We start from the raw sequence: 115,343 nt of genomic DNA, 5'->3' as shown, positions 1-115,343 counted from the left end.
TTCAGGCGGCCGGCGCTTCCGCGTCCTTGCGGGCACGCGGGCGGCGCGGCTTCTTCACCGGCTCGTCCGCCTCGCCCTCGGATGCTGCATCGACCACGCCGAAGGCGGGCGGCAGCACCGCTGCGTCGATCGCATGGCTCTCGGCCTCGTCGCGGCGCTGGCGACGGGCGCGGCGCGGCGCCTGCTCCTCGCGCGGCGCGCGCTCTTCGCCGGCCTCGAAGCCTTCGCCCTCGGCAGCGGCGTGACCGTTGCTCTGGCCGTTGCTGCGGCCGCCGCGCTCCTCGCGATCACGGCGCGGACGCTCCTGGCGATCCTCGCGGTCCCGGCGCGGGCGATCCTGCTGAGCGCGCTGCTCGCGGGGCTGCTCCTCGCCGTCCTCGGCGCGGTTGCCATCGGCCTCGAGCTCGAAATCCTCGTCGTCGCCGTCGAAGTCATCGCGCTGGCGGCGCTGCTGGTTCTGCTCCTCGAAGCGCGAACGCGTCTCGCTCAGCACGCGGAAATAGTGATCGGCGAACTGCAGGTAATATTCGGTGTTGACCCGGTCGCCCTGCATCTGGGCGTCGCGCGCCAGATTCTTGTACTTTTCGAGCAGCTGGGCGGCATTGCCGCGCGCACGGTTGTCGATGCGATTTCCGTTGCCCTGGCCGGGGTTGCCACCCTGGCGCTGCTGCTGTCCGCCACGACCACGACGGCGGCCAGCCTGACGATTGTTCATCAAGGTCTATTTGTCCTGTCTTGTTTACGCTGTCCGTCGGTCCAATTCCTGGGTCCCGGATGCAGTTTACAAATGCGCGCCAATGCCTCGGGAGGCTTTGGTCGCCGCCATGGCCACCGGACTGCAGTGGCTGTCATGACCTGGATCGGGGCGTGCTTCTCACGGCCCAAGTTTTCAACGGCTTGGTTGAAAGTGCCCTACCCCGTGGCTGTCTTAGCCGGTGCAGCACCAATCTCCAAGCAGAAATATATGTCGTTTTCGGGTCATTTCAAGAGAGCAGCAATGCCCGGGGCCGCTCGCCAAGGTCCTTGTACAGCGTCACGGCGAAACCGCACTTCCGGGCAATCGCGGATACGGATTCGGCCTGGGTCCAGCCGATCTCGATCACTGCGGCGCCGCCGGGCGCGAGCAGCCGGCGCAGATCGGGGATGATCCGGCGATAGTCGTCCAACCCTTCCGCACCTGCGAACAGTGCCGCGCCCGGCTCGTAGGCACGCACCTGTTCGGGCAATGCCTCATCGGTGCCGATATAGGGCGGATTGGCCAGGATCAGATCGAAGCGGCCGTCGAGCCCCTGGGTCCAGTCGCCCGGCATGAAGCGGGCCCGCGCCTCCATGCCCAGCGCGACGGCGTTGCGCCCGGCATAGCCCAGCGCGGCCTCCGATGCGTCAATGCCCAGCCCCTGCGCCTCGGGCCATTCGGCCAGCGCCGCGAGCAGCAGCGTGCCCGGCCCGGTGCCGAGATCGAGGATGCGCGCCGGGCTGCGCGCGCCGAAATATTCGAGCGCCGCCTCGATCAGCGTCTCGCTGTCGGGCCGCGGGATCAGCACGCCGGGTCCCACCGCCAGCTCGATCGTCCAGAAGGCGCGGCTGCCAGTGATATAGGCGATCGGCTCATGCGCCAGCCGCCGCGCCACCAAAGCCTCCAGCCCCTCGGGCGCCGGATCGCCGAGATGGCGCAGGATCATCGCCTCGCGCGTCACGCCCAGCGCATGCGCCATCAGCAGTTCGGCATCGAGCCGGGGCGAATCGGAGACGGGCTCAAGGCGCTTGGCGACCTGGTTGAGGGCGGCATGAACACTCATAAGCCCCTCCCCTTCAGGGGAGGGGTTTGGGGTGGGGCATGTGTCTCACCGAAACCGGAAGCCAAGGGAATAGGCCCCACCCCAACCCCTCCCCTGAAGGGGAGGGGCTTTCTACCCATCCAGCTGCGCCAGCCGATCCGCTTCGTCCTGAGCGATCAGCGCGCCGATCAGCTCGTCGAGCTCGCCTTCCATCACTTCGGGCAGGCGGTGGAGCGTCAGGTTGATGCGGTGATCGGTCACCCGGCCCTGCGGGAAATTATAGGTGCGGATCCGCTCCGAGCGATCGCCCGAACCGACCTGCGAGGCGCGCGCGCCCGAGCGCTCCTGCGCCAGCCGGTCGCGCTCGCGCTCGTACAGGCGGGTGCGCAGCACCTTGAGCGCCTTGGCCTTGTTCTTGATCTGCGAGCGCTCGTCCTGCTGGATGACGATCGTGCCGGTGGGAAGGTGGGTGATGCGCACCGCGGAGTCGGTGGTGTTCACGCCCTGCCCGCCCGGGCCCGAGGCGCGGTAGATGTCGATGCGCAGATCCTTGTCGTCGATCTTGATATCGGCCTCTTCGGCTTCCGGAAGCACCGCCACCGTCGCCGCCGAGGTGTGGATGCGCCCGCCTGCCTCGGTCGCCGGCACGCGCTGGACGCGGTGGACGCCGCTCTCGAACTTCAATTTGGCGAACACCCCGGTGCCGGTGACGCTCAGCACGACTTCCTTGTAGCCGCCGAATTCCGATTCGGAGGCGGAGATCAGCTCGATCTTCCAGCCCATCCGGTCGGCATAGCGCTGGTACATGCGAAGCAGGTCGCCGGCGAACAAGGCGGCTTCGTCGCCGCCCACGCCGGCGCGGATTTCGAGCATCGCCGGGCGCGCGTCCGCGGCATCCTTGGGGAGCAGCGCCAGCGCCAGCCCGCGCTCGGCATCGGCCAGTGCGGCTTCGTTGGCATGGAGCTCCTCCACCGCCATCGCGCGCAGTTCCTCGTCCGATTCCTGCGTCATCAGCGCCAGCGATTCGGCCTCGCCGCGCAAGCGGCGGACTTCGCCGGCGGCCAGCGCCACCGGCTCGATCTCGGCATATTCCTTGGAGACCGCGACGAAGCGGTCGCCCGACAGGTCGCCGGTCGCCATCATCGCCTGCAGCTCGTCGCGCCGCGCCTCGATCGCGGCAATCCGGTCGGCGGGGATCTTCATGCGGCTGCCTGCTGGCCAAGCTTTTCCCCGGCGAAGGCCGGGGCCCAGACTCGGCTCTGAACCAAAGGCGCGCTACCGCGCGCGATGTTTGAATGGGGCTGGGCCCCGGCCTTCGCCGGGGAAAGGAAGAGGGTCACGCGAGCGACTCCAGCAGCTGACTCACGCGAACATATTCATCGGTCGGCGTGGCGGAGCGAATGTTAGTCACGACTTCGTCGTCCTGAAGCCGGAAGGAGACCAGGACTTTCGCATTCACTTTGGCCGCCTTGTCATAGCGCTTCCGGGGCGAGCCGGTCGCGATCATATCGGCGGAAAAGCCATTGTCCCGGAGCAACCTGATCGCGCGCTGGGAATGGCCCAGCGCCCGGTCATCTTCCACGGCGATTATCACGTCGGGGTTTTCCGCCGCCGGCTCCGCGATCATCATCGCCAGCCGCTCGACGCCTGCCGCCCAGCCCACGCCCGGCGTCTCGGGGCCGCCGAGATTGCCGACCAAGCCGTCATAGCGGCCACCGGCCAGCACGGTGCCCTGCGCACCGAGCTTGTCGGTGACGAACTCGAACGCGGTGTGGCGATAATAATCGAGCCCGCGCACGAGGCGCGAATTGCGCGTCCACTGGACGCCGGCCGCATCAAGCCCGTCGGTCACTGCCTTGAAGAAGGCCGCCGCCTCCTCGGTCAGATAGGCGTCGATATCCGGCGCGCTGTCGGCGATCGGGCGGTCCTTCGGATCCTTCGAATCGAGGATGCGCATCGGGTTCTTCTCGAGCCGGACCAGGCTGTCCTCGCTCAGCTGATCCTTATGCGCCTCGAAATGGGCGACCAGCGCGGAGCGCCAGGCGTCGCGCGTCTCCGCGTCGCCCAGCGTGTTGAGCTGGAGCGTCACGTCCTCGATGCCGAGTTCGCGCAGCAGCTGGTCGGCCAGCACCAGCAGCTCGACATCGGCGGCGGGGTCGGCCGCGCCGAGGATCTCGGCATCGAGCTGGTGGAACTGGCGGAAGCGGCCCTTTTGCGGGCGCTCGTAGCGGAACACCGGGCCCGAGGTGACCAGCTTGATCGGCGCATATTGCTGCCAGCCCTCGGTGATATAGGCGCGGCAGATGCCGGCGGTGAATTCGGGGCGCAGCGTGATCAGGTCGCCGCCCTTGTCCTCGAAGGTGTACATTTCCTTCGAGACGACATCGCTGGTCTCGCCCATCGAGCGGGCGAACACGCCCGTCGCCTCGAACACCGGGATGTCGACGCGCTGGAAGCAATAGAGCTTGCGGACATGGTCGAAAGTCTCGAGCACGCGGGCGAACCTGCGCTGCTCTTCGCCGAAAATGTCCTGCGTACCCCGGATGCGGTTGGGCGTTTCAATGCGTGCCATATTGGCGCGCGCCAATAGGCCGCTTCCGGGCGCGCCGCAACGCGCCAGTTACATGCCGCTTCAAGGACAAGCGATCAAAGTGGTGCACCGGCATGTTGCAATAGCTTGCTCAACCGTAGAAACGCTGTCCCAGGACCGGGCCTAGTTTCGCGTTTCCCGGATATTTCTTGTATTGCGCCTGTACAGGCGCCTGCCCAAGAGCGTTTCCGCATAGAACCGCGCCCCGAGTCGGCGCCTTGATCCGGGTTGAAGAATTGCGCCGAATCACCCTTGGCGGCTCCCGCCTTCCTGCCTTTGTCCTCCTTTCCGCAACGCTGATTCTCGCCTCCTGCGGAAGCGGCAGCCAGACCGCGCAGAAAAAGGGCGCCGGCGGCCCGCCGACGGTGGGCTATGTCGTGGTGCAGCCGGGTGAAGTGCCGGTGGTGGCGGAGCTGACCGGGCGGGTGAACCCGTTCCAGGTCTCCGAGGTGCGTCCCCAGGTCGCCGGCATCGTCCGCAAGCGCTTCTTCACCGAAGGCTCGATCGTCCGGCAGGGGCAGACGCTCTACCAGATCGATCCCAGCCTCTACGCGGCAAGCGTGGCCGAGGCTTCGGCCAATCTCCAGAACGCCCGCGCCACGGCCGAGGCGGCGAAGATCAAGGCGGATCGCTACAAGCCGCTTGCCGAGGCCGAGGCGGTGGCCAAGCAGGATTACACCGATGCCGCCGCGGCGTCGCGGCAGGCCAACGCCCAGGTGGCGCAGACCGGCGCGCAGCTGCGCACCGCGAAGATCAACCTCAACTTCACGCGCGTGCCCGCCCCGATCACCGGCCGCATCGGCCGCACGCTGGTCACCGAAGGCGCGCTGGTCACGACGAACCAGACCGATCCGCTCGCCGTGATCCAGCGGCTCGATCCGATCTATGTCGATATCCAGCAGTCGAGCACCGAGCTGCTCGCGCTGCGCCGCGCGCTCGCCCAGCAGGGCGTCAGCCCCGGCAGCGCCAGCGTCCGCCTCAAGCTCGAGGACGGCAGCGAATATGGATCGGCCGGCACCGTCCAGTTCTCCGAGGTGATGGTCGATCAGACCACCGGCACGGTCACGCTGCGCGCCAGCTTCCCCAATCCCGAGGGCCTGTTGCTGCCCGGCATGTTCGTCCGCGCGGTGTTCACCCAGGCGATCGACACGCGCGCCTATCTGGTGCCGCAGCAGGCAGTGTCGCGCGATGCCAAGGGCAGCGCCCAGCTCTGGGTGGTCGGGCCCGACAACAAGGCGGTACGCCGCGACGTCGTCGCCGATCGCACCCAGGGCGCATTCTGGGTCATCACCGGCGGGCTCAACCCCGGCGACAAGGTGATCACCCAGGGCATCGCCAACCTGAAGCCCAATGCCGCGATCAAGCCCGTCCCGGCCGATTCGCCGCAGAAGATCGAGGCGCCGCGCAAGGGCCAGGGCAGCGGCGCATCCAAGTCGAAGGGCGGCTAAGCTCCCATGTCTCGCATCTTCATCGATCGCCCGATCTTCGCCTGGGTGATCGCGATCATCACCATGCTGATGGGCCTGGGCGCAGTCTATGCGCTGCCGATCGCGCAATATCCCGACATCGCCCCGCCCCAGGTCAACATCCGCGCCACCTATCCCGGCGCCTCGGCGGAGACGGTGCAGAACTCGGTGACCCAGATCATCGAGCAGAACCTCACCGGCATCGACGGCCTGCTCTATTTCAGCTCGTCGTCCACTTCGCGCGGGCAAGTGACGATCAGCGCGACCTTCGACAAGGGCACCGATCCCGACATCGCCCAGGTCCAGGTGCAGAACCAGGTACAGGCATCGCTCTCCCGCCTGCCCAACCAGGTCCAGCAGCAAGGCGTGCGCGTCACCAAGTCCAACCCCGACACGCTGCTGCTCGTCGGCGTCTATGACGAGACCGACAAGCGTACCCACCGCGACGTGTCCGACTGGCTCTCGTCCAACCTTCAGGACACGCTTTCGCGCCTGCCCGGCGTCGGCGACGTCAACGTGTTCGGCTCGCCCTATGCGATGCGCATCTGGCTCAACCCCGCTGCACTCGCCAGCTACAGCCTGATGCCGAGCGACGTGGTGACCGCGATCACCAACCAGAACACCGAGATCGCCGCGGGCGAGATCGGCGGCCAGCCGATGCCGACGAGCCAGATGCTCAACGCCACGGTCACCGCCCAGTCGCGCCTCCAGACCCCGGAGCAGTTCGCCAAGATCATCCTCAAGACCCAGACCAGCGGCGCGCACGTCCTGCTGAAGGACGTCGCCCGGATCGAGCTGGGCGCGGAGAGCTACAACGCGGTCAGCCGCGTCAACGGCCATCCCGGCTCGGGCATCGCGATCAGCACCTCGCCCGGTGCCGACGCGCTCAAGACCGCCGAGCTGATCAAGAAGACCGTCGCCGAAGCTTCCAGGGATTTCCCCGAAGGCTTCAACTACGCCTATGCCAACGACACCACCGAGTTCATCAAGCTCTCGATCGACGAAGTGGTGAAGACGCTGATCGAGGCGATCATCCTCGTCGTCATCGTCATGTTCGTCTTCCTGCAGAGCTGGCGCGCCACGCTGGTGCCGATGATCGCGGTGCCGGTGGTGCTGCTCGGCACCTTCGCGGTGTTCTACGCGCTCGGCTATTCGATCAACACGCTCACGCTCTTCGGCCTCGTGCTGGTGATCGGCCTGCTCGTCGACGACGCGATCGTCGTCGTCGAGAATGTCGAGCGCCTGATGGAGGAGGATCCCGAGCTCACCCCGCGCGAGGCGACGATCAAGTCGATGGACCAGATCCAGGTCGCGCTCGTCGCGATCGCGCTGGTGCTCTCCGCGGTGTTCCTGCCGATGGCGTTCTTCGGCGGCTCGACCGGCGTGATCTACCGCCAATTCTCGGTCACCATCGTCTCGGCGATGATCCTGTCGGTGCTGGTCGCGCTGATCCTCAGCCCCGCGCTCACCGCCACCATGCTCAAGCGCAAGAAGGACATGGCCGAGCCCGGCTCGGGCTGGCTCGCGCGCCGCGTGCCCTTTGTCGGCCGCTGGGCGCGTACCGGCTCGGAGAAGTTCAACCAGGGCTTCGAGTGGACGATCGAGCGCTACACCCGCACCATCTCCTATGTCGTCGATCGCAAGTGGATCTTCCTGCTGATCTACCTGCTGGTCTGCGCGCTGCTCGTGCTGATGTTCTACCGTCTGCCGACCGGCTTCCTGCCGACCGAGGACCAGGGCGCCGCCAGCATCCAGTTCCGCCTGCCCGCCGGCGCCACCCAGGCCCGCACCCAGGAAGTCCAGGTCGCGATCGAGCGCTATATGCGCGGGCAGGAAGGCAAGAACATCGCCACCACCTTCACCGTCACCGGCGGCGGCGGCGGCGGCGGCGCCAGCGGCCAGAACACCGGCCAGGGCTTCGTGAACTTCGTCCCCTGGGACGATCGCCCGGGCAAGGAAAACAGCGCCGACGCCATCGTCCAGCGCGCCGCGGGCGCCTTCCGCAACTTCCGCGATGCCCAGGTCTTCGCGCTGGTGCCGCCGGCGATCCGCGGCCTCGGCCAGTCGAACGGCTTCACGCTCGAGCTGCAGAACACCAGTGGCATGTCGCGCACCGATTTCCTCGCCGCGCGCGACAAGCTGCTCGCCGCAGCCAATGCCGATCCCGATCTCCAGGCGGTCCGCCTGTCCGACCTGCCCGACGTGTCGACGCTCAACATCCAGATCGACCAGGAGAAGCTGGCGGCGCTCGGGCTGACTCAGGCCGACGTCAACAGCACGCTGTCGACCGCCTGGGGCGGCCGCTACGTCAACGACTTCATCGATCGCGGCCGCGTCAAGCGCGTCTATGTGCAGGGCGACGCGCCCTATCGCGCCGATCCGAAGAATCTCGGCGAATGGTTCGTCCGCGGCAGCAATGGCCAGATGGCGCCCTTCTCCGCCTTCGCCACGATCAGCTGGGCCACCGCGCCGACCACCGTCTCGCGCTTCCAGGGCATCTCGTCCTTCGAATTCCAGGGCCAGCCGGCGCCGGGCAAGAGCTCGGGCGATGCGATGAACCGGATGGAGCAGCTCGCGGCGCAGATCCCGGGCACCAGCGTATCCTGGGCCGGCCTCTCCTATCAGGAGCGGCTCGCCGGCGGCCAGGCGCCCCTGCTCTACGGCGTCTCGCTGCTGATCGTCTTCCTCTGCCTCGCCGCGCTGTACGAGAGCTGGTCGATCCCGGTCGCCGCGATGCTGGTGGTGCCGCTCGGCCTGATCGGCGCGGTGTTCGCGGTGTCGCTGCGCGGGCTGCAGAACGACGTCTATCTGCAGATCGGTCTGCTCACCACCATGGGCCTGGCGACCAAGAACGCGATCCTGATGATCGAGTTCGCCGAGCGCGCCGAAAAGGAAGGCAAGCGCGTGATCGAGGCCGCGATCGAGGCCGCCCGCATCCGCTTCCGCCCGATCGTGATGACCAGCCTCGCCTTCATCTTCGGCGTGCTGCCGCTGGCGATCTCCACCGGTGCCGGCGCCAACAGCCGCATCGCCATCGGCACCGCGGTGATCGGCGGCATGCTCACCGCGCTGATCCTGGCGATCTTCTACATCCCGCTGTTCTTCGTGCTCGTCCGCCGCGGCGTGCGCGATTCGCTCAAGGCGGTGCGTGGCCGAATGGGCCGCAACAAGCCGGAGGCGCAGGCATGAAGCACCTCGTCCTCACCCTGATGCTCGGCACCGCGCTGGCCGGCTGTTCGATGGATCCCAAGCTCGAGATGCCGGCCGCGCCGGTGCCGCAGAGCTGGCCCGTCGGCGATGCCTATCTCAGGGCCAATGAAGCCGCACTGCCCACGGTCACCTGGCAGGACATCTTCAAGGACCCGCGCCTCCAGAAGCTGATCGAGCAGGCGCTGGCCAATAATCGCGACCTGCGCATCGCCGCCGCCAATATCGCCGCGGCGCGCGCGCAATATCGCATCCAGCGCGCCGATCGGCTGCCCGGCCTCGATGCCGATGCCGGCGCGAGCGTATCGCACGGCAACAGCACCGGCACGACCACGGCCAGCACCAGCGGCACGCGCACGAGCTTCTCGGGCGAGATCAGCGTGCCCGCGTTCGAGCTCGATCTGTTCGGCCGCGTCGCCTCGCTCACCCGGGCGGAGCAGAACAACTGGTTCGCTACCGAAGCCGCCGCGCGCGCCACCCGGCTCGCGCTGGTCGGCGACATCGCCAGCGCCTGGCTCAACCATGCCGCCGATGCGAGCCTGCTAAAGCTCGCCCAGGATACCGCAGCCAATGCCGAGCGTTCGGTGAAGCTAACGGACATGCGGCTGAAGGGCGGCGTCGCGCCGCGCACCGATCTCGCCCAGGCGCAGCAGACGCTGGCCGGCGCCCAGTCGGACGTCGCCGCGCAGAAGACCGCGCTGGCGCAGGACGTCAACGCGCTGCGCCTGCTCGTCGGCGCCGAGATCGACCCCGCGTTGCTTTCCACTTCGATCGAGGAAGCCGCGCCGACCGTCGCCGAGCTGCCCGCCGGCGTCGATTCGGGCGTGCTGCTCCGCCGTCCGGATGTGGTGCAGGCCGAATATCAGCTCCGCGCCGCCAATGCCGAGATCGGCGCCGCCCGCGCCGCGCTGTTCCCGCGCATCTCGCTGACCGGCCTGCTCGGCCTGGCCAGCAACGCGCTCACCGGCCTGTTCTCGGGCGACGGCTTCCACTGGTCGGGCGGCGCTTCGGGCAGCTATCCGATCTTCAACGCCGGTGCCGGCCGCGCGGGCGTGCAGCTCAGCGAGGCGCAGCGCGACGCCGCGCTCGCCACCTATGAGAAGGCGATCCAGACTGCCTTCCGCGAAGTCGCCGATGCGCTGGCGCGGCGCGGCACGATCGACGACCAGCTCAAGGCCGATACCGCGAACCTTACCGCCGCGCAGGACAGCTATCGCCTCGCCGACGCGCGTTATCGCGGCGGCATCGACAATTTCCTCGCCAGCCTCGTCGCGCAGCGCTCCTATTATTCGGCGCAGCAGGGGCTGGTGCAGACCCGGCTGATCGAAGCGACCAACCTGGTGACGCTCTACCGCACGCTTGGCGGCGATTCGCTGCTGACCGCGACGGCGAGCGGCCCGCAGGGAACGTCGGCTACGACCACGCCATAGAGCCCCCCTGCTGACCCAAGCTGTTCCCCGGCGAAAGCCGGGGTCCAGTAGCGGCGAACTTCGTTAGGCGTGGGCACCTCTTGAACGATGTTGCAGCTGGGCCCCGGCTTTCGCCGGGGAGCAGTTTAGCCATAGCGAATCGACTGGTTGCAGTGCTTCCCTCGATTCCGCCGACGATCGGCCACGCACCAACCACCGCTTCCCTAGCGGAATCCCGCTCACCCTTTTCCGCCTCCCGCCACCCCGCTATCGGTCGCAAAACGAAACCGGAGTGGACCCATGGCGTACGAGATGATCCTGACCGAGCGCACGGGCGATGTGCTGGTGATCACGCTCAACCGGCCCGATCGCCTCAACGCCGCGCCGCCGGCGATGTTCGACGAGATCCGCGATGCGCTGGCCACGCTCGATGGCGCCCGCGCGGTGCTGATCCAGGGCGCCGGCCGCGCCTTCTGCTCGGGCGCCGACGTGAGCGGACAGGTGCTCGCCTCCGCCGATCCCGCCGCGGCGACCAGCTCGGCGCTGACCGATCATTACCACCCCACCGTCCTCGCGGTCTCGCGGCTCGGCGTTCCCGTGGTCAGCGCGGTGCGCGGCCCGGCGGCCGGCATCGGCTGCAGCCTGGCGCTCGCCGCCGATTTCTGCGTGACGAGCGACACCGCCTATTTCCTCCAGGCCTTCGTCAATATCGGGCTGGTCCCCGATGGCGGCGCCACCTGGCTGCTCCCCCGCCTGGTCGGCCGCTCGCGCGCGCTCGAGATGATGATGCTCGGCGAGAAGCTCCCGGCGCTGAAGGCGCGCGACTGGGGCCTGGTCCACAGCGTCGTCTCGGACGAGCAGCTCGAGCATGAAGCGCTGGCACTCGCCACCCGGCTGGCGGCAGGCCCCACGGCAGCGCTCGGCCTGATCCGCCAGGGCATGGCCGAAGCGCTCGAAGCCACGCTGGAGCAGACTCTGGCGATGGAAGCAGACAATCAGCGCGCCGCCTTCGCCACCGCCGATGCCAAGGAGGGCGGCATGGCCTTCCTCCAGAAGCGCAAGCCGAGCTTCACGGGGAAATAGGCCGCCCGGCCACCTCGTTCGTCACCCTCGCGCCGGCGGGCGGCACAGCGGCACCAGCACCAGCGCCGCGACGAACAGCATCGCCATGATCCGGAAGACGTCGTTGAACGCCAGCGTCAGCGCCTCGCGCTGAGCGAGCTGGCCTGCCATGCCCTGCGCCATCTGCAGCGCGTGCGCACGATCGGCGGTCAGGCTGCCGACATGCTGCGCCAGCCCCTCGATCAGTGCGCTGCCCGATCGCCCCGCCGCGCCCAGCGCCTCGCCCAGCCGCAGCATGTGCAGCCGGGCATTGTCCTGCAGCCAGGTGTTGACCAGCGCGATGCCGATCGCCCCGCCCAGGTTCCGCATCAGGTTGAACAGTCCGGACGCGTAGCGTAGCTCCGGCCCGGCGAACCCCGCCAGCGCCAGGTTCACGCTCGGGACGATGCACAGCATGATCGCGAAGCTGCGCACCGCCTGCGGCCAGAGCAGCGCATGGAAGCCCCAGTCCGGGGTCATGAAGCTGAACAGCCACAGCCCGGCGGCGAACAGGCTCAGCCCGAAGGTGATCATGATCCGGGGATCGAGCCGCTGCGACAGCGACGCCGCCACCGGCACGCCGAGCATCTGGACGATGCCGGCGATGAACACGGTCGAGCCGATCTCCGAGGCATTGTAGCCGCGCACCGTGCCGAGGAAGACCGGCACCAGATAGGTCGCGGCATAGATGCCGAAGCCGATCACCAGGTTGAACACGCAGGCGAAGACGAAGGTCGGCTTGCGGAAGGGCGACAGGTTGACGATCGGATTCTCCGAGCGGAACGACCGTTCCAGGAAAAGCAGCAGTGCGACGAAGCTCAGCCAGGCGCCGGTGGCGATGGCATGATCCTGCAGCCAATCGTTCTTCGGCCCCTCTTCGAGCACATATTCGAGCCCGCCCAGGAAAACGGCCATCGCTAACAGATGCGTCCAGTCGATCCGCTTGAGCATCGCGGGATTGGGTAGGTCGACGCGGATCATCGTGAAGGCGAGCGTCGCCACCGCGGCGCCGGGCAGGATGTTGATGTAGAAGATCCAGCGCCAGCCGGCGGCGTCGGTGATCCAGCCGCCCAATGTGGGGCCCAGCGTCGGTGCCAGCACCGATACCATCCCCAGGATCGCCGGGATCATCGCGCGCTGCTTGCCCGAGAACATTGCGAAGCCGGTGGCGAACACCGTCGGCACCATCGCTCCGCCGACGAACCCCTGGAGCGCGCGGAAGGCGATCATCGATTCGATGCTCCAGGCGAGACCGCACAGCGCGCTAGCAACGGTGAACAAACCGGCTGAAAGCGTGAATAGCCAGCGCGTCGACAGCGCCTGCGCCAGGAACGCCGAGAAGGGGATCATCACCAGCTCGGCCATCAGGTACGCCGTCTGCACCCAGCTGATCTCGTCCGAGCTGGCGGACAGTCCCGCACGCACTTCGTTGAGCGAGGCAGCGACGATCTGGATGTCGATCAGCGCCATGAACTGGCCGAACGCCATCACGCCGAAGATCAGGAATTTCCGCCGATCCGGCAGCGCCTGGGGGTCGATCGTCTGCGCCATTAGGGCCTCTTGCGAATGCGTGCAGGCCCTTTTATATGATGATCATCATATAAAACAAGGAGCGCCCGAAGATGCGCTATCCGCGCGAACATAGCGAACATACGCGTAAGAAGATTCTGCAGGAGGCCGCCGGCTCGATCCGGGCGCGCGGCCCCGCGGGCGTGGGCGTGGCGGCGCTGATGAAGCAGGCCGGCCTCACCCATGGTGGCTTCTATGCCCATTTCCCCTCCAAGGACGCGCTGGTCGCCGAGGCGATCGCCCTGATGTTCGAGGAAGCCCGCGGCCGGTTCGACCGCAGCATGGCCGAGGCCGATCCCCGCCAGGCCCTTGCGAACTATGTCGATTTCTACCTGTCGGCGCTGCATCGCGATGCCCGCGGCCGCGGCTGTCCGGTGGCTGCCCTGTCGGGTGACATGGCCCGGCTCGAGCCCGTGGCCCGCACCCGCTTCGCCCAGGGCGCCGCGACACTCTCCGGCTGGCTCGGCGCGGCGCTCGGTGGGATCGGGGTGCCCGATCCCGCCGATGCCGGCCGCTCGATGCTGTCCGAGCTGGTTGGCGCGCTGCTCCTCGCCCGCACCGCGATCGACCTCGCCGAATCCGATGCGATCCTGGCGGCTTCCAAGGCGGCGATCCGCGCCCGCTACCGGCTGGAACCCGCGGCATGACCGGGCTCGAGCAAGTCCAGGCGCTGCTTGCCGCGGGCAAGCAGCCGCCGATTGGCGAGACGCTCGGCTTCGCGCTGGTCGAGGCGGCCAAGGGCCATGCCGTGTTCGAGGGCACGCCCGACCGGCGCGCCTATAACCCGCTCGGCACCATCCATGGCGGCTATGCGGCGACGCTGCTCGACAGCGCCTGCGGCATCGCCACGCACACCAGCCTGGCGGCGGGGCAGAGCTACACCACGCTCGAGCTCAAGACCGCCTATCACCGCACGATGACCGCCGACACCGGCCCGGTCCGCGCCGTCGGTACCGTCGTCTCGATCGGCCGCCGCGTCGCCTTTGCCGAGGCGAAGCTCACCGATGCGCAGGGCCGCCTGCTCGCCTCCGCCACCTCCACCCTGCTGGTGATCTCGCAATGAACGCTCCCGCCCAGATCGAAGTCGAAACGCCAGCCCGCCGCCGCCTTCCCCGCGCGCTCGTCGCCGGGGGCGCCGCCGCATTGCTCGCGGTCGCCGGCACCGTGTGGATCGCGCTCCCGGCGTCGAGCGAGACCACCGACAATGCCTATCTGCGCGCCGATTCCACGCTGGTCTCAGCCCGGATCGCCGGACAGATCGCCGAGGTGCTGGTGCGCGACAATCAGGTCGTCCGCGCCGGGGACCCGCTCGTCCGCATCGACGATCGCGAGTTCGCTGCCAAACTGTCTGCCGCACAGGCGGCGGTACGCGATGCCGATGCGGCAGTCGCTGCCGCCCGCGCGGCACTGGTTTCGCAGGCCGCCGAGAGCGTCGCCGCCGGTGCCGATGTCGCGGTCGCCCGCACCGCCATTGCCTCATCCAACGCCGAGGTCGTCCGCGCCGAGGCTGACCGGGTGCGCTTCGACGAACTGCTCGCCCGCGGCTTCGCCACCCGGCGCGACGCCGAGCGGATGCGCGCCACCGCGATCGATGCGCGCGCCAGGCTCGACCAGAGCGGCGCCAGCCTGAACGCCACCCGCGACCGCGCCGCGGTCACCTCGGCCAAGCGCGGTTCGCTCGATGCCGGCCTCGCCAGCGTCGTCGCGGGTGCCGAACGCGCCCGCGCCGCGTTGCGCCTCGCCGAGCAGGACCAGGGCTACACGCTGATTCGCGCCGCGGTGGACGGCGTCGTCGGCAATCGCCAGGCCCAACCGGGGGACTATGTCCAGCCCGGCACCCGGCTGCTTACCCTGGTGCCGGTGCGCCAGCTCTACGTCGTCGCCAATTTCAAGGAGACGCAGACCCGCAAGATGCTCGCGGGCCAGCCCGCGCTGGTGTGGGTCGATGCCCTGGGCGGCAACGCGCTGAAGGGGCATGTCGAGAGCTTCGCGCCGGCATCGGGCTCCGAATTCTCGCTGCTGCCCTTCGAGCCGGGCTCGGGCAACTTCACCAAGATCGTCCAGCGCGTGCCGGTGCGCATCGTCCTTGATCCCGGCCAGGCGGCGCTGGCACGGCTGCGGCCGGGACTTTCGACCACGGTGAAGGTCTCGTTCGACCGCTGAGGTTGACGGGACCGCCAGGGCTGTGGCACTCGGCCCGCGGCTCGCGGGTATAGCACAATGGTAGTGCAGCAGCCTTCCAAGCTGAATACACGGGTTCGATTCCCGTTACCCGCTCCACTTTCTCCGGCCCGGCGAACCCGCGTTCCTTGTGACGCTTCGCCCTGCCGGGCTACGCTAGGGGTTCGATTCCCGTTACCCGCTCCAAGCCCCTCAGACCGATGACCGACACCGCCCCCCCTCTCGCACTCTATGTGCACTGGCCGTTCTGCGTGTCGAAATGCCCCTATTGCGATTTCAACAGCCATGTCCGCGAGCGCGTCGACCAGGCGGCGTGGCGGTCGGCGATGCTTGCCGACCTCGCCCATGAAGCCGCGGCGCTGCCCGGGCGCCGGCTCGGCTCGATCTTCTTCGGCGGGGGCACGCCCTCGCTGATGCCGCCCGAGACCGTCGCCGCCGTCATCGCGGCAGCGGAGCGGCATTGGGGCTTCGAGCCCGGCATCGAGATCACGCTCGAAGCCAATCCCAGCTCGGTCGAGGCCGCGCGCTTCGCCGACATCGCCGCTGCCGGCGTCAACCGGGTGTCGCTCGGGCTGCAGGCGCTCGACGACGATGCGCTGCGCTTCCTTGGCCGAGCCCACGGCGTCGACGAGGGGCTGGCCGCGCTCGATACCGCGCAGCGCGCCTTCGACCGGGTCAGCTTCGACCTGATCTATGCCCGGCCCGACCAGAGCCAGGCCGACTGGGAAGCCGAGCTGCGCCGGGCGCTCTCCTTCGGCACCGAGCACCTCTCGCTCTACCAGCTCACCATCGAGCCCGGCACCCGCTTCGCCACCCTGTTCGAGAAGGGCGAGCTCAAGGCCTATGACCCGGACCAGGCCGCCGACCTGTTCGAGGCAACCCGCGTCCTTACCGCCGAGGCCGGCCTTCCGGCCTATGAAGTCTCCAACCATGCCCGGCCGGGCGCCGAGAGCCGGCACAACCTGACTTATTGGCGCTACACCGACTATGCCGGGATCGGCCCCGGTGCGCATGGCCGGCGCGGCGGCACGGCCACCGTCCGCCACAAGAAGCCCGAAAACTGGCTCGCCGCGATCGACCGCAACCAGCACGGCATGCAGACCGAGGAGCCGCTCGACCGCCACGACCGCGGCGTCGAGGCGCTGGTGATGGGCCTGCGCCTGGCCGAAGGCGTCGACCTGGACCGCATCCCCGACGCCCCGCTCGACGCGAAGGCCGCGGCGCTGCTGGAGAAGCAGGGCCTGGTGAAGCGGGAGGGCAGCCGGCTTGTCGTTACCGACGCCGGCATGCCCGTGCTGGAAGCGATCCTGCGCGAGCTTGTCGTTACCTAATTCCTCTCCCCGGGGGAGAGGGGGACGGCCGCCGAAGGCGGTGGTGGAGAGGGCACGCCGCCGGCGATACAGCTCGTGGCAGGCCCCCTCCACCAGCTTCGCTGGTCCCCCTCCCCCTCCGGGGGAGGATTTCTCAGTTCCCGAAGCCCGTAGGCGCCGGCGAGACCGTCACCGTGGTGCCCGCCTTGACTTCCTGCACCTCGAGCGCGCGTTCGGCCACGCCGTCGCGGCGGAAGCGGAAGGCGCCGTCGAGGCCGCCAAAGCCGTCGGGCGCGGTCAGCCGGCTCTCGGGGAAGGCGTCGCCCGGGCGCCAGTCGCGGGCGATGCGCACGGTGAGCAGCACCGCGTCATAGCCGAGCGTCGACAGCCGGTACGGTGCCGCGCCGAAGCGGGTGCGATACTTGGTCGCATAGGTGCGGTAGTAATTGTCGGGCACGCTGGCGAACCAGGCACCGTTCAGCACCGCATTGGCGCCGATCGCCGAATCGGTGTTCCACAGCTCGGTGCCGAGGATCCGCGCAGTCTTGCCGCCTGCCGACTTGCGGATGATCGGCGCCGCGCTCACGCCGCTGCCGCCCGAACCGGCGATCAGGATCGCCTGATAGGGCGTGCGGCTGAGCTTGGTGATCGCGTTGGTCATCGAGCCGGGACGGCCGTCATAGGTCTCCATCGCCAGCACCTTGCCGCCCTGATCCTCGACGGCGCGCAGGAACACGGTGGAAGCGCGCTCGCCATAGACCCCCGAGACCATCAGCCCGGCAAAGCTGGAAACGCCCTGGCCGCGCGCATATTCGACGACCCGCTCGATCGACTGGGCCGGCGAATAGCCGAGCAGATAGGTGCCGTTACCGGCGACCGCGGTATCGTTCGAGAAGCTGAGCACCGGCACGCGCGCCGAACGCGCGATCGGCGCCACTTCGCGCGCATCTTCGGCGAGCAGCGGGCCGAGGATCAGCTTGTTGCCGTCGGCGATCGCCTGGCGTGCCGCGGCAGCCGCGCCGCCAGGAGCGGCGGTATCATAGGTGGTGATGCGCAGCATGTCCGACCTGGTATCGAGCACTGCCAGCTGAGTCGCATTGGCCAGCGACTTGCCGACGCCGGCGTTCGCGCCGGTGAGCGGCACCAGCAAAGCGACTCGGTGGCGCTCGACGTCCTGGGGGAGGCCGGGTGCGATCGGGCGAGTCGACGGCCGCTCGCGCGGCGCCTCCACGCTGGGCGCGGGCCGGGTTTCCGGGATCACGCGCGGTCCGCTGGCGCAGGCGGCCAGCAGCGCCGCAAGGCCCAAAGCGGCCCAGCGAAGGATGCCCCGTTGCGGTGTGAGGGTCCCGTCTGCCATTTACTCTCCCCGATGCACGCTGTTCTAACGCCCGGCCTCTATATCGTCGCCACCCCGATCGGCAATCTCGGTGACTTGTCCCCGCGCGCCTCCGAAATACTCCTGGGCGCCGATCTGGTTGCCGTTGAAGACAGCCGTGTGACAGCGAATCTGTTCCGCCACCTCGGCGCCAAGGGCAAGATGCTGCCCTATCACGACCATAACGCCGATGCCGTGCGCCCCGGTCTGGTGGCGCGGATGGCGACCGAGGCGATTGCGCTCGTCTCCGACGCGGGCACGCCGCTGATTTCCGATCCCGGCTTCAAGCTGGTGCGCGACGCCCGTGCCGCCGGCCATACGGTGACGACGATTCCCGGCCCCTGCGCGGCGATCGCAGCGCTGACGCTGGCCGGACTGCCGACCGACCGCTTCCTGTTCCTGGGCTTCCTGCCGAGCAAGCAGCAGGCCCGCGCCGAATCGATCGCCGAGATCGCGAACGTGCGCGCCACGCTGGTGCTCTACGAATCGGGCCCGCGGCTTTCGGCCTGCCTCGCCGCACTGGCCGAAGGGCTGGGCGACCGCGAGGCGGCGGTGGCGCGCGAGATCAGCAAGAAGTTCGAGGAATGCGTCACCGGCTCGCTGACCCAGCTGGCCGAACGCTATGCCGAGGCGCCGCCCAAGGGGGAGATCGTGGTGGTGGTCGCGCCGCCGGGCGCCCCGCCGCCCGCCAGCGCCGACGATGCCGATGCCGCGCTGGCGGAGGCGCTCACCCGGCTGCCGGCCAGCAAGGCGGCGGGCGAAGTGGCGAAGAAGCTCGGGCTCGATCGCAAGGCGCTCTATGCGCGGGCGATGGAGATGAAGGGCTGATCCTACAGCGCGCTGCGAGTCGGCCCGCCAAAGGACACGGTGTACACGCCAAGAGCGGATCTTTCGGGGCGCTATTTTCCCTGTTTTCCCGGAAACGCGCCGCATCTCGCAGCTTTGTTGCGCGAGAACGATCCTATCTTTCCTACAGAGGCGAATGCTGTGCATGGCCCGGGAAGGCCAGCAGGCGAAATCCTACATTGCAAGCCAAGTTCGTCACCCCGGCCTTGTGCCGGGGTCCACCGGGAGGCGAGGATGGGCAAGAGGTGTGGAGTCAGGAAGCGCGGCTTAGTGGACCCCGGCACAAGGCCGGGGTGACGGCGTGGCTGGATCGCCGCTTCGGAAGCTCAGGCGTATTCGCGCTCGAGCATGCCCATCTCGTCCGCGCCGGTCAGTTCGGCCAGGCGCCTGAGATAGCTCTCCGCCAGCTGGCGGCGACGCAGCGCGGCGGCTTCGGTCAGCGCATGCTTGGCAGCTGCGAGTTCCTGAGCGGCGCGACGCCGATAATAGCGTTCGTTCGATTCCATTTCTGCGACCCCCCGAAGGGCACCGATAAACCCGCTTCGGTGCGACTCGGTCTGGCGATGGTAACCAAAGTTATCCACAGGTGCGAGTCGTGAGGCGCAAAAGACCAACGGATCGCCGCGCTGCGGAAACGCGTGGCCGCGAAGGCGAACGCCGGGCGGCCTGGTGGCTATGGCTGAAAGGCTGGAAAATCCTCGATTCGCGCGTGCGCACTCCGGCCGGCGAAGTCGATCTGGTTGTGCGCCGCGGCAACCTGGTGGCGTTGGCGAGTATGCCGATTACACCCCACCAATATCAGCGGTGTATTGCGAACGCGGTAGTCAACGATCCGCGGGCGGTATCGATTTCCAGTCCTCGAATGTTTCAAAGATTTCCGCTGTGGGCCAACGCGGATCGATTTCGGCGTGACGAGTCAAATGCACTTGAGCGAAGCGCCCATCTGCCAGCATGAAAAGAAAATCGTCTCGTCGCCAGCGTCGCCCGACTGCGGTCCATTGAGCGCCGAAGAGAATATGCCCCGGAGCGAGTTCGCGACGAAGTTCAACTTCCGCCCAAGCGGCGTCGTTCGGCGTTACCGATTCCCAATCTCCATCCCACAGAAATTCATTTCGCATGTCTTTGGATATCCAGTGCTTACAAGCACGCGCAAGCGACTTGCTGATCGACGCGTGACCAATCAACATAATCTCATGCCAAGTCCACGCAGCAAGAAAAACAGTGAGGAACGCCGCAAAGCGGAAGCGGCGGGCAGGCATGGCGAACGCATGGCAGCTTGGTGGTTATGGTTGAAAGGCTGGAGCATTCTCGACCGCCGCGTCCGAACACCGGCAGGCGAGATCGATATCGTGGCCCGGAAAGGGAACTTGATTTCCTTCGTCGAGGTCAAGACGCGCGCCACCGCCGCCGATCTCGACTTCGCGATCGACGAGCGCCGGCTCGCCCGCGTCGCCGCCGCGGCCGAAGTGCTGATGCCGCGCTATGCCGGACCGGGCGACGATATCCGCGTCGACGTGATCCTCATTGCCCCGCGCACGCTCCCTCGCCATATCGAGAACGCCTGGATGGGGTGAACCAGCCGTCATCCCGGCGAAAGCCGGGATCTCGTGCCGGTTTCCCCTGTTGCCTGAGACCCCGGCGTTCGCCGGGGTGACGATATGAGAGTAGTTGGATGTCGCTTACCGTCGCCGTGCAGATGGACCCGCTCGATGCGATCAACATCGCCGGCGATTCGACCTTTGCGCTGATGCTCTCGGCCCAGGCGCGCGGGCACAGGCTGTTCCACTATGCCGCCGAGGACCTGAACTATCGCGACGGCCGCGTCTGGGCCAAAGCACATCCGGTGACGGTGCAGCGCGTGGTGGGCGATCATTTCACCTTCGGCGACCCGGTGTCGCTCGATCTGGGCGATGAGGCCGATGTGGTGCTGATGCGCCAGGATCCGCCCTTCGACCTGGGCTATATCACCGCCACGCACCTGCTCGAGCGGATCGCGGACAAGACGCTGGTGGTCAACGATCCGGCCAGCGTGCGCAACGCGCCGGAGAAGGTGTTCGTCCTCGATTATCCGCAGTTCATGCCGCCGACGCTCGTCACCCGCAGCCTGGACGAGGCGCGCGCCTTCCTGGCCGAGCATGGCGAGATCGTGATCAAGCCGCTGCACGGCAATGGCGGCAAGGCGATCTTCAAGGTGGGCAGCGACGGCGCCAACCTCTCATCGCTGATCGAAGTGTTCAACACCGCGTGGCGCGAGCCGCACATGGTGCAGGCGTTCCTGCCCAGCGTGGCAGCGGGCGACAAGCGCATCGTGCTGGTCGACGGCGAAGTGGCCGGCGCGATCAACCGCATCCCCGGCGAAGGCGAGATCCGATCGAACCTGGCGGTGGGCGGGAGCGCGGCCAAGACCGAGCTGACTCCGCGCGAGGAAGAGATTTGCGCGGTGCTGGGCCCCGAGCTCAAGAAGCGCGGGCTCCTCTTCGTCGGCATCGACGTGATCGGCGGCGAATGGCTGACCGAGATCAACGTCACCTCGCCGACCGGGATCGTCGCGATCGACCGGTTCAACGGCACCGATACCGGCGCGCTGATCTGGCAGGCGATCGAGCGCCGCGTGGCGGAGCGCCGCTGACCCGATGATCGACTGGCTCGACTGGGGCTATTTCGGCGTCTTCCTGCTGATGGTGCTGGAAAACGTCATTCCTCCCGTCCCTTCCGAACTGATCATGAGCGTGGCCGGCATCGCCGCCGGCCAGGGCAAGATGGATTTCGTGCTGCTGGTGCTGACCGGCACGGCGGGCTGCGCCGTGGGCAATCTGTTCTGGTGGGAGATCGGGCGGCGCTTCGGCTATAAGCGGCTCGAGCCGCTGGTGCGGCGCTGGGGCCGCTGGCTGACGCTGGAATGGGAGGATATCGAGAAGCTGCGCCGCTTCTTCGATCGCTGGGGCGGCATCACCGTGCTGGTGTTCCGCTTCATGCCGATCGGGCGCACGGTGATCTCGATCCCCGCCGGGCTGATGCACATGCCGCTGGGCCGCTTCCTGATCTACACGACGATCGGCAGCGCGATCTGGAACACGATCCTGGTCGGCGTCGGCTATTGGCTGGGCACCAATTTCGAGACGATCGACCATTGGATCGCCCCGATCTCGATCGCCGCGATCGCGGCGGTGGCAATCGGCTATCTGTGGCGGGTGCTCACCTGGAAGCCGCGCGGCTGAACGTCGCTACGCACGGGGATGCGCGTTGCGGTACACGTCGAGCAGATGCGCCGCGTCGACCGCGGTATAGACCTGGGTCGAGCTGAGGCTGGCATGGCCGAGCAGCTCCTGCAGCGCGCGCAGATCGGCGCCGCGGCCGAGCAGGTGGGTGGCGAAGCTGTGGCGCAGCGCGTGCGGCGTGGTGCGATCGGACAGGCCGAGCGCGGTGCGCGCGCGCTGGACCGACTTGCGGATCACGCCGGGCGGCAGCGGCCCGCCCTTGGCCCCGCGGAACAAGGGCGCATCGCGCGCGGTGCCATAGGGGGATAGCCGGGCATAGGCTTCGATCGCCTCGCGCACCTGGGGAAGCAGCGGCACCAGCCGCGTCTTGGCGCGCTTGCCAGTGACGCTCATCGTCTGGCCCAGCGGCAGCACCGCGCCGGTGAGCGCCACCGCCTCGCCGATGCGCAGCCCGGCGCCGTAGAGCAGCAGCAGCACCGCCCAATCGCGCGCGGCGAGCCAAGGCTCGCTGGCCTCCTCCGACACGGTTTCGGCGAGCGCGACGGCTTCGTGCGGGGCGATCGGGCGCGGCACGCCCTTCTTGACGCGCGGGCCCTTGAGCCGGGGCAGCTCGGCCTCGTCGCCGGCGGCGAATTTCAGGAAGCCGCGGACGGCGGACAGCTCGCGCGCGGCGGACGCGTTGACCAGCCCCTCGTCGCGGCGGTACGCGAGATAGGCGCGCAGATCGGTGGCGGTGATGTTCGCGAGCGCGTCGCGGGTGACCGGGCCGCCCCAATGGCGCTGGAGGAAGGCGACCAGCCGCTCGGCAGTGGCGCCATAGGCCCGCACGGTATGCGCCGATCGCCGCCGATCCCGCACGAGATGCTGCGCATAGAGGAGCGGAAGGGCGGGGGTGGTCATGGGGGGAGCATAGCTCTCCCTCTCCCCTCTGGGGAGAGGGAGGGAGCCGACGAAGTCGGCGGAAGGGAGAGGGGCAGTCAACGCCCCCTACTGCCCCTCTCCCTTCCCACCGCTTCGCGGCGGGCCCCTTCCCTCTCCCCGATGGGGAGAGGGAGCTAAGGTTCAACCGATCTTCTGGCCGGTCTTGGCCCAGTCGGCCATGAACGAGGCGATGCCGGCGTCGGTCAGCGGGTGCTTGACCAGCTGGCGGATCACCGCCGGCGGCGCGGTCATCACGTCGGCGCCGATCTTGGCGGCCTCGAGCACATGGATCGGGTTGCGCACCGAGGCGACCAGGATCTCGGTGTCGAAGGCGTAATTGTCGTAGATCGTGCGGATGTCGGCGATCAGGTCCATGCCCGGATAGCCGATATCGTCGTGGCGGCCGACGAACGGCGAGATGAAGGTCGCGCCGGCCTTGGCGGCGAGCAGCGCCTGGTTGGCCGAGAAGCAGAGCGTGACGTTGACCATCGTGCCGTCGCTGGTCAGCGCCTTGCACGCCTTGAGGCCGTCGATCGTCAGCGGCACCTTGACCGCGACATTGTCGGCGACCTTCCGCACCACTTCGGCCTCGCGCATCATGCCCTCGAAATCGAGCGCGACGACTTCGGCCGAGACCGGCATGCCCGGCACGATCTCGCAGATCTCCTTGACCACCTCGAGGAAATCACGGCCGGCCTTGTGGATCAGCGAAGGATTGGTGGTGACGCCGTCGAGCAGACCGGTGTCGGCCAGGTCGCGAATGTCGGCGGTATCGGCGGTGTCGGCGAAGAACTTCATGTGGAATCCCTGTCAGTCATGCGTGAGCATCAGCTTTGCGCGACCGCCCTTAAGCCGATTCACCGTGACGCGATAGGTGCCGGGGCGCATCCGGTAATAGAGGATCTTGCGGATCGTCGAACAGCGCGGGCCGCGGCTTTCCGAGGCCATGCGCAGCGCGCGGCGGCCCTGGGCGGGAAACGCATCGATCCAGCCTTCCTGATCGATCGCGATGCCGACGGTGCCCGGCTTGCGGATGGTGATCCGGGTCTCGAGCGTGCCGCCGCGTACCGGCACGGTCACCGCATGACCGGTATCGAGCCCGCGCCCGTCGCGCGTCCAGCCGGCGAGCGGGCGCGGCAATCGCGTGTCGAGCGCGGTGCATTTCCCCTGCACCGAAGCGGCCAATGCGAGCGCCGTGAGAATCATTGCCATTCCTCCCTCCTGAATTCGGAGAAATGTTCCATGAATGTTCCGATCGCAGCAACTAAAGCTTGCACCGAAATGAAGAGGATGCGTTTAGGCGCGATGCGATCGCTTCTCGCCTTGCCCCTGCTGCTCGCCGCGCTGCCCGCCTTTGCCCAGCGGACCGACGACCAGCTATGGCTGCAGGCAAGCGGCACCGTGCCGGTGACGGCGCACAGCGAGGCGACGATCGAGAACATCGTGCGCTTCGGCGACCGCGCAAAGGGGCTGGCGCATACCGAGATCGGCGGGCTCTATGCCTGGAAGATCGGCAAGATCGAGATCGGCATCGGCTATCGCCATGTCGAGGACTTCAGCGACGGCCGGGCGCTGCCCAACGAGGAGCGCACCCGCCAGCACATCATCGTGCCGCTCGCTGCGGGGCTGGCCGCGCGCATCCGGGTGGAGCAGCGCTTCAACAGCTCAGGGTCCGGCATCGGCCACCGCGTGCGCGGGCAATTGCGCTTCACCCATGCGCTGACGCGCGGCGGGTTCGGGCTGTTCGCCGCGCACGAGACCTTCCTCAACCTCAACACCACCGGCTGGGGCCAACGCGAGGGCGTGGAGCGGATGCGCAACAGCATCGGGCTGGGCGTGCCCGTCAGCCGCCAGCTCCGCCTCGAGACGGGCTATCTCAACCAGTATCGCTTCGGCCGGAACGGCGCGCGCGACCAGATGGACCACGCCGTCACGCTGTCGCTGACGCTGCGGGCCTAGGGGTTGATCGGAACCAGGACCTGTTCCCCGGCGAAAGCCGGGGCCCAGTTGCAATGTTATTCGAGAGGCGCTCGCGCCTAGCCAGATTCACCGAAACTGGGCCCCGGCTTTCGCCGGGGAACAGAATGCGTTGGTCCCTATTCGCCGCTGACAAGCATTGCCTTCACCTTCGGCGTGGAGAGCCCCGAGACATAGAGGCGATATACCCCCGGCTTGAGATCGAAGCGGACGATCTTGCGGATCGTCGAGCATTCGGGGCCATGGCCGTGCTTGACCGAGGTGAGCGCCGCACCGCCCTCGACCCCCGACAGCACGTCGATCCAGCCGCCCTGATCGAGCGCGACGCCATAGACGCCCGCGCTCTCCACCTTGAAGCCGATCATCGCCGCGCGGCCGGGCTTGCTGCCGGCGGGCAAGCCCTTGAGCGCCGCGCCGTCGATCGTCTCCAGTTCGACGGCCTTGCCGGGCACGAATTCGTCGCCGGGCTTCACCCAGCCGAGCAGGCCGGTGGGCAGGCTGGCATCGGTCGCCTTGCACGCGGTGGTCTGGGCGGCGGGGGCCGGGGCGGTCTGGAGGAGCAGCAGGGCGGCGGCGAACAGCATCGAAATCCTTTCCTTACTCGTCATCCCCGCGAAGGCGGGGATCCAGGGTCACAAGCGACGTCGCCCCGGGCTCTGGATCCCCGCCTTCGCGGGATGACGAAAGGGACATGTGCAGAGCGCGACGATACGGGGATTCCGTTTCGCGCGCAAAAGCCCATATGAGGGGCGCCCATGTCCCGCGCCCGCGTCCTCGTCCTGCATCCCGCGCTCGGCCCCCTCGACTATCGCGTGCCTGCCGGCATGCAGGTCGCGCCGGGATCGATCGTCGTCGTGCCGATCGGGCCGCGCCAATATGCCGGCGTGGTCTGGGAGCCCGAGCGGCTGCCGACCGAGGAGATCGGCGACAACCGGCTGCGCAACATCCTCGCCGTTGCCGACGCGCCGCCAATCCCTGCGCCGGTGCGCCGGCTCGTCGAATGGACGGCGGACTATTATCTGAGCCCGCCCTCCGCCGTGCTGGCGATGGCGCTGCGCACCTCCGCCGCCTTCGAGAGCGCACCGACGATCACCGAATATCGCGCCACCGGAACGGTGCCCGAGCGGCTGACCCCGCAGCGCGCGCAGGCTCTTGAAAGGATCGGCGAGCGGCAAGGGCTGGTCAAGGAGCTGGCGCTGGTCGCCGACGTCTCCGACGCGGTGATCCGCGGGCTGGTGAAGGTCGGCGCGATCGAGCCGGTGGTGGTCGATACCGACACACCCTATCCGATGCCGGACCCGAGCTTCGCGCCGCCCGAGCTCAACCCGCTCCAGGCCGACGCCGCATCGATCCTGCGCCAGGCGGTGGGCGCTGAAGCATTCCAGCCCTTCCTGCTCGACGGGGTGACGGGATCGGGCAAGACCGAAGTCTATTTCGAAGCGGTCGCCGCCGCGCTCGCATCGGGCAAGCAGACTTTGGTGCTGCTTCCCGAGATCGCGCTGACCGAGCCGTTCCTCACCCGCTTCGAGAAGCGCTTCGGCTGCGATCCGGTCGCCTGGCATTCGGGCCTGCGCACCTCGCAGCGGCGCCGCGCCTGGCGCGCGATCGCCAGTGGTGAGGCGATGGTGACGGTGGGCGCGCGCTCGGCGCTGTTCCTGCCCTATCCCAATCTCGGCCTGATCGTGGTCGACGAGGCGCACGAGACCAGCTTCAAGCAGGAAGACGGCGTGCATTACCATGCGCGCGACGTCGCGGTGATGCGCGGGCGGTTCGAGGAGTGCCCGGTGATCCTCGCTTCGGCCACGCCGGCGATCGAGACGCGTCACCAGGTCGAGCTCGGCCGCTACGAGGAGCTCAAGCTGCCCGGGCGCTACGGACTGGCGGAGATGCCCGAGATCCGCCCGATCGACCTGATCCAGGACCCGCCCGAGCGCGGCCGCTGGATCGCCCCGGCGCTGGTCAAGGCGATCGACGAGACGCTGGCCAGGGGCGAGCAGTCGCTGCTGTTCCTCAACCGGCGCGGCTATGCGCCGCTGACCTTGTGCCGGCATTGCGGCCACCGCTTCCAATGCCCGAACTGCACCGCCTGGATGGTCGAGCACCGTCTGCTCAGGCGGCTGTCCTGCCATCACTGCGGGCACACCATTCCCGCGCCGAGCCTGTGCCCCGAGTGCAAGAGCGAGGACACGCTGGTCGCCTGCGGCCCCGGCGTCGAGCGGATCGCCGACGAAGTCGCGGCCTTGTGGCCCGAGGCGCGCACCGCGATCGTCACTTCGGACACGCTCTGGTCGCCCGCCAAGGCGGCCGAGTTCGTCAGCAGAATGGAGCATGGCGCGATCGACATCGTGGTGGGCACCCAGTTGGTCACCAAGGGCTATCACTTTCCGAACCTGACCCTGGTCGGCGTGATCGACGCGGACCTGGGCCTCGACGGCGGCGACCTGCGCGCGTCCGAACGCACCTTCCAGCAGATCATGCAGGTGGCCGGGCGCGCCGGGCGCGGCGAGAAGCCGGGGACGGTCTATATCCAGACGCATGCGCCCGATGCGCCGGTGATGCAGGCGCTGATCTCGGGCGATGCCGAGAGCTTCTATGCCGCCGAGACCGAGGCGCGCCGCGACGCCGATGCGCCGCCCTATGGCCGCTATGCCGCGATCATCGTCAGCTCCGAGGACCGCGCCGCCGCCGAGGAGACCGCGCGGATGATCGGCCGCACCGCGCCCGAGATCGGCGAGGACATGCACGTCTATGGCCCCGCTCCCGCCCCGCTGGCGATGCTGCGCGGGCGCCACCGCTACCGGCTGCTCGTCCATGCAAGGCGCAGCTTCGACGTGCAGCAGGTGCTGCGCGACTGGCTGGGCGGGCTTTCCTGGAGCCAGAAGGTGCGCGTGGCGGTGGACGTCGATCCGTACAGCTTCGTTTGAACCGATTCGGTGTAAACGGGGCTCTGTACCGGCCCCGGCAGGCGCGATAGCATCCCCGGCAAAGAGGGGGATTCCAGGATGTTGCGCAAGCTGCTTGCAGCGCTGCTGCTCGCCGCGCCAGCAACGGCGCATGCCGACTGGTACGAGGCGAGCTCGGGGCATTTCGTCGTCTATTCGGAGCAGAATCCCGAACGACTCAAGGCCTTCGCGACCAGGCTCGAGCGGTTCGACCGAATGTTTCGCAGCTTGCGCGACATGCCCGACCCGCCGATCGGGCGCGCGAACCGGCTGACCGTCTATGTCGTCGACAGCAAAGGGGCGGTCGCTGCGCTCGCCGGGCGCCAGGGCGTGGCCGGCTTCTACAAGCCCCGCGCCGGCGGGTCGCTGGCGATCGTGCCAAGCAATTCGGACGATGGCGGCATCAATGCCCTGAATGCGCAGCAAATCCTGCAGCATGAATATGCGCATCACCTGATGTGGAGCCTGACCCCGAACACCGCCTATCCGTCATGGTATATCGAGGGCTTTGCCGAGACGCTCGCGACGACAAGCTATGAGCGGGACGGCTCGATGCTGCTCGGCGCGCCGCCGCAATATCGTGGACGCGGCCTGCTCGCCGGCAATTGGCTGCCCGCCGACAAGCTGCTGATTGCCGACACGCTCAAGCTCACCGACCAGCAACGCCAGGGCCTGTATGGGCGCGGCTGGCTGCTCAGCCACTATCTCAATTTCAGCGGCCAGCGGCAGGGCCAGCTGGACGCCTATGTGGCAGCGATCAACAGCGGCAAGTCGCTGACCGAAGCGGCGGCGGTGTTCGGCGACCTGAAGGCGCTCGACCGCGAACTGGAACGCTACAAGCTCGGCCGCTTCACCGTGCGCAAAATCCCCGCATCGATGACGATGGCCGGCGAGGTGACGATCCGCAAGCTGACGCCCGGCGAAGCGGCGACGATGGAGGTTCGCATTCGCTCGAAGCGGGGCGTGAACGCCAAGACCGCACCCGATGTCTATGCCGATGCGAAGAAGGCGGCCGCGCCCTATCCCGACGATGCCGGGGCGCAGTTGGTGCTGGCCGAGGCCGCCTATGACGCGCGCGACTATGCCGTATCGGAAGCCGCAGCCGATCGCGCGCTCGCCGCCGATCCCAAGGCCGTGGACGGCTATGTCTATAAGGCGATGTGCCGCATGGCGCGTGCGCGCGATGCGAAGGATGTCGCCAAGGAGACCTGGTCGGGCATCCGCAAGATCATCGCCGCGGGCAATCGGATCGATCCGCAGGATCCCGAGCCGCTGATCCTCTATTATCGCAGCTATCTCGATCAGCATGTCCAGGTGCCGGCCATGGCCAAGGACGGGCTCTACGATGCCTATGTCTATGCCCCGCAGGACAGCGGCCTCAGGCTCAACACCGCGACGATGCTGCTGCGCGACCGCGATGTCATCCGCGCGCGCCAGCTGCTCGCCCCGCTTGCGTATCAGCCGCATGGCCGCGGGCTTGCCGAACGCGCCACGCTGCTGCTCGCCAAGATAGATGCGGGCGACGTGGACGGCGCGATCGCGCTGCTCGATGGCGGCCGCGGGCGGGACGAGGACGATGATTCCTGATCGCGTGCAATTCGCCGCTTGCACCGGCGCTGGGCGCGAATAGCATCGGCCGGCAAGAGGGGGATTTCATCATGTTGTTGCGTAGGCTTATGGCGTTGCTGCTGCTCGCCCTGCCCGCCACTGCGCGGGCCGACTGGTACGAGGCGAGTACGCCGCATTTCATCGTCTATGCCGATCGCGACCCCGAGAAGCTCAAGGCCTTCGCCACCAATCTCGAACGGCTCGACCGCGCGATCCGGCTGATGGTGGGCGGCGGCGATGCCGAGACGAGCAATGCCGCCCGCGTCACCGTGTTCACGGTGGACGACGTCCAGACGGTCGAGCGGCTGATCGGCCGCCAGGGCGTCGACGGCTTCTTCGTGCCGCGCGCCTCGGGATCGGTGGCGATCGTGCCCGAACAGGGCCGCGGCGGCGGCAGCCTGGCGCTCAAGCCGCTGCAGATCCTGCTCCACGAATATGCGCACAACCTGATGTTGAGCCTCGATCCCAATACCGGCTATCCGAGCTGGCTGATCGAGGGCTTTGCCGAGTTCAACGCCACTGCCCGATTCGGCAAGGACGGATCGGTCACGCTCGGCGAGCCGCCGCTCTATCGCGGGATCAGCATCATGAGCGATGCCGGGCTGCCGATGGAGAAGCTGCTCACGGTCGATTCCAAGTCGCTCGGCGAGAGCCAGATCGACGGATTCTACGGCCGCGCCTGGCTGCTCACCCACTATCTGCGCCTCGGCGCGCCGCAGCGGAGCACCCAGCTTTCCGCCTATGTCGCGGCGCTCAAGGCCGGCAAGTCGACGCGCGAGGCCGCCAAGGTGTTCGGCGACCTCAAGCAGCTCGACGGCGAGCTGGAAGTTTACAAGAAGCGCCACCTTGCGATCTCGACGCTGCCCGGCGCGCAGCTGGCGATCGGCCCGGTGACGGTGCGCAAGCTGAGCGCAGGCATGGCGGCGATGATGGAAGTGCGCATCCGCTCGAAGGCCGCGGTGCGCCCTGATACGGTGCAGCCCATCTATGCCGATGCACGCAAGGCGGCGGCGCCCTGGCCCGACGACCCCGATGCGCAGCTGGTGCTCGCCGGCGCGGCGATCGACGCGGGGGACTATGCCGGCGCCCAGGCCGCAGCCGATCGCGCGCTGGCCGCCGATCCCAAGCTGGTGCGTGCGCTCACGCTCGATGCCAATGCCCGGATGCTCGAGGCACGCAAGGCGAAGGACGCCCGGCCGGAGAGCTGGAACGCGGTGCGGGCGATCCTGTCCAAGGCGAACCGGCTCGATCCGCGCGATCCGATGCCGCTCTGGCTCTATTATCGCAGCTATGTAGAGCAGGGCGTGGCGCCGCCCGAAATCGCCAAGGACGGATTGAACAGCGCCTTCCTGCTCGCGCCTTATGACTATGCGCTGCGCATGACCACCGCGGTGATGTATCTGGGCGAGCGGAACGCCACCGGCGCGCGGACGGTGCTGCAGCCGCTGGTCAACGATCCGCACAGCGGGGCGCATGGCAAGCTGGCGGCGGCGCTGGTCGCCAAGCTCGATGCGGGCGATCTGGACGGGGCGATCGCGGCAGTGCGCGCCAAGTCCGAAAAGGCCGATAACGGCGGCGATTGACGACTCACCTGCAAGTCCTAGACTTCGGTCATACTTGTCGGGGGAAGACACATGGTTCGCCGTTTTTTGCTCGCTGCGTCGCTATTGCTGGCGCCGTCGCTCGCCCATGCCGAATGGTATGAGGCGAGCTCCAAGCACTTCGTCGTCTATTCGGACGACAATCCGGACAAGCTGAAGGCCTATACCGCCCGGCTCGAACGGTTCGACCAGACGCTGCGTTTCCTCACGGGCACGCCGGACAAGCCGCTGAGCCCGATGATGCGCGTGCACGTCTATGTGCTGGCGAACGTCAACGAGCTGCAGCGCCTCTATGGCCGTTCGGGCCCGGCGGGCTGGTTCGAAGGCCGCGCCACCGGTCCGATCGCCTTCGTGCCCAAGGACGACGGCAACGGCGCGCTCGATGCGCAGACGATCCTGCAGCATGAATATGCGCACAGCTTCATGTTCTCGAGCTGGCCGAGCGTGGTCTTTCCGAAATGGTTCGTCGAAGGCTTTGCCGAATTCGTCGGCACGGCCTTTTACCGCACCGGCGACGATACGCTGGTGATCGGCAAGGCGCCCGAATACCGCGCCTATGGCATCGATCGCGTCGCGCAGATGCCGGCCGAGCGGATGCTGCAGCTCGATCCCAAGGACAAGGAGATCGACACCCAGACGCTCTACGGGCGCGGCTGGCTGCTCACCCACTATACGATCCTGGGCGGCCATTCGAAGGAGCTGGCCAGCTATATCCAGGCGCTGAACGAAGGCAAATCGGTGGAGGAGGCCAACAAGGCGTTCGGCAGCCTGGGCCAGCTCGACGCCAAGCTCAACGCCTATGGCGCGCGCGCCTCGCTGCCGACGATCACCGTGCCCGCGGGCAAGGTGCAGGTGGGCGACGTGACGCTGCGCAAGCTGACCGCGGGCGAAGCCTCGACGATGAAGGCGCGGATGTGGTCGACGCGCGGCGTCGACGAGGAGCGCGCCAAGATGGTGATCGGCTGGGCGCGCCAGGCCGCGGCCGCCTATCCGAACGATTCGGGCGCGCAGAACGAGCTGGCCGAGGCCGAGTTCGACGCGAAGAACTATGCCGCGTCCGAAGCGGCGGCGGACCGCGCGCTCGCCGCCGATCCCGGTTCGATCCACGCACTGCTCTACAAGGGCATGGCGCAGCAGGAGATCGCCAAGGCCGAGAAATCGACCGACGCGGCGCGTTGGAAGGCGATCCGCGGCTGGTTCATCAAGGCCAACAAGCTCGATCCCGGCTATCCGCAGCCGCTGATCCTCTATTACGAAAGCTTCGGGGAGGCGGGCCAGCCGGTGCCCAAGGTGGCGCAGGACGGGCTGATCGGCGCCTATAGCTATGCCCCGTTCGACAACGGGCTGCGCGCCCGGGTGGGCAAGGTGCTGCTCGAGCAGGGCAATCTCGCCGGCGCGCGCATCGCCTTCGAGAAGATCGCCTATGGCCCGCACCCGGACGCGGCCAACAACGTCGCGCTCAATGTGCTCAAGGCGATGGACAGCGGCGGCAAGGACGCGGCGCTGAAGGTGATCGCCGATGCCGAGGCCAAGGCGAAAAAGGCCGAGGAAGACGCCAAGAACAAGAAGAAGACCGACTGAAGCCGGCACGGCGCGGGCTCCCGAAGGGAATCCGCGCCGCCAGCCGCTTGAACCCGGCCGGCTTTTGCCCGAAAGCTGAAGGCCAGAAACAAAGGGTTCGGGTTCGATGATGCGTCGGTTGCTGTTGGTGGTGGCGCTGCTCTTCGCGTGGGTGGGGCCGGCATATGCCGACGACATCTCCGCCTCGGCACGCGGCGTGGTGCGCATCGTCACGATCGCGGTGGTCGACGACGAAGTGGTCGGCTTCGGCCATGGCAGCGGCTTCGCAGTGGGCCCGAACCGGGTCGTCACCAACGCGCATGTCGTCGAGCTCGCCTCGCGCTACCCGGACAATGTGGTGATCGGCGTCGTCCCTTCGGAAGGCGACAAGTCGTACCAGGGCAAGGTGATCAAGATCGACCAGGCGCGCGACCTGGCGTTGATCGAGTTCACCGGCGTGCGCCTGCCCCCGCTCACGCTGTTCGGCGGCAAGATCTCCGACGGCGACTCGCTGATTGCGCTTGGCTATCCCGGCAATGTCGACGTTGCCACCGCCCGCTCGGCAGCTGACTTCATCACCCCGCAATCGCCGGTGCGCTCGCAGGGCGGCTTCTCGGGCTTCCGCAAGCTCGGCAGCGTCAGCGTGCTCGTCCACAATGCCAGCATCGCGCGCGGCAATTCGGGCGGGCCGCTGCTCGATCGCTGCGGCCGCGTGCTCGGCGTCAATTCGGCGATCACGCACAATGACGAAGGGGATTCGACCTTCGCCTTCGCCATTGCCGACAGCGAACTCCTCGCCTTCCTGGCCGAGGCCAAGCAGCCGGTGAGCACCGTCGACGTGCCCTGCACCTCGGTCGAGGAGCAGATGGCGCAGGAGCGCGATGCCGACGAGAAGGCGCGGCTGGAAGCCGATGAGCTGACCCGCGCCAATGCCGCCAAGGCCGCGGCCGAGCGCGAGGACGCGGTTGCCGACGCGCGCAGCCGGGCGGCCTCCTCGCGCGAGAATTTCATGGCCGGCGCGGCGCTGATGCTGGTGCTCGGCGCGCTCACCGTCGGCGGCGGCGGGCTGCTGCTCTCGCGCGACCGCAAGCGCGAGGCGATCTGGGTAGCGGCGGGCGGCGGCGTGCTGATGCTCGCCGCGGTGGTGATGTTCCTCAGCCGGCCGAGCTTCAACGAAGCCTCGGTGCTGGCGGTGCCCAAGGCATCGGCGACCGGCGCGGCACCGGCGGTGGCGCAGGGCAAGCTGGTCTGCACGCTCGTGCCCGGGCGCAGCCGGGTGATCGTCACCGCCACCGACAAGGTCGATCTCGACGTCGGCGCCGATGGCTGCATCAACGGCCGCACCCAATATGCCGAGGCGGAGGGCGGCTCGCACTGGCAGCGCATCCTGGTGCCCGATCAGGAAGCCAATGTCTCGGTGCTCGATTTCGACCCGGCCACCGGCACCTATACCAACACGCGCTACCTGCTCTCGTCGGACCAGATGAAGCAGGCCCGCGCGCTGCGGAAGGGCGTGCCGCTCAAGGAATGCTCGTCGGACCAGGCCAAGCGCGCCGAGCTGGCGACCCAGCAGGCATCGATCCGCACCGCGCTGCCGCCGGTCTATAACGAGAAGCTGGTGTATCGCTGCACGGCGGCGGGCCCGGAAGAGACGGCCAGCGCAACGCCGGCTGCGGCTGCCAAGTAACGTCATCCCGGCGAAAGCCGGGATCTCGTGCGGCTCTTGCCGCGCCTTCGCCTGAGACCCCGGCTTTCGCCGGGGTGACGGATCAGGCCCGATCCACCCGCGCCGCGAAGCAGCCGCGCCGGGCATTGTGGACATGGAGATAGGCCACCGCCGGGTCTTCGAACATGCGCGCGATCAGCGGCTCGAGCTCGCAGCCTTCCACGACATCGGCATCGGTCATCATCCCCGCATCGTCGAACGCGCGGATCGAGAGCAGGCGGATCGCCAGCGGCTCGGGCACGCGGTTATCGAACCGCGCCGGCATCTCGGCGCCTTCGCGCACGAAGATCGCATGCGCGCTGCGATAGGGCGTGGCGACCGGCAGATGCTCATGGTTGACCAGCAGCACCGTCTCGCCCGGATCGACATCGACCAGCTCGACCCGGCACGGCGCATCGGGCTTCGCCGTCACCGTCATGCGCACCACCTGCTCGGCGGCGAGCGCTGCATCGGACAGGCCATAGAGATGGCGGAAGGGTGCGGGATCGATCCCCGCGATCACATAGCCCATCATTCCGCTCCTTCGCGCTTGAGCAAGGCCGCCTTGCGATCGACGCCATAGGCATAGCCGCCCATGCTGCCGTCCGAGCGCAAAGCGCGGTGGCAGGGGATGATCACGGGGACATGGTTGGCGCCGCAGGCGGTGCCCGCCGCGCGCACCGCGCCCGGGTTGCCGGCCGCGGCGGCGAGCTGGGCATAGCTGCGCGTCTCGCCCGGCGGGATCGCCCGGAGCGCCTGCCACACCGCTTCCTGGAAGGCAGTGCCCTGCACGTCGAGCGGCAGATCGGTGTCGCGCCCGGGGCTCTCGACCTCGGCGACGACGCGCGCCGCCAGCGCCGACAGTGCCGCGCCGCCCTGGACGATCTCCGCCGCCGGGAAGCGCGTAGCGAGATCGAGCGCGCTTTCGTCGAATGCCACCCGGCACAGCCCCTTGTCGGTCGCCGCGATCAGCAGCGGGCCCAGGCTGGTCTCGGCCACCGTCCAGCGGATCGTCACCCCCGCCCCGCCGCGCTTCCACACGCTGGGGCTCATGCCGAGCCGGGCATTGGCGGTTTCGTAGAAGCGGCTGGGCGCCGAATAGCCGGCCTCGTAGATCGCCTCGGTCACGCTGCCTTCATCCAGCGCCGCGGCGGCGCGCTTCGCCTTGAGGCTGCGGGCATAGGCGGCGGGAGTCACGCCGGTGGCACGCTTGAACAGCCGGTGGAAATGATGCGGCGCATAGCCGACAGCGGCGGCGACATCCTCGAGCGAGACGCTTTCCTCCGCCGCCTCGATCAGCGCCACTGCCCGGGCCACCGCGATCCGGTCGCGGCCGACCTCGTCGGGCTTGCAGCGCAGGCAGGCGCGGTAGCCGGCCGCCCGCGCGGCCTCGGCATCGTCGAAGAACTCGACATGCTCGCGCTTCGGCCGCCGCGCCGGGCAGGTCGGCTTGCAATAGATGCGGGTGGTGGTCACCGCGACGATCAAGCGCCCGTCGAACGCGCGGTCACGCGCTTCGAAGGCGGCCCAGGCCGCATCTTCGGAAAGGGAGAGTGCGTGCGTCATGGGAAGGGATATAGGCGCATCGCGGACGCACCACATCCCGGGGTTTGCGGTCAAACCCTCCACATCGTCATCCCGGCGAAAGCCGGGATCTCAGGCGACGGCGCGGGAAAGGAGCCGCACGAGATCCCGGCTTTCGCCGGGACGACGGTTTAGGGCGAGAAATAACTCATACAAACCACCCTTGCCCTCCGCTCCCAAACCCGTCACCGTTAGCGCTAACGGGGCAACGACACCCGCGGGAGAGAGCCATGTCCTTCTGGCGACGCACGCGCGCCCTGCGCTGGTGGATCATCGCGATCGTGATGCTGGGCACGATCGTGAACTATCTGACACGCTCCACCCTGGCGGTCGCCGCGCCGGTGTTCATGCCCGACCTTGGCATCGACGAGCATCAGTACAGCTACATCACCGCCGCCTTCCAGGCCGGGGTGATGCTCCAGCCGGTGGTCGGCTATATCCTCGATACCATAGGGCTGCGTACCGGCCTCGCCATCTTCGCGAGCTGCTGGGGCCTGCTGACCATGGCGCATGGGCTGGCGTTCAACTGGCAGATGCTGTTCGGGCTGCGCGGGTCGCTCGGCTTCGCCGAGGGGACCTCGCACACCGGCGGGCTCAAGGTCGTCTCCGAATGGTTTCCCGCGAAGGAACGCGGGCTTGCCGGCGGCATCTATAATCTCGGCGCCTCGGCAGGATCGGCGCTGGCCGCTCCCCTGGTCGCCTGGTCGATCTGGATGTGGAACTGGCGCGCGGCCTTCTTCGTCGCTGGGGCGCTGGCGCTGTTCTGGGTGCTGCTCTGGCTGCGCTATTATCGCAGCCCCGCCGAGCATCCCGACATCAGCGACGAGGAGCGCGCGCATATCCTCGCCGGCCAGGAAGCGCATGTGCAGGCGGCGGGCACGCGGCCCTCGATCGGATCGATCCTCCGGCAGCGCAACTTCTGGGGCATCGCCATCCCGCGCTTCCTCGCCGATCCGACCTGGGGCACGCTGACGTTCTGGTTGCCGCTCTATCTGGTGAAGGTCCGCCATTTCGACCTGGGCGAGATCGCCATCTCCGCCTTCCTGCCCTTCGTCGCCGCCGATCTCGGCTGCCTGTTCGGCCCCAGCGTCGTGCTCTGGCTCCAGCGCCGCGGGATCGACCTGATCGATGCGCGCCGCTGGACCTTCACGCTCGGCGCGCTGCTGATGACCGGCATGCTGTTCGTCGGGTTCGTCGAGAGCGCCTGGGCAGCGGTCGCGCTGCTCTCGCTCGGCGGCTTCGCGCACCAGACCCTGTCGGTCACCGTGATCACCATGGCCAGCGACCTGTTCCGCCGCGACGAGCTCGGCACCGTCGCCGGCATGGCGGGCACCTGCGCCAATGCCTCGATCCTGATCTTCTCGCTGCTGATGGGCAGCCTCGTCGCCTCGATCGGCTATGCGCCCTTCTTCATCGCGCTCGGCCTGCTCGACCTGGTCGCCGCCGCAATGCTCTGGACGCTGGTACGAAAGCCCGCATGACCCGCAATCCCATCCTGCCCGGCTTCAATCCCGATCCCTCGATCGTCCGCGTAGGCGCGGATTACTACGTCGCCACCTCGACTTTCGAATGGTTCCCGGGCGTGCAGATCCACCACAGCCGGAACCTGGCGAACTGGACGCCGGTCTCGCGGCCGCTGAACCGCGCTGCCCAGCTCGACATGCGCGGCGATCCGGACGGCTGCGGCATATGGGCGCCGTGCCTTTCGCACGATGGCGAGCGCTTCCACCTGATCTACACCGATGTGAAGCGCTATGGCCGAACCACTGTGGGGGGTGCATCGGGCGCGAGCCTGCGCGACTTCCACAACTACCTCGTCACCTGCGACACGATCGACGGCGACTGGTCCGATCCGATCCGCCTCAATTCGAGCGGCTTCGATCCCTCGCTCTTCCATGACGACGACGGCCGGAAGTGGCTGCTCAACATGCTCTGGGACCATCGCCCGGGCCGCAACCGCTTCGCCGGAATCGTCGCGCAGGAATATTCGCCGGAGGCGCAGAAGCTGATCGGCGAGCGGGTCAACATCTTCCCCGGCACACCGCTGGGTCTCACCGAGGCACCGCATCTCTACCGGCGCGACGGCTGGTACTATCTGCTCACCGCCGAGGGCGGCACCGGCTGGAACCACGCGGTGACGATGGCGCGTGCGCGCAGCCTCACCGGGCCGTACGAACTCCATCCCGACACCTATATCCTCTCCAGCCGCACCCGCCCCGATGCCCCGCTCCAGCGCGCCGGCCATGCCGATCTGGTCGAGACGCCTTCGGGCGAGCCCTGGCTGGTCTATCTGTGCGGGCGGCCGCTGCCCAATCGCGGGCGCTGCGTGCTGGGGCGCGAGACCGCGATCCAGCCGATGCGCTGGGGCGAGGACGGCTGGCTCTACACGACGGGCGAAAAAGGCATGCCGATGCTCGAAGTGCCGGGCCCCGAGGGCCGCGCGCCAGCCGACACGAAGGACGATTTCGACACGCCGGCGCTGCCGATCGACTTCCAATGGCTGCGCACCCCCGAGCCCGAGACGATCTTCAGCCTCACCGCCCGGCCAGGGCATCTACGGCTCCATGGCCGCGAGACGATCGGCAGCCTGTTCACCCAGGCTCTGATCGCGCGGCGGCAACAGGCATTCTGCTATTCGGCCTCATGCGCGCTCGACTATGCGCCGCAGCATTTCCAGCAGGCCGCCGGGCTGGTGGCGTATTACAACGCCTCCAAGTTCCACTACCTCCACGTTAGCCGTGACGAGGAAAATGGCCGCCACATCCGGGTGATGTCGGCGCTGCCCGATTCGCCCCAGGCGGACAGTTTCACTGCGCCGATCCCGATCCCCGAGGGGCCGGTCGAGCTGCGCTGCGAGGTCGACTATGAGCGGCTATGCTTCGCCTGGCGGGTGCCGGGCGGCGACTGGCAATGGCTCGCCGAGCAGTTCGACGCCTCGATCCTCTCGGACGAGGCGAGCTCGCCGGGCATGGCCAACTTCACCGGGGCGTTCATCGGCATGGCATGCCAGGACATGTCCGGCGCGGGGCTCCACGCCGATTTCGACTGGTTCGCCTACCGGGAGAGGGATTTCAGTCCTCGCGCTCCGGGCGCTTGATCAGCCGGCGCAGCGGCGGGATCGTCGGCTTGGGCGCCGGCTTGACGCCGAAACGCGCGGCGAGCGCAGCCGAGAGATCGGCGAGCACATGCTCCTGCCCGCGAAAGGCATGCGCGATCTCTTCCTCGGTCAGCGCTTTCATGAAGGCGCAGCCATGGGTGTTGCCCGAGCGGCGCACCACCTTGGCGGCGCGCGATCCGGCACCCGACAGGCCGAGCGAGACGAGCGTGCCCACCGGCAGATCGAGCTCGGACGAGAAGCGGAAGCCGGTACGCGAGAAATCCTCGACCTGGACGTCGAACGGCTCGCCATCGGGCGCGCGCAGGGTCGAGGGCGAATCCGCATCGAACCGGATCGCGCCGCGGCGGTCGATATCTCCGAGAATCTCAAGCTTGGCGACGAGCAATTTGGGGCTCCTTGGAAGGCGCCCCGAGCCTAATCGGGCATGCGTTAACGAGTGCTTTGCGAACGAGTCTGCCGGCATTAATTTCATGTTCGCAACGGGCGGCAGGCGCCCGCCGGTCCGCGCGCCTGCGCCGGGCATGGAAATGGCGCAAGTGTATTGCTGTATTAATACAGTATAACTCTTGGCTCTACCCCATGCAAAAACGGCTATTGGCACAAAATGTGTCATCGCTCTAGCCAGGTCGCATGACCCAGAAGCATTTCCTGCGCCACGCACCCCTGATCCTGCCGATGCTGCTCGCCGCGTGCAGCGGCGGCAGTGGTTCAACAGGCCCCGCCCCGGCGCCGACCCCCACGGCGACGCCCACCCCGGTGCCGACGCCAACCCCCACGCCGACGCCCCCGCCTGTCGGAGGCCCGCTGGCCGAGCGTATCGCCGCGGCGCGCGCAGAGATGCTGGCCGACACCTGCTTCAAGACGGGCACCGCCGGCTGCAGCTTCACCGATCAGCCCTATCGCCCCGAGGATTTTGCGATGAACCCGGACAGTGGCGAGGCGATCCTGGTGATCGACGACCTGCCGCGCCTGCCCGATGCCGCGATCCGCTTCCGCAAGCGGATCAAGGGCCATTACCGGCTGGGCGCGGGCGGCACCGCCGCGCCGCTGGCCACCACCTGGCACGTGCCCACATCGCTGTGGAATGCGCTCGATCGCTTCGCCTTCGCCGAATATGACCCGACCGACCAGATCCGGACGGTCGCCGAAGCCGCGTATCGCGCCTATCCGACGCTGCTGCTCGACAATGTCGGGCATGGCGCCACCGTCTTCCGCCTGATCGCCGACACCAACCCGGCCCAGCCGCTGGTGCTGCTCGACAAGATCGACCTGGAGGACATCGCCCATGCCGATTATTGCGACGCCTCGGGCAGCGCCGCGGCCAAGACCCGGCTGACCACGGCGGCGCAGACCGCCGCGACCAATCTCGTCGCGCTGATGCGCGCCAACAATGTCCGCTTCGTCAACTACAGCGCCGGGCACAGCTATGACGTGATCCGCAGCGGCTGGGCCGCCGCCTGCGGCACCGCGATCCCCGCCGAGGCAGTGCTGCGCGACAAGCTCGCCGCCTATGCGCCGATCTACACCGCGCTGTTCGCCACGCCGGGCGTGATGACCGCGCATGCCGCGATCGAGAATGACGGGCTGGTCAACGCCCCCTATGACCAGAAGCTGCCGCAATATCCCAACCGGATGCGCGCGGGCTATTTCGCGGTGTTCGATTCCAACCTCGACGCCAGCGGCCGCGGCGGGATCGGCGGCTTCCCGATCTATCCGGCGCGCGCCGATGCGGACATCTTCCTCAACACCGGCGTGCTGCCCGAGCGCCCCTATGACTGGAACACCACGCCGCTGCTGATGCTCGACGGCTTCGGCCTCTCGCTCGAGCCGATCACCGCGCCGACCACCTCCTGGGTGACGCCGCTGCTGCTCGCCCGGCTGATCGACATCCGTTACGAAAGCTTCGCGGCGCGGGCGATGGACGATGCGCTGATCGCCGAGATCTTCGACAAGGCCGTGCCGGCGCTGTGCCCCACCCAGATGGACGGCCGCTGCGCCTATCAGGACCCCGCGCTCCACGGCCAGCTCGAAGCCGTGCGACTGGGCTTCCGCCCGCGCGAATATGCCGGCCTCGCGAACGGGGGCTGACGCCCCCGGAACCCCGGAGCGGCGCGCTTTCCCCCTCCGCGCCGCTTCGGGGTTGATCGCATATGGACAGGGCAGGAATCCCCGCTTCCTTGACGGAAAAGCATTTCATCGCCATATGGCCGCCATCCGAGGCGTAATGGCAGCGTGATCGGGCATGCGGATTTGATCCAAGGGCCCAGGCTCCGCCTCGATTGATTTACCGGCTTCCCTAGTCACGCGGGTCGTCATTTTTGACCCCGCCTTGCGCCTGGATTGCATCCGGTGCGCCCGGCCGTATGCACAGGATATATAATGCAGTTCAACGAACTCGGTCTCTCGGAGACCGTTCTCGCCGCGCTTGCCGCCAAGGGCTATAGCGAGGCGACGCCGATCCAGGCCAAGTCGATCCCGTCGCTGCTCGAAGGGCGTGACCTGCTCGGCATCGCCCAGACCGGCACCGGCAAGACCGCCGCATTCATGCTTCCCTCGATCGACCGGCTGGTCGCGTCGGGCAAGCGCGCGCAGCCGCGCGGCTGCCGCATGCTGGTGCTCGCCCCCACCCGCGAACTCGCCAGCCAGATCGCCGACCAGGCACGCCACTATTCGAAGGGTACGCGCCTGAGCGTCGCCACCATCTTCGGCGGCACGTCGATCCACAAGAACAAGAACGACCTCGCCAAGGGCGTCGACATCCTCGTCGCCACGCCGGGCCGCCTCGTCGACCTGATGGACCAGTGCTACGCGATCCTGATGGGCCTCGAGATCTTCGTGCTCGACGAAGCCGACCAGATGATGGACCTGGGCTTCATCCACGCGCTCAAGCGCATCGTCCGCGAGCTGCCCGCCAAGCGCCAGTCGCTGTTCTTCTCGGCAACCATGCCGAAGACGATCCGCGAGCTCGCCGGCCAGTTCATCAAGGAGCCGGTCGAAGTGAAGGTCACCCCCGAGGCGACCACGGCCGAGCGCGTCGAGCAGCGCGTCACCTTCGTCCAGCAGCAGGAGAAGCAGGCGCTTCTCACCATGATGCTCAAGGAGATCGAGATCGATCGCGCGCTGGTATTCACCCGCACCAAGCACGGCGCCGACCGCGTCGTCCGTCTGCTCGCGGGCAACGGCATCGCCGCCAACGCGATCCATGGCAACAAGAGCCAGCCGCAGCGCGAGCGCGCGCTGGGCGAGTTCCGCGCCGGCAAGGTCAAGATCCTGGTCGCCACCGACATCGCCGCGCGCGGCATCGACGTGTCGGGCGTCAGCCACGTCTTCAACTTCGAGCTGCCCAATGTGGCGGACCAGTATGTCCACCGCATCGGCCGCACCGCGCGGGCCGGCAATGACGGCGTCGCGATCAGCTTCTGCGCCGATGACGAGCGGCCCTATCTGCGCGACATCGAGCGGCTGATCCGCCAGAAGCTCACCGTGGTGCCGCTGCCCGAGGGCTTCGTCGCCGCGGCCGAAAAGATCAAGTCGAGCCGCGTCAACGTCGCGCCGAGCCGCGACGAGCAGAACGGCCGCAACGGCCGCGCGATGCAGCGCGACGGCCGCCGTCCGGGCCAGCCGCAGCGCGGCCGCCCCGGCGGTCAGCGCGACGGCAAGGGCGATGGGCGTGCACGGGGCGACCAGCAGCCGCGCCGCGACGGCCAGGCGCCGCGTCCGGAGGCCGCTTCGGGCGAGCCGCGTCCGCGCCGCTTCGACGCGCCGCAGGGCGAGCAGCCCCGCAACTATGCGCGCCCCAAGCGCAAGTGGCAGCCCCGCCCGACCAATGGCGGCCAGCGCCAGGGCGGTCAGGGCCAGGGTGGCGGCCGCGGCCGCTGAGGAAATTGGCTGAGCCGCTCCGCCGGGGCGGCCCAATCAATGTGCGGGGGCGCCCTGCATCGACAGCGCCATCGCCTTTAGCTCGGGCAGATATTTGGTGACGTTCGCCGCTTCGCCGGCGCTGTAGCGATAGAGGTTGACCGCCCGTCCGCCCACTGCGGTCATGCACCCGCTGACTGCCCGCGTATAGACGCCGCCCTGCGACTCTAAGCGCATCACACCGCCCAGATAGACGCAGCTGTCGTCATGGCCGAGCCAGCGTATCTCGCCGCCGATCTTGCCCTTCACCCCGAAAAGCGTGTCGAGGTTGCGCTCGATCTCGGGATTGATCCTGGCCGGGTCCACCGCTGCCTTGACCGCCGGATCGTCCAGCGACTCGACGACGCCCGCGATGAAGTCCGCCCGCGAGATGCTGAGCATGAGCAGCGTCTTGGTGGTCTTCAGGATGTAATAGTCGAGGAATTCGCTTTCGTCGCCGCACCGGTACAGCGTCAGGTTGGTGACGTTGCTATCGTCGCTCGCGGCGGTCAGCTGCGCGACGATCGCGGCCTGGCCCTGCGGCCGGCAGAATCCCTTGGGCGTCGGCAAGCTGATCTCGACGCCGGTCACCTCGAAGCGCTCGGTCTGCTGCGCCTGGGCGAAAGCCGGGCTCGCCACCGCAAGCGCCAGCATTGCCAAAATCGTGCGGATCATCTTCCCCCTCTCGCGGCATGACGCCGGCCGGCGGATCATAAGCCGGCCGGTGCCATGGGCAAGCGCGCGCTAGCGCCGCCGCGCGCGGATCGCGGCGTCTTCCTTGCCGGCGATCAGCCGCACCGCCCGGTCGGCGCCTTCACGTCCTTCGCTCGCGCCCGCGCGCGAGGCGGCGTGGTAATATTGCAGCGCGCGCGCATAGTCGCCCGCCTGCTCGGCGCAGAGGCCCAGGTCGAAGGCAAGCGAGGGGTGATGCGGCAGCTCGTTGCCCAGCGCCGCCCAGCCGGCACAGGCGCCGCGCACGTCGCGCTTGGTGAGCTTCACCAGCTCCTTGAAGCGCTTCGACTGCTCCTTGCTCATCCCCTTGTCGCTCTCGCGCACGCGGATCGAATAGGTGGAGATGGTCGGCGCGATGTCGTTTCGCACCGAATAGCCCAGGCTGCGCACCGCGTCGGCGATCACTTCCTCGACCGGGCCTGGGGCGCTCTGCCCCTCGCACCAGCTGGTGTCCTGGGTGAAGGGCTTGCTCGCCGAATAGACGATGCGGCCGTCGCGGTTGCGCACCAGCCGCAGGTCCGCCTTCACGCTGATCGTGCGGCGGCGGCAGCGCAGCTCGACATAGCCTTCGCGCACGCACTTGTTCTGGTTGGCGCTGTCCTTCTCCAGGCAGCGCTTCTCATTCTTCTTGAACGGTCGCTCGTCCACCCCGGTGGTGACCCCGCCGCTCAGCGAGCCCTCCGCATTGGAGCGGCCGGTGCGCCCGCCCATCAGATCGAAATGCGTGCTCGACAGGCCCTGCTCGATCGCACGCTCGAGCGCGGCACCGTCCTGCCCGTCGATCCGGTCGATCGAAATCGAGCGCAACAGGCTCGCCTCACGGTTCGGCGCGGCGAACTCGCCGGTGATTTCCAGAATTTCGGCATGGGCAATCCCCGCCGCCAGCGCGGCAACACCGATCGCCCCCAGGATTCGCTTCTTCATCTTCGCATTCCCCCCAATCGAATGACGAACGCTTGTTTACCATGTGAAACGATTCGGTACACGCCCCGGAAACAGCCGCCGGTTAGCGATCCCGTCAGAGGGCGGAATCGGACTCGGGTTGCATCCCCGTGACACCGATGCTAGTCGCGCGCCAACCCATAGGGGGCCGCGCAGTTCGGCCCCCAATTCGTATGGGGCCGAAACCCGAACCTCCGAGAGGAACCGAAACGCGTGGAGAATTCCGCCGGTATCCAGGCAAGCCTAAGCGGACGCTACGCTACCGCCCTGTTCGAGCTCGCGCGTGATTCGAAGGCGCTGGCCAAGGTCGAGGACAGCCTCGCCACCGTCGCCAAGGCGCTCAACGAATCGGCCGACTTCAAGGCGCTGACGACCAGTCCGCTCGTGGCGCGCGCCGCCGCCGCCAACGCCGTCGCTTCGGTGGCCAAGAGCCTGAAGCTCGACGGCACCACCGCGAACTTCCTGGGCGTGCTCGCGCAGAATCGCCGCCTTGGCGAGCTGCCCGCGATCATCCGGGCCTTCCGCCAGCTCGCCGCCGCGCACCGCGGCGAGACGACGGCCGAAGTCACCTCGGCCCATCCGCTTTCCACCGCTCAGGTCGATGCGCTCAAGCAGCAGCTGCGCACCCGCATCGGCCGTGACGTGGCCATCGACCTCTCGGTCGATCCCTCGCTCCTTGGCGGGCTGGTCGTGAAGATCGGCAGCCAGATGATCGATTCGTCGATCAAGACCCGACTGAACTCCCTCGCGCACGCGATGAAAGGCTGAAGGCTAAGACAATGGATATCCGCGCCGCAGAAATCTCGAAGGTCATCAAGGACCAGATCGCCAATTTCGGCTCCGAGGCCCAGGTCTCCGAGACCGGCCAGGTGCTCAGCGTCGGTGACGGCATCGCGCGCATCCACGGCCTCGACAATGTCCAGGCCGGCGAGATGGTCGAGTTCGCCAATGGCATCCAGGGCATGGCCCTCAACCTCGAGGCCGACAATGTCGGCGTCGTGATCTTCGGGTCGGACTCGGAGATCAAGGAAGGCGACGTCGTCAAGCGCACCGGCACCATCGTGGACGTGCCGGTCGGCAAGGGCCTGCTCGGCCGCGTCGTGGACGGCCTCGGCAACCCGATCGACGGCAAGGGCCCGATCGTCGCCGAGAAGCGCAGCCGCGTCGAAGTGAAGGCACCGGGCATCATCCCGCGCCAGTCGGTTTCGGAGCCGATGCAGTCGGGCCTCAAGGCGATCGACGCGCTCGTTCCCGTCGGCCGCGGCCAGCGCGAGCTGATCATCGGCGACCGCCAGACCGGCAAGTCGGCCGTCGCGATCGACACCTTCATCAACCAGAAGACGGTCAACGCCGGCTCGGACGAGAGCAAGAAGCTCTACTGCGTCTATGTCGCCGTCGGCCAGAAGCGCTCGACCGTGGCGCAGCTCGTCCGTACGCTCGAAGAGAATGGCGCGATGGAATATTCGATCGTGGTCGCCGCGACCGCATCGGATCCCGCCCCGCTCCAGTTCCTCGCGCCCTACACCGGCACCGCGATGGGCGAGTATTTCCGTGACAACGCGATGCACGCGCTGATCGTGTTCGACGATCTGTCGAAGCAGGCCGTCGCCTATCGCCAGATGTCGCTGCTGCTGCGCCGCCCGCCGGGCCGCGAAGCCTATCCGGGCGACGTGTTCTACCTGCACAGCCGCCTGCTCGAGCGCGCGGCCAAGATGTCGGACGCGAACGGCGGCGGCTCGCTGACCGCGCTGCCGATCATCGAGACGCAGGCGGGCGACGTGTCGGCCTATATCCCGACCAACGTGATCTCGATCACCGACGGCCAGATCTTCCTCGAGACCGACCTGTTCAACGCCGGCATCCGCCCGGCGATCAACGTCGGCCTGTCGGTGAGCCGCGTCGGCTCGGCCGCGCAGACCAAGGCGATGAAGAAGGTCTCGGGCTCGATCAAGCTCGACCTCGCCCAGTATCGCGAAATGGCTGCCTTCGCGCAGTTCGGCTCGGACCTGGACGCCTCGACGCAGAAGCTGCTCAACCGTGGCGCGCGCCTGACCGAGCTGCTCAAGCAGCCGCAGTTCAACCCGCTGCCGTTCGAGGAGCAGACCGCCTCGATCTTCGCCGGCACCCAGGGCTTCCTCGATGCCGTCGCGGTGCAGGACGTGGTCCGCTACGAAGCGGCGATGCTCGCCGATCTGCGCGCGAACCATGCCGATGTGCTGAAGGCGATCCGCGATTCGAAGGACCTTTCGGACGATTCGAAGGCGAAGCTCAAGGCCGCGCTCGAAGCGTTCGCCAAGACGTTCGCCTGATCGCAGCGCCGATGGCCGACCACTCCCTCCTCGCATGGACGCTGCTCAGCGTCGGCCTCGTGCTGACGCCCGGGCCGGACACCATGCTCGTCGCGGGTCACGCGGCGCGGGGAGGCGTGCGGGCCGGCCTTTCGGCGGTTTCGGGCGTGGTGCTCGGTGGGCTGTGGTACATGGCGCTGTGCGGCTTCGGCTTCCTCGCCGTGCTCACCGTCTTCCCGGCGCTGTTCACGGTGGTGAAGACCGCCGGTGCGATCTATCTCGCCTGGCTCGGCTACAAGCTGATCCGCGGCGCGGTTCGCCCGGCACCTGTCACCGCTGAGGCGCCGGCGCTCGGCAAGCCCTTCTGGCAGGGGCTGCTCACCACCGCGCTCAATCCCAAGGTCGCGCTGTTCTTCCTCGCCATCCTGCCGCAGTTCGTCGGCACCGGCCCCGATGCCCCGCTCAAGGGCGCGCTGCTGATCGCAGTGCCCTATGTGCTGGGCGGCTTCTGGCTCACCGGCATTGCTCTCGTCGCCGCCCGTGCGGGCCGCGCGGCGAAGCAGAGCAATGCGATGCGCTGGATCGAGGGCGTGCTGGGCGTCGCATTCGTTGGTCTCGCGGGCCGTCTGGCCCTTGCTCGGAATACCTAAATGGCAAGCCTCAAGGCACTCAAGATCCGGATCAACTCGGTCAAGTCGACCCAGAAGATCACCAAGGCGATGAAGATGGTCGCCGCCGCGAAGCTGCGCCGCGCGCAGGAAGCGGCCGAGGCCGGGCGCCCCTATGCGCAGCGCCTCGAGAGCGTCGTCGCCAGCCTCGCCTCGAAGGTGACGGTGAGCGAGAACTCGCCCAAGCTGCTCGCCGGCACCGGCAAGGACGACGTGCATCTGCTCGTCGTCGCCACGTCGGACAAGGGCCTGGCCGGCGCGTTCAATACCAACATCGCCCGCCTTGCCCGCCGCCATGCCGAAGCGCTGATCGCGCAGGGCAAGACGGTGAAGATCTACACGATCGGCCGCAAGGGCCGCGCGCCACTCAACCGCCTGTTCCCGAAGAGCATCGTCCACTCGATCGAGCCGGGTGATCTCGGCAAGCTGAGCTTCGCCGATGCCCGCGCCTTCGCCGACGACATCATCGGTCGCTACGAGGCCGGCGAGTTCGACGTCGCGACGCTCTTCTATTCGAACTTCAAGTCGGTGCTCACCCAGGAGCCGACCGCGCAGCAGATCGTGCCGATCTCGCCCGCCTCGGTCCCGGCGGACACCCAGCCGAGCCAGGCCGCGCCTGCCGCCGTCACCTATGAGCCCGACGAGGAATCGATCCTCGCCGACCTGCTGCCGCGCAACGTCGCGATCCAGCTCTTCCGCGCGATGCGCGAGAATGCCGCGTCGGAGCAGGGCTCGAAGATGACCGCGATGGACAATGCCACGCGCAACGCCGGCGACCTGATCAAGCGGCTGAACACCCAGTATAACCGCCAGCGCCAGGCAGCGATCACCACTGAGCTCGTCGAGATCATCTCGGGCGCCGAGGCGCTCTGATGAAGGCTGCGTACCCCCTCCTGCTGATCGTGGCCGCGGCCCCGCTCGCGGGCTGCGGGGCTGCGCAGGATCCCTCGCACAACGAGCAGCAGGCTGCCGCCGCCGCGCAGCGCGCGCCCGATGCCGACAAGGTGATGGCGGAGCGCTGGGCGCAGATGTTCGCCAATCCCAAGGCAGTCGTCGCGGCGGCGAACGAGCTTGGCTACAAGGTCGAGGTCACCACGAACAAGGGCTTCGACGCCAAGGGTGGCATGACGCTGCCCGAGAAGCCCAAGGCCGTGACAGTGAACGCTGGCTTCGACGCCCAGGGCGCCACTGCCGATGCGCTCGACAGCATCACCTTCAGCTTCGATGCGCAGCGCGAAGGCACGCCCGACCGCAAGGATGCGGAAGCCTATCGCTTCCCGTCGCAGCTGGTCCGCGGCTTCCTTGGCCGCTTCGAGCTGGGACCGGGCGACACGCTCAACACCGCGATCAACCAGCGCAAGGCCGTGTCGGTCGCCCTGCCGGGCGCGAACGCCGAGATCCTTACCAAGCCGATTGCCGTCGGCGCCGACAACAACGACCGTCCAATTATCGTGACTTTCACCCGCACCGGGGCTAGCGCCCCCGCCAATCAGACCCAAGGAAAGTAAGATGGCCACCGCAGCCCCGACCGCAGAGAAGCCCGCGCGCAAGCCGCGCGCCGCGAAGCCCAAGGCCGACGCTCCGGCGACCGCGCCGACGACGACCAACAATGTCGGTCGCATCAGCCAGGTCATCGGCGCCGTCGTCGACGTCGCGTTCGACGGCGCGCTGCCGGCGATCCTCTCGGCGCTCGAAACCGACAACAACGGCAACCGCCTGGTCCTCGAAGTCGCGCAGCACCTGGGCGAGAACACCGTCCGCACGATCGCGATGGACTCGACCGAGGGCCTGACCCGCGGCCAGACCGTGACCGACACCGGCGCACAGATCTCGGTGCCGGTTGGCCCGGCGACGCTCGGCCGCATCCTCAACGTGATCGGCGAGCCGATCGACGAGCGCGGCGCGGTCGCCACCGACCTCCGCGCGCCGATCCACGCCGAGGCCCCCCTCTTCGTCGACCAGTCGACCGAGAGCGCGATCCTCGTCACCGGCATCAAGGTCATCGACCTGCTCGCGCCCTACGCCAAGGGCGGCAAGATCGGCCTGTTCGGCGGCGCCGGCGTGGGCAAGACCGTGCTCATCCAGGAGCTGATCAACAACATCGCCAAGGGCCATGGCGGCACCTCGGTGTTCGCCGGCGTCGGCGAGCGTACCCGTGAGGGCAACGACCTCTATCACGAGTTCCTCGACGCAGGCGTCATCGCCAAGGACGCCGACGGCAACGCCATCAGCGAAGGCTCGAAGGTGGCGCTGGTCTATGGCCAGATGAACGAGCCGCCGGGCGCCCGTGCCCGCGTCGCGCTCTCGGGCCTGACGATCGCCGAATATTTCCGCGACGTCGAAGGCCAGGACGTGCTCTTCTTCGTCGACAACATCTTCCGCTTCACCCAGGCGGGCGCCGAAGTGTCGGCACTGCTCGGCCGTATTCCTTCGGCCGTGGGCTACCAGCCGACCCTGTCGACCGACATGGGCGCGCTGCAGGAGCGCATCACCTCGACCAACAAGGGCTCGATCACTTCGGTGCAGGCCGTGTACGTCCCCGCGGACGATCTTACCGACCCGGCGCCGGCAACCTCGTTCGCCCACCTCGACGCGACGACCGTGCTCAACCGCGCGATCTCGGAGCTCGGCATCTATCCGGCAGTGGACCCGCTGGACTCGACCAGCCGCGTTCTCGAACCGCGCGTAGTCGGCCAGGAGCATTACGAGACTGCCCGTGCGGTCCAGTCGATCCTGCAGAAGTACAAGTCGCTGCAGGACATCATCGCCATTCTCGGCATGGACGAGCTCTCGGAAGAGGACAAGCTGACCGTCTCGCGCGCCCGCAAGATCCAGCGCTTCCTCTCGCAGCCCTTCCACGTCGCCGAAGTGTTCACCGGCATCCCGGGCGCGTTCGTGCAGATCGAGGACACCATCAAGTCGTTCAAGGCGGTGGTGAACGGCGAGTACGACCACCTTCCGGAAGCAGCCTTCTACATGGTCGGCGGCATCGACGACGCCATCGCCAAGGGCAAGAAGCTGGCCGAAGAGGCGTAAGCTGAAATTCCCCTCCCGCTTGCGGGAGGGGTTAGGGGAGGGCCTGTAAGGGCCGGCCCTCCCGTTATAAATTGACAGGCCCTCCCCCGGCCCCTTCCGCAAGCGGGAGGGGAGAGGATAATGAAATGTCCCTGCACTTCGAACTCGTGACCCCCGAAAAGCTCCTCCGCTCGGAGGAAGTGCACATGGTCGTCGTCCCCGGCACCGAGGGCGATTTCGGCGTGCTCGAAGGTCATGCTCCGCTGATGTCGACCATCCGCGACGGCAATCTCGAGATCTACAAGGCGGGTGCGACCACCCCCGAGACGATCCGCATCGAGGGCGGCTTCGCCGAAGTGAACGAGAAGGGCCTGACGGTTCTGGCCGAGAAGGCCGAAGGCTGAATCCAAGACGGCCGGCGGGTTCACCCGGCCGGCTCCGTCTATCCCGGTGAAGGCCGGGATCCCCGGGAAGCTCTCGTCCCGCCTCTCGCGGCCTGAGATCCCGGCTTTCGCCCGCGGGGCGATCCTATTTTTCCCGATGATATTCCCAGCGGATCGCCTTGTTGCCATCCGCCAGCGCGATCTCGGCGATCAGCATGTCGCCGTCGCGCCAGTAGCGGATGCGCTGCGGATAATCATGCGCCGCGTTCTCGAAGCTGACCGCCAGCGCAGCGACATCGTCCGCGCCCGCCCGGAAATCGGCCGGCGCCTGGCCGCGCGGCTCGGCATGGAAGATCCAGCCGGCGCCGTCGCGCCGGATCTCCATCTTCTCCTCCTGGGTCGGCTTGCCCTCGCGCCGGGTCTGGCTGGTGCCACGCATCACGCCGTCGGCCATCGGGGTCCATTCCTCACAGGTCGTGCCCTTGGCCGGCGCATGCGGAAGCGTGCACCATTTGCCGATCAGCCAGGCAAAAGGCGCCTCCTGCGGCTGCGGCGCACCCAAATACAGTCCGGCGAACATCAGTATCGTCGCAATCATGGTTCCTCCTCCCATTGCTCCGCCCGACCCTAGAAGCGGGGGCACGGCGCTGGCTTGAACGCACGCGACATGCGAGGCTCGCCGGATGGACTATGCCGAGCTGCCCCTGCCGCCCGCGCTCGACGGGCTTGTCGCCGCGGTATGGACGCTGGCCGCCGACCAGCCCGGCTGGGTGGAGCATGAGGCGACGCCGGACGGTTGCATCGAGCTGATCCGCCGCAGTGCCGGCCGCTCGGAGTGGCGGCGCGACCAGCCCGAATATTTCGCGACCGGGCTTTCCAACCACCCGATCCGCTTCGGCTTCAGCGGCGACGCGCGCTTCACCGCGATCAAGCTCTGGCCTTGGGCCTGGCACGCGTTGGGCGGCACGCCCTGCCCCCGCTTCGCTGATACCTGGATCGCGGTGGACGGCAAATCGCCGCTCGCCGCCCTGCTGCACGGCGATCCCGTCGCCAATCTCGTCCGCGCGCTGGCCGGCACCACGCCGCCGCCGCTCGCCCGCGCGATCCTCACCTCCGCCGGCGTCGGCGAGATTGCCGCGCGCGCCGGCCTGCCGCACCGGCGCCTGCAACGCATCTTCGCGCGCGAGCTCGGCCTTGCACCGCGCGCCTATCTGCGCCTGCTCCGCTTCCGCGCCGCCATGCAGGACGTCCAGCAGGGGGGCGACAGCCTGGCCGATACTGCCGCCGCGCGCGGCTATGCCGACCAGGCGCATATGGCGCGCGACTTCCGCGCACTCGCCGGCGTGCCGCCCAGCAACGCCCGCGATCGCGCCCGCGGGCCGTTCCTGTGACTGGCTACCCCGCCTTAACCCGGCGCGGCTAGGCTGGTGGCCGGGCAAGGGGGATCGGACGTCATGGCAGTGCTGGAGCGCTCCCGGCTGGCGCAATTCGCCCTGTTCCTGCTCGTCGCCATCGCGCTGCGCTGCCCGGCCTGGGGCGAGTGGAACTATGCCGTCGACGACCAGTATTTCGCGCTGGTCGGGCAAAGGCTGCTCGCCGGCGACCTGCTCTATGTCGACATCTGGGACCGCAAGCCGCCCTTGCTCTACCTCGCCTATGCGGCGATCGCCTGTCTGAACCCCTCCGTCCTGGCCTATCAGCTCGTCGCCACCATGCTGGCCGCGGCAGGCGCCTGGGGCACCGCGCGGATCGCCCGGCTGCTCGCGCCGCTGCCAGCATCGCTGATGGCCGGCATCGCCTATCTCGCCTTCCTCACCCGGTTCGGTGGCGGCAATGGCGAAGCGGCGGTGTTCTACAATCCGCTGATCGTCTTCGCCGCCTGGTCGATCGCCACCAGCATCGAGCGGCTGCGCGCAGGCGAGCTTCCCCCCCGCGTGCTGCTCGGCATGCTGAGCGCGGGCCTCGCCATCGGCTTCAAGCAATCCGCGGCGTTCGAGGCGATCTTCCTCGGCCTCGCCGTGCTGGCGCTGCTCGGGCGGCATGCCCTGGGCTGGCGCGCGCTGGCGCTGGCCGCGATCGGCGCGCTGCCGATGGCGGGCGTCGCGCTCTTCTATGCAGCGATCGGCCATTTCCCGGCGCTTTGGCAGGCGCTGGTCCTGTCCAACTTCGCCCGTGTCTATGATGCCGGTCGTCTCGCACGCGGGCTCGCCATGGCCGGGCTGCTCTGCCTGCCGCTGGCACTCGCCGCCGCCGGATATTGGCGTGCTCGGGTCGAGCGCGCCGCCCCGCTTGGCTTCCTCTTCGGCTGGGCGCTCGCCGCGACCGCCGGGGTGGCGCTGTTTCCCGGGCTCTACCTCCACTACGCGCTGCCGCTCGCCGCGCCGCTGGCGATCCTCGCCGCGCCCTTCTTCGCCCGGCCGCGGATCGGCGCGATAAGCTTCGTCGCGCTGATCGCGCTCAACCTCGCCACTGCGGACATGTTCGCGCTGCAGACCCGCGCCAGGGCGCGGCCCGCCGCCGCCGCGCTGGTCGCGCATGTCCGCGCCGTGACGCCGCACCACCGGCTGCTGGTTTTCGGCATGCCCAGCTATCTCTATGCCGAGATCGGCGCGCCGCCGCCTCGCCCGCTCGCCTTTCCAGCGCATTATTACGAGGGCGCCGAGTCGCGCGCGAGCGGGACCGACGAAGTCGCCGCGCTCGCCCGGGTGCTCGCCGCCGGGCCCGAAACCGTGGTGGTGCAGGAGCCGCTCCCCGCCGCCCCGCTCAACCAGGCGAATGTCGCACAGCTCGCCCGCTATCTCCAGGGATGCAGCAATATCGTGCGGCTGGGCGTTTACGACCATGAGGGCGAGAAGCGTCTGGCCGTCCATAGCGGCTGCCATGCACCCGGGCCTGTCCCGATCGCCGCTCCGGTTAGGTAAATATCAAGCCTTCTTCCTTAAGGCTTCGGGTTCGAGGGGACATTGGATTCTGATGAGCGCTTTCGGACGACGCAGCGGATTGGGTGGGGGCCAGGCAGGCAGGCCGGCATTCGGCGTCGCGCGCCCGATGCAGGGCGGCGGACCGCTGCCCCGCCCCGCAGATCCCGCCCCGCTTGGCGGCGGCGAGCAGTTCCCGCCGATCAATTCCGTGCCGCTGCCCGGCCAGAGCGCCGGCACCGACACCATGGCCGAGCGCGACCCCGGCGGTCCCAGCGCCGCCACGGGTGAAGCGCTCCAGCGCCTCGCCGATCGCCAGGCCGCCTCGGGGGATGCTGGCAATTCGCGGATGGAGGGATTCGAAGCTTCGATCCACCGCATCAAGGAACAGGTGCTTCCGCGCCTTCTGGAGCGTGTCGATCCCGAGGCCGCGGCGACGCTGAGCAAGGACGAGCTCGCCGAGGAATTCCGCCCGATCATCGGCGAAGTGCTCGCCGAGCTGAAGCTGACGCTCAACCGCCGCGAACAGTTCGCGCTCGAGAAGGTGCTGGTCGACGAGCTGCTCGGCCTGGGCCCGCTCGAGGAGCTGCTCAGCGATCCGGCGATCTCGGACATCATGGTCAACGGCCCCGAGCAGACCTTTGTCGAGCGCAAGGGCAAGCTCGAGCTCGCGAACATCCAGTTCCGCGACGAGGAGCATCTGTTCCAGATCGCGCAGCGCATCTGCAACTCGGTCGGCCGCCGCGTCGACCAGACCACGCCGCTGGCCGACGCCCGCCTCAAGGACGGCAGCCGCGTCAACGTGATCGTGCCGCCGCTGAGCTTGCGCGGCACCGCGATCTCGATTCGTAAATTCTCGGCCAAGCCGATCACGCTCGACATGATGGCGAATGGCGGATCGATGTCGCAGAAGATGGCGACCGCGCTCAAGGTCGCCGGCGCCAGCCGCTTCAACATCGTCATCTCGGGCGGCACCGGCTCGGGCAAGACGACGATGCTCAACGCCCTGTCGAAGATGATCGACCCGGGCGAGCGCGTGCTGACGATCGAGGACGCGGCCGAACTCCGCCTGCAGCAGCCGCACTGGCTGCCGCTCGAAACCCGCCCGCCGAACCTGGAGGGCCAGGGCGAGATCACCATCCGCGATCTCGTGAAGAACGCGCTGCGTATGCGCCCGGATCGCATCATCCTGGGCGAAATCCGCGGATCCGAGTGCTTCGACATGCTCTCGGCGATGAACACCGGCCATGACGGCTCGATGTGTACGCTCCACTCCAACTCTCCGCGCGAGGCGCTCGCCCGTATGGAGAACATGGTGATGATGTCGGACATCAAGGTGCCGAAGGAAGCGATCTCGCGCCAGATCGCCGACTCGGTCGATCTGATCATCCAGGTGAAGCGCCTGCGCGACGGTTCGCGCCGCGTGACCAACGTCACCGAAGTGATCGGCATGGAAGGCCCGGTGATCGTCACCCAGGAGCTGTTCAAGTTCGAGTATCTCGACGAGAGCGCCGACGGCAAGATCATCGGCGAATATCGCTCGATGGGCCTGCGCCCCTACACGCTCGACAAGGCCAAGCAGTACGGCTTCGATCAGGCGCTGCTCGAGGCGTGCCTCTGATCGCCTGACCGGCTAGGATCGGCCAGTGCTGTCCCTTTTCCTGTCCCTGATGCTGGCCGCGGCCGCCGGCCCCGCCGGCGATCCGCCGCGCGACGGCATCACCCTCGCGCCCGACAGCGAGGCGCGCTGGATCGCCTTCGACCTGACGCCGTCGAACCAGATCCGCTTCGAGGCGGTGCTCAACGGCCGCCCGGTGCGCGCGGTGCTCGATACCGGGCTCACCAACACGCTCGCCACCACCGAATTCGCCGCCCGCGCCCGGCTGACGACCGGCCGCACCCAGCCCGCGCTGGCAATCGGCGGCGGCGTCCAGGTCGCCTGGGCGCCCGGCGGCACGCTGGTGATCGGCGGGCTCACCCGGCGCGGCGGGCGCATCGCGATCCCCGATGCGCCGGGCCAGGAGCGCTTCGGCGCCGACCTGCTGATCGGCAGCGACGTGCTGAGCTGCTGCGCGCTCGACATCGACTATGCCGTGCGCCGCTTCCGCATCCTGCCGAGCGGCCGCCTGCCCTTCACCGGGCGCACCGCGCCGCTCGCGCTCCAGCGCGGCAGCGAAGTGCCGGTCACCGAGATTCGCCTGGGCGGCGCCCGCCTGCGCCCGATGATCGTCGATACCGGCGACGGCGCAGCGGTCACGCTCAGCCGCACCGCCTGGACCAGCGCCAGATTCTCCGGCGCCACGCTCACCACTACGCTCGGCTGGGGGATCGGCGGTGCGCTGGTAAGCGAGGCGGCGGTGATCGGCGGATTCAATTTCGGCGGCGCCGCGCTGCCCGAGACCGAGCTGCGCATCGAAGGCGAAGGCGGCTATTCCGCCGCCGCGGGTGCCGCCGGCCGGATCGGCACCGGGCTGCTGCTCGGCTACCGCGTGCTGCTCGATCCCAAGGCGGGGCGCATGGTTCTCCAGCCCAATCCGGTCGCGCCTCCGGTGCTGCGCTCGACCAGCGGCCTGCTGCTCGGTGCCGAAGGCAGCCATCTGCGCGTGCTCCATGTCATGCGCGGTTCCCCCGCCGCCGAGACCGGCTGGCGCGAAGGCGAGACGATCTGCGCGGCGGACGGCGTTCCCGTTGCCGGCCGCCCGATCGAATGGAGCGCCGGGGCGCCGGGGCGTGTGGTGACGCTCACCCTGTGTAGCGGCAGCGTGCGCAAGCTGACGCTGCGGCGCTTCTACTAGACCCAGCCCGCGGCGGTTGCCGCCGCGCGAAACCCGCGCATCAGGCGCACCGCACCCCAGATCGCGCCGATCCCGACGAGCCACAGGATGAGGAACAATTGCCCGGCGCTGCCACGCATCTGCGCAGTCAGGCTGGTGCGCAGCGTCGTCACGCCGGAGGGATGCGCATAGCATTCGGTCCATTCCCCTCTCCAGAAGGACAGGGTGAATCGATCCGACCTGCGCACGGGCAGGGCAGCCGGACAATTCCAGTCGTTCGTGGAGACGGGGTAGATCGACGGGCCCTCGGGCGTTCCGGCCGGCGGCCGCGCAGGCAGACGGCCCGTCCGCTCCATTTCGGCCGCCGCCTGCTGGAACTGCGCGAAATAGCTGCGATCGGTTTCCGCCTGCGCAGCCAGGGCAAACGGCAGGAAGGTGCCAAGCAGGACGCAGGGGATCGCCGCCACGATCAGCAGCATCGCAGCGCAGGTGCGCGCCATCAGCGAGACAGGCCAGCGCTTCCGGGACTGCGTCATGCACAATTTGTATCGCAACCCTCGCGCCGTCGCCAGCGTGCAGCTTGAACCCTGCGTCAGCATGTGTATTATTTGAATAATACACGCCGGCTGTCGAGGATGATGCAATGACTTGGATGCTGGTGCAGGCCCTCGCTTCGATCGCGATGGCCGTGACAATGCCGGGCGCTGCCCCTCCGACGCCCTGCACGCTGGTCGACACCGCACCGACCGACGCCGTCGTCAGCCTGCCCTTCCGCATCGTCGACGGCCGCATCTATGTTGAGGTGCGGGTCAACGGCGCCGGGCCGTTCCGCTTCGCCGTCGATACCGGCGCGAGCGGCATGGGCCGGGCCGATGCCAGCCTGGCCGCGCAATTGAAGCTGCCGGTCACCGGCGCGACCACGACATCGGATGCAGTGGCGACTGCGCAGGTCGACACGGTGCGGCTGGCCTCGGTCGAACTCGGCGGACTGGTCCGGCGCGATCTGGACGTGATGACCCGCGACTATGCCGGCAAGATGGCGCCCGAGGCGGCGTTCGCCGGAATCCTCGGGCGCGAATTCTTCGCCGACGGGCTGCTGGTGATCGACTATCCCCGGCAGCGCCTGACCTTCACCCGCGGCAAGGGGCTCACGCAGGGAGCGCCAGGCGTGCTCGCCTATAGCCGTGCCTTCCGCGTGCCGGTGACGATCGGCGGCCTTGCGACGGAGGGCAATCTGGATACCGGCGCCAATGTGGCCTTCGTCCTGCCCAGGACATTGTTCGACCGGGTCGGCGGCGGGACGCTCGAGCAGGCGCGCGAAGGCACGCTGACCAACACGGTGGTGACGACCGCGAACGCCACGCTGCACGGCCCGTTCCGCATCGGGGGCGCCAGCCTGTCGGACGTCGAGGTCCGCGTGTCGGAGCGCTATCCCGAACTGCTCGTCGGCGCGCATGCGCTCCAGCATTTCGCGCTGCTCATCGATCAGCGATCGTCCAGCATCGCACTTTGTCCTGCGCCGGCGCGCTAGGCCCTGCCGCGTATCGACGTTCAGATTATTGAGGCGAGGCTCGTTCGCAAATGGTCCGTCAGTGAAATGACGGCGACGGCAGCCTGATCGTGAACGTCGATACGCGCCAGGGCCTATTCCGCCGCCGCCAGCGCCGCCACCCAGGCCTTGGTCGCGGCGCACGCATCCATCGCGCGCCTGTATCCCTCGCGGGCCGTGGTCCGTGCCAGATAGGCGCGCTCCGCATCGTTGAGCACGGCGCTTTTGGTCCGTTCGGCGAGCTGCAGCGCATAGGTGATCGAGATGTCCGCCGCGGTGAAATCCTCCCCCGCCATATAGGGCGCCCGCGCCAGCTGCCGTGCCACGATCCCGCGCCGGCTCTCGAACCAGTCGAGGCTGGCGCGCGCGCTCCAATTGTCCTTCTCGCCTTCCGGAGCGAGGATGCTGGTGGCGACGAAGACGAACAGGAAGGCCGCCATCCCCGCCTCCCCCAGATGGAGGAACTGCTGGTAGAGCGGAAAGGCCGGATCCGAAGGCGCCGGTGCCAGTGGCGAAGGGCCGTAGCGGGCGAGCAGATATTCGAGGATCGCGATCGATTCGACCATCACCACCTCGCCATCCTGCAGCGCCGGGATGAAGCCTGCCGGGTTGATGGCCAGGAACTCGGGGTCGTTCTCCACGCCGGCCAGCATGTCGACGGGCCGCAGCCGATAGGACAGCCCCAGCTCCTCGAGCAGCCAGGCGACCCGGAACCCCCTGCCCTCGCCCCAGACGGTGATCATCGCACGGCCTCCCTCGCGGACCAGTGGCGGAGACTAGTGCCTTCCTTCGTCATGCTGAACTTGTTTCAGCATCCAACCATCCATGAGCGATATCGCCGGAGGCGCGTTGGACCCTGAAACAAGTTCAGGGTGACGAAGCAACCGGGAGAAGACGCTTGCTCATCATCGAACGTGGCGGTTTCACCGCATGTTCAGCGCAACGCTCGCCAGGATCACCGCGGCGAGCATCGCCATCACCTGGATGAGCTGCCAGGGCATGAAGCCGACATCGTCCATGCGCTTGCGTTTGCGCCGGCGATGCTCGCCCAGCGCGCTGACGATCGCGATCACTGCCGCGCCCGCCGCGCCGAGCCACAATTGTAGTTGCATCGTCACAATAAACCCCCACATGCCGCAGCGTCATCTAGGGAGGGAATTCGCATGCGCCAGACCCTGAGCCTGTTGGCGGTGCTCACCACCGCCGTCGCCGTGGCCAGCGTCGCCGCCGGCGCCCCCCGCACCCAGCGCTCCGCCATTGCCGAAGCCGTCGCCGCGCCCAGCCGCACCCCCGCGAACGTCGCGCGCGACCCATATCGCCATCCCGTCGACACGCTCAGCTTCTTCGGCGTGAAGCCCGGCAACACCGTGGTCGAGATCTGGCCGGGCGGCGGCTGGTACACCGAGATCCTGGCGCCGCTCACCAAGGCGACGGGCACCTATTACGCCGCGGTCGGCCCCGATTTCCCCAATGGCGGCAAGGCGGTCGAGGCACTCAAGGCAAAGGACGCGGCGCTCTACGGCCATGCCCGGCTCGTCGCCTTCCCCGCCGAAGCCGGCCAGCCCAGGGTGCCGGACGGCAGCGCCGACATCGTCCTCACCTTCCGCAACGTCCATAACTGGCGGATGGGCTACAAGCGCGGCGACCAGGATTATTCGCCCGAGGCCTTCCGCCAGATGTTCGCGATGCTGAAAAAAGGCGGCACGCTGGGCATCGAGGATCATCGCCTGCCCGAGGGCGCAAGCGCCGAGCGCGAGAAGACCAGCGGCTATATCAAGGTATCCACCGTCCGCCGCCTGGCCGAACAGGCCGGCTTCGTCTTTGTCGGCGCCTCCGAAATCAACGCAAATCCGCGCGATTCCGCCGATTGGCCCGATGGCGTGTGGACCTTGCCGCCAAGCTACAAGCTAAAGGACGTCGATCGCGCCAAGTATTCGGCGATCGGCGAAAGTGACCGGATGACGCTCAAATTCCGGAAACCTTGAAATTATCGTACTAAACCGCGCATTAACCAGCATGTCCTATGCCTGACATGTGCCACGCCGTATTCGAACCCTTCTGTCGGTCCTCCGCGAGGAAGTGGACAGCTATGCCGCGACCAGCGAGGAGATCGCTGCGCGCACCAATTTGCTTGCGCTGAACGCTGCGATCGAGGCCGCCCGATCGGGCGAGGCCGGGCGCGGCTTCTCGGTCGTCGCCCAGGAGGTCAAGGCGCTGGCGCAACAGGCGCGCGGCGCCTCGATCGAATTCCGCTCCGAAGTGCGCGAGCGCCTCGCGATGGGCGCCGGCATTGCCGATGAGATGGTCAGCGAGATCGAGGGCACGAGGCTGGTCGAACTGGCCCAGGCGCTGATCCAGAACGTCACCCGCCATCTCTATGGCCGCAGCGTCGATCTGCGGCTGATGGCGTCGGACGCGGAGATCATCGCCGCGCTCACCGACCCCTCGCCCGAGACGATCGCCGCCGCCGATGCCAGGCTGGCGCTGCTCACCGCGACGTCGCCCTATTATCTCAACACCTTCCTCGCCAATAATGCGGGCCGGGTGATCGCTGCGTCGGATCCGCATGCGCGCGTGCGCGGCGTCGACCTCACCAGCGCGCCGCAATATCTCAACGCGATGCGCAGCCATCGCCGCGACGAGTGGTTCACCGACGAGGTGTGGCTCAATCCCTATTCGGATCACCGCGCGGTGCTCGTCTTCGTTACCGGCGTGCGCCCGCGCGGGCGCGACGGCCGGCCGCTCGGCGCCTTCTATGTCGAGTTCGACTGGGAAGGGCATATCCCGACGATCATCTCGGACAAGTCGCTGTTCGGCGAGCGCGACTGGGGGCGCACCAGCATCTCGATCGTCGACCAGGCCGACAAGATCATCGCCTCGTCCGCGGGCAAGCGCCACGGCGAGCATATCGCGCTGCCGCCCAATGCGGTGCGCGGCGCCGAAGTGCGCGGCGACAACACGATCGCCTTTGCCAGCGCCACCGACTATCACGGCTTCAACGGCCTGGGCCTGCGCTGCGTGATCGAGCAGAAGATGCCGACGCTGGAGGAAATCCGCGCCGCGCTGGGCGGGCTGCGCGGACGGGGCTGAGGCCCCAACCGCCCTCCCGAGCCACAGTCGTCATCCCGGCGAAAGCCGGGATCCCGTGCGGCTCCTTCCCCGCGCATTCGCCCGAGATCCCGGCTTTCGCCGGGATGACGAGAACTACTTCGCCAGCTTCTCGATCTTGTCCTGGAGCCGGGCGAGCTCGGCCTTCAGCGCCGAGACATCGTCCTCGCCCGAGGCGGGAGCCGGCGCCGGGCCCGCGGCCGGGGTACCGGCCATGCCGCTGCCCGGCTTGAACGCCTGCGTCGCCGCCTCGAAGATCTCCATGTTGCGCTTGGCCATCTCGGCGAAGGGCGAGTTGGCGAAGGCGCCCTCGACCGCCGACTTGAACTGCTGCTGGTTGCGGCGGAAGCTCTCCATCGAGGCCTCGAGATAGCCGGGCACCATCGCCTGCATCGAGTCGCCGTACAGCGCGATCAGCTGGCGCAGGAAGTTGACCGGCAGCATCGTCTGGCCGCGCTGTTCCTCTTCCATGATGATCTGGGTGAGGACATTGTGGGTGATGTCCTCCTCGGTCTTGGCATCGACGACCTTGAAGTCGCGGCCCTCGCGCGTCATCGCCGCCAGATGGTCGAGCGTGATATAGGACGAGGTTTCGGTGTTGTAGAGCCGCCGGTTCGCGTACTTCTTGATGATGACCGGACCGGTGCCTGCAGCGCTCTTTTTCATCTAGGGCCCCCGAGTGAGTGAAACATATCTATCATCGTTTCATTCCGCGGCGCAACACGGGCCGCGTCCATTGCCGCTGTTCCTTTCGCTGTTGCGCAGCGAAACTGCAACATCCCCTGAACGCAGGGTCGCCGCACTTGCGGGATTGAGGGCCTATCAGGAGGCGCAGCGCCCGCCGGAACGGGCGCCCAAGCCTGCCGTCGCCACTGCCGGCCGCGCCTCCTTGCGCGACTATGGCGGCAGCGGCCCGCCGGTCGTGTTCGTGCCCTCGCTGATCAACCCCCCCTTCATCCTCGACCTGGCGCCGGGCAACTCGCTGCTCGAGTGGCTGGCGACGCAGGGGCTTCGCCCGCTGCTCGTCGACTGGGGCACGCCGGGGCCGGAGGATCGCGACCAGGGGCTCGATCATCACATCACCGAATTGCTCCTGCCGCTGATCGATGCGCTGGGCGAGCCGCCGCTGCTCGCCGGCTATTGCCTGGGGGGCACGCTCGCCATGGCGGCCGCGTCGCTCCGCCCGGTGCGCGGGCTGGCGACGATTGCTGCACCGTGGCGATTCCGCCGCTACGGCGATTTCGCGCGCGCAGCGATTGCGGCGCAATGGGAGGCCGCCCAACCCGCCAGCGCCGCGCTCGGGCTGGTGCCGATGGAAGTGCTCCAGGCCGGCTTCTGGCAGCTCGATCCCGCCCGCACCGTCGCCAAGTTCGAGCGATTCGCCCGGATCGCGCCGGGCAGCGACCAGGCCGCCGCCTTCATCGCGCTCGAGGACTGGGCCAATGCCGGCGCGCCGCTCCCCTATGCCGCGGGCACGGAGATGTTCGAACGCTTCTTCCAGCACGATCGCCCCGGCGCCGGCCGCTGGTGGGTCGAGGGCACGCGCATCCTGCCCGGACGTCTCGCCTGCCCCGCGCTCGAGCTGCTCTCCACCACCGATCGCATCGTCCCCGCCGCCACCGCCGCGGGGCTGGCCGAGCGGCGGAGCATCGCGCTCGGCCATGTCGGCATGATCGTCGGCGGCCGCGCCCGCACGATGGTGTGGGAGCCGCTGCGCGACTGGCTCGCCGAAACGGACCAAATAAAAGCCGGTAGTCGTTGAACGAATAGGTCACCGCTGCGATAACCAAGACTTGGAAGAACTTGGGGGAGTTCTGAAATGAGTGACGAAAATCGCGAAGACGGGGTGGGAAGCGCCAATACCGGCGGGCAGAATTCGAACAAGCCGGTGAGCTGGTTCGAGCGCATCGTCGTGGTCTTCGCGCTCCTGACTGCCGTGGGCGTGATGATTTCGGCCGGGATGGGACTGTTCCAGTCCGCCGCGATAACCTCCTTCTTCGTCGGCGTGGCCGCGGCGACACTCACTTTTCACTTCCTCGGCGGCGTTGGTGACGCGGGCTGGAACACCCCCGGGGTCAAGCTTGGCGGCGCGGCCGCGGTTCTCGTCGCCGTCGGCGGTATCAGCTTCACCCAGCTGAAACCGGAGCTGGAGCGCCGCGATGTGCTTCTGGCCAAGGTTCAATCCCTGAAGGGCGTTGTCACGGAACGCGACAAGCGCATCGCAGCGCTCGAAACGCTGGCCAGCAACAACGTGCCCAAGGACAATGCAGCGCACTGGCTCGAAATCGTCCGCATCGCCACGCCGGGATCGGACCTCGGCAAGTCGCTGATCGAGATTCAGGAAAGCAGGCAGGGCCCGTGGCGCGAAGTCGTCGCGCCCGCCCAGACCGTGCAGATCAGCTTCCATCGCAAGACTGAGAAGGATGGCAAGCGGTGGTTTACCGCGTGCAGCGGCCTCGGCCTCGACAATGTCGACAGCCGGCGGATTCGCTTCGCAGTCAAGGACAGCGAGACCAGCGGCGAAACCGAACCGGTCGAAGCGATATCCGCCGGCACCCTGCCGGCGACCAATTGCGAGGGCGAGGATTCCAATCGCGTCCAGCTGAGCTGCGAGGCCGCGCTCGTCATGGTCCCCGAATTCGCGCAAGGCTGCACGCCCACCGGCGAAGTCAAATGGGCGGCCGGCAAGGACAAGCGCCGCTTCGTTGGCAGCGCCGAGATCCTGCGCCAATAATCCTGGCCTGCGCCGGCCACGCCCGCCTCGCGGCTGGGCGTGGCTGCGTCTGGCGTCTTGCCGCAGCGCACACTAGATAGCGCGCAACAAGACAAGACCATCGCAGGAGCCTCCCATGACCAGCCCGACCGACGTCGTCATCACCGCCGCCAAGCGCACCCCCGTGGGCAGCTTCCTCGGCGCCTTCGGCAGCACGCCCGCGCACGAGCTAGGCCGCGTCGCGATCGAGGCCGCGCTCGCGCAGGCAGGCGTGAAGGGCGAGGAAGTCAGCGAGGTCATCCTCGGCCAGGTGCTCACCGCGGCGCAGGGCCAGAACCCCGCCCGCCAGGCATCGATGGCCGCCGGCGTGCCCAAGGAAGTGCCGGCGTGGAGCGTGCAGCAGGTCTGCGGCTCGGGCCTGCGCGCCGTGGCGCTCGCCGCCCAGGCGATCCAGACCGGCGATTCGACGATCGTCGTCGCCGGCGGGCAGGAGAGCATGTCGCTCGCCAACCACGCCCAGGCGCTGCGTGCGGGTGCGAAGATGGGCGACGTCGCGCTGGTCGACACGATGATCAAGGACGGCCTGACCGACGTGTTCAACGGCTATCACATGGGCATCACCGCCGAGAACCTGGCCGAGCAATATCAGGTCACCCGCGCCGAGCAGGACGAATTCGCCGTCGCGTCGCAGAACAAGGCCGAGGCCGCGCGCGCCGCCGGCCGTTTCAAGGATGAGATCGCCCCGGTCACCATCAAGGGTCGCAAGGGCGACACGATCGTCGCCGACGACGAATATATCCGCGCGGGCGCCACGCTCGACAGCGTTTCGGGCCTGCGCCCCGCGTTCAAGAAGGACGGCACCGTCACTGCCGCCAACGCATCGGGCCTCAACGACGGCGCCGCCGCACTGGTGGTGATGAGCCGTGCCGAGGCCGAGAAGCGCGGATCGCCGATCCTCGCCACGATTCGCAGCTGGGCAACTGCGGGCGTCGATCCCTCGGTCATGGGCATCGGCCCGGTGCCGGCCTCGAAGAAGGCGCTGGAAAAGGCCGGCTGGAGCATCGCCGACCTGAACCTGATCGAGGCCAATGAGGCGTTCGCCGCCCAGGCGCTGTCGGTCGGCAAGGAGCTGGGCTGGGACGCGAGCAAGGTCAACGTCAATGGCGGCGCGATCGCCATCGGCCATCCGATCGGCGCCAGCGGCGCCCGCGTGCTCACCACGCTGATCTACGAGATGGCCAAGCGCGATGCGAAGAAGGGCCTCGCCACGCTGTGCATCGGCGGCGGCATGGGAATCGCGATGTGCGTGGAGCGCTGAGGCGCTCCCCATATTGCGGGCCGCCAACGAGATGTTACGAAATGTTTCTGGAATAGGCTGCTTTAGCGTTATACTCCAATAAACCACATTCTGAAAGTTACCCTAATCGGCCGCTATTTGTAATTCACCATGCGTTGCAGTCTCTTTTCTGCAACACAGTCGACATAATTGCGCAGTGCAATGTTTCAGCCTCTTGCAGTGCAGAAACATGTCCGGCTCTTTGTGCTCTTCGGGCATCCCGCCTGAAGGGGCACATAATGAAACTCTCGCATCTGTTGAGCGCGACCGCGCTCGCCGGCTCCGCGCTATTCGTTCCTGCGCTTGCATTCGCGCAGTCGAGCGATGGCGCGGACAGCACCGCCACCGCACCGAAGGACGATCAGGAGCAGATCGTCGTCACGGGCTCGCGCATCCGCCGTCCGAACATCGATTCGCCGGTTCCGGTCACCTCGATCTCGGGTGAGCAGTTCTTCCAGCAAGGCCAGAACAACATCGGCGACACGCTGAACGATCTGCCGCAGCTGCGCAGCACCTTCGCCCAGCAGAATCCCGGCCTGGGCATCGGCATCGCCGGCCTGAGCCTGCTCGATCTGCGCGGCCTGGGCACGCAGCGCACCCTGGTGCTGGTCAACGGCCGCCGCCACGTGCCGGCCGACATCCTCAACAACGCGGTCTCGCCGGACATCAGCTCGATCTCGGCCGACCTGATCGAGCGCGTCGAGATCGTCACCGGCGGCAACTCGGCCATCTACGGCTCGGACGCCATCGCCGGCGTCGTCAACTTCATCCTGCGCAAGGACTTCGAGGGCGCCCAGGTGCGCGGCCAGGCCGGCCTCGTGCAGGACGGCTATGGCGGCAACCAGCTGATCTCGGGCATCGTCGGCAAGAACTTCGCCGATGGCCGCGGCAACATCACCGTCCAGGCCGATTATTCGCGCGCTGACCGCGTCTTCGCGTCGGACGTCCCGGCCTTCATCCGCAACGACGGCTTCGGCGTCATCGATTCGGATGGCGGCACCGGCATCGTGAACGGCGGGGACGGCTATCCGGACCGCGCGCTCTTCCAGGACTTCCGCAGCACCACCATCCACTATAACGGCCTGGTCCCGATCAACCAGCGCAACGCCGTCGGCGGCGCCTGCGGCAATGCGACCACCGCCAACAATGGCGGCCCGAACAGCCTCGGCGTGGCCTTCAGCTGCACCTACATCTTCAACGATGCCGGCCGTCTCGTGCAGCAGACCGGCACCCGCTTCGGCACCGGCATCAACAGCTCGATCATCGGCGGCAACGGCCAGACCGGCCGCGAGGGCAAGACGCTCTCGGTCCTGCCGTTCAACGAGCACTACAACGCCAACCTGCTCGCGCACTATGAAGTCGCGCCCGAGCTGGAGCTGTTCGTCGAAGCCAAGTGGAACCGCGTGAACACGGTGGGCAACAATGCCGGCCCGTCGTTCATCCAGGGCACCCAGTCGCAGTTCGACTATCGCGAGCGCACCCGCCTCGACAACCCGTACCTGAACTCGGCGGACCGCACGACGCTGGCCAATGCACTGATCGCCTCGGGCTGCCGCAGCGACCTGCAGACCACCTGCCCGGCCGCCGGCAACCTGACCGCGGCGGACATCACCGCGATCAACAACGGCAGCTACCGCTTCGTGCTCGCCCGCAACCTGCTCGATGTCGGCCTGCGCGACGAGCATTTCTCGCGCGACACCTGGCGCGTGGTCAGCGGCATCCGCGGCACGTTCAACAGCGACTGGAACTACGAACTGTCGCTGAACTACGGCAAGTTCCGCGAACAGATCACCACCGAAGGCTATATCGATCGCCAGCGCTTCATGCTCGCGATGGACGCCGGCCTCGATCCGGCGACCAACACGATCAAGTGCCGCTCGCAGTATGACGCCGCATCGGCCCTGCCGATCCAGCGCACCGACTCGGTCTCGCTCGCCATCGCGGCGCGCAACGCCGCCCGCCTGGCTGCCGACATCGCGGCCTGCAAGCCGTACAATCCGTTCGGCCATGCCGACAACAGCGCCTCGGTCGCCTATTTCAGCCGTCCCGCGATCAACCGCTCGGGCCTCGAGCAGCTCGTCGTGTCGGGCTTCGTCTCGGGTGACCTGAGCCAGCTGTTCGAGCTGCCGGGCGGCCCGGTCGGCTTCGCGATCGGCGGCGAATATCGCCAGGAAAAGGCGTTCTACTATCAGGATCCGTTCGTCACCGACGGCTTCACCAACGGCGTCTCGATCCCATCGTTCACGCCGGATCCCTTCCAGGTGAAGGAAGCGTACGGCGAGCTCAATGTGCCGCTGCTCAAGGACGTGCCGTTCTTCAACGAACTGACGCTCTCGGGCGCGGGCCGCGTCGCCCAGTATCAGGGCGATGTGGGCACGGTTTGGGCTTATAATGCGGGTGCCGTCTGGGCTCCGATCCCGGACATCCGCTTCCGCGCCAACTATGGTCACTCGGTCCGTGCGCCGAACGTCTCGGAAACCGCCTTCCCGCTGGTTCCGAACTTCGCGCCCGGCTTCGTCGATCCCTGCCAGCCCGGCAGCCGCGGCACCGGTATCCGCAACACGAACTGCCAGGCGGATCTCGGCGGGCTGCTCAGCAACCTGACCGACATCACCCAGTCGCTCGGCATCGTCAGCGGCTCGAACCCGAACCTTCAGGCCGAGACTTCGAACTCGCTGACGGTCGGCGCCGTGCTGCAGCCGCGCTTCATCCGGGGCCTCAGCCTCACGGCCGATTACTACCAGATCAAGGTGAACGGCATCATCACCTCGCTCAGCGCGCAGGCGATCGTGAACAGCTGCTATGACTCGGCTTCGCTGAACAACGTGTTCTGCGCGCAGTTCTCGCGCAACCGCGGCACGACCAACGGCCCGAATGGCGAAGTGCCGGGCCGCATCCTGTTCAACACGCTGATCTCGGCGCCGCTGAACTTCGCCAGCCGCCAGCGCCGCGGCATCGACGTCAATCTCGAGTATCGCGCCAACATCGGTGACGTGAAGCTCGGGACGAGCGTGATCTATGTGCACGTCCTGAAGAACAGCAACTATCAGGATCCGACCAACCCGAGCTTCGAGACCCGCAACCTCGGCCAGCTCGGCGATCCGAAGGACGAGTTCCGCTGGGATCTGAACCTCGGGACCGGGCCGTTCACCTTCGGCTACAACATGCACTATATCGGCCCGATGCTGCTGACCGCGTACAGCGACCTGTACTCGATCAACGGCATTGCCCCGGCGAACGTCGACTATGCCGACACGCTGAAGTATCCGGAGGTGTTCTACCACGCCATCCGCTTCGACTTCGACATCGGCAAGGACGGCAGCCGTCAGAAGTTCAACTTCTACGGCGGCGTGGACAACCTGCTCAACACCCAGCCGCCGCTCGGTTCGACGGCGACGGGCACGGGCAGCGCGATCTACTCGTTCCGTGGCCGCACCTTCTATGCAGGTTTCAAGGCCAAGTTCTGATCTTTCGGAATAACTGCTAATCGGGGGGCGAGGGGAAACCTTCGCCCCCTATTTTTTGCGCGAGGCTGGCTTGGATCCGATCACCGCAGCACAGGCGAAGCTGGCCCAGGGCGATGCGGCGGGCGCCACTGCCCTGCTCGCAGCGGCAGGCGATGCCGGCAATGCCGAGGCGCTGGCCGAGCTGGCGATCTGGCACATCGGGGGCAGATATGTCGCGCGCGACCTGCCCGCTGCCCGCGCATTGCTGCGCCGCGCCGCCACGATCGGTCATGTCGATGCCGCGCTGATGGAGATCGCGCTCACCGCCAATGGCAGCGGCGCCCCTGCCGACTGGCCGGCCGCGCTCGCGCTGCTCCGCCGCGCCGCGACTACCGATCCACTTGCTGCGCAACATCTCGAGCTGCTCGGCAAGATGGCGATCACCCCGCAGGGCGAGCCCGCCCGGCTGCCGGCGCCGCTGGTGCTGCACCGGGATCCGCTGGTCCAGCGCTTCCCCGGCTTCTGCACCCCGATCGAATGTGCGCACATCGCCTCTGTCGCCGCGCCGTCGCTGCAGCCGGCCACCGTGTTCGATCCGGCGAGCGGCCGGATGATCGCGCATCCGATCCGCGCGTCGGACAATGCGCCGATCGGCCCCACCCAGGAATCGCTGGTCGTCCAGGCGATCAACCGCCGCATCGCCGCCGCCACCGGCACCGTCGTCGCGCAGGGTGAGCCGCTGACGGTGCTGCGCTATGGCCCGGGCCAGCAGTACAAGCTCCATCTCGACACGCTGCCCGGCCAGGGCAACCAGCGCATCCGCACGGCGATCCTCTACATCAACCACAATTTCGCGGGCGGCGAGACGGTCTTCCCCGATCTCGGCCTCAAGGTCGCGCCGCAGATGGGCGACCTGCTCGCCTTCGACAATGTCGATGCCGCGGGCGCGCCGCATCCGCGCAGCCGCCATGCCGGACTGCCGGTGGCGAGCGGCACCAAATGGATCGCCACCCGCTGGATCCGCGCCGCGCCGACCAGCGCCTGGGCGCTGTCCGACGAAGCGCGCGCCGCCTCGTCCTAGGCCCAGATCCGGTCGTAGCGCGGCCCGAGCCCGGTCAGCAGCTCATATTGCGAGAGCCCGCTCAGCGCCGCGGTCTCGGGCAACTTATAGGACATCGCCACCCAGTCGCCTTCGCGAAGCGCGGGCAGCGCGGTCACGTCGATCGCGGTCAGGTCCATCGAGACGCGGCCGATCAGCGGCAGCGTCACGCCTTCTGCCGTCGCGAGACCCTTGTCCGAGAAGCAGCGCAGATAGCCATCGGCATAGCCAAGGTTGAGGATCGCCACTTCGCTGTCGACCGGCGCGGTCCAGATCGCGTTATAGCCCACCGTGTCGCCTGCGCGCACCCGGCGGCGCTGGAGGATCTGCGCCTCGGGCGTGGCGACCTGGCGGATCGCGTCATGCCCGGTGCGCTGCCAACCACCATAGAGCGCGATGCCCGGCCGGGTCAGGTCGAAATGATAGTCGGCACCGAGCGCGATGCCCGCCGAATTGGCCAGGCTCATCCGCTTTGCCTGCGTCCGGCCCCTGAGCGCACCGAAATCGGCAAGCTGGCGCGCGTTGAGCGGCACGTCCTCGTCGGCGGAAACGAGGTGGCTGAGCAGCGTCTCGATCGCCAGCCCGTCGAGCAGGCCCGCGCCGATCTCTTCCACCGACACGCCCAGCCGGTTCATCCCGGTATCGACCATCACGTCGCACACCCGCCCCGTCGGCTTCCAGCGCGCGACCTGCTCCGCAGTGCTCAGAACCGGTCGCGCGAAGGGCGCATCGAGCGGGTCCTCGGCGCGCAGCCCGTGCAGCACCGAGACGGTCAGTCCCAGATCGGTGAGCGCCGCCGCCTCGGCCCAGGTCGCGACGAAGAAATCGCGGCACCCCGCCCCGGCCAGCCGCCGCGCCACTTCGCGTGCGCCCAGCCCATAGCCATTCGCCTTGATCGCCGCACCGCACGCGGCGCTGCCGCTGAGCTTCGCCAGGTGCCGCCAGTTGGAGGTGAGCGCGGCACTATCCAGCCGCAAGCGCAGGGGAGCAGTCATGCGACGCGACTAGCCGCCCCTGCGCCGCCGCGCCACCTTCTCGTTCGATTCGGACATTTGCGGGCAGGAGCCGGCGGCTGACGACAACAAATGAACGATAAGACTTTCGTCGCAAATTTCGTCGCATATTGGTTGTTATGCCATTCCCCTTGGCAAAATAAGAGGCCAGCGGAGCTGAAATCCTACTATACCTGAAATCTATAGTCGCATAATCGCAACATTGTCGAAATCATTAGGAGGCATGCGAAGCATTTCCTTTGTGTTTCCGCCAATTGTTTAAATGATCCCCCTTCGAGCATTCACGCTCTTGGGGGTATATTTAGTGAAAATGGAATCTTTGCTGGGCGCCACGGCGCTCATGGGGACGCTGTTGCTCGTCCCCGCCGTTGCCTCGGCGCAGACGGCTCCGGCCGCCACCGACGCCAATCAGGAACCGACGGCCGTCGGTGAAACCGAAAGCGCCGAAGAGGGGCAGGACGCGATCACCGTCACCGGCTCGCGCATCCGCGGCCGCTTCACGGGCGCCGATCCGGTGACCACCATCACGCGCGACGATGCGACGGCAGCCGGCTACAGCACCACCACCGACCTGTTGCAGAGCAATGCGGTCACCAACGGCACCGCGCAGATCAACAACGCCTATGGCGGCTTTGTCACCGCCGGCGGCCCGGGCGCCAACACCCTGTCGCTGCGCGGCCTCGGCACCTCGCGTACGCTGATCCTGCTCAACGGCCGCCGCATGGCGCCGTCGGGCTCGCGTGGCGCGGTCGGCTCGGCCGATCTCAATTCGCTTCCGAACGCCATGGTCGAACGGGTGGAAATCCTGAACGCCGGTTCGTCGTCGATCTACGGTTCGGACGCGATCGCGGGCGTGGTCAACGTGATCACCCGCAAGGGCATCAACGGGATCGAGCTCAACGCCGAAACCACCTCGCCGCAGGTCGGCGCCGGCGTGCAGAAGCGTGTCGCGCTGATGTTCGGCACCAAGGGCGAGCGCTTCTCGGTCGATGGCTCGCTCGAATATTACAAGCGCGACGGGCTCACCCTGGGCGATCGCGACTTCACCCGCTGTTCGACCGGCCAGCGTCTGAACGGCACCGGCGGCGGCATGGGCAGCGGCGACTTCATCGATCCGGCGACCGGGAAGCCGAAGTGCTACGGCCTTGCCAACGGCACCGGCGACAACGGCGTGACCGTCAACACGATCGGCCTGCCGACCGTCAAGGGCAACATGGTAGCGCTCGGTGCGGGGGTGCCTGCGGGCTATACCGGCGACTGCAATCGCTTCCGCCCGAATCCGGCGGTGACCACCGGCGCCTATCCGGGCTATGAGTGCGTCGGCGGCGGCACGATCTCGCTCGACGTGCGCGATACCTTCCCGAAGTCGATCCTCAACAACTCGCTGATCTCGGGAACCGAGAACTACAACGCGTATGCGAGCGCGGCCTACAAGCTCGAAGCGCTGGGCGATGCGGAAGTCTATGGCGAATTCCTCGCCACGCGGCGCAATTCCAGCCAGACCAGCAACCGCCAGCTGTCGCTGGACTATAACCAGGGCAGCCTGTTGCTGCCGGCGGCGCTGCGCAATCTGAACTTCGGCAACTGCGCGGTGGCGAGCTTCCCGACCTGCATCGCCGGTACGCCGATCGCCGCGCGGGCCTTCATCGATTTCGGCAACTACACCAACACCCAGACTTCGGACTTCGTGAAGGCCGGAGGCGGCATTCGCGGCAACTTGCCAGCGAATTTCCGCTACGACGCCTATGCCAGCAAGTCATGGTCGGATTCGTCCTACACCACGCCGGTCGTGCTTACCGACCGCTTGGCGCAGAGCCTCGACGTCGTCGCTTCGGGCAGCGGCTTCGCTTGCCGCAACACCACGGGCGGCTGCGTCGCCGCACCGGCGCTCAGTGCATCGGTGATCGGCGGCACGCTTCCGAGCGACTGGCGCAATTACATCGCTCCCGAAGTCACCGGCACGACCAAGTTCCGCGAGACTACCTTCGCGTTCAACGTCGACGGCCCGCTGTTCAAGTTGCCTGGTGGCGACGCGCAGATCGCGGTCGGCTTCGAGCATCGCACGCAGAGCATCGACGATACGCCGCCGAACGACAGCCAGCGCGGCAACCTGCTCAACACCACTTCGGCGACGGCCACGCGGGGCAACGACAGCGTCAACGAAGTCTATGGCGAGCTCGAGCTGCCGATCCTGCGCGATACCTTCGTGCATGACCTGACGCTCACCGGTTCGGCGCGCTACACCGATTATCGCTCCTATGGCAGCAACACGACCTGGAAGGTGGGCGGTGCGTTCGCCCCGACCAAGTGGCTGATGTTCCGCGGCAGCTACGGCACGTCGTTCCGCGCGCCGCAGCTGTTCGAACAGTATCTGGGCGCGACTTCGGGCTTCCAGAACGCTGCGAACGATATCTGCGGCAACCTGACCACGGCTTCAAACCCCAACCGCGTGCGCAACTGCGCTGCAGACGGGATCGGGCTTGGCTTCACGCAGAACGCGGGCATCACGGTCCTGCAGCGTGGTGGCGCGGAATCGGGCCTGACCTCGGAAACCTCGACCAATCTCAACCTGGGCGGTGTGCTCACGCCGCGCTTCGGTGACGTACAGACCTCGTTCTCGGTCGATTACTACGATCTTACCGTGAACAATGGCGTTGCCCAGCTGGGTTATGCGACGATCATGGCACAGTGCTATGACTCGGTGGAATTCCGCGCGCTCGCGGTATGCGGCCTGGTCAAGCGTAACGGCACTGCACTGCAGATCACCACGGGCTATGTGAACATCTCGAAGTCGTACCTCCAGGGGCTCGACTACAACGCCCGCGTCTCCTTCCCGCTCGCGGGCGGCAAGATGACGCTCAACGGCCAGGTATCGCATTTCCTGCGGCGCCATTCGCAGCAATTGCCGACCGATCCGATCGTCGATCTGATCGGCAAGATCATCAACAACTCGAACGCCTTTCCGCGCTTCACCGGCACGTTCGACGCGACCTATGCGATCGACAAGTTCAGCGTGCACTACAGCGCGGAATGGACCGACAGCACCGATACCAACGCCTATTACGGCGCCGGCCCTACCTACAATTTCTCGACGCCGGACTATTGGCTGCACACCATCTCGGCGACCTATCGCACGGATCAGGTCCGCTTCACGCTGGGCGTGCGCAACCTGTTCGACACGGAGCCGCCCGTCACCTCGTCGGGTGCCTATAACCGCGTCGGCAGCGCGCCGCTCTATGCCGGGTTCGACTATGTCGGCCGCCAGTTCTTCGCGAGCACGGCGGTTCGCTTCTGATCGCTTCGGGGGCTTCGGCCCCCGGGCAACCGGAAACCAGAGGGAAGGGCCGGCAACCGCAAGGTCGCCGGCCTTTTCTATGCGTGCTTCTTACGGACGGGTGCCGTCTCTTGCAGGCCGAACGCCGTGACCAGCAGCGCCATCGCCACTACCGCGATCGTGTACCACAGCCCGGCATAGGGATCGCCGGTGCGCGCGACGATGTACTGGCTGATGAAGGGCAGGAAGCCGCCGAAATAGCCGGTGCCCAGATGATAGGGGATCGACATCGAGGAATAGCGGATCCGGCTGGGGAACATCTCGCTGAGCAGCGCCGCCACCGGGCCATAGGTCGCCCCCGCCAGCGCCATCAGCCCCAGCATCGCCAGCACGATCACGGCGATATTGCGCGGCGAAGGCACCGCCGGCGCCAGGTCATAGCCTGCCCCCGCCAGCGCCGCGTCGAGCCCGGCCGGCCCGATATCCTCGACCGGAACGCCGCCGATCGTCACCACCACCGCATCGGCGCGCTGCGTCTTGTACGCGACGCCCTTCTTGGAAAGCTGGTCGAGCACCTGGCCGCAGGCATCCAACTGCTTCGCGGCGAAGGGATCAAATTTGCAATTGGGCCCGCGCACGACCACCGGCGCGTGGCGGGCGGACTGGGCCAGCCCCGGATTGGCCGCGCCGCCGATCACCCAGAACAGCGGGAAGAGCAGCACCAGCGTCAGCGCATAGCCGATCACGATCGGCATCTTGCGCCCCACCTTGTCGGAGAGATGGCCGAACAGCACGAAGAAGCTGCACCCGACCAGCGCCACGCCGCCGCAGATCAGCTGCGCGGTGGTCGGATCCATCCGCATCGGCCCGGTGAGGAACGACAGCACCGAGAACATCGAGGTGTACCAGATCACCGTCAGCCCGGCCGCGATGCCGAACAGCGCGACGAACAGCCGCGGCAGATTGCCCGGATAGGTGAAGCTCTCGACGAAGGGGTTGCTCGCCGTCTCGCCGGCTTCCTTGATCGCCTTGAACACCGGGCTCTCGGAAAGCTTCAGGCGCATCCACAGCGACACCGCGAGCAGCAGGATCGAGAAGAGGAACGGCAGCCGCCAGCCCCAGGCCGCCCAGGTCTCCGCCGCCATCGGCGCCTTGAAGGCGAGCACCACCGCCAGGCTCAGGATGAAGCCGCCGACCACGCTCGCCTGGATGAAGCTGGTGTGGAAGCCCGCGCGCCCGCCCGGCGAATGCTCGGCGACATAGATCGCCGCGCCGCCATATTCGCCGCCCAGCGCCAGCCCTTGCGCCACCCGCATGATCAGGATCAGCACCGGCGCCGCCGCGCCGATCGCGGCATAGCTCGGCACCAGCCCGATCCCCGCGGTCGCCAGGCCCATCACGGTGATGGTGACGAGGAAGGTGTATTTCCGCCCCATCCGGTCGCCGAGATAGCCGAACAGCACCGCGCCGAGCGGGCGGAAGCCGAAGCCGACGGCAAAGGCGGCCCAGGCGAGCAGGCTGGCGAGCACGTCATTGCCCGCCGGGAAGAAGGTGTGCTGCAGGATGCCGGTGGCGGTCAGCGTGCCCCAGATGAAGAAGTCATACCATTCGAAGATGGTGCCCAGCGACGATGCGCCGATCACCAGCCGGATATCCTTGCCCGTCGGCTCGCCTGCGCCGTCTGCCATCTGCCCCTCGCATGCTTTTCCGCGAAGCTTAGCGGCTTGGCAGGGCGCGGCAAGCTAGCCTTAGCGCCACACCAGCATCGCCACCGCCGCTGCGCCCATCACGAGGGTCGCTGCCCAGCCGAACAGCAGCAACGGGCCGCGGATGCGGAATTCGCCCATCACCTGGCGCCGCGTCGCGATGATCATCATCACCGCCATGATCGGCACCGCGGCAAAGCCGTTGACCACCGCGCTCCAGAACAGCGCCTGCATCGGCGGAATGCCCGACCAGTCGAGCACGATGCCCAGCAGGATGGCGAGCGCGATCACGCCGTAGAAGCCCGGCGCCTCCGCCACCTTGTGCTCCAGCCCGCAGCGCCAGCCCCGCGCGTTGCTCACCGCGAAGCCGGCCGATCCCGCCAGCACCGGCACCGCGAGCAGCCCGGTGCCGATGATGCCGATCGCGAACAGCGCGAAGGCGAAATCGCCGGCCACCGGCTTCAGTGCCTCGGCGGCATCGGCGGCAGTGTTGATTTCGGTTACGCCCTGGACGTGCAGCGTCGCGGCGGCGGCAACCATGATCGCCAGCGCAATCAGGTTGGAAAAGGCCATGCCGACGAACGTGTCGATCCGCATCCGCCTGATCTCGCGCGGCGCCTGTTCGGGCGCTTCGGTCAACGGCTTGGCTTCGTCGTCGTCCTCGATCTCCTCGACTTCCTGGGCGGTCTGCCAGAAGAAGAGATAGGGGCTGATCGTGGTGCCGAAGATCGCGACCACGGTGGCAATCGCCTGCGGGCCGCTCAGGCTGGGCACCACCAGCCCGCGCCCCGCCGCCGCCCAGTCGACCTGCACCACCAGCACCACCGCGACATAGGCGAACAGCGACAGCGTCAGCCATTTCAGCACCCGCGCATAGCGGTGATACGGCACGAAGGCCTGGAGTAGCAGGCTGAACAGCGCGAACACGATGGTGAACCAGTGATCGCCCCAGCCGGCGACGAGTTGCGCCGCATCGCCCATCGCCGCGATGTCCGCGCCGATGTTGATCGTGTTGGCGAGGAAAAGCACGGTGACCAGCAGCGTCAGCAGCCAGTTCGGCAGCAGCTCGCGCATGTTGTGCGCCAGGCCCTGCCCGGTCACCCGCCCGATATGCGCGCTCACCAGCTGCACCGCCGACATCAGCGGATAGGTGAGCACCATCGTCCACATCAGCCCGTAGCCGAACTGGGCGCCGGCCTGCGAATAAGTGGCGATGCCGCTGGGATCGTCGTCCGCCGCGCCGGTGATCAGGCCGGGGCCAAGCTGCTTCGCGACCGAAGTCTTTTCCTTGCGGCTTTCGGTCATGCAGGCTCCGGCATCGGGGTCGAACGCGCCAACGTTAGTCGATGCCGAGCGATCCGCAATCAACCTGGGTTATGCGCCACGGGCTGCACCGATCCGGTTGCAATGCCGATTGCGCCGGCAGGGTGGACGCGGGAGCTTGCCGCCGGCCGCACCAGCGGGGGGCGGCCTGGCAAAAAGGGGGGAAATCACATGCCCGGAGACAATCCGAATTTTCCGATAGCAACCTGCGCGACAAGCTGGTTCGACAGCAGCCACGCGCTGCACATCCGCGTCTATTCGAGCGATGGCTACACGATCAGCGAGCGCTGCAACGACGGCAATGGCTGGGTCGCCGGTGCCAGCTTCCCGGGGTCGCAGGCCTCGGTCACGACCTGGGCGGATTCGGCCGGGCAGCATCTGCGGCTCTACGTCACCGGCGGCGACACCACGGTCGAATATTGCGCCGATCCCGGCACCTCGGGCTGGACCAAGGGCAGCTACACCCAGCCCTGATCCGGCGATTTCCGTTCCCCGGGAAGGCCGGGGAACGGAAATCGCGATCCTCAGTCGAGGTTCGGCCGCAGGTAGCGCGTCGCCAGCTCGCGATCGATGCCGCGGCGAACGGCATAGTCCTCGAGCTGGTCCTGCCCGATCCGCGCCACGCCGAAATACTCCGCCTGGGGGTGGCCGAAATAGAAGCCCGAAACTGCCGCGGTCGGCAGCATCGCGAAGCTCTCGGTCAGGCTGATGCCGGTGCGGTGATGCGCGTCGAGCATCTTGAACAGGATCGGCTTGAGGCTGTGCTCGGGGCAGGCCGGATAGCCGGGCGCCGGACGGATGCCGCGATATTCTTCCTTGATCAGCGCTTCGTTGGTCAGCTGCTCGCCCTCGGCATAGCCCCAGAGCGAAGTGCGGACGAACTGGTGCAGCCGCTCGGCAAAGGCTTCGGCGAGGCGATCGGCGAGCGCCTTGAGCAGGATGTCCGAATAGTCGTCGATCGCGTTCTTGAAGCGCGCGAGGTGCGGCTCGATGCCGTGGATTCCCACCGCGAACCCGCCGATCCAATCGCCCTGCGTGTCGATGAAGTCGGCCAGGCACATGTTCGCCCGGCCCTCGCGCTTGGCGATCTGCTGGCGCAGCATCGGCAGCGTGACATGCTCCTCGTCGCCGACATGGACGATGATGTCGTCGCCCTTGCGCCGGCACGGCCACAGCCCGGCGACGCCGCGCGCGGTCAGCCACTTCTCGGCGATGATCGTGTCGAGCATCTTCTGCGCATCGGCGAACAGCGACGAAGCGCTCTCGCCCACCACCTCGTCGGTCAGGATCGCCGGATAATTGCCGGCCAGCTCCCAGGCGCGGAAGAAGGGCGTCCAGTCGATATACTGGCGCAGGTCCTTGAGGTCCCAGTCCGGGAAGTCGTGCACGCCCGGCATGCGCGGCTTGGTGGGCTTCAGGTTCATGTCCGCTTCGAAGGCATTGTCGCGCGCCTTTTCGAGCGGCAGCAGCTCGCTCTGCCCGCGGCCCGCGCGTGCCTGGCGGACCTGCTCATATTCCGCCGCGACCTTGGCGACATAATCATCGCGCTGCGTGTCCGAGACCAAAGCCGTCGCCACGCCCACCGCGCGGCTGGCGTCGAGCACATGCACCACCGGCCCGGTGTAGGCCGGTTCGATGCGCAGCGCGGTGTGCACGCGCGACGTCGTCGCGCCGCCGATCAGCAGCGGCATCGACATGTTGGCGCGCTGCATCTCCTCGGCGACGGTCACCATCTCGTCGAGCGACGGCGTGATCAGCCCCGAAAGCCCGATCATGTCCGCATCATTCTCGTTCGCCGCCTCGAGGATCTTCGACCAGGGCACCATCACGCCCAGATCGACCACGTCGAAGCCGTTGCACTGCAGGACCACGCCGACGATGTTCTTGCCGATATCGTGGACGTCGCCCTTGACGGTGGCCATCACCACCTTGCCCTTGCCCTTGGCGCCGGGCTCCTTCGCCGCCTCGATGAAGGGCAGCAGATGCGCCACTGCCTTCTTCATCACGCGGGCGGACTTGACCACTTGCGGCAGGAACATCTTGCCCGAACCGAACAGGTCGCCGACGACGTTCATGCCGTCCATCAGCGGGCCCTCGATCACTTCGATCGGGCGTGCGAACGCCAGGCGGCACTCCTCGGTATCCTCGACGACATACATGTCGATGCCCTTGACCAGCGCGTGCTCGAGCCGCTTCTCGACCGACCAGCCGCGCCACTCGGCAGCCTGCTTCTCCGCCGCAGCATCGGTGCCGCGGAACTTCTCGGCGAGCGCGACGAGGCGATCGCCGGCCTCCGGATCGGTGTTGAGGATCACGTCCTCGCACGCCTTGCGCAGCTCGGGCTCGATCTGGTCGTAAACGTCGAGCTGGCCGGCATTGACGATCGCCATGTCCATGCCCGCGGGGATCGCGTGGTAGAGGAACACCGAGTGCATCGCCTTGCGCACCGGCTCGTTGCCGCGGAACGAGAAGCTCAGATTCGAGAGGCCGCCCGAGATGTGGCAGTGCGGGCAACGCGCCTTGATCTCGCGGCACGCCTCGATGAAGTCGACGCCGTAATTGTTGTGCTCCTCGATGCCCGTCGCCACTGCGAAGACGTTGGGATCGAAGATGATGTCCTCGGGCGGGAAGCCAATCCCGACGAGGAGGTTATAGGCGCGCTCGCAGATCTCGACCTTGCGCTCCTTCGTGTCGGCCTGGCCGACCTCGTCGAACGCCATGACGACCACCGCGGCGCCGTACGCCATGCACTTGCGCGCATGGTCGAGGAACTGGTCGACGCCTTCCTTCATGCTGATCGAATTGACGATCGGCTTGCCCGAGACGCACTTCAGCCCCGCCTCGATCACGTCCCACTTCGAGCTGTCGACCATCACCGGAATCCGCGCGATGTCGGGCTCGGCCTGGATCAGCTTGAGGAACGTCGTCATCGCCTCATGCGCGTCGAGCAGGCCCTCGTCCATGTTGACGTCGAGCACCTGCGCGCCGGCCTCGACCTGCTGCAGCGCGACTTCCACCGCAGCGGCATAGTCGCCCGACATGATCAGCTTCTTGAAGCGCGCGGAGCCGGTGACGTTGGTGCGCTCGCCGATATTGACGAAGCCGGTGGAGAGGTTGGTCATTCTTTCATTCCTAAATCCTCTCCCGGAGGGAGAGGGGGACCATCCGAAGGATGGTGGAGAGGGAGTATCCCCAAGCAAACGGCCCGCGTGTGGAAACTCCCTCTCCACCGCTTCGCGGTCCCCCTCTCCCTCCGGGAGAGGATTTGGATGGTCACGCCGCCATCGTGAACGGCTCGAGCCCGGCCAGCCGCGTGCGCACTTCGGGCACCGGGATCGGCCGCGCTGGCAGGCCCGCCACGGCATCCGCGATCGCCTTGATATGCGCCGGGGTCGAGCCGCAGCAGCCGCCGAGCACATTGACTTGCCCGGCATCGGCCCATTCCTTGACCAGCCCCGCGGTCGTCGCGGGCAGCTCGTCATAGGCGCCGAGCTCGTTGGGCAGGCCGGCGTTCGGATAGACCATGATCAGCGTGTCGCAGAGCGCCGACAGCGTCTTCACATGCGGGCGCAGCTGCTCGGCGCCGAACGAGCAGTTGAGCCCGATCGTCACCGGCCTGGCATGCCGCACCGCGTGCCAGAAGGCTTCGACGGTGTGGCCCGACAGGTTGCGGCCGGACAAGTCGGTCAGCGTCATCGACAGCATGATCGGCAGGTCGCGGCCCAGGTCGTTGCCTGCCTCTATCGCGGCCATGATCCCTGCCTTGGCATTGAGCGTGTCGAACACCGTCTCGATCAGGATGAAGTCCACGCCGCCCTCGACCAGCGCGTCGATCTGCTCGCGATAGACATCCTTCAGATAATCGAAGTCGATCTCGCGATAGCCGGGATCGTTGACGTCCGGCGACAGCGACAGCGTCTTGTTGGTCGGCCCCAGCGCGCCGGCGACGAAGCGCGGACGGCCGTCCTTCGCCTCGAACTCGTCGGCGATCGAGCGGGCCAGCTTCGCGCTCTCGACATTGATCTCGCGCACCAGATGCTCGGCGCCATAATCGGCCTGGCTGATCCGGTTGGCCGAGAAGGTGTTGGTCTCGGCAATGTCGGCCCCCGCCTCGAAATAGGCGCGATGGATGCTTGCCGGCACCTCGGGCTTGGTCAGCGCGAGGATGTCGTTATTGCCCTTCTGGTCGTGGCCCAACCCGAGATCGCCGGCATAGGCGGCCTCGTCGAGCTTCCAGTTCTGGATCTCGGTGCCGAACGCCCCGTCGGTGATCAGGATACGCTTGGCGGCCTCGGCCAGCAGTTTCTCGCGTGCGCTCACTTGCATTCTCCGTCACCCCGGCCTTGTGCCGGGGTCCACTGTGCAGCAGGCATCGGCATCACCGTTCCTGCTAGAACCTCTCCACCAGCACCCAGCGGCCCGGTGGATCCCGGCACAAGGCCGGGATGACGATTAGAACCTTACGCCCCCACCAGCGCCGGCACCTTCGGCCGCACACCCAGCAGGTGGCAGATCGCGTAGCTCAGCTCGGCGCGGTTGAGCGTGTAGAAGTGGAATTGCCGCACGCCGCCCGCATAGAGCTTCCGCGAAAGCTCCGCCGCCAGCGTCGCCGCGACCAGCTGGCGCGCGGCAGGGCGGTCGTCGAGCCCCTCGAACAGCCGCTCCATCCAGCCCGGCACCTGCGTCCCGCACATCGCCGACATCCGCACCACGCTGGCGAAGCTCATCACCGGCATGATCCCCGGCACGATCTCCGCAGTGATCCCCGCCGCCGCCGCATCGTCGCGGAAGCGCAGGAAGGTCTCGGGCTCGAAGAAGAACTGGGTGATCGCCCGCGTCGCGCCCGCGTCGATCTTGCGCTTGAGATTGTCGAGGTCGGCCATCTGGCTCGGCGAGTCCGGATGGCATTCGGGATAGGCCGCGACCGAGATCTCGAAGTCGTGCAGCTTCTTCAGCCCCGCCACCAGGTCCGCGGCATTCTCATAGCCGCCCGGATGCGTCGCGTATTTCTCGCCCGCGCGCGGCGGATCGCCGCGCAGTGCTACGATATGCCGCACGCCCGCCGCCCAATATTCCTCGGCGACCTGGTCGATCTCCTCGCGCGTCGCCTCGACGCAGGTGAGGTGCGCCGCCGCCGGGATGCCGGTCTCGCGCGCGATCCGCGCCACCGTATTGTGGGTGCGCTCGCGGGTGGTGCCGCCGGCGCCATAGGTGACCGAGACGAAGCGCGGATCGAGCGGCTTCAGTGTCTCGATCGAGTCCCACAGCGTCTCCTCCATCTTCTCCGTCTTGGGCGGGAAGAATTCGAAGCTCACGTCAATGTCGCCCGCCACGTCCGCGAAGAGCGGCGCCGCCAGCGGGTCAAGGATAGTCATGCGGCCTTCACCTTTTCCGTAACCTGGCCGGTCTTGCGACCCAGCCACAATTTCACTGTCAGCTCGCCGCCCTCCAGCGTCTCCACCTGGACCGGGGCGAGCCCATGCGCCTCGAACCAGCCGAGCACCTGCTCGTCCGAGAAGCCGAGGCGCGTATGCGCATCCTTCTGCCGCAGCTCCTCGCGCTCATGCGGCGCGAAATCGGCGATCAGCAGCCGGCCGCCGGGCGCGAGCACCCGCGCCGCCTCACAGATCGCCGCGCCCGGCTGCTGCGCGAAATGCAGCACATGGTGCAATATAGCGAGATCGGCGCCGCGATCCTGGATCGGCAGCGCATACAGGTCCGCCTGGCGCAGCTCGGCATTGGCCAGCCCCTGCTCGGAAAGCTTGGCGCGGGCAAGCCGCAGCATCTCGGAGGAACGGTCGATGCCCAGCGCGCGCTCGGCACGCGGCGCGAACAGCTCGAGCATCCGCCCGGTACCGGTGCCGATATCGACCAGATAGCCGATCTCACCATCCCCCAGCGCGCGGGCCATCGCGGCCTCGACTTCGCTTTCGGCGACATGGAGCGAACGGATCGCATCCCATTCGCCGGCATTGCTCTCGAACCACTCGGCCGCGGCGCTGGCGCGATCGGCACGCACCGCCGCCAGCCGGGCCTCGTCCGCGACCATCCAGTGATCGGCCTGGTCCCACTGGTCGAGCGCAGCCAGCACCGGATAGACCTTGGCCGCGGCGCCCAGGCCGACGAACACCCAGCTGCCTTCCTTGCGCCGCTCGAGCAGCCCGGAATCGCACAGGATCTTCACGTGCCGGCTCACCCGCGGCTGGCTCTGCCCGAGCACCTGCGCCAGCTCGCCCACGCTCAGCTCCATCGAGCGAACGAGCGCAAGGATGCGCAGCCGCGTCGAATCGGCAAGGGCACGGAAGATGGCGAGGGCCTGCTGCATGGCAGTTAGACATATAAAGATATCTTTATATGGGGTCAACGGAGGACCTTCAAATCCTCCCCGAGCTTGTCTCGGGGAGGGGGACCATTCGCGCAGCGAATGGTGGAGGGGCCGGCGCGAACGCGCCGGTGCCCGCCGCGCCCCTCCACCACCGCCTGCGGCGGCGGTCCCCCTCCCCCAGACAAGCTGGGGGAGGAATTAGCCCGTTGCGCCCGACTCCTCCGCTGGGCTACCCCAAGGGCCAATTTCGGCAAAAGGGTCCTCTCCATGCGCAAGGCTTTCCTCCCGCTCGCGGCGGTCGCGCTGCTCGGCCTCTCGGCCTGCGGCAACAAGGCGAAGAACGAAGCCGCGGAGGCCAATGAATCGGTCGCGGGCGACAGCAACACGATGGGCGAGGCGGTCAGCGACGTGAACGCCGCCGAAAATGCCGCCTTCGGCGCCGCCGAGAGCAATTACGATCAGGCCGTGCCGGTCGGCAACGCCGCAGCGGATCAGGGCTCGGGCGACGGCGACACCGATTGATGCGCGCCGCCCCGCTCCTTCTGCTGCTCGCGCTGGCGGCCTGCGGGCGCGGCGGCAGCGACGACAATGATGGCGGCCTGAGCACCAGCGAATCGCGCCAGCTCGATGCGGCGGCGGCTTCGATCGACGTCAACGCAAGCAACGGAACACAGCAATGAGCACCAACGTGACCCGGCGCGCCCTCGGCGCCAGCGGCATCGAGACGCCTGCCCTGATCCTCGGCGGCAACGTCTTCGGCTGGACCGCGGACAAGGCGACCAGTTTCGCGGTGCTGGACCGGTTCAGCGAGGGCGGCGGCACGCTGATCGACACCGCCGACGTCTATTCGGCCTGGGTCCCCGGGCATCAGGGCGGCGAGTCCGAGGCGATCATCGGCGAATGGCTCGCCAGCTCGGGCAAGGCCGGCAAGGTCAAGGTCGCCACCAAGGTCGGCATGCTCGATGGCGAGGGCGGCACCAAGCTCGCCCCCGCGCGCATCGCCGCTGCCTGCGACGCCAGCCTCAAGCGCCTGGGCGTCGAGACGATCGACCTCTATTTCGCGCATCAGGACGACGAGAATGTGCCGCAGGAAGAGGTCCTCGCCGCGTTCGACAAGCTGATCAAGGCAGGCAAGGTCCAGGCGATCGGCGCTTCGAACTTCCATGCCGCGCGCCTCAAGTCGGCGCTCGACATCGCCACGCGCGAGGGGCTGCCGCACTACCGCGCGCTCCAGAACGAATATCACCTGCTCAGCCGCCACAAGTTCGAGGGCGAGCTGCAGGATCTGTGCGTGCAGTATAATGTCGGCTGCGTGCCCTTTTACGGGCTCGCCTCGGGCTATCTCACCGGCAAGTACCGCTCCGAAGCCGATCTCGGCAAAAGCGTGCGCGGTGGCCGGATGCCCGCCTTCATGGAAGGCAAGGGGCCGGCGATGCTCGCCGCGATGGACGAAGTGGCCGCCGAGACCGGTGCCAGCCTCGCCCAGATCGCGCTGGCCTGGCTCGCCGCCCAGCCCGGCGTCACCGCCCCGATCGCCAGCGCCACTTCGCTCGCGCAGGTCGATGAACTGCTCGGATCGTTGAACGTCACGCTCACCCCCGCCCAGCTGGACAAGCTGACCGAGGTGGGGGCGTAACTGTCGACCCACGGTGGCGGCAAAATCGATGTCGCCCCGTAATAATCTTTGACAGATTTGCATCTATTAATTCATGCAGTTGCATCGCTTTTTGGGGGAGTGGCGATGCATCTGTTACGCAAGCCATGGATCAGCATCTTGCTGCTTGCGCAGTTGTTCGTGCCGGGCGCCCTGTCTTCGGCCGCGGCGCAGGCGCTGAACGAACAGGTCCGCGTAAGCCCGCCGATCGCGGACCCGGCGCTCCAGAATGTCTGCCACCTGTGGATTCGGCGCCGGATCGCCCTGATATTCGCGCGCAACTATACCGGCTCCGCGGTCCTTTATCGCGGGCGCTACCTGATCACCGCCGGGCACAATGTCTATCAGGACCGGTCCCGCATCCGCAGCGTGACGGTCCGGTGCGGCGCCATGGACGCGCGAACGGCAACGATCGACGAGACGATCGAGCCGTGGCAGGCTCTCGACGCGTCGGCCTATGATGGCCGCAGCTTCTCGCGCGATTTCGGCGTCATCCGCCTCAGCAAGCCGATCGCGTCCAGCGCGCCCTTCGAGCTCGCGGCCAGGCCGGCCTCCGCAGGAGATGCGATCCGCTTTGCCGGCTATCCGGGCGGCAAATATAGCGGCTGGGATCTGTTCCAGGCCAAGGGGCAGATAACCCGGATCGGCGAGGACCTCGCCTATTACGACATAGAGACGTTCAAATCGAACAGCGGCGGCCCGGTGTGGCGCGAAGCCGGCGGCAGGCGCGAACTGGTCGCGATCCATGTCACCGGCAGCGGGGGGCGCATCGTCGATGCAGCTTTTGCGCGGGAAGTCGAATCGCTGATCGGGATATTGGATCGGCGCGCCGCAGAACACGGAGACTAGTTCCGTCGGGCGAAACAGGGGGAGGATCATATGCGCCTTGCTGCGACACTTTTGCTGTGCGGGCTCGCCCTTGGCGGCTGCACCTGGAAGATCGATGCTCCGGTGGAGACCGCGAACGGCCAGCCGGCAGAGGTACGGGCCGAGCCCTCCTATATCGGGATGGACGCCGTGCTCCCCGCCACGGTCCTCGAACAGCAGATCCGTGATCAATATGCCGGGCGCACACTCTTCAAGGGGCGCTCGGACGAGATCAATGCGCGGCTGCTGGTCAAGCAGCGCTCTGTCGAGGAGCGTATCGTCCGCATTCTCGTCACCCCCGCTCGCGCCGCCGGTTGCGCGATCACCGGATACAGCACCAGCCGCCGCAGGACCTGCAGCAGCCGCAAGCCCTGGGGATGCGTCACGCGGGTATGGGAAACCGTCACGTCGCCGATCCGGTCCTGCTGGGCTGCCGCCCAGGCCGTGTATCGCGATCAGGTGGAGAACATCGTCCTGATCAAGGAAGCGGTCGCCCCCACCAGCGTCTGGCTCGACTATCATGTCGATCTCGATTCGATCTCGATCCAGGCCGCCGGCGAGAAGCTCAAGGTCAAGGCGCTGCTCGATCTCAATGCGAAGGTCGACGTCAAGCAGGGGCTGTTGTCCGCCAATACCACGGTCCGCGGCGCGCTGAACTGCGATGCGGTGGTCGCGGTCGATGCCAGCGCGCGGATCAAGGTCACTCCGTCCGCGGAGCTCGACCTGGCGCTGGAGGACGTTCAGCTCGACTGGCGCCGGCTCTGCGCGCCCGGCGCGCTCGAAGCCGCGGAGCTCCAGGGCTATCTTTCGCCGGGCACGTTCGCGGCCAACAAGGCGATCGAACTCGCCCTTGAAGAGACGGTGAAGAAGGTCGTGAACAAGCAGCTCGATCGGGCCGGGTCGGACCTCAACCTGCCGGATCAGCTCCGCAAGCTCGCCGCCGGCCTTCGCGAGCCGATCGCGCTGGGGCCGGATGCCTGGATCGAGGTCAATCCCGAGGGATTGTTCGTGTCCACGCCCCGGCGCGAAGGCGACGAGAATGCCGTTCGTGTCCATGCCGGCGTCGTTGCCGCGCCGGTCTTCTCCGTTGGTGCCAGGCCCGCGGCATCCGCGGAAACCACGCTCGCCGTGCGCCGCGAGGACCGGCCCAATCGGTTCAACATCATTGCCCGCGGAGAGGTGCCGCTCGAGCGGATAAGCACCGAGCTGCAGGCCGCCGCCAAGGACTATGTCGCCCAGAACCGGGACATTCCGGTCAAGGTCCGCAGCGTGCGGGTCTATCAGAGCGGCGCCAAGCTGGTGATCGCGATCCGGATGAAGCACCGCAACGAGCTGCTGCGCGGTGCGGGCACCATCTATCTGACCGCCACGCCCACGCTAGCCGACAACGCGGACCTGGTCTCGCTCACCGACGTCAAGTTCGACGTCGACACCCGCAACGTACTTCTCAAGGTCGTCGACAAGCTGGCGAACAGCAAGATCGAGGAGTTTCTCGAATCGCGCGCGCGCTTCGAATATGGCGGCGACCTCGCCCGGCTTCGCCGCGACTATGCGAATTTCGCCGTGCCCGTCCCGTCGGTCGGTGAGATCAAGGGACAGGTTCAGGACGTGAAGGCACGCGGCCTGTGGGTCGCGGATGGACAGCTGAAGGTGCTCGCCGAGGTGAGCGGCACGGCCTCGTTGATCGTCAGCACCATCGCCCCGCAATAACGCGCCACCCCGCCGTCCCTCGCCGACATCCACCGGCCCCGGGGCCGGGCTGCGGCGCCGCGCCCGTGCGCGTCACAGAACTGTCGCCGTACCGTAACGATCCTGACCCCAACCCTCCCTAGCGGCGCCCCTGGGAGCGGCCATCCGGCTGCTGGGAAGGGAAAGACCAATGACCAATTTCACGCGCCGCGGCACCGCCTATGCGCTGCTCATGGCCTCGGCCGCGCTGGCGCCCGTCGCCGCGCATGCGCAGAGCGCCGACAGCAACGTCGCCAGCAGCGACGACAGCGAGGGCGGCGACGCCCAGATCGTCGTGATCGGCAGCGGCCAGACCCGCTCGGTCTCGACGCTGCTGCCGTCCAACCTCGACACGCTGCCGCCGGGCACCAGCATCCAGAAGGCGCTCAACTTCCTGCCGGGCGTGATGGCGCAGTCGATCGACGCGCTGGGCACCAACGAGCAGTCGCTCTCGCTCCAGGTCCGCGGCTTCAACACCACGCATCTCGGCTACACGCTCGACGGCATGCCGCTCGGCGACGGCGCCTACAACAATTATAACGGCCTCACGATCAGCCGCGCGCTGATCTCGGAGAATCTCGGCCGCGCCGATCTCGCCACCGGCATCGCCGGCCTCGGCATTCCCTCGACCAGCAACCTGGGCGGTGCGCTCACCTATATTTCGAGCGATCCGAAGAAGCAGATGGGCCTGTCGGTCAACGAGACCGTCGGCAGCGCGCAGAGCTTCCGCGGCTTCGCCCGTTTCGACACCGGCGAGCATGGCGGCTTCTCGGCCTATGTCTCGGGCCACTATGTCCAGCAGGACCTGTTCGTGAACCAGGGGGCCTACAACAAGTCCACCGGCAAGCAGCTCAACGCCAAGGCGGTGTACCAGTTCGAAGGCGGCAAGATCACCGCCTTCGCCGACATCTCGCGCACCAACCAGGCCGATGACAGCTACCTGTCGAAGGACATGCTGGGTCGCCTCGGCTGGGACTGGGCCGGCTATGCGCCCGACTGGAACCGCTATCTCGGCGTCGCCGCCTGCACCGTGACCACCACGCCCTACAAGTGCGCCGCCGCCCCGTCGCCGCAGAAGAATGCCGACGTCACCTACACCAACGGCCAGATCCTGCGGAACGACGACCTCTATTATCTGTCGGGCGATTTCGATCTGACAAAGGCGCTCAGCGTCCACACCCAGGTCTATCACCACCAGGACAAGGGCGCCGGCAACAACTGGATCGCCGGCCTGTCGAACCAGGGCACCGCCAGCACGGCGGACGACCTGCCCGTCCAGATCCGCGACACGCGCTACACGATCGACCGCACCGGCGTGGTCGGCAGCGTCACCTGGCAGCTCGGCTTCAACAATTTCCAGGCCGGCCTGTGGGTGGAAGAGAACACCAGCAGCGCGGCGCGCTACATCTGGACCAACGTCAAGGCGCCCTTCAGCCTCGCCCAGTTCCTCGAGGGCCAGCCGGACACCGCCCAGTGGGTTCAGGAGACCAAGTGGCACACCCAGCAGTTCTTCGTGCAGGACACGGTCAAGCTGTTCGAAGATGCGCTGAGCATCGATTTCGGCTTCAAGAGCACCTATTCGCGTTCGGACGCCACCGCGATCCGCGGCATCGCCAAGGCGGCGCCGCCGGCCTCGAGCCAGTTCGCCACCGGCTCGCTGGTCGCCAAGGACAATTTCCTGCCGGAAGTCGGCGTGCACTGGAACGTGGCGCCCGGCCATGAGCTGTTCGCCAGCTATGCCGAGAACATGGCCATGTACCAGGGCGGCTTCAAGCTCGGGCCGCAGTCGGTCTCGCAGACGGTGTGGAACCAGCAGGGCCAGTATCTGAAGCCCGAAACCTCGAAGAGCGTCGAAGGCGGCTATCGTTATGTCGGCGGCCCGCTCCAGGTCGCGCTGTCGGGCTATTACGTCAAGTTCGACAACCGCCTGCTCCAGTACAATCCCTGCCCGACCAACCAGCAGCAGAATCCGGGCTGCGGCAACAGCTTCCACAATGCCGGCAGCGTCACCAGCAAGGGCGCAGAGATCGGCGTGCTGTGGAAGCCGGCGCCGTGGATCAACTGGTACAATTCGGCGTCGTACAACAAGTCGACCTATGACAACGATCTCAACTGGTGCACCACCACCTGCGTGATCAAGGCAACCGCCGGCAAGCAGCAGGTCGATACGCCCAAGACGATGTTCTCGAGCGTGCTGTCGCTCCGGAAGGACGGCTTCTTCGGCTCGATCCAGGGCAAATATACCGGCCGCCGCTACTATACCTACACCAACGACCAGAGCTTCGGCCCGGTCACCACCTTCGATCTCGGCATGGGCTATGATTTCGGGGCGCATGGCTGGATCAAGGGCGCGAAGCTGTCGGTGAACGTCACCAACCTGACCGACAAGCGCTATGCCTCGAACTTCGATTCGAGCGTGTTCGCGCCGGACGATGCGGCGGGCACCATCCTGGTGTTCCACGCCTCGGCCCCGCGCCAGGTGTTCGGCACCTTCGGCATCGATTTCTGAGGCCGATCGCCAGGTGAAACGCGAAAGGCCGGGGTTCGCACCCCGGCCTTTTCGTCTCTACTTCGCCCCCGGCCCATATTCCCAGGCATAGGGCACGCCGGTCTCGCCCAGTGCGGCGCGCACCAGCCCGGGAAACGCCTTCTCGATCCGCACGTCGTTGCCCAGGATCAGCACGCAGCGCTGCCCGCGCTCCAGGCAGACCAGCGTGTTCGCGGTCGTGTCGTTATGCCCGCCCTTCAGCCAGCCCGGCCCCTGCGGCCCGGTAAAGGCGATCACGCCCAGCGCCGCCTTCGCATCGGTGCCTTCGCCCGGCCCCGCCGGGTTGTTCAGCGTCGGGAACTGCGTCCTGCTGGCGATCTTCTGCGTGCCGCGCGCATATTCCACCCGCCATTTCTTCGGCAGGCCATAGCCGCGCACCATCGCCGCGGCCATCTGCGCCAGGTCGTGGATCGTCGTGTCCATCGAACCCGCCGCGCGCACCCGGCTGCGGTCGTCATGCGGCTCGGGCTTGCCCGCCTCGTCCCAGCCGTCCGCCAGATTGCCGGCGAAGCGGTCCTGCCAGATCAGGCTGGTGCGGGTCATCCCCAGCGGCTGGAAGAAGCGGCGCTGCAGCTCGGCCTCGACGCTCAGCCCCAGCCCCTTCTCCACGCCGAACTGGAGCAGCGAGATGCCTTCGCCCGAATAGGCATAGTTGCTGCCCGGGTCGAAGTGGAAGCGCAGCTTCCGGTCGGGCTCGAGAAAGGCGAAGTTGGCGAAGCCGGTCGCATGGGTGAGCGCGTGGCGCGGCGTCACCTTCGCCCAGCGCGGATCGCCGGCCAGGTCGCCCCATTGGCCATAGCCCTCGACATTGCCGTAATCGGGGATCGGCTTGGCCAGCATCGCAGCGATCGGCTTGTCGAGGTCGAGCTTCCCTTCCGCGGCGAGCTGGGTGACCAGATAGCCGAACACCGCCTTGGTCAACGAGGCGCCGTACAGGATCGTGTCGGGCTGGAGCGGATCGCCCTTGGCGTTGCGCGCGCCCCAGGTCTTCACCGAGACGACCTGCCCCTTGTCGATCAGCGCGACCGCGACGCCCTGGGCCCCGGTATCGGCCATCGCCGCCTTCACTGCGCCATCCATGTCGGGCGCCGGGCCGCTCGCTGATACCAGCACTACGCCGCCGAATGCCAGCAAGCCGAATCGAACTGCCCGACGCATATCCACTCTCCCACGTTGCCCGGCATCCTCCACAATCGTTGCACGGGAGCAATGGCCGGTGCGACGATCCGCCAATTTGCTGCAACGCGCTGCAACAAATCCAGCGCAGCAAAGCGGCATCCGGCAACACGCGGAAATCTTTGTGGCATTTCGACTACAGCGCTTTTAAATTGTTGTTTCTCCTATGTTTAGCGCATTTACAGGCGGCCCGTCCGCACGCCACCCATGCGCGATGGACGCCGTTCGGGCCTGCTTCGCAGTCGCAGCAGACGGCGTCCGGGTAACCCCGGCCGGCGCATCGCCGGCGGCCGGATCAACAAGGGTACACACATGAACGGGACGCAAATCACCTTGCGCGCCGGCACCGCATTGTCGGCGCTGGCACTGGCCTTCGCGGCCGCGCCGCAGGCAATGGCACAGACCACCGACGACCAGACCAATGCCGGGCAGACCGCCGACCAGACCGCCCCGGCGGCACAGGCCGCGGAAACGGCCGGCGACATCATCGTCACCGGCTCGCGCATCCGCCGCAGCAACTTCTCCTCGCCCGAGCCGCTGACGGTGATCAGCAAGGACGAGATGACCCAGGCCGGCTTCAGCTCGGTCTCGGACGCGCTGCAGAGCACTGCGGTCACCCAGGGCTCGTCGCAGATCAACAACTATTATGGCGGCTATGTCGTTGACGGCGGCACCGGCGTGAACTCGATCGGCCTGCGCGGCCTCGGCGCCACCCGTACGCTGGTCCTGCTCAACGGCCACCGCCTGTCGCCGGCCGGCACCCGCGGCTCGGTCGGCTCGGTCGATCTCAACTCGATCCCCGATGCGATCGTGAAGCGCATCGAAGTGCTCAAGGCCGGCGCCTCGTCGATCTATGGTTCGGATGCGGTCGCGGGCGTGATCAACATCCTCACCGACGATTCGATCAAGGGCCTGGTGCTCGAAGCGCAGACCAACGTTCCGGAAGTCGGCGCCGGCACTGCCAACCGCCTGTCGGCGTCGTTCGGCGCGCATGGCGATCGCTGGCACCTGATCGGCTCGGTCGACTATTACAACCGCAGCAGCCTGACGATCGGCGATACCGACTTCGCGCGCTGCCCGATCGGCGGTTATCTGAGCGGCGCCGGCACGGCGATGGGATCGGGCGACTATATCGATCCGGCCACCGGCCAGTCGAAGTGCTGGTCGCTCGACAATGGCGGTCTCACGATCAACACGCTCGGCGTTCCCACCCGCACCGCCACCCCGGCAGCGGGCGAGACTGCCACCGCGTTCAACCGTCTGCGCCCGAATGCGGCGGTCACCGGCGGCAACACGCCCGGCTATGAAGGCGTCGGCAACTATACCCGCACCACCTTCGATCCGGCGATGCTGAACGAGCAGGTGGTCACGCCGCTGCGCACCTATACCGGCTTCCTGTCGGGCTCGTACGACCTGCATGCGCTCGGCGATGCCCAGGTCTATGTCGAGCTGCTCGGCAACCGCCGCCAGTCGTCGTCGCTCGGCTATCGCCAGCTCACGCTCGACTATGCGACGGGCAGCCTGCTGGTCCCGACGATGTTCCGCAGCGGCGTGTTCTCGTCGGCGACGGCAGTGTCGAACGGCCAGACGGTCGCCGCTCGCTCGTTCATCGGCTACGGCCTGCTGAACAGCTCGCAGGACGTCTATACCTATCGCACCGCCGGCGGCATCCGCGGCAATCTCGGCCTGGGCGACTGGTCCTATGATGCCTATGGCGCCTATTCTTGGATGCGCTCGAGCTACGCGACCGACACCTTCATCACCAGCAAGGTCGCCAAGTCGCTCAACGTCGTGCAGAACACCGATGGCAGCTTCAGCTGCGTCGATTCCTCGGGCGGCTGCGTCGCGGCGCCGGCGATCAACGCAGCGTCGATCGGCGGCAACCTGTCGCAGGCCTATCGCGACTACATCACCGATACGGTGGTCGGTCACACCAAGTTCGACGAGATCACCGGCGCGTTCAACGTCAACGGTTCGCTGTTCAAGCTGCCCGGCGGCAATGCCGCGGCCGCACTCGGCTTCGAATATCGCCACGACCAGCTGAACGACCAGCCGCCGATCGAGAGCGTCAACGGCGACATGTACAACCTGACCTCGGCCACGCCGACCGTCGGTTCGGACGAGGTCTGGGAAGCCTATGGCGAGCTCAACCTGCCGCTGCTCGCCAACCTGCCGTTCGTGCATGCGCTGACGATCGACGGCTCGGGCCGCTACACCCATTACCGCTCCTATGGCGGCCAGTGGACCTACAAGGGCTCGGCCACCTACGAGCCGGTCAAGGGCTTCGGCCTGCGCACCAGCTACGGCACCTCGTACCGCGCTCCGGCGCTGTTCGAGCAGTATCTCGGCGCGACCAGCGGCTTCCTGTCGGGTTCGTACGACCCGTGCGACAACTATGCCACCAGCTCGAACCCGATCATCCAGCGCAACTGCGCGGCGGCGGGCCTGCCGGGCACCTTCACCCAGACCGGCAGCGTCACCGTGCTGACGGCGGGCGGTGCGGAGACCGGCCTGCGTGCCGAGACGTCGAAGAACTTCTCGGCGGGTGCGGTCATCAACCCGGTGCTGCCGGGCAAGATGGGCGTGCTGTCGGCGTCGCTCGACTATTTCTCGATCGAGGTGGACAACGAAGTCTCGCGCGTCGGCGCCAGCGGCCTGCTGAACCTGTGCTATGGCTCGGCGAACTTCCCGAGCTCGAGCTACTGCAACTATGTCACGCGCGACGCCAACAACCAGCTGACCGTGCAGGACAACTACATCAACATCTCGACCGACAAGCGTCGCGGCTGGGAATTCGATCTGCGCTATCAGAATCGGATGTTCGGCGGCACCTTCCTCGTCGACGCGATGGTGACCAAATATGTCGAGCAGTCGTCGCGCGTCCTCGACGGCGACGCGCTGGTCGATGCCAATGGCACGATCGGCTCGCCGGACTGGACCGGGTCGCTCAACGCGTCCTACCGCAGCGGTCCGGTGACGCTCCACTACGGCATCGACTGGATCAAGGGCTCGTCCAACGATCGCGTCGCCAAATATGTGGCGACCGACAGCGACACGGGCATCGTCGACCAGGCGACCTATGAGCTGATCAAGGACAACTACTATCTCGGTACGCCGGACTATTTCCTGCACAACGCATCGATCCAGTTCGACATCGAGCGGTACGAGCTGACGATGGGCGTGCGGAACCTGTTCGACCAGATGCCGCCGTCGATCACCTCGGGCGTCTATAGCATGGTCGGCAACTCGCCGCTCTATTCGGGCTACGACTATACCGGCCGGACCTTCTACCTGAACGTCACCGCCCGGTTCTGATCCGGACGCTGGCCGAAAGGCGGAAAACGGGGCGGGAGGCGCAAGCTTCCCGCCCTTTTCCCATGCGCCGGATTTGGGCGCCCTTGCGCTGGACATGAATTTGTAACAAGCCCGCCGCCGCCCCTCCCCAGCTTTCCGAGTCTTCCGCCATCCGCCAGATCGCCGCCTTGCCGTATCGCACCGAAGGAAGCGCGATCGACGCGCCGGTGCGCGTGCTGCTGGTGACCTCGCGCGACAGCGGCCGCTGGGTGATTCCCAAGGGCAATCCCGAGCCGGGCATGCCCCAGCACACCGCCGCCGCGATCGAGGCGGAGGAAGAGGCCGGCGTGCGCGGCCTGGTCTGCCCGCTGCCGCTCGGCTCGTTCCGCTATCGCAAGAAGCGGCGCAACGGCGCCGCGCTGATGATCGACGTCGACGTGTTCCCGCTCGCGGTGAACCAGGAACTCGCCGCCTGGAAGGAACAGGGCGAGCGCGAGCGCCGCTGGTTCAGCCTGGCCGAGGCCGCCGCGGCGGTCGACGAAGCCGATCTCGCCGATCTCATCCGCTCGTTCGGCCCTGCCGAGTTCCGCGCGGCTACCCAACGCAACGGGCTGCTCACTGCCGTCGCCCGCAAATCAAAGGTCCATACGATGTTCGCCTGGTTCCAGCGCCTGCTGCCCCGCACCGGCAATTTCTTCGAGATGTTCGAGGCGCATGCGCGCACCGTCGTCGCCGGCGCCGATGCGCTCGCCCGCCTGCTGCAGGACGGCAGCCCCGATCACATCCGCGAAGTGATCGAGCGCGAGCACGATGCCGACGAGATCATCCGCGAGATGCTGCGCACCGTGCGCGAGACCTTCCTCACCCCGTTCGACCGCGGCGCGATCACGTCGCTGATCGGCGCGATGGACGATGCGATCGACGAGATGCAGGCCGCCGTCCAGGCGATCGACCTCTACGAAGTCACCGATTTCGAGCAGGAGATGAAGGACATGGCGGCGATCATCGTCGATGCCGCCCGCCTCACGGCCGAGGCGATGCCGCTGCTCCGCGACGTCGGCCGCAACGGTGCCCGCCTGCACGAGCTGACCGAGCGCATCGTCCGCATGGAGAGCCGCGCCGACGAGATCCATGCCGAGGGCCTCAAGAAAGCCTTCAAGAGCATCGGCCCGAGCGACCCGCTCCAGTTCGCCGTCAACCGCGAGCTGTACAAGCATCTCGAGCGCATCGTCGACGCGTTCGAGGATGTCGCCAACGAGATCGACGGCATCGTGATCGACCACGCCTGATCGGGCCCCGACGATGTACGAACTCGCCTTTCCCCTGCTCGTCGGCCTGATCCTGGTCGCGCTGGCGTTCGACTTCCTCAACGGCCTGCACGACGCGGCGAACTCGATCGCCACGGTCGTCGCCACGCGCCTGCTCAAGCCGGTCCACGCCGTCGCCTTCGCCGCGGTGTTCAACTTCGCCGCCTATTTCCTCACCATCGCCTTCCCGGCGCTGCACAAGGTGGCGGACACGATCGGCCAGGGGCTGATCGACAAGAACCTGGTCACGCCCGGCGTCGTCTTCGGCGCGCTGATCGGGGCGATGTTCTGGAACGTCGTCACCTGGCTCAAGGGTATTCCCTCCTCCTCGTCGCACGCGCTGGTCGGCGGGATGATCGGCTCGGGCGTCGCGCATGCCGGGCTCACCGGTGTGAAGTGGACCGGCCTCAACAAGACGCTGATCGCCATCGTCCTCTCGCCGACCATCGGCATGATCCTGGCGATGCTGGTGATGCTGCTCACCTCCTGGCTGTTCATGCGCGCCAGCTCGCGCACCGCGGAGCGCAGCTTCCGCGCGCTGCACCTTGTCTCCTCGGGCGCCTATTCGCTGAGCCACGGCCTCAACGACGCGCAGAAGACGATGGGCATCATCACCGTGCTGCTCTACTCGACCGGCTATCTCCACGGCGAGTTCCACGTGCCGCACTGGGTGGCGATCGCCTGCTATATCGCGATCGCGCTCGGCACGCTCAGCGGCGGCTGGAAGATCATCGAGACGATGGGCAGCCGCATCACCAAGCTGTCGCAGCACCAGGGCTTCAGCGCCTCGCTCGCCGGCTCTATCGTGCTGTTCGGCGCCTCCTTGCTCGGCATCCCGGTCTCGACGACGCACACGATCACCGGTGCGGTGATCGGCGCCGGCACCGCGCGCCGCGCCTCGGCCGTGCGCTGGGGCGTCGCCAGCAACGTGGTGGTCGCCTGGGTGATCACCATCCCCGCCTCGGCGGCGGTGGGCGCGATCTTCTACTATCTGACGACGCTGTTCTGATCCGTCCCCAGCCGGGGATATCTCCTCTACTTTCCCCGGCGAAGGCCGGGGCCCAGCCTTAAAAGTCACGCGCCTTGGCGCGTCTTCGACGCGCACGCTCAGCCTGGGCCCCGGCCTTCGCCGGGGAAAAGCAGCCCTTGCGCCCCACCTCCGACTGCGCTAACACTGAACCATATGGTTCAGTATCAAGCCGCCCGGCTCGACGCCTCCTTCGCCGCGCTTTCGGACGCGACGCGACGCGGCGTGCTCGAGCAGCTAGCCCGCGCCGAGGCTTCGGTCACCGATCTCGCCGCGCGCTTCCACATGACCCTCACCGGCATGAAGAAGCATATCCAGGTGCTCGAGCGCGCCGGGCTGGTTGCCACCGAGAAGGTCGGCCGCACCCGCACCTGCCGGCTCGGCGCGGCGGGGCTGACCGAGGAAATGGGCTGGATCGCCAACTACCACCAGCGCTGGCACGCCCGTTTCGATGCGCTGGACGACGTCCTCACCGAACTCAAAGCCAAGGAGAAGATCGATGGGCCTGAACGCCAGTAACCTCGCCGCCACCAAGGTGCAGCGCATCTCGGACACCGAAGTGGAGGCCACGCGCCTCTTCGACGCGCCGCCGCACCTCGTCTTCAAGGCCTGGACCACCCCCGAGCTGTTCCAGCGCTGGTGGGCACCGAAATCGATGGGCGTGCCGATGCATGTCCGCGAGCTCGATGTCCGCGTCGGCGGCAGCTACCGGATCGAGTTCGAGGCGGAAGGCGGCCAGATCTGGGCGTTCTTCGGCAAATATACCGACGTCGTCCCCAACCAGCGCATCGTCTGGACCAACGAGGAAAGCGGCGACAGCGGCGCGATCTCCTCGGTCACGCTCAAGGAGCAGGACGGCAAGACGCTGCTCACTTTCCGCGAGACCTATCCCACCAAGGAAGCGCTCGACGAAGGCATCGGCGGCACCGAAGGCCTGCCCGAGCAGTTCGGCCAGCTCGAGGAATTGCTGGGGGAGATGGCGGCGTAGAGCGGATCGAGGCGCGACCGATCCTCTCCCGGAGGGGGAGGGGGACCAGCCGCAGGCTGGTGGAGGGGGCTTGCCGCGAGCGCGCCGCGCGTGGCGTTCCCTCTCCACCACCGCCTTCTGTCCCTCCGGGAGAGGAACGCATCCGCTATCGTCGCCCCGGGGCTAAGAACGTCGAATTGCCGCCGCAGGCGACACGTGGCCCGTCGCCCCGGCATCGCCCTAATCCCCCGCAAACCCGAACGGCGTGACCCCACTCTCGCGCTCGCTCGCGAGCGCCGCGCGGCCCGCCGGTGGCGCACTTCGCTGCGCACAATCGGGCCGGGTGCAGGCCCGGCAGCCCAGCCCCACCGGCACCGCCTCGCCAGCCAGGTCGACCCCGCGCGCCGCCGACAGCGCCCGCGCCTCGGCGGCCGCCAGCCCGACCCCCAGGGCAAAGCGCGCCTTCACGCCCTGCGCCCCGTGCGGCGTCCGCGCCCGCGACAAGGTGAACCAGCGCGCCCGATCCTCGGTCTCGATCAGCTGGGTCAGCGTCTCGTCGGCGCGGCCGAACGCTTCGGTCAGGTTCCATAGCGGGCACAGGCCGGGGCCCTCGACCAGCGCCGATCCGCTCGCCCCGGCAAAGCGCTTGGAGACCTGCCCCGCCCGGTCGGTGCGGATCAGGAAGAAGGGCAGCCCGCGCGCACCCACCCGCTGCAAGGTGGTCAGCCGGTGCGCCACCTGCTCGAAGCTCGCGCCGAAGCGCCGCTGCAGCACTTCCATGTCGTACCCCGTCTGCTCGCAGGCGCGGAGAAACCGGCCATAGGGCATCACCAGGGCCGCGGCGAAATAGCCGACGAGATGGCGCAGATAGAGCCGCTCGCCGGCGCGATCGAGCCCGGCGCCGCGCACCAGCGCATCGATCTCGCTCCGCGCTTCCTGCGACAGCCGCTCTGCCAGCGCGAAGGTCCGCCCCGCCGGATCGAGCAGTTCGGAGAGCTGCACCTGGCGCGCATGCAGGTCGAGCCGCTTCAATAGCCCCGGCATCACGTCGGCCGGCAGGATCCGTACCGACAATTGATGCTTCACCCGCAGCCGCTCGGCCATCGCGCCATAGGGATCGCCCGCCGCCTGGCGCAGCTCATCGGCCAGCGCCTCGGCGACGGCATCGAGATCGGCGAAATGTCCGCGCCAGCGCTCCACCTCGCGGCGCACCTGGCGCCCGGAGTCGCTTGCCCCCTCGCCCGTCACCGGCCCGGCGGCGCCGATCCGGTCATAGGCGCGCGCGAATGCCTCCGCCCCGCCCGGCGCCCCCGCCAGCCATTCCTCCATCTGCTGCCGGTCGATCTCGAGATCGGCGAAGATCGGATCGGCCAGCCGCCGCCGCAGCGCTTCCATCCCCCCGCCCGGCTCGGCGGCGGCAAGCTTGCGCGGGTCGAAGTCATAGACCTCGGACAGCCGCAGCATCAGCATCGCCGACACCGGCCGCTGGTTGCGTTCGACCAGGTTGAGATAGCTTGCCGACACCCCCAGCGCCTCGGCCATCGCCGCCTGGGTCAGCAGCAGCTGCCGGCGCAAGCGGCGCACGGCATGTCCGGCGAAGAGCTTCTGTTCGGCCATCCCAAATCCCAATCATCAACGAGCCCAAACCGTCATCCCGGCGAAAGCCGGGATCTCGTGCGGCGCCTTTCCCGCGCCCTCGCCTGAGACCCCGGCTTTCGCCGGGGTGACGGAGAGGGCTTTCCTACACGCAGAAGTTCTTGTTATGTTCCATATCACGCCTTGTAAATTCTTTACACCCTTTCAAATCAAAGGAAAGCCGCTCCGCACACCATGACCCTGCCCAATACCCATAGGCGCTAGTCAACATAATCAAGGAATATCCATACAAACCGGGCAACCTAGTCAAGGAACACACAATGCCGACCCGCTTCGAAGATCTGATCCCCGCCCCCACCGGCCGGTTCGACGGCATTGTGCGCCCGTACACGCCGGAGGATGTCGAGCGGCTGCGCGGCTCGCTTCCCATCGAGCACACGCTGGCCCGCCGCGGCGCGCTCAAGCTCTGGGAGCTGCTCCAGACCGAAGATTACATCAACGCCCTCGGCGCGCTCAGCGGCAACCAGGCGATGCAGATGGTCCGCGCCGGGCTGAAGGCGATCTACCTCTCCGGCTGGCAGGTCGCGGCGGATGCCAACACCGCCGGCCAGATGTACCCCGATCAGTCGCTCTATCCCGCCAATGCCGGCCCCGAGCTGGCCAAGCGGATCAACGCCACACTCCAGCGCGCCGACCAGATCGAGCATATGGAAGGCGGCGCCAAGCGCGACTGGTTCATGCCGATCGTCGCCGATGCCGAGGCCGGCTTCGGCGGGCCGCTCAACTGCTTCGAGATCATGAAGGCCTATATCGCCGCAGGCGCCGCCGGAGTGCACTATGAAGACCAGCTCGCCTCGGAGAAGAAGTGCGGGCACCTCGGCGGCAAGGTGCTGATCCCGACCCAGGCGCATATCCGCAACCTCGATGCCGCGCGGCTCGCGGCGGATGTGGCCGGCGTGCCGACGGTGATCTGCGCCCGCACCGATGCCGAGAGCGCGCGCCTGATCACCTCGGACGTCGACGAGCGCGACCGCGAGTTCCTCACCGGCGAGCGGACCCCCGAGGGGTTCTTCCGCCTCAAGGACGGCACCGGCGTCGATCACTGCATCAAGCGCGGCCTGGCCTTTGCCGAGCATGCCGACCTGCTGTGGTGGGAAACCTCGAAGCCCAACATGGACGATGCCCGCCGCTTCGCCGAGGCGATCAAGAAGGAATTCCCCAACAAGATGCTGGCGTACAATTGCTCGCCCAGCTTCAACTGGGAGAAGAACCTCGACAAGGACGACATCGCCAAGTTCCAGCGCGAGATCGGCGCGATGGGCTACAAGTTCCAGTTCGTCACGCTCGCCGGCTTCCACCAGCTCAACTACGGCATGTTCGAGCTGGCCCGGGGCTACAAGGATCGCGGCATGGCCGCCTATTCGGAGCTGCAGCAGGCCGAGTTCGCTGCGGAAGAGAATGGCTACACCGCGACTCGCCACCAGCGCGAAGTCGGCACCGGCTATTTCGATGCGATCGCCACCACGCTGGCGGGCGGATCGAGCAGCACCACCGCGCTCGCCGAGAGCACCGAGACCGCCCAGTTCACCACCGAAGCCGCCTGAGGGCGCAAAATGAGAAAGGAGTGATTGCCATGACCGAACCCCAGCGCAGCCGCGCCGTCTTCTCGACCGAGGATTTCCGCCTGATCCGCGACGCGGTGGCGACCCATCTCGAGAAGGTGAAGGACGCGCCCGAGAGCGTGAAATACGCCAATCTCTATCACCGCCTGGGCCGCGTGGCCTGAGCCTGAAGACTTGCCCTCTCTACCTCGTCATCCCCGCGCAGGCGGGGATCCAGAGCCCGGAGCGATGCGCAGGGTAACTCTGGAACCCCGCCCTATCGGGGATGACGAGAGAAGATGAGGAACGCCTTTCCTGGGGAGGAAAGGATGTCCGCCGGGGCTCAGGCCTCGGCGGACATTTCCGTCTTCCCGGCGGCGAGCGCCGCGACCCTGGCCTCGTGCTCGGCCTTGCCGAAGGGGAAGGCGCGATAGAAGCCGGCCGCGGCAAAGGCGAGCACGGCGTAGAGAACGGAGAAGAGAATGGTCAGCCGGTCCACGGCTTCCGGGGCAACGGTGCCCACCTTGGCCAGCGCCGGGAAGTCGACCAGGTCGAGCAGCATGCCGGTCGCCCAGATGCCCAGGCCGCTGCAGCATTTCTGCACAAAAAACGCCCCGGCGAAGAACACGCCCTCGTTCCGCCGCCCGGTCTCGATCTCCGATTGCTCGACGACGTCCGCCATCATCGACGAGCCCAGGATGGTCGCGGAGATGCTGCAGGTGACGTTGGCGGCGTAGATGGCGAACAGCGCGGGGAGCATCCAGCGGTTGCCGGGGTCGGGGAACAGCCCGGCGAGCCGCAGCATATAGGGCAGCGCCACCCAGAAGGCGGCGGCGGCCATCATCCACATCGCCGCCCTGGGCTTGCCCATGCGGCGCGAGATGCGCGGCGCGAGCAGGAAGGCGAAAAAGGCTCCGACGAGGAGCGAGAAGGCGATGATGGTGAAGTCCTGGTTCTGGAAGCGCCAGACATGGGCATAGATATAGGAGGAGAGCGCAAAGCTGACGCCCTGGGCGCAATAATAGCAGAGCCCGGCAGCCATCAGGATCAGGAAGGCCCGGTTCTTCACCGTCGCCCCCAACTCGGCGAAATGCGCGCCGATCGACTGGCGGGTCCGCTCGGCCCTGGGCAGCCGCTTGATCTCGCTGTGCGTGCCGAGCGCGGAGACCAGGATGGCGAGCACCATGATCCCGGCGCTGACGGCGGCGAAGGCGGGGTAATTGCTGCGCACCAATTGGCCGTTGGGATGGCCCGGCGAGGGACCGAGCAGCCAGGCATAGGCGAGGATCATCATCGCCAGCCCGCCGGCCCAGCCGAACAGGAAGCGATACGCCATGATCCGCGTCCGCTCCTCGTAATCGGCGGAAAGCTCGGGGGTCAGCGCCTGGCTCGGTACCTCATAGGCCGATACCGCGGTGCGAACGAGCACCGACATGGCGAAGACCCAGAGCAGCAGTTGGGCATTGGACAGCGCCGGCGGGTTCCACAGCAGCACCCAGCCGAGCGCGATGGGGAGGGCCGAGGCATACATCCACGGATGGCGCCGCCCCCAGCGGCTGCCGGTCCGGTCCGAGAGGAATCCGATCGCCGGATCGGCCACTGCGTCGAGAAGCAGCGCGCACATGATCGCGAAGCCGACGTCCGCCGCAGGCAATCCGACGACCTGGTTGAAATAGAAGAGGAGGAAGGTCGAGAAGCAGAAATCCTTCACGCCGTACGCCACCGTGCCGAAGCCATAGGCGAGCATGATCGGCGTGCGGATTCGCCGTGCCGGGGGCACCGCCGCCTGGTTGGTTTCCATGGGCTGACTTCCTTCCTGCGACCCGACGCTGCGCAGCATAGGTGCCGCAAGCGGAGGGTCAACCGGAACGAATTGGAATATCGGGTATGGCTTGCTCAAAGCCTAGGCAGCGGTATAGCGTCTGGCTTCGAACTTGAGGAACGCATGGCAATGGCGCTCGACCCCGAAGTCTTCGATACGCTGATCGAGACGATCCGCCGCTTCGTCGCCGAGCGGCTGCGCCCCCTCGAAGGCGAGGTCGAGGCCGCCGACGCCATCCCCGCCGCAGTCCTCGACGAGATGAAGGCGCTCGGCCTGTTCGGCCTTTCGATCTCGGAGGAGTTTGGCGGCCTGGGGCTTACCATGCTCGAGGAGTGCAAGGTCGCCATCGAGCTCGGCCGCACCACCCCGGCCTTCCGCTCGAGCTTCGGCACCAATGTCGGCATCGGCTCGCAGGGCCTGGTCATGGCCGGGACGCCGGAACAGAAGGCCGAGTGGCTGCCGAAGATCGCCAGCGGCGAGATCGTCACCAGCTTCGCCCTGACCGAGCCCGATGTCGGCTCGGACAGCGGTGCAGTGAAGACCCGGGCCGTGCAGGACGGCGATGTCTACCGCCTGACCGGCACCAAGCGTTTCATCACCAATGCCGACAAGGCCGAGCTGTTCACCGTGATGGCCCGCACCGGCGACGAGCCCGGCGGCCGCGGCGTCTCCGCCTTCCTGGTGCCGCGCGACCTGCCCGGCGTCAGCATCGGCGAGCCCGAGAAGAAGATGGGCCAGAAGGGCGCCCGCGTCGCCGACGTGATCTTCGACGACACCCCCGTCCCCGCCGCCAACCGGCTGGGCGCGGAAGGCGAAGGCTTCAAGATCGCCATGCAGGTGCTCGACCGGGGCCGGCTGCACATCTCGGCGGTCTGCGTCGGCGTCGCCGAGCGGTTGATCGCCGACTGCGTCGCCTATGCAAGCGAGCGCAAGCAGTTCGGCAAGCCGATCGCCGAGCATCAGCTGATCCAGGCGATGCTCGCCGATTCCAAGACCGAGGCGCTGGCGGCAAAGGCCCTCGTCCTCGAAACCGCCGCAGCGAAGGACGCGGGGCAGAACACCACGATGGAGGCCGCCGCCGCGAAGTATTTCGCCAGCGAGATGGTCGGCCGCGTGGCGGACCGCGCCGTACAGATCTTCGGCGGCGCCGGCTATATCGCCGACTACGGTATCGAGCGGCTTTATCGTGATGTCCGGCTGTTCCGGATCTATGAAGGCACCAGCCAGATCCAGCAGCTGATCATTGCCCGCGAGACGCTGAAGCGAGGTGGGTAGAAGATAGCCGTCATCCCGCCCCGGACCCGATCCGGGGCGGGATCTCGTGCTGCTCTTTCCCGCCATCGCCTGAGATCCCGGCTTTCGCCGGGATGACGAATTTGAAGAATTCTGGAGAGGATAACATAATGGACACCACCAGCCTGTTCCGCCTCGACGGCCGGATCGCCCTCGTCACCGGCGGCTCCCGCGGCATCGGCAGGATGATCGCCCAGGGCTATGTCGCCCAGGGCGCCAAGGTCTATGTCTCGTCCCGCAAGGCCGAGGCCTGCGAGGAAACCGCCGCCGCGCTCGGGCCGAACTGCATCGCCCTGCCGATGGACGTCGGCACGGTCGAAGGCTGCAAGGCGCTCGCCGCCGCGCTCGCCGAGCGCGAGGAGCGGCTCGACATCCTGGTCAACAATGCCGGCGCGGCCTGGGGGGAGCCGTTCGAAACCTTCCCTGAAAAGGGCTGGGACAAGGTAATGGACCTCAATGTGAAGTCCCCCTTCTTCCTTACCCAGGCGCTGCACGGCCTGCTCAAGGCCAGCGGCTCCGCCGAGCGCCCGGCCAAGGTGATCAACATCACCTCGATCGACGGCCAGCGGCTCAATCCCTGGGAAACCTATAGCTACCACGCCTCCAAATCGGCGCTGATCTACCTGACCAAGCGCATGGCCGCCCGGCTGATCCGCGACCATATCAACGTCACCTCGATCGCCCCCGGCGCCTTTGCCAGCGACATGAACAAGGCAGCCCGAGACCATGGCGGCGAAGTCGCCAAAGCAATCCCGGCGAAGCGCATCGGCGTCGACGAGGACATGGCGGGCGCCGCCATCTACCTCGCCAGCCGCGCCGGCGACTATGTCGTGGGCGACACGATCACGGTCGATGGCGGGCTGGTCAACGCGTCGGTCGGCATCAGCATCGACGGCTAGCGTTGGTAATAGGCGCGACGCACCGCACCGGGCATCGCCTCGGCCAGCGACTGGCGCAGCGCATCGAGGCAATAGCCCGTCTCGTTGCGGATCAGCTGCGGCGTGACGTCCCGGCCATGATCGCGGCAATAGCTGCGCGCCGCGGCATCGACCCGCTCGCGCAGCGCGTCGCGCCCGGCTTCGGTCTCCAGCGCCAGGTCGGCATAGCCGACCCGCGCCGCCGGCTCGGGGCCGGGGCCCCGGGCCGCACAGGCGCCGACAAGAACAAGGGACAGGAACAGGATCGAACGCATCGTCATTCTCCCTTCAGTCGCCGGACAAGCCGGCCCCGTGGCGCGAAAACCGCGCTTTGGTTCGGTGATTGGGGTTCAGGTGCGGGCTAGATGGCGCCCTGCATCTGCCTTGCCTGCTTCTCGAGCGCCTCGGCCTCGCTGCGGAGCGAGTCCGCCGCCTTCAGATAGCCCTTGCGGATATCGGGCGAGAGGCCACCGTCCTTGGCCCGCAGGGTATAGGTCTGCGCCGTCGCGCGCAGCTGGCTCGCCGCCTGGATGCGCTGCTGCACCTGCGCGCGCTGGTCCGGCCCGGCACGCCAGAAGGTCTTCACCGGCAGCTTCGCGTCCTGCTTCGCGGCCAGCGCGGCGGCGGCCATGCGGCGCCCCTCCTCCTCGAACTTGCGGCTGGCCTCGGTGCCCGGCGCCTCCTTGCCATTGAGCATCCGCTTGAAGACCCCCGATTCCGTTCTCGCGTAGCGGAAGAGCGCCTTGGACCCCGGCGGAATGCTGGACGCGGGCGCCGTCTGCGGCAACTCGGCCTTCGCCGCGGCGGGCACCGGCACAGGCCGGAACATCGTCCGTCGCGGCCGGGATGGCTTGGCAAGCTCCCGCGCCGGATCTTTCGCGACCGGCGGCTCGGCCGGCAGCGCCTGCCGAACCTTGGCTGCCGGCTGGGGCGGCAGCGCGGGCGAAGGCGCCGGCACCAGCTGCATCGCCGCCAGCGGCGCGATGCCAATCGGTATGCTGCCGATCAACACGGCGCATAGCAGCCCGCTCGCCGGCCGGGCCGGGGCCGCATCGAGCACCCGGCGGATCCGCCGCGCCAGCGCGCTGCGCGTCACTGCCATGCCGCAGGCAGCATGCGCGCCGCAGCCCCCGGCAACCGCGAGCAGGGCCTGCGCATAATCGGCTCGCGCGACATGCGTTACCGCTTCCTCGTCCGCCGCCAGCTCGGTCTGGCGTGCAAGCTCAGCAGCGAGCAGCCAGGCGAGCGGGTTGAACCAGAACAGCGCCAGCGCGACGCGCGCCGCGAGCATCGCCGGCCAGTCGAGGCGGCGGACATGCGCGATCTCGTGCGCGATCACCGCAGCGGCGCGATCCGGGCAGCGCTCGGTATCGGGGCCGATCAGGATGGTGGCCGGCGCGATACCCAGGCTCAGCGGCGAGCCGATGCGGGAGGAGACGCGTAGTCGCACGGACCGCCTCAAGGGTTCGGCGGCCCGTGCGATCGCCTCCAGCCACACCGGGTTGGAGGCGGGCACCGCATGGCGGGTCCAGCGGTGCAACATGACGAGCCCGATGGCGAGACGCAGCAGGATCAGCACCGCACCGGCGGCATAGGCCAGCGCGGCCCAGTCGACCCCGGGTGCGTCGGGAGTCGCGGCGACTATCGGCGCAACCGCGTCCGCGGGCATTTCGGGCAGCGGTGCCACCGCAGGCAGCACGGCGATCTCGAGCACCGGCACGGTGAGCACCAGCAAGGGCAGCAGCAGCAATGCTGCAACGCCGGCGCGCAGCATTGCGACACGCTGCGCCGCCGGACGCCCGCGCAGCGCCTGGCTGGCGAGCAGCGCCACCGCACAGGCCAGGGCCGATTTCCAGCCCAGCTCGATCAGCAGATCGGGGATCATTCCGCGTCCCCCCGCGCCTTGTCGATCGCCTGCTGCAGCGCTTCGATCTCGTCGGGAGCCAACCCCTTCTCCATGCCGAGCAGCGCGGTGGCGGCGCGGGCGGCAGAGCCCTGGAAGAAGGTGTGCACCAGCCGCTGCAGCGCCGTCTCGGCCACCGCATCGGCCTGGGGCACCGGCGCATAGACATAGGCCTGGTTGAGCGTGCGGTGGTCGATCAGCCCCTTGGCCTCGAGCCGCCCCAGCAGCGTGCGTACCGCCGAATCGCTCGGCGGATCGCCCATGGCGCCGCGCACGGCCGCGGCCGTGGCTTCGCCCAGACCGCACAAGGCCTCGAATACTTCGCGCTCGCGGCGCGGCAGCGATTCGATCACGACTCGTCCTCCTCTAACCTGCTACAGCTGTAGCATGCTACAAATGTAGCAGGCAAGAGGTGTTTTACGAGCCTAAATCAGCGCGCGATCCCGCCGGCGGCCAGCACCGCCAGCGTCACCAGCTCGCTCGCCGTCGCCGTCATCGGCGCGATCTGCACCGGCTTCTCCATGCCGATCAGCATCGGGCCGATCGTCGAGTCGCCGCCCAGCTCGCGCAGCAGCTTGGCCGAGATATTGGCGGACTGGAGACCCGGCATGATCAGCACGTTCGCCGGCCCCTTGATCCGCGCGAACGGATAATTGGCGAGCTGGCGCTCGTTGAGCGCGACGTCGGGCGACATCTCGCCTTCATATTCGAACTCGACCGAACGGCCATCGAGCACCTTGATCGCCCCGCGGACATTGTCGAGCCACTGGCCCTCGGGATTGCCGAAGTTGGAGTAGCTGAGGAAAGCGACGCGCGGCTCATGGCCCATCCGGCGCGCAACGGTGGCGGCGCCCTCGGCGATATCAGCCAGCTCCTCGGCGTTCGGGCGCTCGTTCACCGTGGTGTCGGCGATGAACACGGTGTGCGATTGGCCGACCAGCACGTGCATGCCGAACGGCGTCTGGCCCGGGCGGTGATCGATCACGCGCTTCACCTGGCGCATCGATTCGGCCCAGGTGCGCGTCACGCCGGTGATCATCGCATCGGCATGGCCGAGCTGGAGCAGCAGGCCGCCGAAGATGTTGCGGTCGCGGTTGACCATGCGCTCGCAGTCGCGGCGGAGGTAACCGCGGCGCTGGAGCCGGCAATAGAGGAAGTCGACCATCTGCTCGACCAGCGGCGAATTGACGCTGTTGTGCAGCTCGAAATGCTCGGGGTTGGCGCCGAGCGCCTTCAGCCGATCATGCACGCTCTCGCGGCCGACCAGCACCGGCGTGCCATAGCCGCCATCCTTGAAGGCGATCGCCGCGCGCAGCACGACTTCCTCTTCGGCTTCCGCGAAGATCACGCGCTTCGGATTGGCCTTGGCGCCTTCATAGGCAAGGCTGAGCACCGAAGTGGTGGGATTGAGGCGTGCGCGCAACTGCTGGCGATAGGCCTCCATGTCGGTGATCGGCTTGGTGGCCACGCCCGAATCCATCGCTGCCTGGGCAACGGCGGCAGGCACGATCTCCATCAGGCGCGGATCGAACGGCGCCGGGATGATATAGTCGGGGCCGAAGCTGTGCTGCACGCCGTACGCGGCCGCCACTTCCTCGGGCACCTGCTGACGGGCCAGTTCGGCGAGCGCAGTCGCCGCGGCGATCTTCATCGCATCGTTGATCGTCGTCGCGCGCACGTCGAGCGCGCCGCGGAAGATGAAGGGGAAGCCGAGGACGTTGTTGACCTGGTTCGGATAGTCCGAGCGCCCCGTAGCGATGATCGCGTCCGGACGCGCGGCGCGCGCCTCGGGCGGGGTGATCTCCGGATCCGGATTGGCCATCGCGAAGATGATCGGCTTCTGCGCCATCTTGTCGAGCAGCTCGGCAGGCAGCGCGCCGGCCGCCGACAGCCCCATGAACACGTCGGCGCCGACCAGCGCATCGGCCAGGCTGCGACGCTCGGTGGCGACGGCATGCGCCGACTGCCACTGGTTCACGCCTTCGCGGCCCTGATAGATCACGCCGGTGCGGTCGCACATCAGCAGGTTGCCGGAGGGCAGGCCCATCGCCTTGATCAGCTCGGCACAGGCGATCGCCGCGGCACCCGCGCCGTTCATCACCACGCGGGTGTCCTTGATGTCGCGCCCGGTCAGGTGGAGCGCGTTGATCAGGCCGGCGGCGGCGATGATCGCGGTGCCGTGCTGGTCGTCATGGAACACCGGAATGTTCATGCGCTCGCGCAGCGTCTGCTCGATCACGAAGCATTCGGGCGACTTGATGTCTTCCAGGTTGATGCCGCCGAAGCTCGGCTCCATCAGCTCCACCGCGTCGATGAAGCGATCGACGTCCTCGGTCTTCAGCTCGATGTCGATCGAATCGACATCGGCGAAGCGCTTGAACAGCACGGCCTTGCCTTCCATCACCGGCTTGGAGGCGAGCGCGCCGAGATTGCCCAGCCCCAGGATCGCAGTGCCGTTCGAGATCACGGCGACCAGATTGCCCTTGGCGGTATAGTCATAGGCAGTTGCCGGATCGGCGGCGATCGCGCGCACCGGCACGGCCACGCCCGGCGAATAGGCCAGCGCCAGATCGCGCTGCGTTGCCATCGGGGTCGACGCGATGATCTCGATCTTACCGGGACGTCCCTCCGAATGGTACAGCAGCGCCTCGCGTTCGGAAAACTGGACGTTCGATTCCTCAGACATTCTTCTCTCCCGGCGACTGGCATCCCTTTAGGGTCGCCGATCCAGCGCCGCAATGCGCCTAATCCCCCAATTTATGCCGAATTTGGCATGGCTCTGGTCTGATAATTTGCCGGTTTGTGCGAAATCCCGCACAGCGCGCTTTGTCCCCAGAAAAGCGACACGCGGGTGTTGATCGGTGGGGACGTTCGGCTAGTCCGGGCGCTGCATGTCTTCCACAGCCCCCACTCCGATGATGGCGCAGTACCTCACCCTGAAGGCGGAGGCGGAGGATTGCCTGCTCTTCTACCGGATGGGCGACTTTTTCGAGCTGTTCTTCGACGATGCGAAGATCGCCAGTGCCGTGCTCGACATCGCGCTCACGGCGCGGGGCGAGCATGACGGCGAACGCATCCCGATGTGCGGCGTGCCGGTGCATGCGATGGAGGGCTATCTCGCCCGGCTGATCAAGGCCGGTCACCGCGTCGCCATCGCCAACCAGACCGAGACGCCCGAGGAAGCGCGCAAGCGGATGGGTTCCAAGGCGCTGGTCAATCGCGCGATCATCCGCGTCGTCACCGCCGGCACGCTGACCGAGGAATCGCTGCTCGACAGCCGCACGGCCAACTGGTGCGCAGCGATCGGCGAGGCCGGCGGCAGTGTCGCCATCGCCTGTGCCGACATCTCGACCGGCCGCTTCGAGATCATCGAGACGACGGCCGATCGCGCCGGCGCCGAGATCGCCCGGCTTTCCCCCGCCGAGACCGTGGTTAGCGACAGCTCCGCGTTCGACGAGCTCGCCACGGTCACCCGCCCGCGCATCGACTTCGACAGTGCCGGCGGCGAGGCACGGCTCAAGCGGCTGTTCGGCGTGGCGACGCTCGACGGCTTCGGGCAATTCTCCCGCGCCGCGCTCGCCGCAGCCGGGGGGCTCGCCGCCTATCTCGAGCACACCGCCAAAGGGTCGCTCCCCTTCCTGCGCCCGCCCCGCGTCACGCGCACCGAAGCGGCAATGGCAATCGATGCGGCGACGCGCGAGAGCCTCGAACTCACCGTCAGCGCCGCCGGCACGCGCAAGGGCAGCCTGCTCGACAGCGTCGACCGCACCGTCACCGGCGCCGGCGCGCGCCTGCTCGGCAGCGACATCGCCGCCCCGCTGATGGACCGGCCGAGCGTCGAGGCGCGGCTCGATCTCGTCACCCACTTCCATGACGATGCGGGCGTCCGCGACATGGTGCGCGGCGCGCTCAGGGCGATGCCCGACATCGGCCGGGCGCTCGGCCGCCTCGCCGCCGGGCGCGGCTCCCCGCGCGACCTCGGCCAGTTGCGCGATGGCCTCGACGGCGCCTGGCGCCTCGCCGAGCGGCTGGAGGCCACCGGCATCCCGCCGCTGCTCGCCGACCTCGTCCCGCAGATGCGGGGCCACGGCGCACTGATCGATCTGCTTTCCCGCGCGCTCGTCCCCGAGCCGCCCGTCGATGCCGCCAATGGCGGCTATATCGCCGAGGGTTATGACGCAGCGCTCGACCATCTGCGCGATGCGGGCGCCGGCGGCCGCCGCGCCATCGCCGCGCTCGAGGCCGAGTACCGCACCCGCACCGGCATCGGCTCGCTCAAGATCCGCCACAACGGCGTGCTCGGCTATCATATCGAAGTACCAGCCAAGAATGCCGACCCGCTGATGGCACAGGACAGCGGCTTCACCCATCGCCAGACCCTGGCCGGCGTGGTCCGCTTCAACGCCCCCGAGCTGCACGAAGTCGCGGTGAAGGTCACCCAGGCCGGTGCCCATGGCCTCGCCGCCGAAGCCGCGCATCTCGAAGAGCTCACCACCCGGGCGCTTTCCGATCGCGAGACCATCGCCGGCACCGCCGACGCGCTTGCCCGGATCGACGTCTCCGCCGGCCTTGCCGAACGCGCTGCGGAAGGCGGCTGGGTCCGCCCGCACCTGGTCGAGCATGCCTGTTTCGAGATCGAGGGCGGGCGCCACCCGGTGGTCGAGGAAGCCGTGGCGAAGAGCGGCGGGCGCTTCGTCGCCAATGACTGCAACCTTTCCGAGAGCAGCCGGCTCTGGCTGGTCACCGGCCCGAACATGGGCGGCAAGTCGACCTTCCTGCGCCAGAACGCGCTGATCGCGGTGCTGGCCCAGGCCGGCAGTTACGTCCCCGCCGCCCGCGCGACGCTCGGCATGGTCGACCGGCTGTTCAGCCGCGTCGGCGCTTCGGACAATCTCGCGCGCGGCCGCTCCACCTTCATGGTCGAGATGGTCGAGACCGCCGCGATCCTGGCGCAGGCAACCCCGCGCAGCTTCGTCATCCTCGACGAGGTCGGCCGCGGCACCTCGACCTATGACGGCCTCGCCATCGCCTGGGCCGTGGTCGAGGCGATCCACGAGGACAATCGCTGCCGCTGCCTGTTCGCGACCCACTATCACGAGCTGACCCGTCTGGCCGAGCGCTGCGAGGCACTCACCCTCCACCATGTCCGCGCGCGCGAGTGGAAGGGCGATCTCGTCCTCCTCCACGAAGTCGCCGAGGGGCCGGCCGACCGCAGCTACGGCCTCGCCGTCGCGCGCCTGGCCGGGCTGCCGCCGGTCACCGTCAAGCGTGCCAAGGCAGTGCTCGACAAGCTCGAGGCCGGCCGCGCCCAGACCGGTGGGCTTGCCGCCGGGCTCGACGATCTGCCGCTCTTCGCCGCTGCAGCCGTCGAGGAGGAAGAAGCCGTCGACATGCTGCGCACCGAACTCGGCGCGCTCGACATCGACAGTCTCAGCCCGCGCGAGGCGCTGGAGATGCTCTACCGGCTCAAGGGCCTGGCGGCGGAAGGCGCATGAACGCGGCCGACCTCACCGACCAGTTCCTCGCCATCCTGCTGCGCGAAGTCGGTGGTACGCGGCGCCGCTGGCGCAACGTCATCGGCGCGGTGAAGCGCTACAGCGCGCAGACCCATCCGCATTGCAACTGGTCGATCACGCCCGGCGGCGAAGCCGAGGAGAACGCCGCGGTCGAACGCATCGCCGACCGGCTGCGCGAGAAACATCCGATCATCGACTGAACCCGCCAGCGCAGCCAGCGCGATCCATCGTTGGCCACCGCCGACGCTTGGCGTACAAGGCGCGCGAATTGTCGGGTGAGGCGCATATGCGAGCTTTGGTTCACGGTATCGGTGCGGCGATGGCGCTGCTCATGGCCAGCCCGGCCATCGCGCAGGATCATGCCGATCCCGATCCCCAGTCCACCATCGTCGTGCGCGGCAAGACGCTGAGCCCCCGGGAGCAGGCGCGCAAGCTGGTCGGCCGGATGTCGGCGCCGGTGCAGGGCCAGCTGGCACGCTTCGGTGACGAAGTCTGCCCCTATGTGGTGGGGTTCACTGAAGCCTATGCCGCCAAGGTCGATGCGCGGATCCGCAAGATCGCCGCCGAAGCCGGCGCCGAACCCGGCGGGTCCGACTGTCGGCCCAATCTGGTCGTCGTCGTCGTCGACAATGGCCGCGATTTCACGCGCGAGCTCTATCGGCTCTATCCCGGCCAGTTCTTCGGCATGGAGCCGAGCGATCGCAAGCGCCTGCTCGACTCCCAGGCCACCGCGCGCAGCTGGACCGTCACCGGCATTCACAATGAGGATGGCCGCGCGGTCGGCAGCTCGGCCTCGCGGGAGAGCGAGACCAGCATGAACCAGTCGCGCATCTCGATCGGCAATGGCACGCCGGTGCTGGTCATCCCCCAGGCCTCGATCATCAACCCATCGACGCAGCAGCAGATCGAGCTCGCCTATGTCGTGATCGAGACGCGCGCGACGCTCGGCAAGCGGCTGATGCAGGTCGCCGATTATGCGGCGATGCGTGGGATGATGCGCACCAGGCCCGAGAAGCTGGCCGCGGACGACGACACGATCCTGCGCCTGTTCGAGCCCGGCGCGACCGACGGTCCGGCGACGCTCACGCCAAGCGACCGCGCCTATCTCTCCGGCCTCTATTATGGCCGCGGCAATCGCAGCGCCGCCTCGCAGATGGGCCAGATTACCAAGACCGTCGCGAAGAGCGCAGGCGAACCGGCGAAGCCCTAGGCCCGCCGTCCAGCAAGCGCGCATGAAACGCCTGTCGCAGATCGTTGCCGATATCGCCGCGGAGATGGCCGCGGCGCCCGATCGCGGCACGCCGGCCCAGTATATCCCACCCCTCGCCGCAGTCGATCCCGCGCATTTCGGCATCGCCATCGTGCTGGCTGACGGCAGCGAATATGCGGCCGGAGATGCCGGGTTCGCCTTCTCGATCCAGTCGATATCCAAGGTGTTCGCGCTGACGCAGGCGCTCGGCGCCGTCGGCGATCAGCTCTGGCAGCGCGTCGGCCGCGAGCCCTCGGGAAGCGCCTTCAACTCGATCGTCCAGCTCGAAACCGAACAGGGAATTCCGCGCAATCCCTTCGTCAATGCCGGCGCGATCGTGGTCGACGATGTGCTGCTGGGGCGCGGCGCGCCGCGCGAAGTGATCGGCGAGATGCTGCGCTTCGTGCGCGGGCTCGCCGGCGACGAGGCGATCCATGTCGACGAGGCGGTCGCCCGTGCCGAACAGGACACCGGCTTCCGCAACTTCGCGCTCGCCCAATATATGCGGGCCTTCGGCAACCTCCACCGTCCGGCGGAGGAAGTGCTGGGCGTCTATTTTCACCAATGCGCGATCGCGATGAGCTGCCGCCAGCTCGCCCGCGCCGGCCGCTTCCTGATGGCCGGCGGCGTGCAGCCCGATACCGGGCTCAGCATCATCTCGCAGCGCCGCGCGCGCCGCATCAATGCGCTCATGCTCACCTGCGGCCATTATGACGGATCGGGCGAGTTCGCCTTCCGTGTCGGCCTGCCAGGCAAGTCGGGCGTGGGCGGCGGCATCCTGGCGGTGGCGCCGGGCATCGCCTCGATCGCGGTCTGGTCGCCCGGCCTAAACGAGCGCGGCAATTCGCAGCTCGGCACGCTCGCGCTCGAGCGCCTGGTACAGCACACCGGCTGGTCGATCTTCGATCCGCGCTGAAATGCAGTTTATCAACCAAATCCATTACAAGTGGTGCTGGTGATCCGATCGCGAGAGATACTGTACTCGATCATGATCACAGTGCAGCCGCCGTCATCGACAAGGGGGAGGCTGGAAGCCTTATCGTGCCAGCGCCGCTGCCCGGCTCGCGCTTGGGACGCAATATTTTCATCCTCCGACTTGATCATCGCGGCGATTTCGCGCGCGGTGCAGGGACGCCACTTGAAGTCGGGCAGTGCGACGCTGCACCCTGTATTTGCGCTCGAACGCGGCGGCGGCACCACATAGACCGCACGGACCGTATCGGGCCCGGCCAGCGCATAATTGCGACCATAGCGGGCGAAAGGCTGCGCCTCCTTCGGCAGGACGAGCATGCGCTCGATCCGG

Annotated in this window: 99 protein-coding genes, 1 tRNA gene and 1 pseudogene (1 of these 101 only partly in view); 64 read left to right on the top strand and 37 right to left on the bottom strand. The window is 67.5% G+C overall.

Going from position 1 to position 115,343, the window contains the following annotated elements; genetic code table 11:
* Position 1 precedes the first annotated feature (1 nt).
* The 4 genes from P6144_RS14170 to hisS all read right to left on the bottom strand — a co-directional run bounded on the left by P6144_RS14170 (position 2) and on the right by hisS (position 4,350).
* Positions 2-715 carry a DUF4167 domain-containing protein gene (locus tag P6144_RS14170; RefSeq protein ID WP_347275823.1) on the bottom strand — a complete coding sequence of 238 codons (714 nt, stop codon included), beginning with the start codon at positions 713-715 and terminating at the stop codon, positions 2-4.
* 268 nt (positions 716-983) lie between these two features.
* Positions 984-1,799 (bottom strand): peptide chain release factor N(5)-glutamine methyltransferase, encoded by an 816-nt coding sequence (gene prmC, locus P6144_RS14165; protein ID WP_277768399.1) that lies wholly within the window; start codon positions 1,797-1,799, stop codon positions 984-986.
* Between the two features lie 111 nt (positions 1,800-1,910).
* Positions 1,911-2,981 (bottom strand): peptide chain release factor 1, encoded by a 1,071-nt coding sequence (gene prfA, locus P6144_RS14160; protein ID WP_277768398.1) that lies wholly within the window; start codon positions 2,979-2,981, stop codon positions 1,911-1,913.
* A 133-nt stretch (positions 2,982-3,114) separates the two neighbouring features.
* Positions 3,115-4,350 (bottom strand): histidine--tRNA ligase, encoded by a 1,236-nt coding sequence (gene hisS / locus P6144_RS14155; protein WP_277768397.1) that lies wholly within the window; start codon positions 4,348-4,350, stop codon positions 3,115-3,117.
* A gap of 314 nt (positions 4,351-4,664) precedes the next feature.
* On the opposite strand from hisS, the gene P6144_RS14150 reads away from it, so the two are divergent.
* The 4 genes from P6144_RS14150 to P6144_RS14135 all read left to right on the top strand — a co-directional run bounded on the left by P6144_RS14150 (position 4,665) and on the right by P6144_RS14135 (position 11,533).
* Positions 4,665-5,816 (top strand): efflux RND transporter periplasmic adaptor subunit, encoded by a 1,152-nt coding sequence (locus P6144_RS14150; protein WP_277768427.1) that lies wholly within the window; start codon positions 4,665-4,667, stop codon positions 5,814-5,816.
* A gap of 6 nt (positions 5,817-5,822) precedes the next feature.
* A complete protein-coding gene (locus tag P6144_RS14145; RefSeq protein ID WP_277768396.1) occupies positions 5,823-9,023 on the top strand; it encodes an efflux RND transporter permease subunit in 3,201 nt (1,066 codons plus the stop codon).
* Entirely contained in the window at positions 9,020-10,471 is a 1,452-nt protein-coding gene (locus tag P6144_RS14140) for an efflux transporter outer membrane subunit (RefSeq protein ID WP_277768395.1), read from the top strand. Before P6144_RS14145 ends, P6144_RS14140 begins: the two co-directional genes overlap by 4 nt.
* A 279-nt stretch (positions 10,472-10,750) precedes the next feature.
* Entirely contained in the window at positions 10,751-11,533 is a 783-nt protein-coding gene (locus tag P6144_RS14135) for an enoyl-CoA hydratase-related protein (protein WP_277768394.1), read from the top strand.
* A gap of 21 nt (positions 11,534-11,554) precedes the next feature.
* Here the strand turns inward: P6144_RS14135 and P6144_RS14130 are convergent, their stop codons facing one another.
* Positions 11,555-13,102, bottom strand: a complete 1,548-nt coding sequence (locus P6144_RS14130) for a DHA2 family efflux MFS transporter permease subunit (protein WP_277768393.1) — start codon at positions 13,100-13,102, stop codon at positions 11,555-11,557.
* 71 nt (positions 13,103-13,173) lie between these two features.
* Between P6144_RS14130 and P6144_RS14125 the strand changes: the two genes are divergently transcribed.
* The 5 genes from P6144_RS14125 to hemW all read left to right on the top strand — a co-directional run bounded on the left by P6144_RS14125 (position 13,174) and on the right by hemW (position 16,632).
* Positions 13,174-13,767 carry a TetR/AcrR family transcriptional regulator gene (locus tag P6144_RS14125; RefSeq protein ID WP_277768392.1) on the top strand — a complete coding sequence of 198 codons (594 nt, stop codon included), beginning with the start codon at positions 13,174-13,176 and terminating at the stop codon, positions 13,765-13,767.
* Positions 13,764-14,183: a PaaI family thioesterase gene (locus P6144_RS14120; RefSeq protein WP_277768391.1), complete on the top strand. Its 420-nt coding sequence runs from the start codon at positions 13,764-13,766 to the stop codon at positions 14,181-14,183. The genes P6144_RS14125 and P6144_RS14120 overlap by 4 nt, the downstream gene beginning before the upstream one ends.
* Positions 14,180-15,283, top strand: coding sequence for an HlyD family secretion protein (locus tag P6144_RS14115; RefSeq protein ID WP_277768390.1), 1,104 nt, complete (start codon positions 14,180-14,182; stop codon positions 15,281-15,283). Before P6144_RS14120 ends, P6144_RS14115 begins: the two co-directional genes overlap by 4 nt.
* A 43-nt stretch (positions 15,284-15,326) precedes the next feature.
* A tRNA-Gly gene (locus tag P6144_RS14110) sits at positions 15,327-15,400 on the top strand.
* Positions 15,401-15,501: 101 nt separating this feature from the next.
* On the top strand, positions 15,502-16,632 hold the full coding sequence (gene hemW / locus P6144_RS14105) for a radical SAM family heme chaperone HemW (RefSeq protein WP_277768389.1): 1,131 nt from the start codon (positions 15,502-15,504) through the stop codon (positions 16,630-16,632).
* A gap of 133 nt (positions 16,633-16,765) precedes the next feature.
* Here hemW and P6144_RS14100 read toward each other — a convergent pair whose 3' ends face one another.
* Positions 16,766-17,968 (bottom strand): penicillin-binding protein activator, encoded by a 1,203-nt coding sequence (locus P6144_RS14100; RefSeq protein WP_277768388.1) that lies wholly within the window; start codon positions 17,966-17,968, stop codon positions 16,766-16,768.
* Between the two features lie 12 nt (positions 17,969-17,980).
* Here P6144_RS14100 and rsmI point away from each other — a divergent pair, with 12 nt between their 5' ends.
* The gene (gene rsmI, locus P6144_RS14095; protein WP_277768387.1) at positions 17,981-18,814 is read left to right on the top strand and encodes a 16S rRNA (cytidine(1402)-2'-O)-methyltransferase; all 834 of its coding nucleotides are present in this window, start codon (positions 17,981-17,983) and stop codon (positions 18,812-18,814) included.
* Positions 18,815-19,158: 344 nt separating this feature from the next.
* On the opposite strand, the gene P6144_RS14090 is transcribed toward rsmI, so the two are convergent.
* Positions 19,159-19,338 (bottom strand): hypothetical protein, encoded by a 180-nt coding sequence (locus P6144_RS14090; protein WP_277768386.1) that lies wholly within the window; start codon positions 19,336-19,338, stop codon positions 19,159-19,161.
* An 89-nt stretch (positions 19,339-19,427) separates the two neighbouring features.
* On the opposite strand from P6144_RS14090, the pseudogene P6144_RS14085 reads away from it, so the two are divergent.
* A pseudogene (locus tag P6144_RS14085) lies at positions 19,428-19,598 on the top strand (YraN family protein); the annotation flags it as partial.
* A gap of 58 nt (positions 19,599-19,656) precedes the next feature.
* Here P6144_RS14085 and P6144_RS14080 read toward each other — a convergent pair.
* Positions 19,657-20,091, bottom strand: a complete 435-nt coding sequence (locus tag P6144_RS14080) for a hypothetical protein (protein ID WP_277768428.1) — start codon at positions 20,089-20,091, stop codon at positions 19,657-19,659.
* Between P6144_RS14080 and P6144_RS14075 the strand changes: the two genes are divergently transcribed.
* The 3 genes from P6144_RS14075 to P6144_RS14065 all read left to right on the top strand — a co-directional run bounded on the left by P6144_RS14075 (position 20,026) and on the right by P6144_RS14065 (position 22,050).
* A complete protein-coding gene (locus P6144_RS14075) occupies positions 20,026-20,406 on the top strand; it encodes a YraN family protein (protein ID WP_277768426.1) in 381 nt (126 codons plus the stop codon). The two genes, P6144_RS14080 and P6144_RS14075, sit on opposite strands and share 66 nt — an antisense overlap.
* 98 nt (positions 20,407-20,504) lie before the next feature.
* Complete coding sequence (gene gshB, locus P6144_RS14070; RefSeq protein WP_277768385.1) at positions 20,505-21,461, top strand: glutathione synthase; 957 nt, start codon at positions 20,505-20,507, stop codon at positions 21,459-21,461.
* A 4-nt stretch (positions 21,462-21,465) separates the two neighbouring features.
* The gene (locus tag P6144_RS14065; protein ID WP_277768384.1) at positions 21,466-22,050 is read left to right on the top strand and encodes a DedA family protein; all 585 of its coding nucleotides are present in this window, start codon (positions 21,466-21,468) and stop codon (positions 22,048-22,050) included.
* A gap of 6 nt (positions 22,051-22,056) precedes the next feature.
* Here P6144_RS14065 and P6144_RS14060 read toward each other — a convergent pair whose 3' ends face one another.
* From P6144_RS14060 to P6144_RS14050, 3 genes are all read right to left on the bottom strand, one after another.
* On the bottom strand, positions 22,057-22,950 hold the full coding sequence (locus P6144_RS14060) for a tyrosine recombinase XerC (RefSeq protein ID WP_277768383.1): 894 nt from the start codon (positions 22,948-22,950) through the stop codon (positions 22,057-22,059).
* Positions 22,951-23,112: 162 nt separating this feature from the next.
* On the bottom strand, positions 23,113-23,769 hold the full coding sequence (gene fsa / locus P6144_RS14055) for a fructose-6-phosphate aldolase (protein WP_277768382.1): 657 nt from the start codon (positions 23,767-23,769) through the stop codon (positions 23,113-23,115).
* Between the two features lie 12 nt (positions 23,770-23,781).
* A complete protein-coding gene (locus P6144_RS14050) occupies positions 23,782-24,183 on the bottom strand; it encodes a hypothetical protein (RefSeq protein ID WP_277768381.1) in 402 nt (133 codons plus the stop codon).
* A 93-nt stretch (positions 24,184-24,276) separates the two neighbouring features.
* Here P6144_RS14050 and P6144_RS14045 point away from each other — a divergent pair, with 93 nt between their 5' ends.
* Positions 24,277-24,930: a DUF2490 domain-containing protein gene (locus P6144_RS14045; protein WP_277768380.1), complete on the top strand. Its 654-nt coding sequence runs from the start codon at positions 24,277-24,279 to the stop codon at positions 24,928-24,930.
* Positions 24,931-25,067: 137 nt separating this feature from the next.
* On the opposite strand, the gene P6144_RS14040 is transcribed toward P6144_RS14045, so the two are convergent.
* Positions 25,068-25,532, bottom strand: a complete 465-nt coding sequence (locus tag P6144_RS14040; protein WP_277768379.1) for a hypothetical protein — start codon at positions 25,530-25,532, stop codon at positions 25,068-25,070.
* A gap of 171 nt (positions 25,533-25,703) precedes the next feature.
* Here P6144_RS14040 and P6144_RS14035 point away from each other — a divergent pair, with 171 nt between their 5' ends.
* From P6144_RS14035 to P6144_RS14015, 5 genes are all read left to right on the top strand, one after another.
* Positions 25,704-27,872 carry a primosomal protein N' gene (locus tag P6144_RS14035; RefSeq protein WP_277768378.1) on the top strand — a complete coding sequence of 723 codons (2,169 nt, stop codon included), beginning with the start codon at positions 25,704-25,706 and terminating at the stop codon, positions 27,870-27,872.
* Positions 27,873-27,950: 78 nt separating this feature from the next.
* Positions 27,951-29,477 (top strand): hypothetical protein, encoded by a 1,527-nt coding sequence (locus P6144_RS14030; RefSeq protein ID WP_277768377.1) that lies wholly within the window; start codon positions 27,951-27,953, stop codon positions 29,475-29,477.
* Positions 29,478-29,548: 71 nt separating this feature from the next.
* Positions 29,549-31,081: a hypothetical protein gene (locus P6144_RS14025; RefSeq protein WP_277768376.1), complete on the top strand. Its 1,533-nt coding sequence runs from the start codon at positions 29,549-29,551 to the stop codon at positions 31,079-31,081.
* Between the two features lie 51 nt (positions 31,082-31,132).
* Positions 31,133-32,680 (top strand): hypothetical protein, encoded by a 1,548-nt coding sequence (locus P6144_RS14020; protein ID WP_277768375.1) that lies wholly within the window; start codon positions 31,133-31,135, stop codon positions 32,678-32,680.
* Between the two features lie 106 nt (positions 32,681-32,786).
* Positions 32,787-34,346 carry a serine protease gene (locus P6144_RS14015; protein ID WP_347275822.1) on the top strand — a complete coding sequence of 520 codons (1,560 nt, stop codon included), beginning with the start codon at positions 32,787-32,789 and terminating at the stop codon, positions 34,344-34,346.
* Between the two features lie 82 nt (positions 34,347-34,428).
* Here P6144_RS14015 and P6144_RS14010 read toward each other — a convergent pair whose 3' ends face one another.
* Both P6144_RS14010 and ada read right to left on the bottom strand, forming a co-directional pair.
* On the bottom strand, positions 34,429-34,899 hold the full coding sequence (locus P6144_RS14010; protein WP_277768374.1) for a DUF1203 domain-containing protein: 471 nt from the start codon (positions 34,897-34,899) through the stop codon (positions 34,429-34,431).
* Positions 34,896-35,930 (bottom strand): bifunctional DNA-binding transcriptional regulator/O6-methylguanine-DNA methyltransferase Ada, encoded by a 1,035-nt coding sequence (ada, locus tag P6144_RS14005; protein ID WP_277768373.1) that lies wholly within the window; start codon positions 35,928-35,930, stop codon positions 34,896-34,898. The genes P6144_RS14010 and ada overlap by 4 nt, the downstream gene beginning before the upstream one ends.
* A 248-nt stretch (positions 35,931-36,178) precedes the next feature.
* On the opposite strand from ada, the gene P6144_RS14000 reads away from it, so the two are divergent.
* Together P6144_RS14000 and P6144_RS13995 are read left to right on the top strand one after the other, a co-directional pair.
* Entirely contained in the window at positions 36,179-37,429 is a 1,251-nt protein-coding gene (locus P6144_RS14000) for an MFS transporter (RefSeq protein ID WP_277768372.1), read from the top strand.
* Positions 37,426-39,045 carry a glycoside hydrolase family 43 protein gene (locus tag P6144_RS13995; RefSeq protein WP_277768371.1) on the top strand — a complete coding sequence of 540 codons (1,620 nt, stop codon included), beginning with the start codon at positions 37,426-37,428 and terminating at the stop codon, positions 39,043-39,045. The genes P6144_RS14000 and P6144_RS13995 overlap by 4 nt, the downstream gene beginning before the upstream one ends.
* On the opposite strand, the gene P6144_RS13990 is transcribed toward P6144_RS13995, so the two are convergent.
* Entirely contained in the window at positions 39,020-39,451 is a 432-nt protein-coding gene (locus P6144_RS13990) for a PilZ domain-containing protein (protein WP_277768370.1), read from the bottom strand. The two genes, P6144_RS13995 and P6144_RS13990, sit on opposite strands and share 26 nt — an antisense overlap.
* Before the next feature lie 245 nt (positions 39,452-39,696).
* Between P6144_RS13990 and P6144_RS13985 the strand changes: the two genes are divergently transcribed.
* Positions 39,697-41,154, top strand: a complete 1,458-nt coding sequence (locus P6144_RS13985) for a hypothetical protein (protein WP_277768369.1) — start codon at positions 39,697-39,699, stop codon at positions 41,152-41,154.
* Between the two features lie 291 nt (positions 41,155-41,445).
* Positions 41,446-42,945, top strand: coding sequence for a DEAD/DEAH box helicase (locus P6144_RS13980; protein WP_277768368.1), 1,500 nt, complete (start codon positions 41,446-41,448; stop codon positions 42,943-42,945).
* 36 nt (positions 42,946-42,981) lie between these two features.
* Here the strand turns inward: P6144_RS13980 and P6144_RS13975 are convergent, their stop codons facing one another.
* Positions 42,982-43,638: a hypothetical protein gene (locus tag P6144_RS13975; protein ID WP_277768367.1), complete on the bottom strand. Its 657-nt coding sequence runs from the start codon at positions 43,636-43,638 to the stop codon at positions 42,982-42,984.
* A 69-nt stretch (positions 43,639-43,707) separates the two neighbouring features.
* Positions 43,708-44,619 (bottom strand): hypothetical protein, encoded by a 912-nt coding sequence (locus tag P6144_RS13970; protein ID WP_277768366.1) that lies wholly within the window; start codon positions 44,617-44,619, stop codon positions 43,708-43,710.
* A gap of 231 nt (positions 44,620-44,850) precedes the next feature.
* On the opposite strand from P6144_RS13970, the gene P6144_RS13965 reads away from it, so the two are divergent.
* The 7 genes from P6144_RS13965 to P6144_RS13935 all read left to right on the top strand — a co-directional run bounded on the left by P6144_RS13965 (position 44,851) and on the right by P6144_RS13935 (position 51,012).
* Positions 44,851-45,405, top strand: coding sequence for a F0F1 ATP synthase subunit delta (locus P6144_RS13965; protein ID WP_277768365.1), 555 nt, complete (start codon positions 44,851-44,853; stop codon positions 45,403-45,405).
* 11 nt (positions 45,406-45,416) lie between these two features.
* Complete coding sequence (gene atpA, locus P6144_RS13960) at positions 45,417-46,946, top strand: F0F1 ATP synthase subunit alpha (RefSeq protein WP_277768364.1); 1,530 nt, start codon at positions 45,417-45,419, stop codon at positions 46,944-46,946.
* 11 nt (positions 46,947-46,957) lie between these two features.
* Positions 46,958-47,575, top strand: a complete 618-nt coding sequence (locus tag P6144_RS13955; RefSeq protein WP_277768363.1) for a LysE family translocator — start codon at positions 46,958-46,960, stop codon at positions 47,573-47,575.
* A complete protein-coding gene (locus P6144_RS13950; protein WP_277768362.1) occupies positions 47,576-48,466 on the top strand; it encodes a F0F1 ATP synthase subunit gamma in 891 nt (296 codons plus the stop codon). It begins immediately after the preceding gene.
* Positions 48,466-49,101, top strand: coding sequence for a hypothetical protein (locus P6144_RS13945; protein ID WP_277768361.1), 636 nt, complete (start codon positions 48,466-48,468; stop codon positions 49,099-49,101). The genes P6144_RS13950 and P6144_RS13945 overlap by 1 nt, the downstream gene beginning before the upstream one ends.
* A gap of 1 nt (position 49,102) precedes the next feature.
* Positions 49,103-50,629 (top strand): F0F1 ATP synthase subunit beta, encoded by a 1,527-nt coding sequence (gene atpD / locus P6144_RS13940; protein ID WP_277768360.1) that lies wholly within the window; start codon positions 49,103-49,105, stop codon positions 50,627-50,629.
* A 125-nt stretch (positions 50,630-50,754) separates the two neighbouring features.
* Entirely contained in the window at positions 50,755-51,012 is a 258-nt protein-coding gene (locus P6144_RS13935) for an ATP synthase F1 subunit epsilon (RefSeq protein ID WP_086130635.1), read from the top strand.
* A 124-nt stretch (positions 51,013-51,136) separates the two neighbouring features.
* On the opposite strand, the gene P6144_RS13930 is transcribed toward P6144_RS13935, so the two are convergent.
* A complete protein-coding gene (locus tag P6144_RS13930) occupies positions 51,137-51,589 on the bottom strand; it encodes a DUF6265 family protein (protein ID WP_277768359.1) in 453 nt (150 codons plus the stop codon).
* Positions 51,590-51,674: 85 nt separating this feature from the next.
* On the opposite strand from P6144_RS13930, the gene P6144_RS13925 reads away from it, so the two are divergent.
* From P6144_RS13925 to P6144_RS13910, 4 genes are all read left to right on the top strand, one after another.
* A complete protein-coding gene (locus tag P6144_RS13925) occupies positions 51,675-52,382 on the top strand; it encodes a helix-turn-helix domain-containing protein (protein ID WP_277768358.1) in 708 nt (235 codons plus the stop codon).
* A gap of 63 nt (positions 52,383-52,445) precedes the next feature.
* Complete coding sequence (locus tag P6144_RS13920; protein WP_277768357.1) at positions 52,446-53,912, top strand: hypothetical protein; 1,467 nt, start codon at positions 52,446-52,448, stop codon at positions 53,910-53,912.
* Between the two features lie 52 nt (positions 53,913-53,964).
* Entirely contained in the window at positions 53,965-55,530 is a 1,566-nt protein-coding gene (locus P6144_RS13915; RefSeq protein ID WP_277768356.1) for a CpaF family protein, read from the top strand.
* Positions 55,531-55,555: 25 nt separating this feature from the next.
* On the top strand, positions 55,556-56,704 hold the full coding sequence (locus P6144_RS13910) for an aspartyl protease family protein (RefSeq protein ID WP_277768355.1): 1,149 nt from the start codon (positions 55,556-55,558) through the stop codon (positions 56,702-56,704).
* On the opposite strand, the gene P6144_RS13905 is transcribed toward P6144_RS13910, so the two are convergent.
* Positions 56,701-57,219: a hypothetical protein gene (locus P6144_RS13905; protein WP_277768354.1), complete on the bottom strand. Its 519-nt coding sequence runs from the start codon at positions 57,217-57,219 to the stop codon at positions 56,701-56,703. The two genes, P6144_RS13910 and P6144_RS13905, sit on opposite strands and share 4 nt — an antisense overlap.
* Before the next feature lie 107 nt (positions 57,220-57,326).
* Between P6144_RS13905 and P6144_RS13900 the strand changes: the two genes are divergently transcribed.
* Positions 57,327-58,214, top strand: a complete 888-nt coding sequence (locus P6144_RS13900; RefSeq protein ID WP_277768353.1) for an aspartyl protease family protein — start codon at positions 57,327-57,329, stop codon at positions 58,212-58,214.
* Positions 58,215-58,327: 113 nt separating this feature from the next.
* On the opposite strand, the gene P6144_RS13895 is transcribed toward P6144_RS13900, so the two are convergent.
* Positions 58,328-58,975 (bottom strand): glutathione S-transferase family protein, encoded by a 648-nt coding sequence (locus tag P6144_RS13895; protein ID WP_277768352.1) that lies wholly within the window; start codon positions 58,973-58,975, stop codon positions 58,328-58,330.
* Between the two features lie 180 nt (positions 58,976-59,155).
* A complete protein-coding gene (locus P6144_RS13890) occupies positions 59,156-59,365 on the bottom strand; it encodes a hypothetical protein (protein WP_277768351.1) in 210 nt (69 codons plus the stop codon).
* A gap of 30 nt (positions 59,366-59,395) precedes the next feature.
* Here P6144_RS13890 and P6144_RS13885 point away from each other — a divergent pair, with 30 nt between their 5' ends.
* Together P6144_RS13885 and P6144_RS13880 are read left to right on the top strand one after the other, a co-directional pair.
* Positions 59,396-60,217, top strand: a complete 822-nt coding sequence (locus P6144_RS13885; RefSeq protein ID WP_277768350.1) for a methyltransferase — start codon at positions 59,396-59,398, stop codon at positions 60,215-60,217.
* A 94-nt stretch (positions 60,218-60,311) separates the two neighbouring features.
* The gene (locus tag P6144_RS13880; RefSeq protein WP_277768349.1) at positions 60,312-61,322 is read left to right on the top strand and encodes a methyl-accepting chemotaxis protein; all 1,011 of its coding nucleotides are present in this window, start codon (positions 60,312-60,314) and stop codon (positions 61,320-61,322) included.
* Positions 61,323-61,436: 114 nt separating this feature from the next.
* Here P6144_RS13880 and phaR read toward each other — a convergent pair whose 3' ends face one another.
* On the bottom strand, positions 61,437-62,006 hold the full coding sequence (phaR, locus tag P6144_RS13875) for a polyhydroxyalkanoate synthesis repressor PhaR (RefSeq protein WP_277768348.1): 570 nt from the start codon (positions 62,004-62,006) through the stop codon (positions 61,437-61,439).
* Positions 62,007-62,076: 70 nt separating this feature from the next.
* On the opposite strand from phaR, the gene P6144_RS13870 reads away from it, so the two are divergent.
* From P6144_RS13870 to P6144_RS13850, 5 genes are all read left to right on the top strand, one after another.
* A complete protein-coding gene (locus P6144_RS13870; protein ID WP_277768347.1) occupies positions 62,077-63,102 on the top strand; it encodes an alpha/beta fold hydrolase in 1,026 nt (341 codons plus the stop codon).
* Positions 63,103-63,228: 126 nt separating this feature from the next.
* Positions 63,229-64,074, top strand: a complete 846-nt coding sequence (locus P6144_RS13865; RefSeq protein WP_277768346.1) for a hypothetical protein — start codon at positions 63,229-63,231, stop codon at positions 64,072-64,074.
* Between the two features lie 115 nt (positions 64,075-64,189).
* Positions 64,190-65,371: an acetyl-CoA C-acetyltransferase gene (locus tag P6144_RS13860; protein WP_277768345.1), complete on the top strand. Its 1,182-nt coding sequence runs from the start codon at positions 64,190-64,192 to the stop codon at positions 65,369-65,371.
* Between the two features lie 257 nt (positions 65,372-65,628).
* Entirely contained in the window at positions 65,629-68,856 is a 3,228-nt protein-coding gene (locus P6144_RS13855; RefSeq protein ID WP_277768344.1) for a TonB-dependent receptor, read from the top strand.
* Between the two features lie 70 nt (positions 68,857-68,926).
* A complete protein-coding gene (locus tag P6144_RS13850) occupies positions 68,927-69,916 on the top strand; it encodes a 2OG-Fe(II) oxygenase (RefSeq protein ID WP_277768343.1) in 990 nt (329 codons plus the stop codon).
* Here P6144_RS13850 and P6144_RS13845 read toward each other — a convergent pair.
* Positions 69,913-70,929 carry an alanine racemase gene (locus P6144_RS13845; RefSeq protein ID WP_277768342.1) on the bottom strand — a complete coding sequence of 339 codons (1,017 nt, stop codon included), beginning with the start codon at positions 70,927-70,929 and terminating at the stop codon, positions 69,913-69,915. The two genes, P6144_RS13850 and P6144_RS13845, sit on opposite strands and share 4 nt — an antisense overlap.
* 328 nt (positions 70,930-71,257) lie before the next feature.
* Here P6144_RS13845 and P6144_RS13840 point away from each other — a divergent pair, with 328 nt between their 5' ends.
* Positions 71,258-74,242 (top strand): TonB-dependent receptor, encoded by a 2,985-nt coding sequence (locus P6144_RS13840; protein WP_277768341.1) that lies wholly within the window; start codon positions 71,258-71,260, stop codon positions 74,240-74,242.
* A gap of 77 nt (positions 74,243-74,319) precedes the next feature.
* Here the strand turns inward: P6144_RS13840 and P6144_RS13835 are convergent, their stop codons facing one another.
* Both P6144_RS13835 and P6144_RS13830 read right to left on the bottom strand, forming a co-directional pair.
* A complete protein-coding gene (locus P6144_RS13835; RefSeq protein WP_277768340.1) occupies positions 74,320-75,909 on the bottom strand; it encodes an MFS transporter in 1,590 nt (529 codons plus the stop codon).
* Between the two features lie 60 nt (positions 75,910-75,969).
* Complete coding sequence (locus P6144_RS13830) at positions 75,970-77,232, bottom strand: Nramp family divalent metal transporter (RefSeq protein WP_277768339.1); 1,263 nt, start codon at positions 77,230-77,232, stop codon at positions 75,970-75,972.
* Positions 77,233-77,421: 189 nt separating this feature from the next.
* On the opposite strand from P6144_RS13830, the gene P6144_RS13825 reads away from it, so the two are divergent.
* Complete coding sequence (locus P6144_RS13825) at positions 77,422-77,724, top strand: hypothetical protein (RefSeq protein ID WP_277768338.1); 303 nt, start codon at positions 77,422-77,424, stop codon at positions 77,722-77,724.
* A 50-nt stretch (positions 77,725-77,774) separates the two neighbouring features.
* Here P6144_RS13825 and metH read toward each other — a convergent pair whose 3' ends face one another.
* The 4 genes from metH to P6144_RS13805 all read right to left on the bottom strand — a co-directional run bounded on the left by metH (position 77,775) and on the right by P6144_RS13805 (position 83,575).
* A complete protein-coding gene (gene metH, locus P6144_RS13820) occupies positions 77,775-80,372 on the bottom strand; it encodes a methionine synthase (RefSeq protein WP_277768337.1) in 2,598 nt (865 codons plus the stop codon).
* A 151-nt stretch (positions 80,373-80,523) separates the two neighbouring features.
* Positions 80,524-81,570: a homocysteine S-methyltransferase family protein gene (locus P6144_RS13815; RefSeq protein WP_277768336.1), complete on the bottom strand. Its 1,047-nt coding sequence runs from the start codon at positions 81,568-81,570 to the stop codon at positions 80,524-80,526.
* Positions 81,571-81,710: 140 nt separating this feature from the next.
* Positions 81,711-82,625: a methylenetetrahydrofolate reductase gene (gene metF, locus P6144_RS13810; protein ID WP_277768335.1), complete on the bottom strand. Its 915-nt coding sequence runs from the start codon at positions 82,623-82,625 to the stop codon at positions 81,711-81,713.
* On the bottom strand, positions 82,622-83,575 hold the full coding sequence (locus P6144_RS13805; protein ID WP_277768334.1) for a metalloregulator ArsR/SmtB family transcription factor: 954 nt from the start codon (positions 83,573-83,575) through the stop codon (positions 82,622-82,624). The genes metF and P6144_RS13805 overlap by 4 nt, the downstream gene beginning before the upstream one ends.
* A 267-nt stretch (positions 83,576-83,842) precedes the next feature.
* Here P6144_RS13805 and P6144_RS13800 point away from each other — a divergent pair, with 267 nt between their 5' ends.
* From P6144_RS13800 to P6144_RS13775, 6 genes are all read left to right on the top strand, one after another.
* On the top strand, positions 83,843-84,097 hold the full coding sequence (locus tag P6144_RS13800; protein WP_277768333.1) for a hypothetical protein: 255 nt from the start codon (positions 83,843-83,845) through the stop codon (positions 84,095-84,097).
* On the top strand, positions 84,094-84,255 hold the full coding sequence (locus tag P6144_RS13795) for a hypothetical protein (RefSeq protein ID WP_277768332.1): 162 nt from the start codon (positions 84,094-84,096) through the stop codon (positions 84,253-84,255). Before P6144_RS13800 ends, P6144_RS13795 begins: the two co-directional genes overlap by 4 nt.
* Positions 84,252-85,211, top strand: a complete 960-nt coding sequence (locus P6144_RS13790; protein WP_277768331.1) for an aldo/keto reductase — start codon at positions 84,252-84,254, stop codon at positions 85,209-85,211. Before P6144_RS13795 ends, P6144_RS13790 begins: the two co-directional genes overlap by 4 nt.
* 105 nt (positions 85,212-85,316) lie before the next feature.
* On the top strand, positions 85,317-86,078 hold the full coding sequence (locus tag P6144_RS13785) for a serine protease (protein ID WP_277768424.1): 762 nt from the start codon (positions 85,317-85,319) through the stop codon (positions 86,076-86,078).
* A gap of 30 nt (positions 86,079-86,108) precedes the next feature.
* On the top strand, positions 86,109-87,806 hold the full coding sequence (locus P6144_RS13780; RefSeq protein ID WP_277768330.1) for a DUF4403 family protein: 1,698 nt from the start codon (positions 86,109-86,111) through the stop codon (positions 87,804-87,806).
* Positions 87,807-87,975: 169 nt separating this feature from the next.
* Positions 87,976-90,333, top strand: coding sequence for a TonB-dependent receptor (locus P6144_RS13775; protein ID WP_277768329.1), 2,358 nt, complete (start codon positions 87,976-87,978; stop codon positions 90,331-90,333).
* 57 nt (positions 90,334-90,390) lie between these two features.
* Here P6144_RS13775 and P6144_RS13770 read toward each other — a convergent pair whose 3' ends face one another.
* Positions 90,391-91,530, bottom strand: coding sequence for a serine hydrolase domain-containing protein (locus P6144_RS13770; protein ID WP_277768328.1), 1,140 nt, complete (start codon positions 91,528-91,530; stop codon positions 90,391-90,393).
* A 330-nt stretch (positions 91,531-91,860) separates the two neighbouring features.
* Here P6144_RS13770 and P6144_RS13765 point away from each other — a divergent pair, with 330 nt between their 5' ends.
* The 5 genes from P6144_RS13765 (at position 91,861) to P6144_RS13745 (ending at position 98,164) form a co-directional block, all read left to right on the top strand.
* The gene (locus P6144_RS13765) at positions 91,861-94,863 is read left to right on the top strand and encodes a TonB-dependent receptor (protein WP_277768327.1); all 3,003 of its coding nucleotides are present in this window, start codon (positions 91,861-91,863) and stop codon (positions 94,861-94,863) included.
* Positions 94,864-95,030: 167 nt separating this feature from the next.
* Positions 95,031-96,131, top strand: coding sequence for a DUF47 family protein (locus P6144_RS13760; protein ID WP_277768326.1), 1,101 nt, complete (start codon positions 95,031-95,033; stop codon positions 96,129-96,131).
* 13 nt (positions 96,132-96,144) lie between these two features.
* Positions 96,145-97,158 carry an inorganic phosphate transporter gene (locus tag P6144_RS13755; protein ID WP_277768325.1) on the top strand — a complete coding sequence of 338 codons (1,014 nt, stop codon included), beginning with the start codon at positions 96,145-96,147 and terminating at the stop codon, positions 97,156-97,158.
* A gap of 174 nt (positions 97,159-97,332) precedes the next feature.
* A complete protein-coding gene (locus P6144_RS13750) occupies positions 97,333-97,695 on the top strand; it encodes a metalloregulator ArsR/SmtB family transcription factor (RefSeq protein WP_277768324.1) in 363 nt (120 codons plus the stop codon).
* Positions 97,676-98,164: an SRPBCC domain-containing protein gene (locus P6144_RS13745; protein WP_277768323.1), complete on the top strand. Its 489-nt coding sequence runs from the start codon at positions 97,676-97,678 to the stop codon at positions 98,162-98,164. Before P6144_RS13750 ends, P6144_RS13745 begins: the two co-directional genes overlap by 20 nt.
* A 219-nt stretch (positions 98,165-98,383) precedes the next feature.
* Here P6144_RS13745 and P6144_RS13740 read toward each other — a convergent pair whose 3' ends face one another.
* Positions 98,384-99,760, bottom strand: a complete 1,377-nt coding sequence (locus P6144_RS13740) for an XRE family transcriptional regulator (protein ID WP_277768322.1) — start codon at positions 99,758-99,760, stop codon at positions 98,384-98,386.
* 299 nt (positions 99,761-100,059) lie between these two features.
* Here P6144_RS13740 and aceA point away from each other — a divergent pair, with 299 nt between their 5' ends.
* Complete coding sequence (gene aceA, locus P6144_RS13735) at positions 100,060-101,343, top strand: isocitrate lyase (protein ID WP_277768321.1); 1,284 nt, start codon at positions 100,060-100,062, stop codon at positions 101,341-101,343.
* A 29-nt stretch (positions 101,344-101,372) separates the two neighbouring features.
* Complete coding sequence (locus P6144_RS13730; protein WP_180147184.1) at positions 101,373-101,525, top strand: hypothetical protein; 153 nt, start codon at positions 101,373-101,375, stop codon at positions 101,523-101,525.
* A 158-nt stretch (positions 101,526-101,683) separates the two neighbouring features.
* Here the strand turns inward: P6144_RS13730 and P6144_RS13725 are convergent, their stop codons facing one another.
* Positions 101,684-103,141: an MFS transporter gene (locus P6144_RS13725; protein WP_277768320.1), complete on the bottom strand. Its 1,458-nt coding sequence runs from the start codon at positions 103,139-103,141 to the stop codon at positions 101,684-101,686.
* Positions 103,142-103,291: 150 nt separating this feature from the next.
* Between P6144_RS13725 and P6144_RS13720 the strand changes: the two genes are divergently transcribed.
* Together P6144_RS13720 and P6144_RS13715 are read left to right on the top strand one after the other, a co-directional pair.
* Positions 103,292-104,437: an acyl-CoA dehydrogenase family protein gene (locus P6144_RS13720; protein WP_277768423.1), complete on the top strand. Its 1,146-nt coding sequence runs from the start codon at positions 103,292-103,294 to the stop codon at positions 104,435-104,437.
* 128 nt (positions 104,438-104,565) lie between these two features.
* The gene (locus tag P6144_RS13715) at positions 104,566-105,354 is read left to right on the top strand and encodes an SDR family oxidoreductase (RefSeq protein WP_277768319.1); all 789 of its coding nucleotides are present in this window, start codon (positions 104,566-104,568) and stop codon (positions 105,352-105,354) included.
* Here P6144_RS13715 and P6144_RS13710 read toward each other — a convergent pair.
* The 4 genes from P6144_RS13710 to P6144_RS13695 form a co-directional block, all read right to left on the bottom strand.
* Positions 105,351-105,647 (bottom strand): UrcA family protein, encoded by a 297-nt coding sequence (locus tag P6144_RS13710; protein WP_277768318.1) that lies wholly within the window; start codon positions 105,645-105,647, stop codon positions 105,351-105,353. The genes P6144_RS13715 and P6144_RS13710 overlap by 4 nt on opposite strands.
* 86 nt (positions 105,648-105,733) lie before the next feature.
* A complete protein-coding gene (locus P6144_RS13705; RefSeq protein ID WP_277768317.1) occupies positions 105,734-107,257 on the bottom strand; it encodes a M56 family metallopeptidase in 1,524 nt (507 codons plus the stop codon).
* Entirely contained in the window at positions 107,254-107,628 is a 375-nt protein-coding gene (locus P6144_RS13700; RefSeq protein ID WP_277768316.1) for a BlaI/MecI/CopY family transcriptional regulator, read from the bottom strand. The genes P6144_RS13705 and P6144_RS13700 overlap by 4 nt, the downstream gene beginning before the upstream one ends.
* Positions 107,629-107,705: 77 nt before the next feature.
* Positions 107,706-109,961, bottom strand: coding sequence for an NADP-dependent malic enzyme (locus P6144_RS13695; protein WP_277768315.1), 2,256 nt, complete (start codon positions 109,959-109,961; stop codon positions 107,706-107,708).
* A 229-nt stretch (positions 109,962-110,190) separates the two neighbouring features.
* Between P6144_RS13695 and mutS the strand changes: the two genes are divergently transcribed.
* From mutS to P6144_RS13675, 4 genes are all read left to right on the top strand, one after another.
* Positions 110,191-112,770, top strand: coding sequence for a DNA mismatch repair protein MutS (gene mutS, locus P6144_RS13690; protein WP_277768422.1), 2,580 nt, complete (start codon positions 110,191-110,193; stop codon positions 112,768-112,770).
* Positions 112,767-112,991, top strand: coding sequence for a hypothetical protein (locus P6144_RS13685; protein ID WP_277768314.1), 225 nt, complete (start codon positions 112,767-112,769; stop codon positions 112,989-112,991). The genes mutS and P6144_RS13685 overlap by 4 nt, the downstream gene beginning before the upstream one ends.
* 86 nt (positions 112,992-113,077) lie before the next feature.
* Complete coding sequence (locus P6144_RS13680; RefSeq protein WP_277768313.1) at positions 113,078-114,001, top strand: hypothetical protein; 924 nt, start codon at positions 113,078-113,080, stop codon at positions 113,999-114,001.
* 22 nt (positions 114,002-114,023) lie between these two features.
* Complete coding sequence (locus P6144_RS13675) at positions 114,024-114,956, top strand: glutaminase (RefSeq protein ID WP_277768312.1); 933 nt, start codon at positions 114,024-114,026, stop codon at positions 114,954-114,956.
* Positions 114,957-114,967: 11 nt separating this feature from the next.
* Here P6144_RS13675 and P6144_RS13670 read toward each other — a convergent pair whose 3' ends face one another.
* Positions 114,968-115,343, bottom strand: the 3' portion of a protein-coding gene (locus P6144_RS13670; RefSeq protein WP_277768311.1) for a hypothetical protein. 92 nt of this gene lie beyond the right edge of the window; the window shows 376 of its 468 coding nt (coding positions 93-468); the start codon falls outside the window, past its right edge — the gene reads right to left on this strand; the stop codon is at positions 114,968-114,970.

This window comes from Sphingomonas sp. HITSZ_GF, assembly GCF_029543155.1.
GTDB lineage: Bacteria > Pseudomonadota > Alphaproteobacteria > Sphingomonadales > Sphingomonadaceae > Sphingomonas.
Note: the sequence above shows the minus strand (reverse complement) of the source record. Positions and strands in the feature narration are given on the sequence as shown.

Coding starts and splice junctions, on each gene's coding strand:
- P6144_RS14170 (WP_347275823.1), bottom strand. CDS start 715: ATGAACAATCGTCAGGCTGGCCGCCGTCGTGGTCGTGGCGGACAGCAG.
- prmC (WP_277768399.1), bottom strand. CDS start 1,799: ATGAGTGTTCATGCCGCCCTCAACCAGGTCGCCAAGCGCCTTGAGCCC.
- prfA (WP_277768398.1), bottom strand. CDS start 2,981: ATGAAGATCCCCGCCGACCGGATTGCCGCGATCGAGGCGCGGCGCGAC.
- hisS (WP_277768397.1), bottom strand. CDS start 4,350: ATGGCACGCATTGAAACGCCCAACCGCATCCGGGGTACGCAGGACATT.
- P6144_RS14145 (WP_277768396.1), top strand. CDS start 5,823: ATGTCTCGCATCTTCATCGATCGCCCGATCTTCGCCTGGGTGATCGCG.
- P6144_RS14140 (WP_277768395.1), top strand. CDS start 9,020: ATGAAGCACCTCGTCCTCACCCTGATGCTCGGCACCGCGCTGGCCGGC.
- P6144_RS14135 (WP_277768394.1), top strand. CDS start 10,751: ATGGCGTACGAGATGATCCTGACCGAGCGCACGGGCGATGTGCTGGTG.
- P6144_RS14130 (WP_277768393.1), bottom strand. CDS start 13,102: ATGGCGCAGACGATCGACCCCCAGGCGCTGCCGGATCGGCGGAAATTC.
- P6144_RS14125 (WP_277768392.1), top strand. CDS start 13,174: ATGCGCTATCCGCGCGAACATAGCGAACATACGCGTAAGAAGATTCTG.
- P6144_RS14120 (WP_277768391.1), top strand. CDS start 13,764: ATGACCGGGCTCGAGCAAGTCCAGGCGCTGCTTGCCGCGGGCAAGCAG.
- P6144_RS14115 (WP_277768390.1), top strand. CDS start 14,180: ATGAACGCTCCCGCCCAGATCGAAGTCGAAACGCCAGCCCGCCGCCGC.
- hemW (WP_277768389.1), top strand. CDS start 15,502: ATGACCGACACCGCCCCCCCTCTCGCACTCTATGTGCACTGGCCGTTC.
- P6144_RS14100 (WP_277768388.1), bottom strand. CDS start 17,968: ATGGCAGACGGGACCCTCACACCGCAACGGGGCATCCTTCGCTGGGCC.
- rsmI (WP_277768387.1), top strand. CDS start 17,981: ATGCACGCTGTTCTAACGCCCGGCCTCTATATCGTCGCCACCCCGATC.
- P6144_RS14090 (WP_277768386.1), bottom strand. CDS start 19,338: ATGGAATCGAACGAACGCTATTATCGGCGTCGCGCCGCTCAGGAACTC.
- P6144_RS14075 (WP_277768426.1), top strand. CDS start 20,026: ATGCCAAGTCCACGCAGCAAGAAAAACAGTGAGGAACGCCGCAAAGCG.
- P6144_RS14080 (WP_277768428.1), bottom strand. CDS start 20,091: ATGCCTGCCCGCCGCTTCCGCTTTGCGGCGTTCCTCACTGTTTTTCTT.
- gshB (WP_277768385.1), top strand. CDS start 20,505: ATGTCGCTTACCGTCGCCGTGCAGATGGACCCGCTCGATGCGATCAAC.
- P6144_RS14065 (WP_277768384.1), top strand. CDS start 21,466: ATGATCGACTGGCTCGACTGGGGCTATTTCGGCGTCTTCCTGCTGATG.
- P6144_RS14060 (WP_277768383.1), bottom strand. CDS start 22,950: ATGACCACCCCCGCCCTTCCGCTCCTCTATGCGCAGCATCTCGTGCGG.
- fsa (WP_277768382.1), bottom strand. CDS start 23,769: ATGAAGTTCTTCGCCGACACCGCCGATACCGCCGACATTCGCGACCTG.
- P6144_RS14050 (WP_277768381.1), bottom strand. CDS start 24,183: ATGGCAATGATTCTCACGGCGCTCGCATTGGCCGCTTCGGTGCAGGGG.
- P6144_RS14045 (WP_277768380.1), top strand. CDS start 24,277: ATGCGATCGCTTCTCGCCTTGCCCCTGCTGCTCGCCGCGCTGCCCGCC.
- P6144_RS14040 (WP_277768379.1), bottom strand. CDS start 25,532: ATGCTGTTCGCCGCCGCCCTGCTGCTCCTCCAGACCGCCCCGGCCCCC.
- P6144_RS14035 (WP_277768378.1), top strand. CDS start 25,704: ATGTCCCGCGCCCGCGTCCTCGTCCTGCATCCCGCGCTCGGCCCCCTC.
- P6144_RS14030 (WP_277768377.1), top strand. CDS start 27,951: ATGTTGCGCAAGCTGCTTGCAGCGCTGCTGCTCGCCGCGCCAGCAACG.
- P6144_RS14025 (WP_277768376.1), top strand. CDS start 29,549: ATGTTGTTGCGTAGGCTTATGGCGTTGCTGCTGCTCGCCCTGCCCGCC.
- P6144_RS14020 (WP_277768375.1), top strand. CDS start 31,133: ATGGTTCGCCGTTTTTTGCTCGCTGCGTCGCTATTGCTGGCGCCGTCG.
- P6144_RS14015 (WP_347275822.1), top strand. CDS start 32,787: ATGATGCGTCGGTTGCTGTTGGTGGTGGCGCTGCTCTTCGCGTGGGTG.
- P6144_RS14010 (WP_277768374.1), bottom strand. CDS start 34,899: ATGATGGGCTATGTGATCGCGGGGATCGATCCCGCACCCTTCCGCCAT.
- ada (WP_277768373.1), bottom strand. CDS start 35,930: ATGACGCACGCACTCTCCCTTTCCGAAGATGCGGCCTGGGCCGCCTTC.
- P6144_RS14000 (WP_277768372.1), top strand. CDS start 36,179: ATGTCCTTCTGGCGACGCACGCGCGCCCTGCGCTGGTGGATCATCGCG.
- P6144_RS13995 (WP_277768371.1), top strand. CDS start 37,426: ATGACCCGCAATCCCATCCTGCCCGGCTTCAATCCCGATCCCTCGATC.
- P6144_RS13985 (WP_277768369.1), top strand. CDS start 39,697: ATGACCCAGAAGCATTTCCTGCGCCACGCACCCCTGATCCTGCCGATG.
- P6144_RS13980 (WP_277768368.1), top strand. CDS start 41,446: ATGCAGTTCAACGAACTCGGTCTCTCGGAGACCGTTCTCGCCGCGCTT.
- P6144_RS13975 (WP_277768367.1), bottom strand. CDS start 43,638: ATGATCCGCACGATTTTGGCAATGCTGGCGCTTGCGGTGGCGAGCCCG.
- P6144_RS13970 (WP_277768366.1), bottom strand. CDS start 44,619: ATGAAGAAGCGAATCCTGGGGGCGATCGGTGTTGCCGCGCTGGCGGCG.
- atpA (WP_277768364.1), top strand. CDS start 45,417: ATGGATATCCGCGCCGCAGAAATCTCGAAGGTCATCAAGGACCAGATC.
- P6144_RS13955 (WP_277768363.1), top strand. CDS start 46,958: ATGGCCGACCACTCCCTCCTCGCATGGACGCTGCTCAGCGTCGGCCTC.
- P6144_RS13950 (WP_277768362.1), top strand. CDS start 47,576: ATGGCAAGCCTCAAGGCACTCAAGATCCGGATCAACTCGGTCAAGTCG.
- P6144_RS13945 (WP_277768361.1), top strand. CDS start 48,466: ATGAAGGCTGCGTACCCCCTCCTGCTGATCGTGGCCGCGGCCCCGCTC.
- atpD (WP_277768360.1), top strand. CDS start 49,103: ATGGCCACCGCAGCCCCGACCGCAGAGAAGCCCGCGCGCAAGCCGCGC.
- P6144_RS13935 (WP_086130635.1), top strand. CDS start 50,755: ATGTCCCTGCACTTCGAACTCGTGACCCCCGAAAAGCTCCTCCGCTCG.
- P6144_RS13930 (WP_277768359.1), bottom strand. CDS start 51,589: ATGATTGCGACGATACTGATGTTCGCCGGACTGTATTTGGGTGCGCCG.
- P6144_RS13925 (WP_277768358.1), top strand. CDS start 51,675: ATGGACTATGCCGAGCTGCCCCTGCCGCCCGCGCTCGACGGGCTTGTC.
- P6144_RS13920 (WP_277768357.1), top strand. CDS start 52,446: ATGGCAGTGCTGGAGCGCTCCCGGCTGGCGCAATTCGCCCTGTTCCTG.
- P6144_RS13915 (WP_277768356.1), top strand. CDS start 53,965: ATGAGCGCTTTCGGACGACGCAGCGGATTGGGTGGGGGCCAGGCAGGC.
- P6144_RS13905 (WP_277768354.1), bottom strand. CDS start 57,219: ATGACGCAGTCCCGGAAGCGCTGGCCTGTCTCGCTGATGGCGCGCACC.
- P6144_RS13900 (WP_277768353.1), top strand. CDS start 57,327: ATGACTTGGATGCTGGTGCAGGCCCTCGCTTCGATCGCGATGGCCGTG.
- P6144_RS13895 (WP_277768352.1), bottom strand. CDS start 58,975: ATGATCACCGTCTGGGGCGAGGGCAGGGGGTTCCGGGTCGCCTGGCTG.
- P6144_RS13890 (WP_277768351.1), bottom strand. CDS start 59,365: ATGTGGGGGTTTATTGTGACGATGCAACTACAATTGTGGCTCGGCGCG.
- P6144_RS13885 (WP_277768350.1), top strand. CDS start 59,396: ATGCGCCAGACCCTGAGCCTGTTGGCGGTGCTCACCACCGCCGTCGCC.
- phaR (WP_277768348.1), bottom strand. CDS start 62,006: ATGAAAAAGAGCGCTGCAGGCACCGGTCCGGTCATCATCAAGAAGTAC.
- P6144_RS13860 (WP_277768345.1), top strand. CDS start 64,190: ATGACCAGCCCGACCGACGTCGTCATCACCGCCGCCAAGCGCACCCCC.
- P6144_RS13855 (WP_277768344.1), top strand. CDS start 65,629: ATGAAACTCTCGCATCTGTTGAGCGCGACCGCGCTCGCCGGCTCCGCG.
- P6144_RS13845 (WP_277768342.1), bottom strand. CDS start 70,929: ATGACTGCTCCCCTGCGCTTGCGGCTGGATAGTGCCGCGCTCACCTCC.
- P6144_RS13840 (WP_277768341.1), top strand. CDS start 71,258: ATGGAATCTTTGCTGGGCGCCACGGCGCTCATGGGGACGCTGTTGCTC.
- P6144_RS13835 (WP_277768340.1), bottom strand. CDS start 75,909: ATGGCAGACGGCGCAGGCGAGCCGACGGGCAAGGATATCCGGCTGGTG.
- P6144_RS13830 (WP_277768339.1), bottom strand. CDS start 77,232: ATGACCGAAAGCCGCAAGGAAAAGACTTCGGTCGCGAAGCAGCTTGGC.
- P6144_RS13825 (WP_277768338.1), top strand. CDS start 77,422: ATGCCCGGAGACAATCCGAATTTTCCGATAGCAACCTGCGCGACAAGC.
- metH (WP_277768337.1), bottom strand. CDS start 80,372: ATGACCAACCTCTCCACCGGCTTCGTCAATATCGGCGAGCGCACCAAC.
- metF (WP_277768335.1), bottom strand. CDS start 82,625: ATGACTATCCTTGACCCGCTGGCGGCGCCGCTCTTCGCGGACGTGGCG.
- P6144_RS13805 (WP_277768334.1), bottom strand. CDS start 83,575: ATGCAGCAGGCCCTCGCCATCTTCCGTGCCCTTGCCGATTCGACGCGG.
- P6144_RS13800 (WP_277768333.1), top strand. CDS start 83,843: ATGCGCAAGGCTTTCCTCCCGCTCGCGGCGGTCGCGCTGCTCGGCCTC.
- P6144_RS13790 (WP_277768331.1), top strand. CDS start 84,252: ATGAGCACCAACGTGACCCGGCGCGCCCTCGGCGCCAGCGGCATCGAG.
- P6144_RS13785 (WP_277768424.1), top strand. CDS start 85,317: ATGCATCTGTTACGCAAGCCATGGATCAGCATCTTGCTGCTTGCGCAG.
- P6144_RS13780 (WP_277768330.1), top strand. CDS start 86,109: ATGCGCCTTGCTGCGACACTTTTGCTGTGCGGGCTCGCCCTTGGCGGC.
- P6144_RS13775 (WP_277768329.1), top strand. CDS start 87,976: ATGACCAATTTCACGCGCCGCGGCACCGCCTATGCGCTGCTCATGGCC.
- P6144_RS13770 (WP_277768328.1), bottom strand. CDS start 91,530: ATGCGTCGGGCAGTTCGATTCGGCTTGCTGGCATTCGGCGGCGTAGTG.
- P6144_RS13765 (WP_277768327.1), top strand. CDS start 91,861: ATGAACGGGACGCAAATCACCTTGCGCGCCGGCACCGCATTGTCGGCG.
- P6144_RS13755 (WP_277768325.1), top strand. CDS start 96,145: ATGTACGAACTCGCCTTTCCCCTGCTCGTCGGCCTGATCCTGGTCGCG.
- P6144_RS13750 (WP_277768324.1), top strand. CDS start 97,333: ATGGTTCAGTATCAAGCCGCCCGGCTCGACGCCTCCTTCGCCGCGCTT.
- P6144_RS13745 (WP_277768323.1), top strand. CDS start 97,676: ATGGGCCTGAACGCCAGTAACCTCGCCGCCACCAAGGTGCAGCGCATC.
- P6144_RS13740 (WP_277768322.1), bottom strand. CDS start 99,760: ATGGCCGAACAGAAGCTCTTCGCCGGACATGCCGTGCGCCGCTTGCGC.
- aceA (WP_277768321.1), top strand. CDS start 100,060: ATGCCGACCCGCTTCGAAGATCTGATCCCCGCCCCCACCGGCCGGTTC.
- P6144_RS13730 (WP_180147184.1), top strand. CDS start 101,373: ATGACCGAACCCCAGCGCAGCCGCGCCGTCTTCTCGACCGAGGATTTC.
- P6144_RS13725 (WP_277768320.1), bottom strand. CDS start 103,141: ATGGAAACCAACCAGGCGGCGGTGCCCCCGGCACGGCGAATCCGCACG.
- P6144_RS13720 (WP_277768423.1), top strand. CDS start 103,292: ATGGCGCTCGACCCCGAAGTCTTCGATACGCTGATCGAGACGATCCGC.
- P6144_RS13715 (WP_277768319.1), top strand. CDS start 104,566: ATGGACACCACCAGCCTGTTCCGCCTCGACGGCCGGATCGCCCTCGTC.
- P6144_RS13710 (WP_277768318.1), bottom strand. CDS start 105,647: ATGCGTTCGATCCTGTTCCTGTCCCTTGTTCTTGTCGGCGCCTGTGCG.
- P6144_RS13705 (WP_277768317.1), bottom strand. CDS start 107,257: ATGATCCCCGATCTGCTGATCGAGCTGGGCTGGAAATCGGCCCTGGCC.
- P6144_RS13695 (WP_277768315.1), bottom strand. CDS start 109,961: ATGTCTGAGGAATCGAACGTCCAGTTTTCCGAACGCGAGGCGCTGCTG.
- mutS (WP_277768422.1), top strand. CDS start 110,191: ATGATGGCGCAGTACCTCACCCTGAAGGCGGAGGCGGAGGATTGCCTG.
- P6144_RS13685 (WP_277768314.1), top strand. CDS start 112,767: ATGAACGCGGCCGACCTCACCGACCAGTTCCTCGCCATCCTGCTGCGC.
- P6144_RS13680 (WP_277768313.1), top strand. CDS start 113,078: ATGCGAGCTTTGGTTCACGGTATCGGTGCGGCGATGGCGCTGCTCATG.
- P6144_RS13675 (WP_277768312.1), top strand. CDS start 114,024: ATGAAACGCCTGTCGCAGATCGTTGCCGATATCGCCGCGGAGATGGCC.